We start from the raw sequence: 115,343 nt of genomic DNA, 5'->3' as shown, positions 1-115,343 counted from the left end.
CCCCTCGGCGCGGGCGTGCTGCCCCTCGCCGACTGTGTGGAACTCCTCGCCCGGGAGGGCTGGGACGGCTGGCTGTGCTGGGAGTACGAGAAACGGTGGTACGAGCAGGCCGCGCCGCTTCCCGAGCTGCTGGGGCCGGGCCGGGAGCATCTCGGACGCCTGCTGAACGACTCCGCCTAGGCCCGGTTCCGAGGACGTGGGGCCACGCCCGGGCCGGCCTCCCGCGGCTCGTCGCCCCTCGGCGACGGGCTATCGTGGACCCCATGTCGGCATCGGAACTGATCCGTATCGTCTCCCGCGACTCGCCCATGGCCCTGGCCCAAGTGGAGCGTGTCCGTGCCGAGTTGGGCGCGATCCATCCCCGCATCCGCACCGAGGTCGTACCCGTGAAGACGACCGGTGACAAGTGGATGGGCGACCTGGCCAAGGTCGAGGGGAAGGGCGCGTTCACCAAGGAGGTCGACGCGGCGCTGCTGGCCGGCGAGGCGGACCTCGCGGTGCACTGTGTGAAGGACATCCCCGCGGACCGTCCCCTCCCCGCGGGGACGATGTTCGCCGCGTTCCTGGCCCGCGACGACATCCGGGACGCCCTCGTGCACCCCGGCGGCCTCACGCTGGACGAACTGCCGCCGGGTACGCGGATCGGTACGTCGTCCGTACGGCGGGGCGCGCAACTCGCCGCCTCGCATCCGCACCTGGAGTGCGTGCCCTTCCGGGGGAACGCCAACCGCCGGCTGGAGAAGCTGGCGGCGGGTGAGGCGGACGCGCTGCTGCTGGCGGTGTCGGGGCTGCAGCGGATCGGCCGGGCGGACGTGATCACGGAGATCCTGTCGCCCGAGACGATGATGCCGCCGATCGGGGCGGGGATCCTCGCCCTCCAGTGCCGTGAGGGCGACACCGACGTGATCGAGACGATCAGCGACCTCGGCGACCCGAACACGCACCGCGAGGCCACGGCGGAGCGGATGTTCCTGCATGTCCTCCAGGGCCACTGCAACTCGCCGATCGCGGGTTACGCGAAGGCCGACCGCAGTGGCGAACTCTCGCTGCGGGCCTGCGTGTTCACTCCCGACGGGAAGACCGTACTGAACGCCCACGAGTGGGCGGGCCGCCTCGACGCCGCGACCCTGGGCACCTCGGTCGCCGTCGCCCTGCTGCGCCAGGGCGCCCGCGAACTGATCGACGACATCCCGCACTGATCACCCCCACTGATCACCCCCGCCGATCATCCCCACCGATCACCCCCACTGATCCCCAGCGGGCCCGCCCAGGCGGCGAAAGCCTCGTGGAAACCCGGGAACGTCTTCCGTACGCAGCCGGGGTCGTCGAACGAGACGCCCGGCGCGCGGAGTCCGGTCACCGCGAAGGACATGACGATGCGGTGGTCGCCGTACGACTTGATCTCCGCGCCCGTGAGGGGATCCGCACCGGGGTGGATCTCGATCCAGTCCGGCCCGGTCTCCACCCGTACGCCCAGCCGCCGGAGGTTCTCCGCGCAGGCGTCCAGGCGGTCGCACTCCTTGACGCGCGTGTTGGCGACGTCCTCGATACGGACCGGGCCCGTGGCGAAGGGCGCGATCGCGGCGAGCGTCGGCATGGTGTCGGAGATGTCCCGCATGTTGACCGTGAGGCCGCGCAGTTCGCCGGTGCCGGTGACCGTCGTACCGTCGGAGCCGACCTCCACGCGCGCCCCCATGCGCCGCAGTACGTCGACGAAGCCCAGGTCGCCCTGGAGCGCGCCGGTCCCCAGGCCCGGGACCGTCACCGCGCGGCCCGTCACGGCCGCCGCGGCGAAGAAGTAGCTCGCGGTGGAGGCGTCGGGCTCGATGGCGTAGGTGGTGGCGCGGTAGCCGCCGGGCGAGACCACGAACACCTCACCCTCCCGGCGCACGGACGCGCCGAACGTCCGCATCATCGCGAGCGTGATCTCGACGTACGGCGCCGAGACCAGGTCCGTGACGGTGATGCGCAGGCCCTTGCGGGTCAGCGGGCCGAGCAGCAGAAGGGCCGTCAGGTACTGGGAGGACTGGCCCGCGTCGAGCGTCACGTCACCGCCCTCCACTCCGGCCGCCGTGATCCGCAGCGGGTGATGGCCCTCCGCCTCGTCGTGCCGCAGGTCGACGCCGAGGGCGCGCAGGGCGCGGGTGAGCGGGAGCAGTGGGCGGCGGCGCATCTGCGCGGAGGCGTCGAAGCGGTAGGTGCCGTGTCCGGCGGCGGCGAGGGTCGGCAGGAAGCGGGCGGTGGTCGCGCCGTCCCGGCAGTACACGTCGGCGTCGGTGGCCGCCGGCCCCTGGGGGCGGCCGTCGACCTGCCAGGCGTGCGGGGTGCGGCCGACGCGGTAGCCGAGCCGGGTCAGGCCCTCCGCGAAGCCCTCCGTGTCGTCCGACCGGAGCGGCCGCAGGAGGGTCGTGACCCCGTCGGCGGCCGCGGCCAGGAAGAGCGCACGCGCGGTGATGGACTTGGAACCGGGGATGTCGACGACGGCCATGCCCTCATGCTGGCTCCCCGACCCGGTCATACGCCGGAGCGTCCGCCAAATGGACCCTCCCGCGCGAGCCGCCGTCTTTCCGGCGCGAGCCGCCGTCCCTCCCGCGCCAGCCGCCCTCGAACCGTCCCACCCATTCGCCCCACCCGCACCAATTCCCCGAACCGGCGGAAACCGGGGAACCCCGACCCGTGCCGGTTCGTCCAATCCGCATGCTGCCGGATGAGTCTCCGCAGAGCGGTGTCGGCCTCGCTGCTGGCTGCGAAAGCTGACCACCCTCTCCGCCGCCTGCGGTCGGCAGCACGCCGTCACCGGCGCGCCCCCCTCCAACTGCGCCGGTGACGGCCCCTCCTCGGGATACCGTGCACACCCTTGACTGGAAGAAACTTCCCGGATATTCGTGACCCCTCGGAAGTTTCCTTCACGAGGGAGGAGCGCACGTGCGGCCATCGAGGTCTTCCAGGCCAACCAGACGTACCGTTCTCGCCGCCACCGCCGGGACCACCGCGGCCCTGGCCCTGAGCACCACCCCCGTCCGTGCGGCCGAGGACGCCGCGGACCGCCCTGACGAATCGTCACTCCGAGCGCTCGTCTCCCGTATGACGCTGGAGGAGAAGGTCGGCCAGCTCTTCGTGATGCGGGTGTACGGGCACTCGGCCACCGCACCCGACCAGGCCGACATCGACACCAACCTCGAGGAGCTGGGCGTCCGGACGGCCGCCGAGCTGATCGCCAAATACCGTGTCGGCGGGATCATCTACTTCACCTGGGCGCACAACACCCGCGGCCCGCACCAGATCGCCGCCCTCTCGAACGGCATCCAGAAGGTGTCGCTGGACCAGCCGCGCGGGCTGCCCGTCCTCATCTCCACCGACCAGGAGTACGGAGCGGTGGCCCGGGTGGGCAAGCCCGCGACACTGTTCCCGGGCGCGATGGCGCTGGGCGCGGGCGGCTCGCGGGAGGACGCCCGTGCGGTGGGGCGGATCGGCGGCGCCGAACTGCGCGCCCTCGGCATCCGGCAGGACTACTCCCCGGTCGCCGACGTGAACGTCAACCCGGCCAACCCGGTCATCGGCGTACGTTCCTTCGGCGCCGATCCGGACGCGGTGGCCGGGCTGGTGGCGGCCGAGGTGAAGGGCTACCAGAGCGCCGGGGTCGCGGCCACGTCGAAGCACTTCCCGGGGCACGGGGACACCGCCGTCGACAGCCACTACGGCTTCCCCGTCATCACGCACAGCCGCGAGCTGTGGTCGACCCTCGACGCCGTGCCCTTCCGCGCCGCCATCCGCGCCGGCGTCGACTCGATCATGACCGCCCACATCATGGTCCCGGCCCTCGACCCGTCCGGGGACCCCGCGACGCTCTCCCACCCGATCCTCACCGGCATCCTGCGCGAGGAACTCGGCTACGACGGGCTCGTGGTGACCGACTCGCTCGGCATGGAGGGCGTCCGGACGAAGTACGGCGACGACCGCGTCCCCGTACTGGCGCTCAAGGCCGGTGTCGACCAGCTCCTCAACCCGCCGTCCATCGACGTGGCCTGGAACGCGGTCCTGAACGCCGTGCACGGCGGCGAGCTCACCGAGGCCCGGCTCGACGAGTCCGTCCTGCGCGTCCTGCGCCTCAAGGCCAAGCTGGGCCTGCTGGAGAATCCGTACGTCACCGACGCCGGCGTCGACCACACGGTCGGCACCGCGACACACCGCAGGACGGCCGACCGGATCGCCGAGCGCACGACGACACTGCTGGTCAACGAGGAGCGTCTGCTCCCGCTCTCGCGCCGGCGCACCCCGCGCGTCCTCGTCGTGGGCGCCGATCCCGCCTCGCCGTCCGGTACCGACGGACCGCCCACGACCGTCCTCGCCACCGCTCTCACCGAGCTGGGATTCACGACGACGGCGCTGTCCACCGGAACGGCGCCCTCCGCGGAGGGCATCGACCAGGCGGTGGCGGCGGCCGAAGGCGTGGACGCGGTCGTCGTCGGCACGTACAACGTGACGGCGACCGGGTCCCAGAAGACCCTCGTCGAGCGGCTCGTCGCCACCGGCGTCCCGTTGGTCGCGATCGCGATCCGCAACCCGTACGACGTGGCTCAACTCCCTGACGTGCGGGCTTACCTGGCGACCTACTCCTGGACGGATGTCGAACTGCGCGCCGCCGCCCGAGTGATCGGGGGCGCCGCGAGGCCCCGCGGGAAGCTGCCGGTGGCCGTGGACCGGGCGGACGATCCCGCCAAAGTGCTGTATCCGATCGGATACGGATTGACGTACCAGGTCCGGTAGGGACTGACGTACCGGCTCGCGTGGGGATTGGCGTACCGGCCCTACGCCGCACACCCCGCGCACCACCCCCAAAGGACGCAAAGCGCCCCGGATGTCTGGCGTGTGCCCGTTGCGACGGGTCACGCTGGGCGGGGGTATCGGGGGGGAAGCCATGCGAGCCAACTCGTCGGGTCGGCGTTCCGTTGGGGTGGTGTGCGCTCTGCTGCTGGCCGTCGCCGCGCTCGCGGGCTGCGACCGCTGGTCGGGCTCGGGGAGCGCCGAACCCAGCGCGGGGACGACATCGACGCGGCCCTCCGGCTACGGGGCGGTGTTCCTCGCGGTCGACGAGTGCAGCTCCTTCGGGACGACCAGCTTCACCGAGGTGCCCTGCGGCAGCGAACGGGCCGCCGCGCGGGTGATCGCCCGCTACGACGGCAAGGTGGCCGACGGGCCGCTGTGCCCCGCGACCACGGACTTCGTGCTGCACATCAGCGAGACCCGGCCCGCCTCGGACGAGAACGGCGACGGGGTCGTCCCCCAGGGCTACGCCTGCATGCGCAAGCTGGAGGCCCCGCACCCCGGCGATCCGGGCGGAGGCGGCGGGCCCCGCACCATCGTCGGCGACTGCGTCTACAGCTCGGGCGACGGTCAGGTGCGGGAGACCGCGTGCGACGGCAAGGGCGAGAAGCCCCCGGAGTACAAGGTGACATCGGCGGTCGTCGACCGCGCCAAGTGCCCGTCGTCCACGGACCTCTATGTCCAACTGGGCGGCGACAAACCCGTGGGCTGCGCCCGCCCGGTGTAGCCGAGGGGCGGACGCAGCCGTTGAATCGGGTCGCGGCCGGTGAACCGGGTTACGGTCGCAGCGTGGGCTCGCGCTCGATGTCGCGCTGGTCCAGCTTCGCGTCGAACTTCGCGAGCGGCTTGGCCGCCGACGGGTTCTCCTGGACCGTCGCCGAGGCGACACCGGCCCACTCCAGGATGCGGGCCGTCGCGAGGGCCTTCTCGTCGGGGACGAGACCGGCGACGTTGGCACCGTGGTTCAGGCCGGGAGCGGTGAAGACGTACGAGTCACGCGCGCCCTTGCCGAGCCGGAAGCGCTCCGCACCCCAGGGGTCGTTCTGGCCGTAGACGAAGAGCATGTGGTCGGCGTGGTGGCGGACCCAGGAGTCCACGTCCGCCATGGCCCACGGCTGGAACCTCATCGGGATCGAGCGCGGCACGAAGTTCCGCGGCGGCTGGTAGCCGTAGCGGATGTACTTCTTCTCGATGTACGGGAAGTGGATCGTGGGCGCGCCGAGCTGCGTGCCCGCCTGGTAGTAGTACGGCGTGTACGTCTCCAGGCCCTGGTCGGCGTAGGCCGAGAAGCCGGAGATGGTGTCGACGGAGTTCCAGATCGCGTCATCGGTGGCGTGGGCGGCGTCGGCCGGGATCGAGTCGCAGTCCGAGAGCAGGCTGTACTGCCAGAAGCCCCACACGTAGTCGAGCACGACCGCCTCGTACGCCTTGTCGAGGCTCCCGATGGTGGTGAAGGTGAGGCCGTTCTCGGCGGCGTACGCCTCGTACTTCTTCTCCAGCGGTGCGCGCCGCACCAGCGCCTCGCGCTGCACGGCGTCCAGCTTGTCGCGGCACTCCTTGGTGCCGACGTTCTCGAAGAAGCGGTCGTACGCCGAGTCCTCGTTGTTCACCACGTCGTTGGGGGCGACGTAGGCGACGACGCCGTCCATGTCGCGCGGGTAGAAGCGCTCGTAGTACGTGGCGGTCATGCCGCCCTTCGAGCCGCCCGTGGAGAGCCACTTCTGACGGTAGATCGGCTTGAGGGCCTCGAAGATGCGGTGCTGGTCGCTCGCCGCCTGCCAGATGTCGAGCTTCGACCAGTCGGCCGGGGCGGGCCGCGACGGGGTGAAGAAGCGGTACTCCATCGAGACCTGGTTGCCGTCCACGATCTGGGTGGGCTCACGGCGGCCGGGGTTCGTGGAGACGTTGTAGCCGCCGGTGTAGAAGACCGTCGGGCGGGAGACGTCCTTGTGCAGCACGGTGATCCGCTGCTGGAACGTGCCCTTGGACGGGTGCCGGTGGTCGATCGGCTGGGTGTAGTTGAGAACGAAGAAGCGGTAGCCGGTGTACGGCTTCTCCTCGACCAGGCTCATGCCCGGTATCGCGAGCAGCCGGTCCTTGATGTCGGTGTCCGTGCTCGTGGTGCCTGGTGCGGCCTCCGGCTGGGCGGCGGTGGCCGCCCCTGCCGTGCTCAACGTGCCTATGAGCACCGTGAGCGCCAGCAGCCATCTGAGCGCCTTGCGCATGCACACTCCCCTGTGAAACGGATGTGCGCTGGAAGCTATCGGAGCAACTCACAGGCGCACCAGGGGAGATGGGGAAAACCCTACGGGAGGCGATGCCTCGGCCGGCTCAGCAGAGGATCCAGCCGGAGCTCACCGAACCCGAGCCGACCGAACCCTTGATGCGGACGCAGCGGTGGCCCGCGTGGACGGTCACGGGGCCCGCGTGGTGCGAGAAGCTGCCCTGGTCGACCACGGGCCGGTTGCCGCGCGCCTGCACGCTGACAGACATCGGCCGTCTGTGTGACTGCTGCTTCTTGGGGACGGTCACCGCGCAGACATAGCCGTCACGCTTGTAGACCTGGACGGATCCGGTCGAAAACGTGAGCGTACGAACCTTGCGGCCCGAACAGTACGAGCCCGCCGCCTGCGCACTGCCCGGACTCATCAGCGCCATCAGCCCGGCCGCGGTCAACACCGCAAGGCCCAGCGCCAGGCGCCGGCGTATCGCACCACCACGGTCCACTGTCGTCCCTCCCCCGGCCATTCAGCGTACTGGTGTACGGACGCAGGGCGTACGTCGGATGGTTCCGTTCACCCAAGCGAGGTTTTCTTCCCTCTTTGGGGCAACCGCACCCCTTTGTTCGGTGTCCAACTGGTCGGAAAACGAACGAAAGGTGCTCACCCATGTCCCGCACGTCACGTTCACGTACGGCCGTCGGCGCGCTCGTCGCAGCGGCACTCCTCGCCTCGGCGGGTGCCTCCGTGCCCGCGTTCGCCGGCTCCAGCGCTCCCCCACCCGCCCGCAGCGGCGCCAACGGTCCCGCCTACGACCGGGTGGCCGACTTCTACGGCGCCTACATAGACGCGGTCACCGACGAGACAAGCGGCCGCCTCGACTCCCACCTGCGCACCTTCTACCTGACCAAGGATCTCCGCACCCGCCTGGCGAAGTGGGAGAGCCGCGAGCACGCCGACGGGGTGCTGCGCGCGCAGAACGTGCCGAGCGCCTGGAAGGTGACGGCGGGAGACAGCGGCGCGGGCCACACCTGGTCGACGGTGCGCCTCACCTGGGGCTCCGTCCAGCACCCCACGTACACCTATCTGACCGTGCGGTCGGACCTGGCCACGAAGAAGATCTCCGACATCAAGGCGAAGAGCTGAGAGGTCCGGGGCACGCTCCGGCTCAGGCCGACGAAGGCACCGGCTCTTCCTCCTCCGGAGCCCCGACGAACGTCTTCCACAACTCCGCGTAGTGGCCGCCTTGCTGGAGGAGCTCGTCGTGGGTGCCGTCCTCGGCGACGCGGCCGTGGTCCATGACCACGACACGGTCGGCGCGGGCTGCCGTCGTCAGACGGTGGGCGACGACGAGGGTCGTACGGCGGCCGGCGAGGCGGTCGGTGGCCTGGTTGACCAGGGCCTCCGTCGCCAGGTCCAGCGCCGCCGTCGCCTCGTCGAGGAGCAGCACGTCCGGGTCGACGAGTTCGGCGCGGGCCAGCGCGATCAGCTGGCGCTGGCCTGCGGAGAGGTTGCGGCCGCGCTCGGCGACCTCGTGGAGGTAGCCGCCGTCGAGCGTGGCGATCATGTCGTGGGCGCCGACCGCGCGGGCCGCGGACTCCACCTCGGCGTCGGTCGCGTCGGGACGCCCGTAGGCGATGGCGTCACGGACGGTCCCCTGGAAGAGATACGCCTCCTGGGGGACGACGCCGAGCCGGTGGCGGTACGAGGTCAGGTCGAGCGAGCGCAGATCCGTGCCGTCGACGGTCACCTGCCCGCCCGTCGGGTCGTAGAACCGGGCGACCAGCTTCACCAGCGTCGACTTGCCCGCGCCGGTCTCGCCGACGAAGGCGACGGTCTGTCCGGCGGGGATGTTCAGCGAGACACCGCTGAGCGCCTCCTCGTCGTCGCCGTAGGCGAAGTCGACGTTCTCGAAGGCGATGTCGCCCCGCAGGGAGAGGACCTCCAGCGGTTCGTCGGCGGCCTTCGTCGAGGTCGGCTCCTGGAGCAGTTCCTGGATGCGGCCCAGCGAGACCGTGGCCTGCTGGTAGCCGTCGAAGACCTGCGAGAGCTGCTGCACGGGGGCGAAGAACAGGTCGATGTAGAGGAGGTAGGCGACCAGCGCGCCCGTGGTGAGGGTGCCGGCGTCCACCCGGTGCGCGCCCACGATCAGCACCGCGGCCGACGCGACCGACGACAGCAGTTGCACGAACGGGAAGTAGACCGATATCAGCCACTGGCCGCGGATACGCGCCTTGCGGTAGCTGTCGCTGCCCTCCGCGAACCGCCGCCCGCTCGAGCGCTCGCGCCGGAACGCCTGCAGGATCAGCAGTCCGGAGACCGACTCCTGGAGGTCGGCGTTGACCGCCGACACCCGCTCGCGGGCGAGTTCGTACGCCTTCACGCTCGCCCGGCGGAAGAAGAACGTGCCGATGACCAGCGGCGGAAGGGTCACGAAGACGACCAGCGCGAGCTGTACGTCGATCACCAGCAGCGCGCCCATGATGCCGAAGAAGGTGACGACCGAGACGCAGGCGGTGACCAGGCCCGTCTGGAGGAACGTCGACAGCGCGTCGACGTCGGTCGTCATCCGGGTCATGATCCGGCCGGTCAGCTCCCGCTCGTAGTAGTCGAGCCCGAGGCGCTGGAGCTGCGCGAAGATCTTCAGACGCAGGGAGTAGAGGACCCGCTCGCCGGTCCGGCCCGTCATCCGGGTCTCGCCGATCTGCGCGGCCCACTGGACGAGCACGGTGACCAGGGCCAGCGCGGCGGCGGCCCACACCGCGCCGATCGCCATCCGGGTGACGCCCTGGTCGATGCCGTGCCGGATCAGCACCGGCAGCAGCAGGCTCATGCCCGCGTCCACGGCCACGAGACCCAGACTGACCAGCAGCGGAAGCCCGAAGCCGCGCAGCAGCCTGCGCAGCCCGTACGACTCCTCGGGCCTGACCGCACTCGCCTCGTCGATGCCGGGGATGTCGGTGGCCGGGGGCAGCGCCTCGACCAGGGTGAGGAGCTCGGGGGTGGCGGGCATGCCGGACAGCGCGTCGTCCTTGGGCTCCCGGTCGCCCGTCCACAGGCGGGGAGTGACCCCGCGCTCGGCGTCGAACTCGGCGTCCAGCTCGTCCCGTACCGAGGTGTCCTCCTGGGGCACTGCGGGCTGGGCGTGACCGGGCGAGACGCCGCCCAGCTCGTCCGGGTCGGTCAGCAGCCGGCGGTACAGCGGGGAGCGCTGCTGGAGTTCCTCGTGCGTGCCGATGTCGGCGAGGCGGCCGTCGGCGAGAACGGCGATGCGGTCGGCGAGGTTCAGGGTGGAGCGGCGGTGGGCGATGAGGAGGGTGGTGCGGCCCTCCATGACCCCCTTGAGGGCCTCGTGGATCTCGTGCTCGACCCGGGCGTCCACGGCGGAGGTGGCGTCGTCGAGGACCAGCAGGCGCGGGTCGGTGAGGATGGCGCGGGCGAGGGCGACGCGCTGGCGCTGGCCGCCGGAGAGCGTGAGGCCGTGCTCGCCGACCTTGGTGTCGTAGCCCCCGGGCAGCTCGGCGATGAAACGGTCCGCCTGCGCGGCGCGGGCCGCGGTCTCGATCTCCTCCTGGGTCGCCTCCGGACGGCCGTAGGCGATGTTGGCGCGCACGGTGTCGGAGAAGAGGAAGGAGTCCTCGGGGACCAGTCCGATCGCGGCACGCAGCGACTCCTGCGTCAGCTCGCGGACGTCGTGCCCGCCGATGAGGACGGCGCCGTGCGTCACGTCGTAGAAGCGGGGCATCAGCAGCGAGACCGTCGACTTGCCGGAGCCGGACGAGCCGACCACGGCGAGGGTCTCGCCCGGGCGGATCTCGAAGCTCAGCCCGTCGAGCACCGGCCGCGCGTCCTCGTACGAGAAGGACACGTCGTCGAACTCGACGGTCGCGGGCGCGTCGGCCGGGAGGACCTTGGTGCCGTCCTTGATCGACGGCTCGGTGTCGATGAGCTCGAGGACGCGCTCGGCGCCCGCACGGGCCTGCTGTCCGACGGTGAGGACCACGGCGAGCATCCGCACCGGTCCCACGAGCTGGGAGAGGTACGAGGAGAACGCGACGAACGTGCCGAGCGTGATCTGTCCCCGTACGGCGAGCCAGCCGCCCAGCGCGAGCATCGCGACCTGACCGAGGGCGGGCACGGCCTGGAGGGCCGGGGTGTACTTGGCGTTGAGCCGGATGGTCCGCAGCCGCCCGGCGAAGAGCCGCCGCCCGACGTCCCGGAGCTTCCCGGTCTCCTGCTCCTCCTGCCCGAAGCCCTTCACCACGCGTACGCCGCTGACGGCGCCGTCGACCACACCCGCCACGGCGGCGGCCTGCGCCTGCGCGTACCAGGTGGCGGGGTGCAGCTTGGAGCGGCTGCGCTTGGCGACGACCCAGAGGGCGGGGGCGACGGCGAGCGCGACCAGCGTGAGGGGCAAGGACAGCGAGGCCATGATCCCGAGAGAGATCAGGAAGAGCAGCACGTTCCCGATGGTCATCGGGAGCATGAAGAGCAGGCCCTGGATCAGCTGGAGGTCGCTGGTGGCACGGCCGACGACCTGGCCGGTCGACAGCTCGTCCTGGCGTCGTCCGTCGAGCCGGGTGATCGTCTCGTACATCTCGGTCCGCAGGTCGTGCTGGACGTCGAGGGCGAGGCGGCCGCCGTAGTAGCGGCGGATGTAGGCGAGGACGTAGACGAGGACGGCGGCGGCTATGAGAGCGCCCGCCCAGGGCGCCATGGCCTTGCTGTGGTTCCCGACGACGTCGTCGATGATCACCTTGGTGATCAGCGGGACGATCGCCATGACGGCCATGCCGGCGAGGGAGGAGCCGAGCGCGAGCAGGACGTCCTTCGGGTAGCGCCACGCGTACCCGGCCAGTCGCCGCGCCCAGCCGGGCTTTCCTTGCCCGGCCTCGCTCTGTTCCACTGCCACACCGGTGCCTTCCGTAGATCTCACTCCACCGCAAAGCACCAACGCCGAACGAAGCGGATTTCATCCCTCCGCAACAATCAGCACTTCACCGTGCGTGGCAGGCGGGCACTCAGGGAGTACAGGCGGGTGGTCTGGACGGCGTTCTGGTTGTCGTCGCTGACCAGCAGGAGCGTGAGACGGCCGTCCGGGGTGCGGCCGGTGATCGTCAGCCCCTCTATGTTGTCGAGGAGCGGGTTGGGCTGGGGCTGCTTGGCCTGGGCGCCCAGTGAAGGACGGTTCACGAGGTCGGCGAGGAGCGTCTTGCGGGCGAGCCGCACGCCGTCCTGGCCGGTCAGGGTGTCGATGCGGCGGGGGTCCGTGGCGTGGCGGAGGTCGGCGAGGTAGAGACGGACGGTGCTGCCCACGCCGACGGGGAAGCCGCGCTCCAGGACGAGGAGGCGGCCGTCGGAGGTTGGCAACTGCTCATCTAGGAGCGTGCGTGAGGCCGTTTTAGCTCGATCGTGTGATGGTCGGCTTCCGGGCTTGCGACGCCTTGGGCCATCCGGGTTAGCGTGGCTGTGCGATCTGGGAGGCCGGTGCGGTGCCGGCGTTCGGGGCCCCTGCTCCACCGGAGTGATGGTTCAGGGCCTCCCCGTCGCCCTCTGGCCGTATCCACATGACCAGCCCGCGCAGGGAACTGGCCTCCCGGGCCCGGACCACGCACAGGATGCGTGTCGCCGCCCCGGGGTCGAGTACGCCGGGGACCTGGAGGTACCTCCCACCCCCTTAAGGCAGTGGGTGAGCGCCCAAGACCGTTCGGGGCGTGCGGCTGTCGGGCTCACTCCCGCTCAGTCCAAAGGAACGGTGGCCTGGGCCTCGGAGACGCCGAGGCCGGTGTCGGTACGGTAGCCGTACTGCGCGGAGTGCCGACGAAGGTGCCGTCGTACGTGGTCTTGTCGAGGGCGTCGGAGTAGCTCGTGATCGAGACCGCGGGCGAGCAGACACGGGTGTCGGCGACGGCGGGCCCGGCGGCGGTCAGGGACGTGGCCGCCGCCAGGCCGGCGGTGACGGTGGCGAGTACGGATCTCAGGCGCATGCCGGTCACCGTAGGGCGACTCGGTGACGCGCGGGAGGCCGCCTCGTGAAGCGTCAGCCCACGGACGGAACCGCCGGGATCGCTTCCTGGGGGTTGCTCGTGGGCACGTACCGCTGCACGCTCGCGCCGGTCGTGGAGCTGGTCGCGGAGCTCGTCGTGGAGGGCGCCGGCACCAAGTCCTTGTGAATGGCCTTGGCGACGGCCTGGATGGTGTTGACGCCGTACTGCATGGTGCTGTTGTCCTGCGTGAGCACGGTGATCATGTAGTCGTGGCCCGCGCCGTTGAAGGTGCCGACGCTGTGCACCCGCCAGCCGTGCGTGGCGCGCGACAGCCAGCCGTTCTTGACGTGCACGGCGACCGAGGAGGGCGCTCCGGCCGGGGTGCCCCAGCGCTGCGAGGAGATGACCTTGCCCATCAGCTTCAGCTCGTAGGCGCGGGCGTTGTCGCTCAGCACGGAGTTCTTGGCGGTGAGGAGCGCGAGCAGCTTCTGCTCGTCCCGCACCGTGATCTGGGTGAGTCCCCAGTAGTTGTTGGCGCCCGGCTTGGTCTGCGTCATCCCCGCGGCGGCGAGGAAACCCTTCACCTTGGTCACACCGAGCTGCTTCCACAGCGTGCTGGTGGCGTTGTTGTCCGACTTGGTGATCATTGCCGTGGCGAGAGTCTGCTCGCGGCTGGTCAGATACCGGTTGTGCTTCTTGGCGTCCCACAGCAGCGTGGCCAGCACGGTGGCCTTGACGACGCTGGCGGAGTCGTACGCCGTGCTGCTCCGCAGGGTGCAGGTGGTCTTCGTCGTACGGTCGTAGAGACCGACGGCGACGGTACCGGCGCGGCCCTTGAGCGCCGTGGTGATGTCCTTCTGCAGCTTGGTGGCCAGGCCCGCCTTGTTCGACGTACAGCTGACCTGTGGCGCCGTGGCGGCGGTGGCCGGTGCGGCGGCCGCCGCGAACGGCACGATCACCCCGGCGCCGAGGCTCGCCGCGAGCACACGGGCCCGCCGGGATATCCGGTGAGTCATGGAGGTTCCCCATCCCCTTTGAACCAGTACGAGCGCGCCCGTGGCGCACTCGCCTCTCATGACTCGCGTGAGTGGCCGAAAGTTGTACGCGCGTTCTACGGATGAGGATTCGGCCGGGCACCCCGGCTGTCCGCGTCGGCCGGCAGGTCGGCCGCGTGGTCGAGGAGTTCGCCCGCCATGCCGAGTTGCACGCTCGCGATGGTGCCGGCGACGCGGGAGAGGTGGCCGGTCCATGGCGGGGCGGCTGCTCGGACAACAGGCGGTGATGATCCGCGAGTTCGCCCTGCCGTTCGTCCCGGGCATCCTCCAGACGAAAAGGCATTGCCCCCCGCGTCAGCACTACCTCCGCCCGCAACCGTGCACAATCCCGCCCCTATCGCTCACGCGTCGCTCATTTGAGTGGACCAGTGACAATCACCCCCCGGCTGCTCACACCTTTTTGCACAGTTGGTGTCATGAGCCCTGGATTCGCGTACGAGCGCAACCCTTACGGCACGGCCCAGGTGGTCGCCACAGTGCGCGAACTCATGCGCGCCGACGGCCTGGACGTGCCCCTCACCGCCATAGCGCGCAGTTGCGGCACGTCACGCAACTTCCTTTACGCCAACTGGAAGTCCGCCTCCGCGCTGCACCTGCTCGCGCTGAAGGCCGAACTCTCCGTCGCCTTCGACGCGGCGCACCGCACCCGCCCCAGCGATGGAACGGTTCCAGGGATCACCGACCATCTGGCACACGTCGTTCGCAACATCCGCCGCCATCCGACCACAGCCGCCGTCGCCCGCTCCTCACCCACGGCCTTCATCGCGGCCCACACAGCGGCCGAGGGCCCTTTGGTACGGCTCGCGCTGGAACGGGTCAGCGATCTGCTGCACCCGCTCGTCCCGAACGGCGGAATCTGGGGCGACCCCGCACTGAACTCCATGACCTGGAAGATCCTCTGGATCGCCCGCCCTGCCGCCCTCTGTCCCGAAGCCGTGGGCGACCAGCGCCGGGAAGACGTCCTGGACGGCGCCTTCGCCGCTCTGATGAGAGACCTGCTCGCCCCCTGGTTCTCCCAGCCGGACCGCGGTTAGGGCACGACGTTCTCTTACCGGGATCTCATCCATCCACAGCTCACCCCCAGACAGAGCACAGCCCGTACCCATCGGCGGTGTGCACGGTGCACTGGTGACATCTGCCACCGACCCACTGCCCCCGGCCCCCGGCCCCTCCGCGGCCCCCGGCGTACCGGCCGCCGAGCCGACCCAGGAGCCGTCGCCCACCCCCGCCGCCCCCCGCTGGTCACTCCCCGCCCTGATCGCGATCATGGTGCTGGCCGCGGTGCTGTACTCCTGGAACCTGTCCTCCTCCAGCCTGAACAGCTTCTACAGCGCCGCCGTGCTCAGTGGCACGCACAGCTGGAAGGCGTGGTTCTTCGGCTCGCTGGACGCGGGCAACTTCATCACGGTCGACAAACCGCCGTTCGCCCTCATGATCATGAGCCTGTTCTGCCGGATCTTCGGTTTCGGCACCTGGCAGATGATGGGGCCCATGATCGCGGCAGCGCTCGGCACGATCTGGATCATGCACTCCTCGGTGAAGCGGGTCTTCGGACACGCGGCAGCAACCGTGGCCGCCCTCGTCCTCGCCCTGACCCCGATCACCGTCGCCATCAACCGGGACAACAACCCCGACACCACCCTCGTCCTGCTGATGGTCGCGGCCGCCGCCCTGGGTCTGCGGGCGACCCGCGACGGCAGGCTGCTGCCGCTGCTCGGCTCGGCGGTGTGCTTCGGACTCGCCTTCAACACCAAGATGCTCCAGGGCTACATCGCCCTGCCCGCCGTCTTCGCGGTGTACCTGTACGCGTCGCGACTCGGCTGGCCGCAGAAGGTCCGCAACCTGCTGCTCGCCACCGTGGCCCTGGCCGTGTCCAGCTTCTGGTGGGCGGCGGCCGTCTCCCTCGTGCCCGCCGACGACCGCCCCTACATCGGCGGTTCGACGGACGGCAGCGCCTGGAACCTGATCATGGGCTACAACGGCCTGGGCCGCGTCCTCGGCGGCGAGGGCAACGGAGGAGGAGGCGGCGGCGGAGGAGGTGGCACCTTCGCCGGTACCGCGGGCCTGGGCCGGATGTTCAACGACATCCTCGGCGGCCAGATCTCCTGGCTGCTCCCCTTCGCGGGCATCGCGCTCGTCGGCGGACTGGTGCTGTGCGGCCGCGCACCGCGCACCGACCAGACGCGCGCCGCGCTGGTGCTGTGGGGCGGCTGGACCGTGCTGCACTTCCTGACCTTCAGCATGGCCGAGGGCACCATGCACCCCTACTACACGACCGCGCTCGCCCCCGGCATCGCGGTTCTCACCGGCGCGGGTGGCGTGCTGCTCCTGCGTGCCTTCCGCGGCGAAGACGCACGCTGGTCCTGGGTGCTGCCCGCCGCTCTCGCGGTCACCGGCATCTGGGCGGTCGTGCTGCTGCGCCGGGCCTCCGGCTGGAACAGCTGGCTGTGGCCGGCCATCGCGGTGGTCATGGTGCTGGCGATCGTGGGCCTGTTCGTGTTCCGCTCCGGCCATCGGGTACGGCTGCTGGCCGCGTCCGTGGCCGCGGCGTTCGTCGCGGCCCTGGCGGGTCCGGCGGCGTACGCGATCGCCGTACCCGCGGGTGCTGGTGGCGGCGCGGGCGGCGGCATGGGCGGCACCAACCCGACCGCCGGGCCCTCCACCGGCAACGGCGGCTTCGGCGGCGGCGGTCCGGGCGGTGGCCGGGGTGGCTTCGGCGGCGGCAACGCCCCCGGCGGCGAGGCGCCCGGCGGCACCCAGCAGGGCGGCCAGAACGCCGAGGCGGGCGGTCAGCAGGGCGGCTTCCCCGGCGGCAACGGCGAACTGCCTCAGGGCGGCGGCGCACCCGGGGATCAGGAAGGCGCCCCCACGGGCGGCCAGACCGGCACGCCTCCGAACGGCACCAGCGGCCGGTCCGGCGGCACGGGAGGCTTCCCCGGTGGCGGCGCGGGCGGCGGTGGCGGCATGGGCGGCACCACCAGCGGCGAGCTGGTCGCCTACCTGGAGAAGCACCAGGACGGCGCCAAGTGGCTGCTCGCGGTGTCCAACTCGCAGGGCGCCTCGCAGCTGATCGTGAGCACCGGCAAGCCCGTGATCTCCATGTTCGGCTTCACCGGCTCCGACAAGGCCATGACGCTCGCCAAGCTCAAGGAGCTGGTGAAGAAGGGCGAGCTGCACTACATCCAGCTCGGTGGCGGCATGGGGGGCGGTATGGGCGGCGACAACACGCTCAACTCCCAGATCACCGCCTGGGTGCAGAAGAACGCCACGGCGGTGAAGGAGAGCGCGTACAGCAAGAGCTCGTCATCGACGTCGTCGGGCTCCTCGGGCTCCTCGGGCTCCTCGTCGTCCACCACCCAGACGTCGACGCTCTACCGCCTGGACCCGTCCGACCTCAACTGATCCACTCCCCCGCACGCCCAGAAGGCCCCTGACCGAGTCACCCCCGGTCAAGGGCCTTCTGGCATGTCATATCGCGTACGCAGCAAGCGACTTGCCGACGTCCGATACACAACCGACATCTTCCGTTCATTCCCAGAAACGCATGTCCATGTCACGCTCCGATTGCCCGCCCATTCAACCCGCGTAGATCGGACGCCCCCACCATGCCCGCCACGCACATACGCCGCTGGAAGACGCTGGCGCTGACCACCTCAGCCGTCCTGGTAGGCCTCACCCTGCCGACGATGACCGCCACCCCCGCGAGCGCCACGACGACCGCGTACGACAGCACGTACTACAAGAACGCGGTCGGCAAGACCGGCAGCACCCTGAAGTCCTCGCTGCACACGATCATCAGCAGCCAGACCAAGATCTCGTACTCCGCGGTCTGGAACGCGCTCATGGTCACCGACCAGGACCCGAACAACAGCAACAACGTGATCCTGCTGTACAGCGGCACCTCGCGCGCCAAGTCCCTCAACGGCGGAGACGTCGGCGACTGGAACCGCGAGCACGTGTGGGCCAAGTCCCACGGCGACTTCGGCGAGGTGACCGGTCCCGGCACGGACCTGCACCACCTGCGTCCCGCGGACGTCCAGGTCAACAGCATCCGTGGCAACAAGGACTTCGACAACGGCGGCAGCACCGTCAGCGGCGGAGGCGGCAGCCTCACCGACTCCGACTCGTTCGAGCCCCGCGACGCGGACAAGGGCGACGTGGCCCGCATGATCCTCTACATGGCCGTGCGGTACGAGGGCGACGACGGCTTCGCCGACCTCGAGCCCAACGAGAAGGTGAACAACGGAAGCAACCCGTACATCGGGAAGCTCTCCGTGCTCAAGGAGTGGAGCGACGAGGACCCGCCGAGCGCCTTCGAGGAGAAGCGCAACCAGGTCATCTACGACACCTACCAGCACAACCGCAACCCGTTCATCGACCACCCGGAGTGGGTGGACGCGATCTGGTAGACGGCTGTGCCGGTCGACCGGGCCGTCAGCTCCCGAGGTGGGTGGGCGCGAACATCCGCAGTACCGCCGGGAGCAGCACCACGGACGGGCCGGGGGTCGCCAGGGCCTTCACCAGGTCCTCCTCCAGTGTCTCGGGGGTCGTACGGACCCCCGGGACGCCGAAGGACTCGGCCAGCGCCACGTAGTCGGGGCGGGCCAACTCCGTCGCCGTGGCCTGGCCGAAGGCGTCGGTCATGTACTCGCGCAGGATGCCGTAGCCGCCGTCGTCGACGATCAGCCAGGTGACGTTCAGGTCGTACTGCCTCGCCGTGGCGAGTTCGGCGATCGAATACAACGCGCCGCCGTCGCCGGAGACCGCGAGGACCGGGCGGGTGGGATCGGCCGCCGCCGCGCCGAGGGCCGCCGGGAAGCCGTAGCCGAGGCCGCCCGCGCCCTGGGCGGAGTGCATGGTGTTCTTCCCGCGCGGGTCGAAGGCGGACCACGCCCAGTACGCCAGGATGGTCATGTCCCAGAAGGACGGGGAGGTGGACGGGAGGGCCCGGCGCACGGACGCCAGCACCTCCTGTTCCAGGGTGAGTTCCTGCGCGGCGATGCGCTCGCCCACCCGGTCGAGCAGCACGCGTACGCGGTCCGCCGCCGTCGGGTCGGGGCGCTCCTCGACGGTCTCCAGGAGCGCGGAGAGCGCGAGCCGGGCATCCGCGTGGATGCCGATCGCCGGGTGGTTGGACTCCAGCTTGCCGAGGTCGGCCTCGATCTGGATGACCCGGCCGCGGGGCTTGAACGTGTGGTAGTTCGAGGACAGTTCGCCAAGGCCGGAGCCGACGACCAGCAGGACGTCCGCGTCCTCGAGGAAGTCGGTGGTGTGCCGGTCCTCCAGCCAGGACTGGAGCGAGAGCGGGTGGTTCCAGGGGAACGCGCCCTTGCCGCCGAAGGTGGTGACGACCGGCGCGTTCAACTTCTCCGCCAGCGACTTCAGCTTGCCGGACGCGTCCGACCGTACGACCCCGCCGCCCGCGATGATCGCGGGGCGGGCCGCCGAGGACAGCAAGTGGGCCGCCAGCGCCGTCAGTTCGGGGCGCGGGACGACGTCCTCCGGGGTCGCGTCCATCGCCGTGACCTGCGGCAGGTGGGTCTCGGCGAGGAGGACGTCCTGCGGGATCTCCACCCAGACGGGGCCGTGCGGGGCGGTCAGCGCCGACTCCCAGGCCGCCGCGATGGCGGAGGGGATCTGCGACTGCGTACGGACCGTGTGGACGGACTTGACGACACCCCTGAACGACGCCTGCTGGTCCGGGAGTTCGTGCAGATAGCCGTGGCGTCCGCCGCCCAGCCCGGCGGTGGGGATCTGGCTGCTGATGGCGAGGACGGGGGCGGAGGCCGCGGCGGCCTCCTGGAGCGCGGCCAGGGAGGTCAGCGCACCCGGGCCGGTGGAGAGCAGCAGCGGTGCGGCCTCACCCGTGATGCGGCCGTACGCGTCGGCCGCGAACCCCGCGTTGTTCTCCACGCGCAGGCCGATGTACTGCAACGAGGACCGGCGCAGGGCGTCGAACATGCCCAGTGCGTGCTGTCCGGGCAGGCCGAAGACGGTCGTGGCGCCGAGACCGGAGAGGGTCTCCACGACCAGGTCTCCGCCGTTGCGGCCGGGGGGCGGATTCAGCGCGGCCTCCGTCTGCGCCGCCGACGGACGGAGAACCAGGTCGTGGTCGTGGGTCACTTCGCTTCGCCGTCCTTACGGGCCTGCGCGATCTGACGGGACATGATCGTCGTCAGTTCGTACGCCGTGTGGGACGCGGCCACCGCCGTGATCTCGGCGTGGTCGTACGCGGGCGCGACCTCGACCACGTCCGCGGAGACCAGGTTGCAGGAGGACAGTCCGCGCAGGATCTCCAGCAGCTCGCGGGAGGTCATGCCACCGGCCTCCGGCGTGCCCGTGCCGGGGGCGTGCGCCGGGTCGAGGCAGTCGATGTCGATGGAGATGTACAGCGGGCGGTCGCCGATGCGCTGGCGCAGCTGGTCGGCGACCTCGTCGGCGCCCCGGCGGTAGATGTCCGCCGAGGTGACGATGCCGAAGCCCATCTTCTCGTCGTCGGTGAGGTCCTGCTTGCCGTACAGCGGGCCGCGGGTGCCGACGTGGGAGAGGGCCTCCGTGTCCAGGATCCCTTCCTCCACCGCCCGGCGGAACGGGGTTCCGTGCGTGTACTCGGCGCCGAAGTAGGTGTCCCAGGTGTCGAGGTGCGCGTCGAAGTGGAGCAGGGCCACCGGGCCGTGCTTCTTGGCGACGGAGCGCAGGAGCGGGAGGGCGATGGTGTGGTCGCCGCCCAGCGTCATCAGGCGGGCACCCGTGCCGAGCAGCTCGTCGGCCGCCGCCTCGACCGTCTCCACGGCCTCGTTGATGTTGAACGGGTTCGCCGCGATGTCACCGGCGTCGGCGACCTGGGCGAGGGCGAAGGGGGAGGCGTCCTGCGCCGGGTTGTACGGGCGCAGCAGACGGGAGGCCTCGCGGATGGCGTTGCCGCCGAAGCGGGCGCCCGGCCGGTAGGAGACCCCGGAGTCGAAGGGCACGCCGACCACGGCGACGTCGGCGCTGCCGACCTCGTCGAGGCGCGGCAGCCGGGCGAAGGTCGCGGGGCCCGCGTACCGCGGGACGCGGGACGAGTCGACGGGGCCGCGTGGCTGGCTGCCGCCTGCTGCCGGGTACTCGGTGCTGCTCATCGTCGGACTCCTCCAGGTGGTACGGGGTGATGCGTCGTACAGGTGGCGCTTTTCCAGTGTCGCGGACCCCGCTGACCGGGGGCCGCCCGGCCCGGTCGCCGTGCGGCGGCCGGGCCGAAGTTCTTCGGGGGCTGGGGTGCGGTGCGGCGGCTAGGCGACCACGGCCGTCGGCTCGGCCGTCGCCTCGGCGTCCGCGCCACGCCCGGCCAGCCGCTCACGCCAGGCGGCCAGCACCGCCGGGTCGGTCGCGGGCGTGGCCAGGGAGACGATCACGTACGCGACCAGCGAGGACAGCAGCCCGTAGTAGACGGGCTCGTTCGCGAGGATGCCGTACGTCGCCATCAGCCCGATGACCGCGAGTCCGCCGACGACGACGGAGGCGAGCGCGCCGTGCACGGTCCCGCGCTTCCACAGCAGTCCGCCGAGGATCGGGACGAGCAGACCGCCGACGAGCAGGTTGTACGCGACGGTCAGCGCCTCGACGACGTTGTTGAGGGCGATGGCGGTACAGATCACGGCGACGCCCATGACGAGGATGAAGACGCGGTTCCCCTTGACCTCGTCGTGCGGCTCGCCGTCACGGACCTCGCCGTCGCGCCGTACGGCCCCGCGCAGCTTGGTCCAGATGTCGTTGTTGGCGACGGTGGCGCAGGCGATGAGGGCGCCGGAGGACGTGGACATCACGGCGGCGAGGGCGGCGGCGAGCACCAGGCCCCGTACGCCGACCGGGAGTTCGTCCTTGACGATGGTCGCGAAGGCGGTGTCGGCGCTGGGCAGCGTCGGGTACATCGCCTTGGCGGCCGTGCCGATGACGGCGCCGGCGAGGGCGTACACCAGGCAGTAGGTACCGGCGACGGTGCCGCCCCACTTGGCGGTCTTGTCGCTGCGGGCGGTGAACACGCGCTGCCAGATGTCCTGGCCGATGAGCATGCCGAACGTGTAGATCAGCACGTAGGTGAAGATCGTCTCGCCGCCGATGCCCAGCGGGTCGAAGTACTCCGTGGGCAGCTTGGCCTTCATCTCGCTGAACCCGCCGGCCTTGACGACCGCGATGGGCAGCAGGAGCAGCAGCACGCCGACTGTCTTCACGACGAACTGCACCATGTCGGTGATGGTGATCGACCACATGCCGCCGAGCGTGGAGTACGCGACGACGATCGAGCCGCCGATGATGATCGCCAGCGTCCGGTTCATGTCGAAGAGGACGTCGAAGATGGTGGCGTACGCGATGGTCGAGGTGACCGCGAGCATCAGGGTGTAGGCCCACATCACGACGCCGGAGATGACGCCGGCCCGGCCGCCGTAGCGCAGGTCGAGCATCTCGGAGACGGTGTAGACCTTCAGGCGGGCGATACGGGCGGAGAAGAAGACGGAGAGGGCGAGGAGTCCGAGGCCGATGGTGAACACCATCCAGGCGCCGGAAAGCCCGTACTGGTATCCGAGCCCGACGCCGCCGATGGTGGACGCGCCGCCGAGGACGATCGCGGCCATGGTCCCGGAGTACATCGCGGGACCCAGGCGCCGCCCGGCCACCAGGAAGTCACTCTTCGACTTGGCGCGGCGCATGCCCCACCAGCCCATGGCCAGCATGCCGGCCAGATAGACGACGATCACTGTGTAGTCGACGGCCATAGGGGGCCCTCCTTCGCGCACTCATCGGTGGCGTGTCGTGCAGATGGACATGGGGACGCGGACGGGCGAGCGACGAGCGACGCCCGGCCGGGAGACCGGCAGCGGATCGCGGGGACATACGCCCGTACCCACGGCTGCCGACGGCACCGACATTAGGTGGCCGGAAGATGACTCTGAAGTGTACGTTTCATCCATTGCAGCCGATCCGGATGGAGGGAACGTCCACCATGCCGGACGCATCCGCCACATCTGTCCCACCCACCCCACCGATTCCTCTGTCGGCTCTCCTGGCCCGGGAGGACCTGGGCCTGCGCCGGATCGCGGGGCCCTCCGACCCGGACACGGTGATCCACTGGGCGCACACCTCGGAGATGGCGGACCCGTACCCGTATCTGCTGGGCGGTGAGCTGCTGCTGACCGCCGGGGTGCACATCCCGGAGGCGGCGGGTTCGGGTACCTACTTCGACGACTACGTTGCCCGGATCGTGGCGGCGGGCGGCGCGGCGCTCGGCTTCGGCCTGGCGCCGGTGCACGACACGGTCCCGCGCGCCCTGGTCGCGGCCTGCGACACCTACGGCCTGCCCCTGCTGGAGGTCCCGCCCCAGACCACCTTCTCGGGCGTGGCCCGCGCGGTGTGGCAGCTGATGGCGCAGGCCCGGCTGGCGGAGCTGCGGCGCGTCACGGAGGCCCAGCAGAGCCTGGCGGCCGCCGCGGCGCGCCCGGACCCGGCGGCGGCGGTGCTGCGGCAGCTGGCTCAGCGGGTGAGCGGCTGGGCGGTGCTGTACGGCCCGGAGGGCGCGGAACTGGCCCGGGCGGGGAGGCCACCGGAGGCAGGCCCCGTGACGGCCCTGGGCGCCCTGGCCGGCGTCGTGCACCCCGGGGGAACCCAGGCCACCGGCCCCCAGGGCCCCGCCCCCACCCCCACCCCCGTTCCCGCTCCCACCCCTTCCTCCGCCACCGACACCGTCGGCGGCACCCACCTCGCCGCGTACGCCCTCGGCGGCGGGCAGGGCTTCGTCCTCGGGGTCGCGGCACCGCGCCGGGACCCCGGGGACCACACCATCGCCTCCGTCGCGGCCGTGCTCCTCTCCCTCCTCACCGGGGAGCAGCAGAGCGGAAGCGGTGCGGCGCGCTCGGCGGCGCTCGTACGACTCCTGCTGGGCGCCGCGCCCGAGGACGTGGCCCCGCTGCTCGGCGGGGACCGGTGGACCGTCGTGCACGCCCGCCCCGCGGCGGACGGCCCCGCGCCGGACGCCGTCGCCGCGTCGGCGCTGGGGGCGGCGCTGGGCTCCGCGCTCATCGACACCGGCGAGGGTGTCGTACGCGTCCTGATCCCCGGCCACCGCGAGCCGACCGCGCAGGAGGGCTGGATCTGCGGGGTCAGCGCGGCGGTCGGCCCGCACGAGTGGGCGTCCGCCGACGGGCAGGCGGCCCGCGCCCTGGCCCGGGCCCGGGCGACCCGCACGCCCCTCGTCCGGCACGGCGAGCGCCCCGCCCTGGCGGACCTCGTGCCCTCGGCCGACGCCGAGGCCCACGCGCGTGCGCTGCTCGCCCCCATCGCCGCCACCCCCGCCCTCACCGAGACCCTCCGTACCTGGCTCTCCCTCCACGGCAGTTGGGACCGCACGGCCGTCGCCCTCTCCGTCCACCGCAACACCGTCCGCCAACGCATCGCGCGGTGTGGGACCTTGCTGGAGGCGGACCTCGACGACGCGGACGTACGGATGGAGTTGTGGTTCGCGTTGAGAGATGCCTGAGAGAAGCCTCCCCCGACCCTCACCTCTCAGCAGGCCGAGTCGGGCGGGTGGGCGGGAAACCGACAACGACCGCCTCACGCCGAGTGACCCGCATCCCACGGTTCAGGACAACCGCCCTACCAGCGGAGCGCCCCGGCACAATGGGTGGCATGCCGATATCCGGGACCCCCAGCCGCGCCGAGCTCGTCGACCACCTGGTCATGACCCGTATCGCGGGCGACGTCGCCACGCCTCGCGAGAACAACCTTTCCCACTACCGCAAGCTCGCCAACGGCGACCGCAACTTCTGGCTCGGCCTGGAACTCGGCGACCGCTGGACCGACGAGCAGGACGTGCTCGCCGTGATGGCGGAGCGGTGCGGTGTGAACGACGACCCGGAGTACCGCTACGGCCAGGACACCATCGACCCCGAGCTGACCGTCGACGCCCTGGAGCGGATGGCGGCGCGGCTGCGCAAGGCGGCGGACGGTGAGCAGCGGGTGCTGTTCGCGACCGGCCACCCCGGCGGCCTCCTCGACGTGCACCGCGCCACCGCCACCGCGCTGCGCGGCGCCGGCTGCGAGATCGTCGTCATTCCGGACGGGCTACAGACGGACGAGGGGTACGTCATGCAGTTCGCGGACGTGGCGGTGCTGGAGCACGGCGCCACGCTGTGGCACACGCACTCGGGCGAGCCGATGCGCGCGATCCTCAAGGGCCTCGAGGGCGCGGGCCGTCCCCTGCCCGATCTGGTCGTCGCCGACCACGGCTGGGCGGGCTGCGCGGGCCAGCTCGGCGTCGACTCCGTCGGTTACGCCGACTCCAACGACCCGGCCCTCTTCCTCGCCGAGTCCGAGGGCACGGTCCAGGTGACGGTCCCCCTCGACGACCACGTCACGAGCCCGCGGTTCTACGACCCGCTGACGGCGTATCTGCTCTCCGCTGCGGGACTCCTCTGACGCCCACCGCGGGAACGTGAGCGGCACCGCGCCGCACGGAGGGCTACGGAAAGTAGTCGCATTTGTATGGCGAGTGTTCGGCGCGCTACGCGCCGTTGGGGTCCCTGGTCCGGCTCGGCCCCCGCGCCTCGTCGCAGCGTTGACGATGCGGCGGGGCTCAACCAGGCGCCCGGAGGCACCGTCACCGGCCGGAGTTCTGGTGTTCATTGGTCGACTTTCCAAAGGGTGGGCGTCGCGAAGGACGGGCCGACGGATGACTTGCCACCCCTCTCCAACCCCTTTCCCGAACGCGCATAAATAAATGAAATGGGGAGTCGGATTCAAGGCGCTCGCAAGGCGATATAAATCCCCGGAGAGTTTCGCTCGACCACACGTCCAGCACCCCGAGGAAAGGTAAGTGGCGACATTAACGCACTTAATTGGGTGCTTGCTCGCCCTCCTTTCGAACTACCGATCGGACGGTCATGCCGGTGAGGGCACCCCGGCTCGACCGGTCGACACCGATCCAGATGTGATCGTTATTCACTCGTGCCGTTCGAGTATGAGCGATGAACGAAACGAACCGCGTGACGAAATTCTCCTAGCGTAGCAAAAGGGACGTAAGGTTCGGCATGCCGGTGCGCGACCCGCCGCGCCGAGGGCGTGGTCAGGTCCAGCCCGCGAATCCCTCCCCGGAGGGAAGCCTGCCCGACTTTTCCCTGCCCGAGTGACCTTTTCGCAGCTCATGGTGTTTACTGGAAGTCGGTCTGAGCCTTGGTGGGTCCAGACCCTTTCCTGGAGGCCTCGGGGGTGGTTCCCCGGGGCCTCCTTGTTTTCCATCGCGTTCACATCCGCACCCCCTTCCGCTCATCTGCGGGAAATTTTCAAGCGCGTCTTCGGATATCCTTGCGGAATATCGGCATTCACACTTGACGACCCTCCCTCCGCAAGACGGAGCGTAACCTGGACCACACCCAACGGAGTCGGCGCGACAAAACCCTCCTGCGAGGGTTTGTTTTCCCTTCCCTTCGCGACCTCCGCCGACGGGAAATTCCCGTCGCCACACATGCGCGACTGGCGAATTCCGCGCGAGTGGAGGTAACTTGTCGATGTAACGCCTTCGCCTCGCGTCCGGACCTAAACCAGCCGGATGACCATGCGACGGAGAGGGCTCTGGACCCACCAGCCCGGGTGCGCCCGCCAGTCGGCGGACGCACCCGGTCCCCTGTTTTTCCCGAGCGGGAAGGACCTCAGAACCGATGCAGACCGCCGTCGCCGATGGCGTCGCCCTGCCGAAGACCCTCGTCACCCGGGCCATCGGCAGCCCTCGACCGACACAACGTCACCATCACGGCCCGTTACGGCCGCACGCCTCCGCGACGCCGTACGGCGCGGCCGGGGCAGGGGAGTGACCGATGCCTCCCAAGGTCGACGCCTTCCGCACCAGTGACGTCCTCAAAGGCCGTCAAGCGATGCCCGAGGGCACCTTTCTCCACTACCTCCCCGGCAACACCTGGCCGCTGCTCGTCAGCACCTGGGGCCTGGACGCCCGTGTCTACGAACGCGACGAGGAACTGCCGCTGGGACCGGGCGACGGAAACGTGTACATCATCCTGGGCGGCTGCGTCCTCCAGGAGCGTTTCCCCTTCGGCGCCGGGTTCGCCTCCACCAGGATCACGAGGTTCCGCGGCGTCGGCGAACTCCTGGGCGAGGCCAAGCTGATCGACCCCGAGGCGACGGTCACGACCGTCTGCCTGACCACCACCTGGGTCATGCCCTGCTCCGTGAAGCGCATGAACCTCCTGCTGCGCCGCCAGCAGGAGGCCCAACTGGCCCTGCTGCGCAGCCTGGAGGACCGCAACCGCAGTGACGAGATGATCTACTGCACCCCGACCCGCTCGCCCGTGCAGCGGGTCGGCGGCCTGCTGCTGCACCTGGCCGGGGTCGCCGGCCGGACGAACTCCGCCGACCCCGGCCAGGTCACCATCCTGGGCCCGACCCAGAGGGACATCGCCGATGCGCTCCTGATGGGCGTCTCCACCGTCGAGAACGCGGTCCGCACCCTGCGCGAGACCCACGGTGTGATCACCAGCAGATACCGGCAGTTCGTGGTGACGGACCTCCTCGCCCTGCGCGACATCGCCATGCCTTCGTAGGGCCTGTCCGGCCGAGTCAACGACGACTTCCCGTAACGCCGCAGGGCCCCGTGCGGGGTCAGGCGCGCACCCACGAACGGATCGGACCACGATGATCCTCAGCTCGACCACCCTGGCGGCCGGCGCCGGTTCCCCGGTGGTGGCCGCCCTGTCCGGCGCGGTCACCGCCGCCCTCGCCCTCCTCGGGATCCGCCACGGCCGCCAGGTGTTCGCGTGGATGAAGAAGAACCGCGACACCGACGACAACGCCAAGGACCTCGACGACGCCGACAGCTACCTCAAGGAGACCTTCGAGAAGCTGTGCGAGCTCGCCCAGAAGCCCTGCCGGGCCGCCGACCTCGCCCCGCTGAGGCGGCTGCGCAACCTCATCAAGGCATCCGCCGATCAGCTGGAGGTGATCCGGACCGAACTGCACGATGTCACCGACCACTTCGAGGGCTACCTCGCCACCGGCCTCCCCCAGCTCACCAGCCCCGCGAGGGTGCCGCAGACGGAGCTCGACACGCACATGGAGCGCGCGATGAAGCAGGAGCACGCCCGCATGGAGCTGGAGCGTGCCGTGAGCAGGGCCCAGCAGAGGATCCGGTTCCTGCGCAAGGCCTGACCGCCCCTGGCGGGAGCCGGGCTACAGCCACGGGAGTCGCCCTACGGCAACGGGAGCCGCACTACGGCAACGGGTTCAAGCCCTCCTCGCGGCGCTGGGCGTAGCCCGGTGTCGGGTCGAGGTACACCCGGCTCACCCCGGGGAACGCCTCGCGCAGCCGTGCCTCGGCCTGTTCGCAGGCCCATTCGATCTGGGCGGCGGTCGAGACGTCCCTGAAGTCGACCTTGGCCGCGACCAGCGCCTCGCGGGGCCCCTGCACGAGGGTCGTGAGCTCCAGTACGGCCTCCACGTGCTCCACGGCGAGCAGTTCGGCCCGGATCCGCTCCCGCACCGACTTGGGCAGCGGGCGGCCGATCAGCAGCTCGGCGTTGGAGCGGCCGAGCACCCAGGCGACGTACAACAGAAGGAGACCGATGCAGAGGGACGCGATGCCGTCCCAGACGCCGGAGCCGGTGAGCTGCCCGCCGAGCAGACCGCCCGCCGCGAGAACAAGGCCGATCAGCGCGGCCGAGTCCTCCAGGACCACGGCCTTCACGGCGGTGTCCGGGGTGTACCGGAGGTAGCGCTTGAAGGGCGCTCCCACACGCTCCGCCTCCCCGCGCGCCTGGCGTACACCGGTGCGCAGGGAGAAGCTCTCCAGCAGGAAGGCGACCGCGAGCACGATGTACGCGACGAGGGGGTCGCCCGGCTCCTCGCCCGCGACAAGGGTGTGGATGCCGTCGTAGAGGGAGAACACCGCGCCGCCGACGAAGGTGGCGACGGCGGCGAGCATCGCCCATATGTAACGTTCGGGGCCGTAGCCCAGCGGATGTTCCTCGTCGGCCGGCTTCTCGCTGCGCTTCAGCGCGGTGAGCAGCAGTACCTCGGTGACCGTGTCGGCCACCGAGTGCGCGGCCTCGGACAGCATCGCGCTCGATCCGCTGATGACGCCCGCGACCGCCTTGGCCACCGCGATCCCGAGATTGGCGAGGGCGGCGACGATCACCGTGAAGGTGCTCTCGCCGCCCTCGTCGTCCTGCTGTCCGGCTCCCGCTTCAGTCATGGCCATGCCCCAGTCTTACCGGGTGGGCCCCCGGTCAGTCTTACCGGGCAGGCCCCGACCTACCGGGGGATGCGGACCACGCCCTCCTGGATCACCGAAATGGCCAGCCGTCCGTCCTGCGTGTAGATACGGGCCTGGCCGAGGCCGCGGCCCCCGGAGGCGGACGGCGACTCCTGGTCGTACAGCAGCCATTCGTCGGCGCGGAAGGGGCGGTGGAACCACATCGCGTGGTCCAGCGAGGCCCCGACGACGTCGCCTGTCACCCAGCCACCGCGCCCGTGCGCGAGCAGGATCGAGTCGAGGAGCGTCATGTCGGAGACATAGGTGGCGAGGACGACGTGCAGGAGGGGATCGTCGGACAGTTTGCCGTTGGTGCGGAACCACACCTGGGAGTGCGGTTCGCGGACCTCGCCGACCGTGCCGTACGGGGGCGCGTCGACGTAACGCAGGTCGACGGACTCGCGCGCTTCGAGGAGCCGTTCGACGACGACCGGGTCCTTGATGACATCGGCGTACAACGGCAGCAGTTCGGCGGCCGTGGGCAGCGTCTCCGGGTCGGGCGCGGCCGGCATCGCGGCCTGGTGCTCCATGCCCTCCTCGTACGTCTGGAAGGACGCGGAGAGATGGAAGATCGGCTGCCCGTGCTGGATGGCGACGACACGGCGGGTGGTGAAGGAGCGCCCGTCACGGATGCGGTCCACCGTGTACACGATGGGCGCGCCGGGGTCCCCCGGACGCAGGAAGTACGCGTGCAGGGAGTGCGCGTGCCGGTCCTCGGGGACCGTACGCCCGGCGGCCACCAGCGCCTGCGCCGCCACCTGCCCACCGAAGACACGCGGGACGACGGCGGAGCGGGACTGGCCGCGGAAGATGTCCCGCTCGATCCGCTCCAGGTCGAGCAGATCGAGCAGGGACTCAAGTGCCTGACTCATGCGTCAGTTGTATCGTGCGGTTGTTTCCGGTGATCTTTCACCGGCCTTACAGGCCCATGTCCTTCGCGATGATCGACTTCATGATCTCGCTGGTGCCGCCGTAGATACGGTTGACGCGGTTGTCCGCGTACAGGCGGGCGATCGGGTACTCGTTCATGAAGCCGTAGCCGCCGTGCAGCTGGAGGCAGCGGTCGATCACGCGGTGCGCGACCTCGGTGCAGAACAGCTTGGCGGACGCGGCCTCGGCCGGGGTCAGCTCACCCGCGTCCAGGGCCTCCAGGGCGCGGTCGACGACCGCCTCGGCGGCGTCCACCTCGGCCTGGCAGGCGGCCAGCTCGAACTTGGTGTTCTGGAAGTGCGCGACCGGCTTGCCGAAGACGGTGCGCTCCTGCACGTACTCCTTGGCGAACCGGACGGCGGCCTTGGCCTGCGCGTACGCGCCGAAGGCGATGCCCCAGCGCTCGGAGGCGAGGTTGTGGCCGAGGTAGTAGAAGCCCTTGTTCTCCTCGCCGAGGAGGTCCTCGGCCGGGACCTTCACGTCGACGAACGCCAGCTCGGCGGTGTCGGAGGTCTTCAGGCCGAGCTTGTCGAGCTTGCGGCCGACGGAGTAGCCCTCGGACTTGGTGTCGACGGCGAAGAGGGAGATGCCGAAGCGGCGGTCCTCGGCGGTCGGCGCGGAGGTACGGGCGCAGACGATGACGCGGTCGGCGTGCACGCCACCGGTGATGAAGGTCTTGGCGCCGTTGAGGACGTAGTGCGTACCGTCCTCGGAGAGCTTCGCGGTGGTCTTCATGCCCGCGAGGTCGGAGCCGGTGCCCGGCTCGGTCATCGCGAGGGCCCACATCTCCTCGGCGGAGACGAACTTCGGCAGGAACCGCTTCTTCTGCTCGTCGGTGGCGAGCATCTTGATGTACGGCAGGCCGAGCAGCACGTGCACACCGGAGCCGCCGAACTGGACGCCCGCGCGGGCCGTCTCCTCGTACATCACGGCTTCGAACTTGTACGAGTCGATGCCGGCGCCGCCGAACTCCTCGTCGACGCGGATGCCGAAGATGCCGAGCTCGGCGAGCTTGTAGTAGAAGTCGCGCGGCGCCTGGCCCGCGGCGAACCACTCGTCGTAGACGGGAACGACCTCGGCCTCTATGAAGGCCCGCAGGGTCTCCCGGAACGCCTCGTGGTCCTCGTTGAACACCGTACGGCGCACCGCCGCCACCCTTCCTTGCGCCTAAGCCGGCGCCGCTCTCGCGTACCTGGTTGCGCGCCGTCTGGGTTCCTCAATTGATGGTTGCGGTCCCAAATCTAAGCGCTTGCTCAGAAGCTAGGTTACCCGTCGGTCACGACGACCGTCCAGAGCCATCGGCCGTCCTCCCCCATGACGCTCGTCACGCCCGCTCGACGCTCGTCACGCCCGCTCCAACTCGGCCAGCCGGGCGAGGACGCGCTGCGGAAGCTCCGCGGCGGTCAGCCGGAACGGGGTCCAGCGGTCGTTGGAGTCCGGCTTCAACGACGCCGAGAACCGGAAGCGCCCCCTGCCGTTGGGCTCGGCGATCATCTCCCCGAACGCGCCGCTCGGTATCAGCCAGGCGGTCATGATCGTTCCCCGCTCGACGTCCACGGCGACGAACAGCATGTCCAGGTCGGCCCGCGGCTGGAAGGTCTGGGAACGCACGAAGGCCATCAGCCTGCCCTGCCGGATCTGCGTTCCGGTGGACATCCGGGCCTTCACCTGCACCGCCAGGGTCGCCGAGCTCCCGCGCCGGTGGAAGACGAGGTCCACCCCCTCGTCATCGACCAGCGAGGTGGAGACGTTCAGCTCACCGCCCGTGGCGAGGATGGCCGAGGCCGCGATCAGATACTCGGCCGCCTTTCCCATCCGTGCGGCCGCCGGACTCTTCTCCAGGTAGTCCTCGTCGTCACTCATGACGTGAACCTACCGACCGACCGGTGGCGCGACGGCAGAACCCACGATCGCGGATCGCGGATCGCGGATCGCGGATCGCGGATCAACGCGCCCATGGACCCCACCACTTGGGTGGCGGCGGGTCGGCCGGTGCCGACGTCGGCTGATCGGGATGGAGGCCGAGCCGGCGCAGGGCGTCCGCGCGCACGTGGACGGCGAACGTGCCGTGCCAGTGGCCGTCCGACCGGACCCCGCACATGAGGTCGACCCGGACGTCGTGCGCGGCGAAGGGCTCCCAGTCGATGCCCCGGTCACGCAGTCAGACCGCCATCAGCCGGCCCGGCCGCGGGCAGCCGGGGACGTTCTCGAAGCAGAAGAGGGTCACCCAGTCGGAGGTGTGTCCGTCCATGGTCATGTGTCCGTCCATGGCCGCCATCATCGTGCAGGGGGCGGAGCCGCCGCTCGCATTAAAACCGCGCTCGCATCAAACCCGCACAACACCCCCTACTGATCCCCCGCCCCGGCCGCCGCCGCGAAGGCACCCCGCGCCATCCGATGCAGCAGGGCCGCCGTCACCTCGCGCCCCGGCAACGCCGCCGGCCGCCCGAGGTGGGGTGTCGAGTTCAGGAGGCCGAAGACCGAGTGCACCGCCGAGCGGGCCGTGGGTTCGGTGAGGGCCGGATACACCTCGCGCACGACCTCCACCCACAGCTCGACGTACTGCCGCTGCAGCTGCCGTACGAGCTTGCGGTCGCTGTCGCGCAGGCGGTCCAGCTCGCGATCGTGCAGGGTGATCAGGGGACGGTCGTCGAGCGCGAAGTCGATGTGACCCTCGACGAGCGAGTCGAGGACCGCCTCCGCGCCCCCGTCGGCCTCCGCGACCCGGCGCTTGCCGCCGGTGAGCAGCTGCCCGCTGATCCCCACCAGCAGCTCGGCGAGCATCGCGTCCTTGCCCGCGAAGTGCCGGTACAGACCGGGGCCGCTGATGCCGACCGCCGCTCCTATCTCGTCCACCCCGACGCCGTGGAAGCCGCGCTCGGCGAAGAGCCGGGCAGCCTCCTTGAGGATCTGCTCGCGTCGGGTGGGGGCGTCGGTTCTCGTGGCCATGAAAGCAATTCTAGACAGGGAGGTTAGCGGTCGTTAACCTGGATGACATGCGTTAACGCTCATTAACTGGTGGACCACTGGTGAGGGGACCGCGGGACATGCACGAAGCACCGGAGCTGACGAGCGCGGCAGATCCCGCGTCGGAGGCCTGGCGGGCCAACGAGGCGGCCCATCGCGCCCTCGGCGAGGAGCTGCGCGCCAAGCTCGCCGAGGCACGCCTCGGGGGCGGTGAGCGGGCCCGGGAGCGCCACACCGCGCGCGGGAAGCTGCTCCCGCGCGAGCGCGTGGACACACTCCTCGACCCGGGCTCGCCCTTCCTGGAGCTGGCCCCACTGGCCGCCCACGGGATGTACGACGGGCAGGCCCCGGCCGCCGGGGTGATCGCCGGGATCGGCAGGGTCAGCGGCCGCGAGTGCGTGATCGTCGCCAACGACGCCACCGTCAAGGGCGGCACGTACTACCCGATGACCGTGAAGAAGCACCTGCGGGCACAGGAGGTGGCGCTCGAGAACCGCCTCCCCTGTGTCTATCTCGTCGACTCCGGAGGCGCCTTCCTGCCCATGCAGGACGAGGTCTTCCCGGACCGCGAGCACTTCGGGCGGATCTTCTACAACCAGGCGCGGATGTCGGGGGCGGGGATCCCACAGATCGCCGCGGTCCTCGGCTCGTGCACGGCCGGCGGCGCGTATGTCCCGGCGATGAGCGACGAGGCCGTGATCGTGCGCAATCAGGGCACGATCTTCCTCGGCGGGCCCCCCTTGGTGAAGGCCGCCACCGGTGAGGTCGTCACCGCCGAGGAGCTGGGCGGCGGCGAGGTCCACGCGCGTGTGTCGGGCGTCACCGACCACCTCGCGGAGGACGACGCGCACGCGCTGCGGATCGTACGGAACATCGCGGCCACCCTCCCCGCGCGCGGGCCCCTCCCCTGGGCGGTCGAGCAGTCCGTCGAGCCCAAGGTGGATCCGTACGGGCTCTACGGCGCGGTGCCCGTCGACTCCCGCACCCCCTACGACGTACGCGAGGTCATCGCGCGCGTGGTGGACGGTTCGCGCTTCGCCGAGTTCAAGGCGGAGTTCGGGCAGACCCTGGTCACCGGCTTCGCGCGCATCCACGGACACCCGGTCGGGATCGTCGCCAACAACGGCATCCTGTTCTCCGAGTCCGCCCAGAAGGGCGCCCACTTCATCGAGCTGTGCGACCAGCGCGGCATCCCCCTGGTCTTCCTGCAGAACATCTCGGGCTTCATGGTGGGGCGTCAGTACGAGGCCGGTGGCATCGCCAAGCACGGCGCCAAGATGGTCACGGCCGTCGCCTGCACGCGCGTGCCCAAGCTGACCGTGGTGATCGGCGGTTCGTACGGCGCGGGCAACTACTCGATGTGCGGCCGGGCGTACTCGCCGCGCTTCCTGTGGATGTGGCCCGGCGCCAAGATCTCCGTGATGGGCGGCGAGCAGGCCGCGTCCGTCCTCGCGACCGTCAAGCGCGACCAGCTGGAGGCGCGCGGGGACTCCTGGCCCGCCGAGGACGAGGACGACTTCAAGGCCCCGATCCGCGCCCAGTACGAGCGGCAGGGCAGCGCCTACTACGCGACGGCCCGCCTCTGGGACGACGGTGTGATCGACCCGCTGGAGACCCGGCAGGTACTGGGCCTCGCACTGACCGCCTGCGCCAACGCGCCACTGGGCGACCCCCAGTTCGGCGTCTTCCGGATGTGATGAGGGTGCCCGAGATGTTCGACACAGTCCTTGTGGCCAACCGGGGCGAGATCGCCGTACGCGTCATCCGCACCCTGCGCGCGCTCGGTGTGCGCTCGGTCGCCGTCTTCTCCGACGCGGACGCCGACGCCCGGCATGTGCGCGAGGCGGACACGGCGGTACGGATCGGTCCGGCGCCGGCCGCCGAGAGCTATCTGTCGGTGGAGCGGCTCCTCGAAGCCGCCGCTCGCTCCGGGGCCCAGGCGGTGCACCCCGGGTACGGCTTCCTCGCCGAGAACGCCTCGTTCGCGCGCGCGTGCGCCGAGGCAGGGCTCGTCTTCATCGGCCCGCCCGCGGACGCGATCGCGCTGATGGGCGACAAGATCCGCGCCAAGGAGACGGTGAAGACGGCCGGGGTCCCGGTCGTCCCCGGCTCGTCCGGCAGCGGCCTCACGGACGCGGAACTAGCCGAGGCCGCACGGGAGATCGGCATGCCCGTGCTGCTCAAGCCGTCGGCGGGCGGTGGCGGCAAGGGCATGCGGCTGGTGCGCGACGCAGCGGCACTGGGCGAGGAGATCGCCGCCGCCCGCCGCGAGGCCCGCGCGTCCTTCGGCGACGACACCCTCCTCGTCGAGCGCTGGGTCGACCGCCCCCGGCACATCGAGATCCAGGTCCTGGCCGACGGCCACGGCAACGTCGTCCACCTGGGCGAGCGCGAGTGCTCCCTCCAGCGCCGCCACCAGAAGATCATCGAGGAGGCGCCGAGCGTGTTCCTCGACGCCGAGACCCGTGCCGCGATGGGCGAGGCGGCGGTCCAGGCGGCCCGCTCCTGCGGGTACGAGGGCGCGGGCACGGTCGAGTTCATCGTCCCCGGCAACGACCCGTCGTCGTACTACTTCATGGAGATGAACACCCGTCTCCAGGTGGAGCACCCGGTCACCGAGCTGGTCACGGGGCTCGACCTGGTGGAGTGGCAGCTGCGGGTCGCCGCGGGCGAGCGACTGCCGTACGGGCAGGAGGACATCACCCTCACCGGGCACGCGGTGGAGGCGCGCATCTGCGCCGAGGACCCGGCGCGCGGCTTCCTGCCGTCCGGCGGCACGGTGCTCGCCCTGCACGAACCCCAGGGTGACGGCGTGCGCACCGACTCGGGGCTGAGCGAGGGCACGGAGGTCGGTTCGCTCTACGACCCGATGCTGTCCAAGGTGATCGCGTACGGCCCCGACCGCGCGACCGCGCTGCGGAAGCTGCGCGCCGCCCTCGCGGAGACGGTCACGCTCGGCGTGCAGACCAACGCCGGGTTCCTGCGGCGGCTGCTGGCCCATCCGGCGGTCGTGGCGGGGGATTTGGACACGGGGCTGGTGGAGCGGGAGGCGGAAGGGCTGCTCTCCGGCTGCGGTGACGTACCTGAGGAGGTGTACGACGCCGCTGCCGCGGTACGGCTGTCGTCGCTGGCCCCGGCGGGCGGCGGCTGGACCGACCCCTTCTCGGTGCCCAGCGGCTGGCGCCTCGGCGGCGAGCCCGCACCCGTGGTGTTCCACCTGCGCGTGCCGGGGCTCGAACCCGTCGCTCACCGTCCGCGAGGCACGAACACCGTCACCCCCGACCGGGTCTCCGTCACCCTCGACGGCGTACGCCACACCTTCCACCGCGCCGGCGACTGGCTCGGCCGCGAAGGCGACGCCTGGCACGTGCGCGACCACGACCCCGTGGCCGCCTCCCTCACCGGCGCGGCGCACGCCGGGTTGGACTCGCTCACCGCGCCCATGCCCGGCACGGTGACCGTCGTGAAGGTGGCCGTCGGCGACGAAGTGGTCGCGGGCCAGAGCCTGCTGGTGGTCGAGGCGATGAAGATGGAGCACGTCATCTCCGCCCCGCACGCCGGAACCGTCAGCGAGCTGGACGTCACGCCGGGCACGACGGTCGCCATGGACCAGGTGCTGGCCGTGATCACGCCGTACGAGGAGACGACACCGTACGAGGAGACGCCATGAGCACCCCCGAACTCGGCCTCCCCATGGTCGTACCGGCGCCGGACCTGCCGGCGCGGGTGCGGATCTACGAGGTCGGCGCGCGCGACGGGCTGCAGAACGAGAAGGCGACCGTGCCGACGGAGGTCAAGGCCGAGTTCATCCGGCGCCTCGCGGACTCCGGCCTGACCACCATCGAGGCCACCAGCTTCGTCCACCCCAAGTGGGTGCCCCAACTGGCGGACGCGGAGCAGCTGTTCCCTCTCGTGAGCGACCTGGGCAGGTCCTCGGGGGTGCACCTCCCGGTCCTCGTGCCCAACGAACGGGGTCTGGACCGGGCGCTGGCCCTCGGCGCCCGCCATGTCGCCCTGTTCGCCAGCGCGACGGAGTCCTTCGCGAAGGCGAACCTCAATCGGACCGTCGACGAGTCACTGGCCATGTTCGAGCCGGTGGTGTCCCGGGCCAAGGCGGACAAGGTGCACGTCCGCAGCTACATCTCGATGTGCTTCGGCGACCCCTGGGAGGGTCCCGTCCCCATCCATCAGGTCGTACGCGTCTGCAAGGCCCTGATGGACATGGGCTGCGACGAGCTGAGCCTCGGCGACACGATCGGCGTGGCGACACCGGGTCATGTGCAGACCCTCCTCGCCGAGCTGAACGAGGAGGGCGTGCCGACCAGCGCGCTCGGTGTGCACTTCCACGACACCTACGGCCAGGCGCTCGCCAACACCCTGGCCGCCCTCCAGCACGGCGTCACCACCGTCGACGCCTCCGCGGGCGGCCTCGGCGGCTGCCCCTACGCCAAGTCCGCCACCGGCAACCTCGCCACCGAAGACCTCGTATGGATGCTCCAGGGCCTCGGCATCGACACCGGTGTCGACCTCGCCCGCCTCACCGCCACCAGCGTGTGGATGGCCGAGCGACTGGGCCGACCCAGCCCGTCCCGCACGGTCAAAGCCCTCTCCCACAAGGAATGATCCCCATGTCCCTGGACCACCGCCTCTCCCCCGAACTCGAAGAACTCCGGCGCACGGTCGAGGAGTTCGCCCACGACGTCGTGGCCCCGAAGATCGGCGACTTCTACGAGCGACACGAGTTCCCGTACGAGATCGTGCGCGAGATGGGCCGCATGGGCCTGTTCGGACTCCCCTTCCCCGAGGAGTACGGCGGCATGGGCGGCGACTACCTCGCCCTGGGGGTCGCCCTGGAGGAGCTCGCTCGCGTCGACTCCTCCGTCGCCATCACCCTGGAGGCCGGCGTCTCGCTCGGCGCGATGCCGATCCACCTCTTCGGCACGGAGGCCCAGAAGCGGGAGTGGCTCCCCCGCCTGTGCTCCGGCGAGATCCTCGGCGCCTTCGGCCTGACGGAGCCGGACGGCGGCTCGGACGCGGGCGCGACCCGCACGACCGCCCGCCTCGACCCGGACACGAACGAATGGGTGATCAACGGCAGCAAGTGCTTCATCACCAACTCCGGTACGGACATCACGGGCCTGGTCACGGTCACCGCGGTCACCGGCCGGGGGCCCGGCGGCAAGCCACTCATCTCCGCGATCATCGTCCCGTCCGGCACCCCCGGCTTCACGGTCGCCGCCCCGTACTCGAAGGTCGGCTGGAACGCCTCCGACACCCGTGAGCTGTCCTTCGCCGACGTCCGCGTCCCGGCCGCGAACCTGCTCGGCGAGGAGGGCCGCGGCTACGCCCAGTTCCTGCGCATCCTGGACGAGGGCCGCATCGCCATCGCGGCCCTGGCGACCGGCCTCGCGCAGGGCTGCGTCGACGAGTCGGTGAAGTACGCCAAGGAGCGCCACGCGTTCGGACGCCCGATCGGCGCGAACCAGGCCATCCAGTTCAAGATCGCCGACATGGAGATGAAGGCCCACATGGCCCGCGTCGGCTGGCGGGACGCCGCGTCCCGCCTCGTCGCGGGCGAGCCCTTCAAGAAGGAGGCCGCGGTCGCCAAGCTCTACTCCTCCACCATCGCCGTCGACAACGCCCGCGACGCCACCCAGGTCCACGGCGGCTACGGCTTCATGAACGAGTACCCGGTGGCCCGCATGTGGCGCGACTCCAAGATCCTGGAGATCGGAGAGGGCACGAGCGAGGTGCAGCGGATGCTGATCGCGAGGGAGTTGGGGCTCACGGGCTGAGCCCCCACCTGCGCCGAGGCCCCGTGAACACCCCCTGACTCAGCCACACCCGCGCCGATCAGGGAAAGAGGGACTGGCGGATTTGGGCCAGGTCCGACGGTCGTGACCACGCCGTACGGAGGTCGCGGGGGCCCAGATCCGCCGATCCCGCTACGGCTCCATCGCTCAACTTTGAAGACGCGCCATGCGGGCGGGCCCACGAGGCGTTCATTCGGCGACACGGCGAGGCCGTTCATACGGCAGTAGACCGCCGAGCCGCCGCCCCGTCACCCCCCACCTCGAACCACAGCAGCTTCCCGGCCCCCCGTCCCAGGAGGTCGTCGCCGAGCGCCCAGCCGCCCCACGAGTCCGCGCATTCCTGTACGAGGAGCAACCCGCGCCCTCCGCCGGCGTCCGCCGGGACGGGAGCGACCCGACTGCCGGGCGACTGATCGAAGGGCGCGGGGATGTACGGACTACTGTCCCAGACTCCCACCCGTAACCGCCCGCCTCCCAACGCGGTCAACCGCAGGGAGGCGGGTCCTTTCGTGTGGCGGTACGCATTGGTCACCAACTCGGACGTCAACAACTCGACCACGTTGAGAACTTCGCGCAGGCCATGCCCGTCGAGTGCGGCCCGCACGGTCATACGTGCGACGCGTGCGGCGCGCGGGTCAGGGGGCAGTCGAAGGGCGTACACCCAGGTATCGGGCGGGGATACGGTGACCATGAACACCTCCGGGAGGGAAGGAGCTTGGGCTCGCTCAACTTCGGCGCGGTGCGGCGGCAATGCCGGATGGTGCGCTTCCGGCTTAGGGGCGCGGGCAGTTGAGCGGTACGTGACTACCGTAGAACAGGTGGTTAGATACCTCTAACCGTTCCTACGCAAAGAATCCAACCTTCACTCGTGTGAGGGAAAGGGACGCCGCGCCGCGGCCGGGAAGGAGAGGCTTTGCCGCCCACCAGCAGCCCCACCCTGCGGCAGCGGAGGTTCGGGGCGGAACTGCGCAAACTCCGCGAACGGGCCGGGCTCACCGCGACCGGGGCCGCCGAGCTGCTCGGCGTCAACCAGGCTCGCGTCAGCATGATCGAGACCGGCCGCACACCCGTCAGCGCCGACCGCGTCCGCTCCATGGCACGCGCGTACGACTGCTCGGACGATCGGCTCGTCGATGCCATGACCGCGATGACGGGGCGGCGGACGCGCGGCTGGTGGGAGACGTACCGGGAACACCTACCCGCCGCATTGGTCGACCTTGCTGAACTGGAACACCACGCAACAGGGTTGCGCGTGGCGCTCGTGATCCACATCCCGGCGCTCCTGCAGACCACTGATCACGCACGCGCCCTGTTCCGGTCCGTGGTCCCGCCCATGCGGCAGTACGAGATCGAGCACCGACTGACCCACCGCATCAAGCGGCAGGGAATCCTGCACCGCGAGAGCCCACCCCCGTACTCAGCGATCATCCACGAGTCGGCCCTCCGCATGGGCTTCGGTGGCCCCGCCGTCACCCGTGGGCAGCTCAAGCACCTGCTCGACATGGGCGAACTCACCCATGTCAGCGTCAGGGTGATCCCCTTCGGTACGGACTACTTCCCGAGCACAGGCCAGTCCTTCGACTACGTCGAGGGGCCCGTTCCGCAACTCGACACCGTCCAGTTGGACACGCACCACGGCGGCTGTGGATTCCTGGACGCGGAGGCACAGCTGGGTAAGTACCGTTCTGTACTGGATCACATGGAGTCCTGCGCGCTCGATCCCGCCAAGTCACGCGACTTCATTCACCGCCTCATCCGGGACGCCTGAAGGAGACCAGCCGTGCACAGCATCCACTGGCAGAAGTCCACTTACAGCGGGGACAGTTCAAACTGCGTCTACATCGCCGCGGCCCCCGAAGGAACAGTCCACCTCCGCGAAAGCGACGACCCGGAAACCATCCTCACGACCACGCCCGCCGCCCTCGGCTCCCTGATACGGACCCTCAAGACGTCGACCGGCCCTCGCTAGGCGGACAGCCCCCGGCCATACGGGGGGCGCCCCCACAACACCCGGAGATACGCGCGAACTTTTCCGCGCCGGCGCGCATCACACAGGGATGACGGGGCACATGGCGCCGTTCACACGCTCGTCTCGGGCTGTAAGTTTCAAGGAGCAAACAGACATGGCAACCTTCCTGACGGCACGACGTGTGGTGTCCGCGCTCGGTGCAGTAGCCGCCCTGAGCCTGCTCACAGCCTGCAACGACGGCCAAGGCACCGCCAGCGCTCCGAAGACGGCATCCGAGTCGGGCCAGCAGGCCTCCGGTGATGACTCGAGCACCGCCGACACCACGACGAACACGGGCGCTGCCTCCACCGGCACCGGCGCGTCGAAGGGCTCCGGCGGCACGTCGGTCTCCGGGGGCGGCGCCACGAGCACTCGCTGCACGGCCTCCCAACTGCGCGGGAACGTCGGCGAGAACAACCCGGGCGCCGGGCAGGAGAACTTCCCGCTTGTCGTGACCAACTTCTCCGGGCGCACGTGCACCATCGACGGCTACCCGGGCGTCGCCTTCGTGGACGGCTCCGGCAAGCAGCTGGGACCGGACCCCAAGCGCCGCTCCGGCAGCCCCACCAAGATCACGCTGGCGCCGGGCAAGAGCGCCTGGGCCGGACTGAGCTTCGGCAACCCCGAGGTCAGTGGGGCCCGCAAGGCCACGCCCACGGGGATCCTGATCACGCCGCCGGACGAAAAGGTCTCCCTGAAGGTGGACTGGACAGGCGGCGCGGTACCCGTCTCCTCCGCCGCGAGCCTGACGGCCTTCCAGGCGGGCACCGGCGCCTGACCCGTTCCCACCCCACACCCCACTGCCGCAGAGCGACTGCTGTCCGCTCTGCGGCAGTGGCGTTCGTCATGGAAGCGCTGCTGTTGTCACAGGACGCCAAACCAACCCGCAAGCAACAGGATGAAGCTGGCCATCAAATTCATGCCAGACATTTCCCCAGATTGCACCGGAGGCAGCTTTTTCTAGAGACTCGATTTCCACTAGTGTGCGAAACATTATCCAAGCCCAACCGAATAAACTGTCTCGACGATTCACATCCCGCCCGACCCTACAAAAGGCCCGTCAGCAAGCTGACGGGCCCTCGCAAGCGATTCACGCTAAAAGAATCCCGACCGACTCGGGACAAGTACAGCATGAGTGGCAGGTACGTAACTTCCATCTTCCGCTACCACTCGCCCCAATCCCTCAGGGATCTTGACAGTGCAAGCGTCTTTCGGGTTGGCGAGTCGGCGCCCTGAGCAGGGAAAACCTTACTCAGGGCGCTCGATCCCGCGTTGGAAAAAATGGAGGCTACGACGCAGGACTGCCAGCCTGACTGATCCTCAGACGACTTCGGTGCGAAGCAGATCCAATCGTTGCACCGTCGCCAACTTATCCTCGACGCCAGGAAGGCTATGATTGATATAGACGAAAGTTGCGTACTGGGGAAAATCAGGTTCCTCGAAGTTCCCCTCCTCATCCCTCACGTGGCCCTCGACGGATACCTCGACCCCATCTTCATCACGATGAAGGAAATAGTCTCCGCCCTTGTAAGAACTCTCCCTCCTGGAGAGTTTGATGTTCAACGCCGCAGCGACCATATCGGCTACGTCCGCAACGGTGAAATCCTTTGCCCCATACAGGGTGAAGCGAGAAGGCACGGCACACTCCCTACATCTCATTCACGGTCGAACGATGATACTCGGAGCACGGCTTGTGGCACCCTCGACCGAGCCATAGATCATAAAGTTCACCTCGCGATCAGCTGTCCGAGAGAGGCTGGTACGCAGGTCGCCGAGTCCCATCTTTTCCAGGTCTGCTCCCTTAAGGGGTCCTGTACGTGTTCCGCTTGATCGTAGATTGACGCCAGCATCCTTGGCTCGCGCGAGGAGGCCTTCGCCGACCAGAGCCACATCGAAATCACTGTGCGGACCGAAGGGGCGCCCACTCTTGAAACTCTTTCCAGTAACTGAGCTTCCTTGGAATACAGCAGTCACTCCTTCGACCCCTGCTTCCCGAAGTCCAGCTTGGATTTGACCACCAAACTTGTCGAATTCTGCCGCGTTTGAGAACCCCATCGGAAAACGTCTGGGGCCAGGTCTCGGCCCCATCCCTCCCTCGCGTGCGCCGAAGATTGCTGCGAGGGCACTCGGAACCTGATAGGAATCGCTAGAAGTGTCATAGCCATAGCCAGCTACCCAGTTGTCGAACTGGGCCCCGTAGTCGCAGCCTGGAGATCCCGGGCCTCCATTTCCGCGGCAGTCCGAGTCAAAGATCCAGCCCGCATATTCCACTGTGTGGGGGATGTTACTTACAAGGCCATAGAACGTCTCTCCGACGCCAGAGCAGAAGCTCGCAAGGAATCCCCACGATCCGCACCCCCCAGAATCTCCGGGGCCGGTTTTCGGACCGTCGCCACCGCCACTGCTGGTGTGACCGGAACCGCCCGTGTGGGATGTTCCGCCACCGCCCCCACCAGAAGTCCCGCACGCATCGCTGAGCACGTAGTAGCAACCGCTACCGCCCGCACCACCGCCACCGCCAGGCTTGGTGGTGACACCGCCGCACGGATCCTGGAGGACGAAGTAGCACCCGGTGCCGTTCGCGCCGCCGCTGCTGCCCTGGTCAGCGGGGTATTGCAGACCTGTGGGATCGGACTGGGTGACGGGGCTGTTTCCCGCGTAGCTGTAGCCGTTGAGTGACTGATGCTGGTCGATCGAGAGGACCGGGTCGACGCTGATGAACTGGCCGATCGACGGGTCGTACTCGCGGGCGCCGACATGCGTCAGGGCCGTCGATACGTCGGCCGGCTTGCCGAGAAAGGCCTTGTCGTCGGGCCAGGTGGTCGCCTTCGTACCGCGTGTTCCGCCGAACGGCGAGCTGTAGCGCTTCGCTATCGCGTACGTGCTCGCGTCCAGGGCGATGCTCGACGTGCCGTGATGGTCCCCGGCCAGGAAGCTGAGCTTCGTGCCCGTGGTGCCCGAGACCGCGGTACGGCAGGCGATGGTCTGGCCGTTGGCCGCGTAGTACCGGGTGCCTGACAGGGTCTTCGTCGTTCCCTTGACCGTCAGTCGCGCCTCGGTGCCGCCGCCGAGGTAGAGGACCGTGTCCCCGTCTCCCTTGGCCCGCCGGATCAGCAGTTCGCCGCCCGCGTCGTAGAGGTAGCTGGTCTCCTTCGTGTTCTCGGTGAGCCCCGCCAGCTTGCCCTCGGTGTTCCAGGCCAGCGTCTGCTGAGCCGCGGGGCCCGGACGGGTGGTGGTGTTGCCCGTGCTGTCGTAGACGTAACTGCCGGTCGTGGCGCCCGTGGTCTTGTCCAGCGTGTGGGGCTTGTTGTCCGTGGTGTCGTCGTACTTGTATGTGGTGGTCTTGTCACCCGATGTCGCATGCTGCGTCTCCGTCTGACGCTGACCACCGGCGTTGTACGTGTACGACGTCCAGTACGGAGCCGCACCGTCGATGTTGGACATCGCGCGGCCCGTCGCGGCACAGTCCGCGGTCTTCGGCGTCCAGGCCTCGGTCATACGTCGGTAGCCGTCGTAGGCGAAGCACTGGTAGTCGGCCTTTGCGGTGCCGCCCTGTGTGGTGGTGTCGAAAATGGACGTGACGTTGCCCGCGTCGTCCTGCTTGAAGTTCAGGTCCTGGGCCGGGTAGCTGTGAACGTCGTCCGTCACCTGGGCCCGGGTCAGACGGCGGGTTCCTTCTTCGTAGAGCCAGATGAGATAGGCCTTCTTCGCCGAATCACCCCCGTCCATGCCCAGGGCGAGCTTGGCCAGGTCGCCCTGCGGAGAGAACTCGGCGCCCTGGAGATAGCCCGTGGTCCCCTTCGAGGTGAGCTGCTGGCCGGTGGAGTTATAGCTGTACTTGACCGTCTCCGCCGCAAGGCCGGCCACCGCCGGTGCGGCGGACTGATCCACGGTGCCGTCCAGGTTGTAGCCGGTGGTGAACGACAGCGTCTTCGGCACCCCTGCGGTCACCAGCGGATCGGTCTCAGGCAGGAGCAGCTGGCTTCCCGTGACCTGGTAGAGGTTGTCGTACGACGTGACCTTCTGGGTGTACGCCTTGCCGGCGACCCCACCGTCATAGCGCGTGGCGGTGTCCTGCTGTCCCTTGGCCAGGGCGTCGAAGCCCCAGGCCGCGAGCTTGTTGGCATCCGTCTTGTCGGTTTGCCACATGCCGGTCCTGCGGCCGAGATCGTCGTACTCATACAGCAGTGTGTTGTTCGCCTTGTTGGCGTTGACGGTCTTCGTGACCTGGTCGAGGACGTTGTACTCGGTCACTGCCCTGCCCTTGTCCGGATCGACGGCCGCGGTCTGGCGTCCGAACAGGTCGTACTCGTAGGACCACTTGGACTGATCGGGGCCGGTGATCGCTTCCTGCTGGCCGCTCGGCCGGTAGCTGTAGCCGGTCGTGGTGTAAGCAGTACCGGTCGGCTTGGGACCCGCGTACTCGCGGCGTTCCGTGGTCTGACCCAGGGCGTTGGCGACCACCGCCGTAGCCTGACCGCCTGCCGGAGCTGTCGTGGACACCGTGTCACCGGTGTACGTGGTCTCGGTGGTCCATCGGGCCACACCGTGGACCTTGGTCACCGCCTTGATCGCACGCTCGGCGCCGTCATAGGTCGTGTCCGTCTGGATCGGGGCCTGGCCCTCGGAGGTTTCCACCGGCGCGGACGTCGGCGTCGAGGTGCTGTCCCAGATGTCGGACTGCTGGGTGATGGCCAGCCCTCGCGAGTCGTACAGGGCCAGGGAGACAAGCCGACCACCCTGCGGGGTCGGGGACTGGGTCTGCCGGGTACGCAGGAGCGAGTCGTAGAACGTGTAGCTCGTGTTGTAACCGGAGCCGTCACCCTTGAGAGCACTGGTGGACACCCAGGACATGGCCGAGCTTGTGATCTTGTAGTCGTAGACGTAGTTCGGTGTCTTCTTCCGGACCGTAAGACGGTTGGGCAGCCACACCTTGGTGACACGACCGAGGCTGTCGTACTCGGATTCCGTGACCTTGTTGTTGGGGTCGGTGCTCTTCACCGTCGCACCAGTGTCGAAGTCCACCGCACTGGTGGTCGTGTACCCCTTGAAGTTGCTGGCGCTGGTGGAGGTCAGCGGTCCCGCGTCGACCGGAACGTATGTGGTGTCGGCGACGAGCCGGTCGCCTGCGTCCTTGACCACACGCACACGGCCCAGAGTGTCGTAGGAGCTCGTCGCGGTCTTCTGCCACGCCGGAGTGTCATCGCTGCCGTAGCCCTTGGCCCGGCCCGTCCAGACCGCATCGCCCTTGGTCGGCTTCTGGCTCGCGGACCAGACGGTGGCCGCGGTGTCGTCGTAGATCGTCGCCGTGTCGGAGATGACGTTGCCCGGACGCGACGAGTCCGCGGGCAGGTCGAGCGCCGAGTCGGCGGTGGCACAGGTCTTGGCGACGGTACGGGTGCGCGAGACAAGGGAGTTGAGACCCTTGTCGTCGTTTCGGGCGTACCAGGTGCGGGTGCACTTCTCGTCGTCTTTGACCGCGTCGTCACCCTGGTCTTCGACGGTGTCGGCCATGCCGTAGTCGTCGTAGGTGGTCTTCACCGTGCGCACCCGGTCGTACGGGGTGAGCTTGCTGGTGATGTTCGTACGAGCGTGAGTGGCCACCGTGCGCACGTAGTACGCCTCGGTGTCCGCGTACGACTTGTGCTGGGTCGCCGTCCGCTTCGACCAGGGGTCGCTGATCGTGCCCGAGACCTCGGTGTCACCGTCGTAGGTGGCCGATTCGCGGGTGAATCCCGCGTACTCGTCCGAGTCGGTGATGTCCGCGGCTTTGACGCCGGAAACCTTCACCGGCTTACGGGCATCCGCGTCCGGGGTCTTCCCGTCCGGGCCCAGGACACGGTCACCGTTCATGCCGCGCATGTACACGGTGACGGTCTTGCTCTGCGTGCGCCCGGAATTGCCCGTGAGGTGGGTGACCTTGCCGAAGCCGCGCCAGATGGACCAGGTGCGCTCCTTGGCAGGAGTCATCGGGTCCTCGTTGTAGTGCCAGGCACCGCCACCGGAGTACTGGTAGGTGTGCTGCACGTCCTCCGAGCCGCCGTATGTATCGGTGGAGGAAACCGAGGTGACCGGATACTTCTGGAACCAGTCGAGGATCGGGTCCTTCTCCCCGTTGGGGGACCAGTAGACGGGGTAGCAGCGCTTGGTGTTCTCGTCGACCTTGGGCATGGTCTGGCCCGCGACGCAGTCGGCGTCCGCGTAGGTGACGATGGTCTTCGCGCCGGTCTCGGAGGTGACGGTCTTCAGGCGGGGCCTGTTGAGCGGCATGCAGGGTTGAGCCCACCCTCGCGACTCCCAGGCCGCTCACAAAGCAGAGCGACGGCACACGCGAGGCCCAACGGGCATCCATGCAAAGCGAGTTGAGGTTCGCGCCCATCACCCGAGCGGTCGCACAGCGGCCCGCAAGTTCAGGCATGACGCGTCCGCCCTCTGGACAAGCAGTGAGGTTAGGCTAACCTACCTTCGAACTCGTCCGGCGGGCGCTCCCGCCCCGTGCCGAAAGCAGCCACACACATGTCCAACGCCCGTGCCACCCACCTCACCCGACGCGGCATCCTCGCCGCCGGCGGTGCCCTCGGTCTCGGCGCCGTCCTCGCCGCCTGCGGCGACGACGACGCGAAAAGCGGTGGCTCGGAGTCGACGAAGGCCGCCGCCGCCAAGTCCGGCCCCTGGACCTTCAAGGACGACCGCGGCACGACGGTGAAGCTGGACAAGATCCCGGCGAACATCGTCGCCTTCACCGGTGTCGCCGCCGCCCTCCACGACTACGGCATCGAGGTCAAGGGCGTCTTCGGCCCGACCACGACCAAGGACGGCAAGGCCGACGTCCAGGCCGGCGACATGGACGTCAGCAAGCTGACCGTCCTCGGCAACGAGTGGGGCCAGTTCAACATCGAGAAGTACGCGGCCCTCGCGCCCGACGTGCTGATCTCCACCATGTTCGACTCCGCGGGCACCCTCTGGTACGTCCCCGAGGAGTCCAAGGCGAAGATCCTCAAGCTCGCCCCGAGCGTCGGCATCTCCGTCTACGACCGCCAGATGCCCGTGTCGCTGCAGCGCATGCTCGCGCTCGCGGTGTCGCTGGGCGCCGACGAGAAGTCCGCCGAGATCGCCGAGGCGAAGAAGAAGTTCGAGACGGCCGCCGAGCGGCTGCGCACCGCGGCCAAGGCCCGCCCCGAGATCAAGGTGCTGGCCGGTTCCGCGAGCCAGGACATCTTCTACGTCTCCGGCTCGAACCTCTCCATCGACCTGGAGTACTTCAAGGCACTCGGCGTGAACATCGTCGAGCCCTCCGCCAAGGCCCTGAAGGCCAGCGGCGGTTGGTTCGAGAACCTGAGCTGGGAGAACGTCGACAAGTACCCGGCGGACATCATCATCATGGACGACCGCAGCGCGACCATCCAGCCGGCCGACATCACCGAGGCCACCTGGAAGAAGCTGCCCGCCGTCAAGGCCGGCCAGGTCATCGCCCGCTCCCCCGAGCCCATCGTGTCGTACGCCAAGTGCACCCCGCTCCTCGACAACCTCGCCGAGGCGATCGAGAAGGCCAAGAAGGTCGCCTGACACCGTTCCTAAAGACTGAGCGGGAGTGAGTCCTGTTGCCAGAACGCATGCTCAGCCGCGTGCCCCGAACGGTGTTGGGCACACTGGTCCCCCGCTTTCGCTCCGCCGCCGGGCAGCACGCATCGTGTGCGTGGTCCGGGAAGGTGGGGGCGGGTTCCCTCGCGCCCTCGAATCTCCGCTCCAGCCTGGACGGTCCGATGCCCCTGCACATCGCTCCGGTGTGCAGGGGGCGGTGCCGTCCGTCGCCGGATCGGGTGTCCGAGGGCGCGTCGCCCGACGGCGATGCTCGCCGCATCGTGCTGGGTGGTCTCACGTCGTGGAGTGGTCAGCGATTTCTGCCAGTACTGGACGCCCCACCGGCTGGTGTAGGCCGGGTCGACCGCGACGATCGCCACATCCTGCTCGGCGGCCATCGAGAGGAGCCGGGCCTTGAGTCTCGCGGTGGGGAAGCGGGAAATCAGTCGGCGGAAGCGCTTGTTGCGGCCATGCTTCTCCCGGCTCCTGCCGTCGGTGAAGTCGAGATCCTCGACGGCGATCGCAGCGGCGCCACGGCGGCGGGCGAAGTGCAGCAGCTGGGTCAGCGCGTGCCGGATCTGCGCGTCCCGGTGCACGGCAGTATCGGTGAGGTCGTAGAAGAAGCGCTGCGGTTCGCCGACCGGGTTGCCGTGCACATCCAGACGCCAGGCCGCCAGGTGATCGTCGTTCATGTCTACCCCGACCACTCCCCGGGCCAGCGCCGCCTCAAGCGGCAGCACCGGCGCTGCGGCGCGCTGCCAGGAGGCGGTCACATACCAGCGGCCCCGCCCCGCGTCGTGGTGGATGCGGTAGGCCACCGCCCGGTTGACCGCGATCCGGTCGAGCCACTCCTGACCCCGGTGCTTGAACTGCACCGTCGCATCCAGCACGTACCGGCCGTGCGGCACGTTGGCCAACTGCGCCAGCGGGGCCGGGAGCTTGATCGAGATGTGTCCGGTGTCGGTGATGCGAATGGTCTCGTTGCCGAATCGCTTGCCGGACTCCCCGTCAGCGACCAGGAACATCCGCGCCGCCTGCCACCGCTCCCGCCAGGCCTGCCCGCTCAACCCGGCCTCGTCCAGGTGGTGACGGGTAGTAGCCAGGCGCCTGCCACCGCGCACCACGCGCACCCGGCCCGCCGCCCAGTCGACCTCAACCGCCGCCAGCCGCTCGTTCAAGGACTGCAGGCGGCGGGACTTGGCATGCCACTCGACCCGCGAGGCGTACCCGCGCACCAGCCCTTCGCGCTTGTCGGCCTTGGCACCCAGCGGCCGGGCCAGTCGTGCCTCGATCTGCCCGACCTGTCCCCGCAGCCAGCCGATGTGGGCGGCCTGGCCGCGCCGGGCCAGGGCCCACTGGTCCTGTGTGGCCCTGGTGATACTCCCCGCCCAGCGCGCCGACGAGCGCCCGGTCAGCCCCCGCTTGCGCGCTGCCCACGCGGCCGCATCATGCGCCAGCCCCTCCCGGGACCGGACCGCGAGATCACCGGCGGCCAGCGAGCCGAGAAGCATACCGACCTCACGCAACACGGCCGCATCCGCCTGCGACACCCGCAGCCGGTCCCGGATGGCCACCCCGGCCGGACCCGGCACCACGTAGGACGCTGCCAGCTCCCTCAGCCTGTCCACCTGCCACCCCCATCCCGCCCTGAAGATCCAGCCACTGCACCCAACGAGCGCCACCCGCGAAGGTCACCCGTTCGGCGCAAGAACCTCCGTTCCCCTCCGGCAAGGGTCCCGGGCGCGCATCACGGACAGGACGACCCGGAGCCTCACTCCCGCACACCAGAACTCACTACGCCTCAGTACACCGACAGCAGTTCCCAACCCCTGCCGTGATTCCCTGACGATGACTCAGGAGCATGACTCATGACGACGGCCATAGCCACCCCGTTCCGTTTCTTCTCCCTCCAGGTCGTACGGACGAGGCGGCTCGGCCCGTCTCTGGTCCGGATCACCTTCGCCGGAGCCGACCTGGTGGCCTTCGCCTCCCACGGCCGGGACCAGAGCCTCTCCCTCTTCCTGCCACACCCCGGCCAGACCGAGCCGGCCGTCCCTTACGAACTGGGCGACAGCTGGTGGCAGGGCTGGCGCGAACTCCCCGACGACGAACGGGCGGTGATGCGCTCGTACACGCTGCGGGCGCTGCGCCCGGACGCCCGGGGCCGTACGCGTGAGATCGACATCGACTTCGTCCTGCACGGCGTGGAGCCGGAAGCCGAGGTCCCCGCGGGCCCGGCGTCCCGGTGGGCCTCCGGTGCGGCGGCCGGTGACCGCGTCGTACTGCTCGGACCGGCGGTCGAGGACAACCGGGCGATCCGCTTCCGCCCGCCCGCCGACACCGACCTGGTCGTCCTGTGGGCGGACGAGACCGCGCTGCCCGCCGCCTCCGCGATCCTCGAGTCCCTGCCCCCAGGCACCCGTGTCCGGGCCTGGCTGGAGGTCCAGCACGCCGAGGACATCCAGGACCTGTTCGTCGCCGCCGAGGCGGAGATCACCTGGCTCGTACGTGACGACGAGTCCCCCATGGCCGTCGATGCCGTACGGGCCGCCGAACTGCCGCCCGCCGAGGCCCCGTACGCCTGGATCGCGGGCGAGTCCGGGTGTGTGAAGGAGATGCGCCGCCATCTCGTGCGCGAGCGCGGCATCGACCGCAGGCGGGTCACCTTCGTCGGCTACTGGCGGCGGGGGCTGACCGAGGAGCAACTGCGGGAGCAGGGAGAGTAGTTCGAAGGTGTGGCGGGTCTCTGGGCGGTTCAAACAGAGACGTATGTCACTGAAGCCGGGGCGGGACGAGGTCTCGGCGTTCAACTTAGGTTAGGCTAACCTAAGTTGAACGCCGAGACCTCGTCCCTCTTCATGCCCCGGCACAGCCCCCGCCTTACCCCCTCACCCGTCCCGCTCGGACTCTCCCGCACGGAGGACCCCCACATGCGCTCGCACCTGCTCAATGACACGACCGCGGAGCGGTACCGCCGCTCCGTGACCGAAGGAATCGAGCGGGTGGCGGCCAAACTCGCCACCACCGACCGACCGTTCACGGGTGTCACGGTCGACGCCCTCGCTCCCCGTATCGAGCGGATCGACCTGGACCGCCCGCTGCACGACACCAGCGCGGTCCTCGACGAGCTCGAAGAGGTCTACCTCCGGGACGCGATCTACTTCCACCACCCGCGCTACCTCGCGCACCTCAACTGCCCGGTGGTCATACCCGCCGTGCTCGGCGAGGCCGTCCTGTCCGCCCTCAACTCCTCCCTCGACACCTGGGACCAGTCGGCCGGCGGCACCCTCATCGAGCGCCGGCTCATCGACTGGACCAACGAGCGCATCGGCCTCGGCCCGGCCGCCGACGGCGTGTTCACCTGCGGCGGCAGCCAGTCCAACCTCCAGGCCCTGCTGCTGGCCCGCGAGGAGGCCAAGCCGGGGAGTGAACCGGGCGACACCGCCACCAGACTCCGCATCTTCGCCTCCGAGGTCAGCCACTTCAGCGTCAAGAAGTCGGCCAAACTCCTGGGCCTCGGCGCGGACGCGGTCGTCTCGATCCCCGTCGACCACGACAAGCGCATGCAGACGCTCGCCCTCGCCCACGAGCTGGAGCGCTGCGAGCGCGACGGTCTGATTCCGATGGCCGTCGTCGCCACCGCCGGCACCACCGACTTCGGCTCCATCGACCCGCTGCCCGAGATCGCCGAGCTGTGCTCCCGGTTCGGCGTCTGGATGCACGTGGACGCGGCCTACGGCTGCGGACTGCTCACCTCCCTGAAGAACCGGGACCGCCTCGAGGGCATCGAGCGCGCCGACTCCGTCACCGTCGACTACCACAAGTCCTTCTTCCAGCCCGTGAGTTCCTCCGCCGTGCTGGTCCGCGACGCCGCCACCCTGCGCCACGCCACCTACCACGCGGAGTATCTGAACCCGCGCCGCATGGTCCAGGAGCGCATCCCCAACCAGGTCGACAAGTCCCTGCAGACCACCCGCCGCTTCGACGCCCTCAAGCTGTGGATGACGCTGCGCGTGATGGGCGCCGACGGCATCGGCGAACTCTTCGACGAGGTCTGCGACCTGGCCCAGGAGGGCTGGAAACTGCTCGTCGCCGACCCCCGATTCGACGTGATGGTCGAGCCGTCCCTGTCCACCCTCGTCTTCCGCTTCATCCCGGCCGCCGTCACCGACCCGGCCGAGATCGACCGCGCCAACCTGTACGCCCGGGGGGCCCTGTTCGCCTCCGGCGACGCCGTCGTCGCGGGCACCAAGGTCGGCGGCCGCCACTACCTGAAGTTCACCCTGCTCAACCCCGAGACCACGGCCGAAGACATCGCCGCCGTGCTCGATCTGATCGCCGGCCACGCCGAGCAGTACCTGGGAGAGTCCCTTGACCGCGCTTCCTGAATCCATCGAAGCCACCGGAAAGACCTACGACTTCGTCGGCATCGGGCTCGGGCCCTTCAACCTCGGCCTCGCCTGCCTCACCGAGCCGATCGCCGAACTGGACGGCGTCTTCCTCGAATCCAAGCCGAACTTCGAGTGGCACTCCGGGATGTTCCTGGAGGGCGCACACCTCCAGACCCCCTTCATGTCGGACCTGGTGACCCTCGCCGACCCGACCTCCCCGTACTCCTTCCTCAACTACCTGAAGGAGTCCGGCCGGCTGTACTCCTTCTACATCCGCGAGAACTTCTACCCGCTGCGGGTCGAGTACGACGACTACTGCCGCTGGGCCGCCTCGAAACTGAGCAGCGTCCGCTTCGGCACGACGGTCGAGGAAGTGACGTACGAGGGCGATCTGTACCACGTACGGACGGCCGCCGGCGAGGTGCTGCGCGCCCGCCACCTGGTCCTGGGCACCGGAACACCCCCGTACATCCCCGAGGCCTGCGCGGACCTCGGCGGCGACTTCATCCACAACTCCCGCTATCTCCGGCACAAGCGGGAGCTCCAGGCGAAGGAGTCGATCACGCTCGTCGGCAGCGGCCAGTCCGCCGCCGAGATCTACTACGACCTGCTCAGCGAGATCGACGTCCACGGCTACCGGCTGAACTGGGTCACGCGCTCCCCGCGCTTCTTCCCGCTCGAGTACACCAAACTCACGCTGGAGATGACCTCCCCGGAGTACATCGACTACTTCCACGCGCTGCCCGAGCCGACCCGCTACCGCCTCCAGACGGAGCAGAAGGGCCTGTTCAAGGGCATCGACGGCGAGCTGATCGACGCGATCTTCGACCTGCTCTACCAGAAGAACCTCGGCGGCCCCGTCCCGACGCGCCTGCTCACCAACTCCTCCCTGAACACGGCCGCCCACGAGAACGGCACCTACACCCTGGGCCTGCGCCAGGAGGAACAGGGCAAGGACTACGAGCTGCGCTCCGAGGGCCTGATCCTGGCCACCGGCTACAAGTACGCCGAGCCCGAGTTCCTGCAGCCGGTCCAGGGCCGGCTGCGCTACGACACCCGCGGCAACTTCGACATGGCCCGCAACTACGCCATCGACACCACGGGCCGCGGCGTCTTCCTCCAGAACGCGGGCGTCCACACCCACAGCATCACCAGCCCCGACCTGGGCATGGGCGCCTACCGCAACGCCTCCATCATCCGTGAACTGCTCGGCACCGAGTACTACCCGGTCGAGAAGACGATCGCGTTCCAGGAGTTCGCCGTATGAGCACCACGAGCCGGACAGGCACGACCACCGACGTGGGCACCTTCACCATCCGCCCCCTCGACCCCCTCCAGGACGCCGAGCTGCTGCACGGCTGGGTGACGCATCCCAAGGCCGCCTTCTGGATGATGCAGGGGGCGAAACTGCACGACGTGGAGCGCGAGTACATGGCCATCGCGGCCAGCGAGTACCACGACGCGTTCCTGGGGTCGCTGGACGGCGAACCCGTGTTCCTGATGGAGCGGTACGACCCGGCGCACGTGGAGCTGGTCGGTCTGTACGAGCCCGCGCCAGGAGACGTCGGCATGCACTTCCTGGTCGCGCCGACGGAGACGCCGGTGCACGGGTTCACCCGGGCGGTGATCACCGCGGTGATGGAGCACCTGTTCGCCGATCCGACGACCGCGCGGGTCGTCGTGGAGCCCGATGTGCGCAACACGGCCGTGCACGCCCTCAACGAAGCCATCGGGTTCGTGCCCGAGCGCGAGATACAGAAGCCGGAGAAGAAGGCGTTGCTGAGCTTCTGCACCCGGGAGCGGTTCGAGCAGGCGACGGGGGTGGCCGCATGAGCCTCGCCGACGCCGTCGCCCACCTCTCCCCCGAGCGCTGGGAGCGCGCGGGCCGCCTCCTCGTCCGCAAGGCCCTCGCCGAGTTCGCGCACGAGCGCCTGATCACGCCGGAGGCCGACGGCGAGGGCGGGTACACCGTCCGCAGCGACGACGGTCTGACCCGCTACCGCTTCACCGCCACCCGCCGCGCCCTCGACCACTGGCAGGTCGACGCCGAGTCGATCACCCGCCACCGCGACGGGGCCGAACTCCCGCTCGCCGCGCTCGACTTCCTCATCGAGCTGAAGACGTCGCTGGGCCTGAGCGAGGAGGTGCTGCCGGTCTACCTGGAGGAGATCTCCTCCACCCTCTCGGGCACCTGCTTCAAACTCACCAAGCCGCAGATCCCGTCCGCCGAGCTCGTGAAGGCCTCCTTCCAGGAGATCGAGACCGGCATGACCGAGGGCCACCCCTGCTTCGTCGCCAACAACGGGCGGCTCGGCTTCGGTGTGCACGAGTACCTCTCGTACGCCCCCGAGACCGCGAGTCCGATCCGGCTGGTGTGGCTGGCCGCGCACCGCTCCCGGGCCGCCTTCACCGCGGGTGTGGGCATCGAGTACGAGTCCTTCGTGCGCGAGGAGCTGGGCGCAGGGACGGTCGAGCGGTTCGCCGCGACCCTCACGGACCAGGGTCTCGACCCCGAGGACTACCTCCTCATCCCCGTCCACCCCTGGCAGTGGTGGAACAAGCTCTCGGTGACCTTCGCGGCCGAGGTCGCCCAGCGCCGTCTGGTCTGCCTCGGTGAGGGCGACGACGAGTACCTGGCCCAGCAGTCCATCCGGACGTTCTTCAACACCACCAGCCCCGGGAAGCACTATGTGAAGACGGCGCTGAGCGTCCTCAACATGGGCTTCATGCGCGGTCTGTCCGCCGCCTACATGGAGGCGACCCCGGCGATCAACGACTGGCTGGCCCAGCTCGTCGAGAACGACCCGGTGCTCAAGTCCACCGGCCTGTCGGTCATCCGCGAACGCGCCGCCGTCGGCTACCGCCACCTGGAGTACCAGGCCGCCACCGACCGCTACTCCCCGTACCGCAAAATGCTCGCGGCCCTGTGGCGCGAGAGCCCCGTGCCCGCGCTCCAGGACGGCGAGAGCCTGGCCACCATGGCCTCCCTCGTCCATGTCGACCACACGGGCGCCTCCTTCGCGGGCGCGCTGATCGAGCGGTCCGGGCTGACCCCCGTGGAGTGGCTGCGCCGCTATCTGCGCGCCTACTTCACGCCCCTCCTGCACAGCTTCTACGCCTACGACCTGGTCTACATGCCGCACGGCGAGAACGTCATCCTCGTCCTTAAGGACGGCGTCGTGCGGCGCGCGATCTACAAGGACATCGCCGAGGAGATCGCCGTCATGGACCCGCAGGCGGTGCTGCCGCCCATGGTCGAGCGGATCCGCGTCGAGGTCCCCGAGGACAAGAAACTCCTGTCCATCTTCACGGACGTCTTCGACTGCTTCTTCCGCTTCCTGGCGGCCAACCTGGCCGGCGAGGGCATCCTCGACGAGGCCGACTTCTGGCGGACGGTCGCCGAGTCCGTACGCGAGTACCAGGAGTCGGCGCCCGAACTCGCCGACAAGTTCCGGCAGTACGACATGTTCGCGCCCGAGTTCGCGCTGTCCTGCCTGAACCGCCTCCAGCTGCGCGACAACAGGCAGATGGTGGACCTGGCGGATCCGTCCGGCGCGCTGCAGCTGGTCGGCAGCCTGAAGAACCCGATCGCGGGCTTCTGAAGCCGATGGGGCTCAGGAGTACGGTCCTCCTGAGCCCCGTCTTCCCGACTTCCCGACTTCCCGGCTTCCCGATTACGCCGTGGGCCAGGGCACCTGCGGCGAGCGGTAGTAGCCGATGCCCAGTGCCTCCCAGCGCGGCCCCTGCGCCGCGAGCCGCACCTTGTAGGTGTCCCAGTCGTGCGTCGACGCGGGCGACCAGCCGAGCTCGGCCGCTCCGGGCAGCCGCGGGAAGGTCATGTAGTCGATGTCGGCCCCCGTGACGATGGTCTCCGTCCACAGCGGCGCCTCGACACCCCGGATCGCCGAAGCCGGGGCTCCCGGAAGGTAGGCGCCCGGATTCCAGTCGTACGCCCGTTTCACCTCCACCAGGCCCGCCCAGTCCTGCCCGAGCGGAGTGTCCGCGGTGTACTTCATGTCGAGGTAGACCCGGTCGGCGGGCGACAGGACGAGCCCCGTCCCGTTCCGCGCGGCCGCGGCGACCTGCGCCTTCTCCGTGGCACTGGTGTCGTCGAGCCCCCAGTACTGCGCGATCGCGCCCTTCACCGGGTGCGCCCCGGTCAGCTGGTGCCAGCCGATCACGGTCTTCCCGTACTTGGCGACGACCGGCTGCACCTTGTCCATGAAGGCCACGTAGTCGGCGTGGCTGGTGGAGTGGGCCTCGTCCCCGCCGATGTGGAGGTACTTGCCCGGCGTGAGTGCCGCCAGCTCCCGCACGACGTCGTCCACGAAGTCGTACGTCACCGGCTTGGCCACGCACAGCGAGCTGAAGCCGACGTCGGTGCCGGTGTAGAGCGGGGGTGCGGTGCCATTGCAGTTCAGCTGGGCGTACGAGGCGAGCGCGGCGTTGGTGTGGCCCGGCATGTCGATCTCCGGGACGACCTCCAGGTAGCGGGAGGCCGCGTACCGCACGATCTCCTTGTAGTCGGCCTTGGTGTAATAGCCGCCGTGTCCGCCGCCGACCTGGGTGGAGCCCCCGTACGTGGCGAGCCGCGGCCAGGAGTCGATCGCGATGCGCCAGCCCTGGTCGTCACTCAGGTGCAGATGCAGCTTGTTGACCTTGTAGAGGGCCAACTCGTCGATGTAACGCTTGACTTGCGCGACGCCGAAGAAGTGCCGGGAGACGTCGAGCATCGCGCCGCGGTAGCCGTAGCGCGGACTGTCCTTGATGGTGCCGCCGGCGACGAGCCAGGGGCCGGGCTGCACGGAGTTCTTCTCGACGGCGGCGGGCAGCAGCTGGCGCAGGGTCTGGACGCCGTGGAAGAGACCGGCGGGCGCGGCGGCCGTGATGGTGACGCCGTTTCGCCCGCTGTCCAGGCGATAGCCCTCGGCACCCGAGGACCCCGCCGCGATCCGCAGCCGGATACCGCCCGTGCCGTGCGTGGTGACGGGCAGTCGGTACCCGGTGGAGGGACGCAGGACGTCGGCCAAATACGTGCCGACCCGGCGGCCCTCCGGCGAGTCCTCGACCCGGATACGGGTGCCGTCGGTGATGCGATACGGGGATCCGCCCGCGTCGACCGAGGCGGGAGCCGGCACCACCTGCCCGAGCGGGGTCGCGGTGCGGCCCGACTCGGAGTGTGCCGCACCGACGGCTGAGACACCGGCGGCCACCACGAGCAGCAGCGTACCGAGGAGACGGGGCGTTCTGTGCTGTCTCACATGCGCTCCCTTCGAAGGACCCTGCAAACGAATTGCGGATGGGTATAGACCACTCTTCCGCAGACCCGGTGAAACAATCCCCCTCATGGCGGAAATCATCCAGAAGGACGGGACGTGGACCTTCGACGGCGACGCGCTGCGGCTGACCCCGGGACGCGACAAGAACGTGAGCCTGCTCCGCAAGACCTTGGGTGAACTAACCGTCCCGCTGGGTGCGTTGGCGGGAATTTCCTTCGAACAGGGGAAGAAGAGCGGTCGGTTACGGCTCCGGCTGCGCGACGGCGCCGACCCGCTGCTCCAGGCGACCGGCGGCAAGCTCGCCGAACCGAACGACCCCTACCAGCTCACCGTGGAGTCCGACCGCCACGGCGTCGCCGAGTACGTCGTGGACGAGGTCCGGGACGCGCTGCTGCTGGACCAGGTGCCGGCCGACCCGGTCGACGGCTATCTGCTCCCGGGCCCCTCCGTGCCGCTGTCCGTCTCCGCCGGCGACGGCACCGCGAGCTTCGACGGCGAGCGCGTACGCCTGGAGTGGAACTGGAAGACCGAGGACTCCAAGTCCGCCGCCGGAACCCGCTCCCTCGCCCTCACCGACCTCACCACCGTCGAGTGGCACCCCGCGGTCGGCCTGGAGAACGGCTACCTCCGCTTCACCGTCCGCGGCGCGGAGACCAAGGCGCCACCGAAGTACGACCCCAACTCCGTAGAGCTGTGGGGCTTCAAGAAGGACCCGCTGATGGCCCTGGTCGCGGCGGCGGTACAGGCCCGGTTGCCCCATCCCACGGCATCTCCGCAAGCCGCGCAGGCGGCGGAGCGGCCCACCGCGATCGCCCCGGAGGACGACCACGACGCCCTGCTCCGCCGCCTGCGCGAACTGGGTGACCTCCACAAGTCCGGCGTCCTGACGGACGACGAGTTCGCCCTGGCCAAGCAAGCGGTCCTCAAGCGCATGTAGAAACGCTGCTTGAGGACCGCCCAGGTCGTCACGCCTCGCCTTCCAGGCATACGACCACGTGCCTTTAGGGGCGCGGGGCTGTCACATATGCGGCTCCGCCGCGTGGGCGCGACCAGCCCCCACTCACCCGCACCTAACGAACTCGCCGAGCCACCGTGAAGTGGTCAACTTCGGCACCCGTCTCGGCAATGCCCCGCACCGTCAGCGTGGCCAGCCGGCCCTTGTGCGCAGGGGTGACATCCACCCGGAGGAACGAGTAGTTGAGGTAGCGCACCCGGGACCAGGCGACCGTCTCGTTCTGCTTGCCGTCCTTGAGGTTGATGAAGGAGGCGACGGAGTCGACCTCGTTCTCGTGACCCTCGTACGACTCCGGGGCGGTGAACGCGTACAGGCTGCGCCCCGCCGCGCCCGCCGTCACGTACACGACACCGTCGGTCTCCGGGTACGCCGTGCCGCCGATCGGCAGCTTCTTGGTGACCGCGTTGCCCTTGATGACGTCCGTGCGCTCGTACTGGTGGTTGTGGCCGTTGATGACCAGGTCCACCGTGTACTTCTCGAACAGCGGCACCCACTCCTGTCGCACGCCCCCCTCCGAGGCGTGCGCCGTGGAGGTGCAGTACGCGCAGTGGTGGAAGAAGATCACGATGAAGTCGACGTCCTTGGACGCCCGGAACTTCTTGAGCTGGCCCTCCAGCCATTTCGTCTGCGTTCCTCCGGAGATGCCCAGGTTCGGCGGAATCTCGAAGGAGATGTCGTTGGCGTCCAGCGAGATGATCGCCGTGTTGCCGTAGACGAAGGAGTAGACGCCGGGCAGGTTCTTCTTGTCGGGCCCGTTGTCCGGAAGCGTCCAGCGCGCCTCCTCGCCGCCGTAGCCGTTGGGCGAGTACCAGGCCTCCATGTCGTGGTTGCCGTACGCGGGCATCCACGGGACCTGCTTGGCGACCGTCTCGGTCTGGGCGAGGAACTGGTCCCAGATGCGTGAGTCGAAGCCGGTGTCCTCCTTCTTGCCCGCGCCGGCCGGGTCCGCGTAGGCGATGTCACCGGCGTGCAGGTGGAAGGCCGGGTTCTGGCCGAGCAGCAGGGCGTCGTTGGCGAGGCCGTGGTAGCCGACGCCCTCGTCACCGAAGGCCGTGAAGGTGAACGGCTCGGCGTGCGAGGGGGCGGTGGTGAAGGTGCCGAGCGTGCCCAGCAGGTGGGGCGCGCAGGGGTCGAAGCCCGCGTGGCCGACGCCGTAGTAGTACGTCTTGCCGGGGCGCAGGTGGGTGAGCTTGGCGTGCAGGTAGTACTGCGTGTGGTCGCCGCTCGCGCCGACGCCGGCCGGGGTGTAGAGGGTGCGGACCTCGGCCTCGATCTTGCGGGAGAGGTCCCAGGGGTGGGCGCCGATGCGGATGAACGGCTTCTTCACCTCGGCCGGAACCTGCCAGGAGACCGTGATCTCCGTGCGGGGGTCGTTGCCGAAGGCGAGGTGACGGCCGAAGGGGGCGACGAGGGCGCCGTCGACCTTCTCCGTCGAGGTGGCCGTGGCCCGCGTCGGGACCGCGGCCTGTGCGACGGCGCCCGGCACGAAGGTGCCCCCCGCGACGGCGCCGAGGGTCACGGCCCCGCCTCTGATCATGTTGCGCCGGGAGAACTTGGCGCGGAGATACTCGTGCTGCTCTGCCATGGTCATGCGCTCGGCGAGCTTCTCCGGTACGCCCATGCGTGGAGTGTCCATGGCCACAGAAGTTGCTCCCGGCAATCGACGCGGCACAAGACACAGGATGGACAGCTTGCTAACAGACCCCCATAAGACCTTCAACAGCCACTTGCCCGATATCGGGCAGGATTCTTGCGAATCGGCCCCCCGTACTCCAGGATCATCGGGTGCACGACGAACTTGTTGATCATCTGACGCGCTCCACTCCCCTGAACCGGGGCGAGGCACTGCGGGTGGTCCAGGACGTGCTCGCCTACTTCGACGAGACGACCGAGGAGTACGTCCGTCGCCGCCACCGCGAGCTCCAGGCCCAGGGCCTGGTCAACGCGACGATCTTCGAACGGATCGAGGCGGACCTGAAGTACCGCGCGGTCGCGCCGCCGGAGCTCACGCTCAGGCAGCTGCGCCGCATTGTCTACGGCTGAGGAATACATATATATGTGCGGAATCGTCGGATACATCGGCAGGCGTGATGTGGCACCGCTGCTGCTCGAAGGCCTCCAGCGCCTGGAGTACCGCGGCTACGACTCGGCGGGCATCGTCGTCACGACGCCGAAGTCGACCGGTCTGAAGATGGTCAAGGCCAAGGGCCGGGTCCGTGACCTGGAGGCCAAGGTCCCCGCGCGCTTCAAGGGCACCACCGGCATCGCCCACACCCGCTGGGCCACCCACGGCGCCCCCTCCGACGTGAACGCCCACCCCCACATGTCCGCCGACAGCAAGGTCGCGGTCGTCCACAACGGCATCATCGACAACGCCTCCGACCTGCGCAAGAAGCTCGAGGCGGACGGTGTCGAGTTCCTCTCGGAGACCGACACCGAGGTCCTCACCCACCTGATCGCCCGCTCCCAGGCGGAGAAGCTCGAGGACAAGGTCCGCGACGCACTGCGGGTGATCGAGGGCACGTACGGCATCGCGGTCCTGCACGCCGACTTCCCCGACCGCATCGTGGTGGCCCGCAACGGCTCCCCGGTCGTCCTCGGCATCGGCGAGAAGGAGATGTTCGTCGCCTCGGACATCGCCGCCCTGGTCACCCACACCCGCCAGATAGTGACCCTGGACGACGGCGAGATGGCCACCCTCAAGGCCGACGACTTCCGTACGTACACCACCGAGGGCACCCGCACGACCTCCGAGCCGACCACCGTGGAGTGGGAGGCGGCCTCCTACGACATGGGCGGCCACGACACGTACATGCACAAGGAGATCCACGAGCAGGCCGAGGCCGTGGACCGGGTGCTGCGCGGCCGCATCGACGACCGGTTCTCCACCGTGCACCTCGGTGGCCTGAACCTGGACGCCCGCGAGGCACGCCAGATCCGCCGCGTGAAGATCCTCGGCTGCGGCACCTCGTACCACGCGGGCATGATCGGCGCCCAGATGATCGAGGAGCTCGCCCGTATCCCCGCGGACGCGGAGCCGGCCTCCGAGTTCCGCTACCGCAACGCGGTCGTCGACCCCGACACCCTGTACGTGGCCGTGTCCCAGTCCGGTGAGACGTACGACGTACTGGCCGCCGTGCAGGAACTGAAGCGCAAGGGCGCGCGGGTGCTCGGTGTGGTCAACGTCGTCGGCTCGGCGATCGCCCGCGAGGCGGACGGCGGCATGTACGTCCACGCGGGCCCCGAGGTCTGCGTCGTCTCGACGAAGTGCTTCACCAACACCACCGTCGCGTTCGCGCTGCTCGCGCTGCACCTCGGCCGTACCCGCGACCTGTCGGTCCGTGACGGCAAGCGGATCATCGAGGGCCTGCGCAGGCTGCCCGCGCAGATCTCGGAGATCCTGGAGCAGGAGGACGAGATCAAGAAGCTGGCCGAGGAGTACGCCGAGGCCCGCTCGATGCTCTTCATCGGCCGCGTCCGGGGCTACCCGGTGGCCCGTGAGGCCTCCCTGAAGCTCAAGGAGGTCTCGTACATCCACGCCGAGGCCTACCCCGCCTCCGAGCTCAAGCACGGCCCGCTGGCCCTGATCGAGCCGGCCCTCCCCACGGTGGCGATCGTCCCCGACGACGACCTCCTGGAGAAGAACCGCGCCGCCCTGGAGGAGATCAAGGCCCGCAGCGGCAGAATCCTCGCGGTGGCGCACCAGGAGCAGGAGAAGGCCGACCAGACGATCGTCGTCCCGAAGAACGAGGACGAGCTGGACCCGATCCTCATGGGCATCCCGCTGCAACTCCTCGCCTACCACACGGCGTTGGCCCTGGGCCGCGACATCGACAAGCCGCGCAACCTGGCCAAGTCGGTGACGGTGGAGTAATAACCACCAGACCACCGAAGCGACAATTGAGAAACTCCCGCGGCGAGCAACCACCTCCGCGAGAGCGGCGCCGGTTTAGGCGCACAGAACAGAGAACGGGTCCCCGTGCACGCCACCACCGCACAGGGACCCGTTCCTTCAGGGGGCCGGGGCCGCCCATGCCCCGGCCCGCGCCAGCCTCAGCCGGTGGCCGTCACCCCCCGGCCGGCGGCGCGCCCGGGCAGTGCGGTGGGCCAGTGAGCCATGGCCGCCGTGGCCCCGTACCAGGCCAATAGGCCACCCACGGCGGCGAACCACCCCGCGGCCTTCGTCAGCCCACTGGAGTCGCCGAACTGCCCGATGGCGAGCAGAAGGAGCGACACGAAGAGCAACGCGTACGTGCCCCGTACGAGTGTCGAGGCGCCGGAGGCCGCGGCGGTCAGGCTCAGCGCGACGAGCGCGAACAGGAGCAGGAAGAGACCGGTCGCGTTGGCGGACATCTGCGTGCCGGCCGTGACGCCCCAGGTGAACCAGAACGCGCCGAGTGCCGTGAAGGCCGTACCGGTGAAGGCGTCGCGGTCGCGGAGGGCGAACAGCCCGGCTATGAAGAGCGCGACGCCACCGACGTAGGTGGCGAGGGAGACGGAGTCGGCCGCTGTCACGCCGTCGATCACTTGGGTGTGACCGAGGCCGAAGAGCAGCAGGGTGAGGCCGAGCGCGAGGTGGCCGAGGGTCGAGGTGATGCTTCCCGCGGAGACGTCATTGTCCACGGCGGGCTCCCTTCATACATGTGCAGGTGTGCTGCGTGGTACCGGCCGTACGGTTGGTCCGGTGACCGGTATGTACCCTTCACAAGGGCACAAACCACCTCTACGCGCGAGTAGGTTCATGCCGTTCCAGGCACCCGCCAAAGGGAGTTGACGGCAGGTCAGGAGATAGGCCAGGCGATCAGGTCACGGGATGACGATCACCGGGCGCTGCGCGCGCTTCGCGAGCCGTCCGGCCACCGAGCCGAAGATACGTCCGACGATGCCGTGCGTGGAGCCGACGACGATCGCGTCCGCCTCGTACTCCCGCCCCACCTCTTCGAGTTCGTGGCAGATGTCACCGCCACGCTCGACGAGGATCCAGGGCACCTCGGCCAGATATTCGGCGCACGCGAGTTCGAGTCCGAGCACCTCGGTGCGATGGTCGGGCACGTCGACGAAGACCGGTGGTTCACAGCCCGCCCACACCGTGGTGGGCAGCCGGTTCGCGACATGCACGATGATCAGGCCCGAGCCGGAGCGGTGGGCCATGCCGATCGCGTAGGCGAGGGCGCGCTCGCTGGACGTCGAACCGTCGAAGCCGACGACGACGCCGTGTTTGAAGGCAGGATCGCAGGACTGGCGGGGTTCTTCCGCCGCCAGGGGCTCGGGCGCCGTGGGATCGGCGAGCGGGCGCTTGCGGTCCGCGGGATCGAAGAATTCGTGACCGGCCATGGGTATCTCGGCGTTTGGATCCTCGTGGTGGGGACGACAACGTGCGGCAGAGCTGTGTCCGGGAATCATCTTCCCAACCCCATACCCCCAAGGGTACGGCGGCACGCCTCCTCTGCCCAGATCCCGCGCGCACTGCGCGGCGTTCCCCGGAGCATGCATGAGAGGCGCCCGTAACGCAATGGTTGCTGCCCCGTACAGGCGGTTTGCACAGGGTTCACCCAGGCTCCAGGCCTTTCGTAGGTGACCGGCGGGTCGAACGGGCGTTGAACCGATGAGCCACTGCCATGGAGAGCACTGGAGTACCAGGGAACCAGGGAGCAGACCGTGCCAGGACCAGAGACCGCGTCCTCCTCCTCCCCGGCGCCCGCCACGCCGCCCCCCGGGCCGGACACGGCGAGCGAGGTGGTGCGGTGGGCGGCCTTCAGCTGCGTCCTGGTCCCCGTCGTCCTCGTCGGATTCGGCACCTCGCTCGCCGGCGCGGCGGGTACGGCGCTGGGCCTGGCGGCCGTGACCGGTGCCTGCCGGGTCCTGCTGCGCCAGTCCGAACGTGTCGCGGCCCGCCTCCACGCCGAGGAGCCGGCCCCCTCCCGGGCCCGGCACAGCAGGACCGGCCGCCACGACGGCGCCCCGCACCACCATCACGGCCGCCCCGGGCGTGGCCGCCGGGGTCGCCCCGAAGCGCCCCGCGGGGAAAAGGCCCCCGGCACCCCGGATCGCGGCGACGGGGGCCGCGGAGAAGCGGGCGGCGGCGAGAGGGGAAGCGGCACGTGGGACGGCGGCGACACGGCCCACGGCGAGACGTCCCACGCCGAGGGGACCGCCCCCGACCCCCGGAGCCCGACCGGACAAGACGGACACCCGGGAAACCTGATCACCTGGGACCGGATCCCGCAGAGCCTGATCACATGGGGCCAGGGCCCCCAGGGCCCCGGCCCCCGAGGCCGAGAACCGCAGCGTCCGAGCACCCAGGAGTGGACCCCCTACGCCCGAGACGCACAGGATCCGGACACGTACGCCTGAGACGCCCAGGGCCGGGACGCGCCCAGCCGGGACACCCGGCGCGGTGCCCCTCGCGGCGGCGGCTGGCTCGATCACCCCGCGCGGCACCGTGGCGCCCAGGATTTGGCCGACTCGCACATCATGAACGGCTTGCAGGGCAGGAGTGGCCCGAGGAGGCGCACAGGGGCGGCCGTCACGGCGAAGGAAAGAAGCCGGTTGACTGACCGGTTTACGCGCACGCCCCCGCTTCTTTTCAGCCAACTTCGGCCACCCGCGCATCCCTTACTCGAACGACCCCCCAACCCCCGTTCCACCTGCACCGAAAGGCCCCTGGAGGGCGCGCGCACCCTATGGGGATTGGCCACTGACACGAGGCGCACTTCCCTGCACGGCCCACGAGTGCAACGCTTCGTGATCGAATGCTTCACGCCAAGTTGCCATGTCGACATTCTGCCGAGTGCCGAACTGGTCACCTTGGCGCCACTGGACACAGTAGATTCGATCTTGACTGTCTTACGGCGGGGGACTCGTGCAGGACCGAGGGGAAACGTGCAGGAGCGACACAACCGAGGAGCCGCGACCACCGAGGGGGGCTTAGCAGTATGAGCCACGACTCCACTGCCGCGCCGGAAGCCGCGGCCCGGAAACTTTCCGGGCGACGCCGCAAGGAGATCGTCGCGGTGCTGCTGTTCAGCGGCGGCCCCATCTTCGAGAGTTCCATACCGCTGTCGGTGTTCGGGATTGACCGCCAGGACGCCGGCGTGCCGCGCTACCGACTTCTGGTGTGCGGCGGCGAAGAGGGCCCACTGCGGACCACAGGAGGCCTGGAACTCACCGCGCCGCATGGCCTGGAGGCGATCTCGCGGGCGGGCACCGTCGTGGTGCCGGCCTGGCGTTCGATCACCTCTCCGCCACCGGAGGAGGCGCTCGACGCGCTGCGCCGGGCGCACGAGGAGGGAGCCCGCATAGTCGGACTGTGCACCGGCGCCTTCGTGCTGGCCGCCGCCGGACTGCTGGACGGCCGACCGGCGACGACCCACTGGATGTACGCACCGACGCTGGCCAAGCGCTACCCGTCGGTCCATGTCGATCCACGAGAACTCTTCGTGGACGACGGAGACGTACTGACCTCCGCGGGTACGGCGGCCGGAATCGATCTCTGTCTCCACATCGTGCGGACGGACCACGGCAACGAGGCGGCCGGCGCGCTGGCCCGCCGTCTAGTCGTGCCGCCACGCCGGAGCGGCGGTCAGGAGCGCTATCTCGATCGATCTTTACCAGAGGAGATCGGCGCCGACCCCCTCGCGGAGGTCGTCGCCTGGGCGCTGGAGCACCTCCACGAGCAGTTCGACGTCGAGACGCTGGCGGCACGCGCGTACATGAGCCGCCGCACCTTCGACCGCCGGTTCCGCTCGCTCACGGGGAGCGCTCCCCTGCAGTGGCTGATCACTCAGCGCGTACTGCAGGCGCAGCGGCTGCTGGAGACCTCCGACTACTCGGTCGACGAGGTCGCCGGACGCTGCGGCTTCCGTTCACCGGTGGCGCTGCGGGGTCATTTCCGGCGTCAGCTCGGCTCGTCCCCGGCCGCGTACCGGGCGGCGTACCGTGCGCGCAGGCCGCAGTCGGAACGGCAGTCGGACGTGGACGGCTCCGCCGCGGGCCAGGCCGGGCCACCGCCCGTCCTGAGCCAGGAGAACCCGGTGCCGCCGCAGACCCGCCGCACGGCGGCCGCCACCTCCGTGGGCCCGTCGACGTCCCTGTCGACGGAGCCGGGCAGGACGGGCACCGAGCTGTACGCGGCCGGGCGCCTGCCGGGGCAGCGCAGCGCGCCCTGAGGCGATGACGCGAGACGGCGGCGGCCCGGGACCCGACGAGGGTCCCGGGCCGCCGCCGTACCGGGCCACCACGCAGGTCACCGCCGTCCCGGATCTGCCCGTGCGCCGGAGCGCGCCGTAGGGTTAGGGCCATGAACGATCGCATGGTGTGGATCGACTGCGAGATGACCGGGCTCTCGCTGTCGGACGACGCACTCATCGAGGTGGCCGCGCTGGTCACCGACTCGGAACTGAATGTGCTCGGTGAAGGGGTGGACATCGTGATCCGCCCTCCGGAGCGGACGCTGGAGACGATGCCGGACGTGGTGCGCCAGATGCACACGGCCTCCGGCCTCCTCGACGAACTGGCCGAGGGCACGACCCTGGCCGACGCCGAGGCACACGTCCTCGCCTACGTGCGTGAGCACGTCAAGGAGCCGGGCAAGGCCCCGCTGTGCGGAAACTCCGTCGGCACGGACCGGGGTTTCCTGTCGCGTGACATGCCGGCCCTCGAGGACTACCTCCACTACCGCATCGTGGACGTCTCCTCGGTGAAGGAGCTGGCCCGCCGCTGGTATCCCCGGGCCTACTTCAACAGCCCGGAGAAGAACGGCAACCACCGCGCCCTCGCCGACATCCGCGAATCCATCGCGGAGCTCCGCTACTACCGCGAGGCGATCTTCGTCCCGCAGCCCGGCCCCGACTCCGACACCGCCCGCACCATCGCGGCGAAGCACGTACTGCCCGCCGAATGACGCATGTCCGGGGCCCCGAGGGACCCCGGAGAAAGCCTGGCGCGAGCACCCCTTCGGACCCTGTACACTTTTTCTCGGCCGGTCAGGGAAACCAAGACCGGTCGTGGTGGGTGTAGCTCAGCTGGTAGAGCACCTGGTTGTGGTCCAGGATGTCGCGGGTTCAAGTCCCGTCACTCACCCTGTGAGAGGAAGCCCCTCACCTGCGCGAATGCAGGTGAGGGGCTTTTTCGTGGCCCGGCTTGGCCAAACGGCGGCCAAACGCGGCCGGATTTTCGATCTACGGTCCCGCCACATGGCAACCACCAGGAAGCGGATCCGCAAGGAAGGCACGGCGAGCTTCCAGGTTCGCTGGCTCCAGGGAGGGCGCGGCGGGTCCTGGGAGTCCGAGAGGTTCGGCGAGTTCTCCGAGGCCCTTCGGCTGGGTCCCAGGCCAGGGTTTCACCGAGGTTGAAGAGGACACGGACGACGTACCGCTCGTCGGCTGGGCCCGACGCCACGCGGAACGCCTCACCGGCGTCGATGAGGGCACTCGCGACGACTACCTGCGCGAGGTGGACCGCCACCTCTCGCTGCTCGTGCACACCACGCGAGCGGGCCGGCCGACGCCGGCCACCATCGGCAACATCACCACCGACGACGTACAGGACTGGATCCGTCTCCAGGAGACCGGCGAGAAGGACCCCGCCACGGGACGCTGGATCCGGCGGCCGGCCGCGCAAAAGTCGATAGCCAACCGGCACGGCCTCCTGTGGTGCATCGTCCAAGCCGCGATCGAGGCCGATCCCCCACCGCGCACCAAGAACTGCTGCGCCAGCAGCCGCCTGCCCTGAGTCAGAAAACCCAGCACGGTACACAGCAAAGGGTCGACTCCCGGAAGATCGGAGCCCAGATGGTCAATCTCCATTCCTTGCTCCATGACCTCCGTGGAGGGGCCAGGTCCCCTGCGAGCGACACGTCATCTTCCCTGAGGGCCGCGTTTTCGAAACCGCCGCCAAGGACGACAGGGAATGGTCGGCGCCGAGCTGAACCAACCCGCCGCCGACCACTTGCACTTCGGAACCTCATTTCCACAGGTCAGTCCCCCTGTTCCCTTCGGGTGCGCCTTGCCGGCGTGAAAACATGGCTGCGGCGCCTGCCCGCCGACGCCGGTAGCTCGTTGGGACGTTGAGCCCGTAGGTCCGTCTGGTGCCGGGGCCGCAGAGGGGCCACGCACTGTTGCCATCGAGCACGCCGGTCAGATTTTCGCTCCCCCCGCGGCCCCCTGGGCAGGCGTCGGCCCGTACGGATCGATACCAGGGAGTTGTGCATGGCGGACACCGACGACGGTGGCGTCGAGGAGATCGAGCAGGCCGAGGAGCTCGTGGCCCGTGTCGCGGCGATCGATATCGCCAAGGCGTCGGGCATGGTCTGTGTGCGGGTGCCGCACGAGGACAAGCCCGGCAAGCGCGTGCAGCGGGTCTTCAACACCGTCGCGACCAGCGGCGCGATCCTGGACCTGGCCGACCACCTGGTCTGCCAGGGCGTCACCCGGGTGGTGATGGAGGCGACGTCGACCTACTGGAAGCCGTACTTCTTTCTGCTGGAATCGCGTGGTCTGGAGTGCTGGCTGGTCAACGCCCGTGACGTCAAGAACGTCCCGGGCCGGCCCAAAACCGACCGCCTGGACGCGGTCTGGCTGGCCAAGCTCACCGAACGCGGCATGCTCCGGCCCTCGTTCGTACCCCCGAAGCCGGTCCGTGAACTGCGCGATCTGACCCGGGCCCGGGCCGTCATGACCCACGAGCGCACCCGCCACAAGCAGCGCACCGAGAAACTCCTCGAGGACGCCCAGATCAAGCTGTCCACCGTGATCGCCGACATCTTCGGCGTCTCCGGCCGGGCCATGCTGGAGGCACTGATCGCGGGCGAACGCAGCCCCAAGGCGTTGGCGGACCTGGCCCACGGCACCATCAAGGCCAGCCACAGCACCCTGGCCGAGGCCCTGACCGGCCGGTTCGAAGAACACCACGCCTTCATGTGCCGGATGCTGCTGGACACCGTCGACTACCTCACCGTGCAGATCGACAAGCTCACCGCCCGGATCACCCTGCGTCTGGCCGAGCTGTCCACCACCGAGGACGACGAAGGCCCCGGACAGGGCACCCTCATACCGATCACCGACACCGAACGCCTCGACGAGATCCCCGGCGTCGGCCCCAGCACCGCGCAGGTCATCCTCGCCGAGACCGGCCTGGACATGACGGTCTTCCCCACCGCCGGCCATCTCGTGTCCTGGGCGAAACTCTCCCCACGCACCCTCCAGTCCGGAAACAAGAACACCTCCGGCCCCACCGGCAAAGGCAACCCCTGGCTCCGCGGCGCCCTCGGCGAAGCAGCAATCTCCGCCGCCCGCACCGACACCTTCCTCGGCGCCCGCTACCGCCGCATCGTCAAACGCCGCGGCCACATGAAAGCCCTGGTCGCCGTCGCCCGCTCCATCCTGGTCGCCGTCTGGCACCTCATGAACGACCCGACCGCCCGCTACCGAGACCTCGGCCCCGACTTCCACACCCGCAACCTCGACCCGGCCCGCAAGAGCCGCGACCTCGTCCGCCAGCTCAAGGCCCTCGGCCACGACGTCACCCTCACCCCGGCAGCCGCCTGACATCCCACGACCCCACCGCCCCACACCAGCCCCCGACCGTCACCATCGAGGGGCTATCTCGCCATCCCCATCTGACCGTTGAGTTTTCCGGTCAGCGAGGTGGTGGAGTTCATACACTGAAGCGGAACTCGACCACACCTCATTCGACCTGCTGAAACAGCACTTTCGAACTGCCGATCCAGCGTGGATCCAGTGTCGGTGAACAGCCCGCTGGACTCCACATCCGAGTACCGACTTCACAAGCAAATCAGAGCTCACGGGGACCGGCCCGGTTCGCTACCACTCCGCTTCCCGTCCCCCGGCTCTACTCGGGCAGTGCCCTCTCCTGGCCACTGGTACAGAACGACGTCGTCAGGCTCAGGCCCTCCTCAAGCGATGTACGAGGCTGCCAGCCGGTGGCGGCCCGGAACGCCGAGGAATCGATCGTCACGCTCCGGAAGTCACGGACCTCCGCGTGCGCCGGCGGATCCACTGAGACGACCGGCACCCTGTCCTTGCCGGTCTGTTCGGCGACCAGTTCGGAGATCGTGGTGAACACGGCACCGAGTGGGGCACCGTGACCCGTGCCGAGCAGCCAGTGCTGTCCCGCGAGTGCGTCCATGCAGTCGATGGCGGCCGAGAACGCGCGAGCGACGTCGTCGACGTGGAGCAGGTCCCGGCGCACTGTTCCGTCGTGCCACATCGTCAGAGGCTCACCGGCCACCGCACGGCGCACCATCGTGGAGACAATGCCCTTGTCCCGAGTGGTGGACCCTGGGCTGTAGCCGAACACCGTGGGCAGACGCAGGCAGGCGCCGCGCACTGTGCCAGCTGCGTCAGCCGCGAGCAGCACCCGCTCCGCGGCGAGCTTCTGCCGGTCGTACTCCCCCTTCGGCCGGTCGGTTTCGGTGCCGTCGAGTACCTCCTTGTCGGACGGTCCGGCCGCCGAGGCGGAGCCCGTGAACAGCACGATCGGGGGCGCCCCGCCGGCCTTGCGGTCGCGCAGCGCCTCCAGCAGGTCGCGCATCAGGCCCACGTTGACGCGTTCGGCGGCCGTGTCGCCGTCGGCGATACGCCAGGTCGAGGACCCCGCGATGTAGGCGATCGAGTGGATCACCACATCGGCGTCCGCGACGGCGGCAGCCATCATGCCGGGCTCCGTCAGGTCTGCGGTACACACCTCGATCTCGGCACGAGCACCCTTGGGAACCGCGGTCCGCCTGCGGGAGACGGCCCGTACGCGGACCGGATGCCGCGCCAGTTCCCGCACCACGGCGGATCCCACGAAGCCCGCGGCGCCGAGCACCACGACGAGCGGGGTTTTCACTGCCACAGCGCTGCCTCCGCCTTCTGGGCGATCTTGAGTTCTGGGAGCAGTCCGGAGTCCCTCGCCTCGGCCAGCGTGGGCGCGTCGGCGTCTCGGTCGGACTGAACGATGTCGATGTCCGCAGTGATCGGCAGGCCGATCGCGGGATCCAGCGGGTTCAGCGCGAGTTCGTTCTCCGCGACGTATCCCTGCGACATCAGGTAGACGACCATGGAGTCGTCGGCCATCGACAGGAATGCGTGACCGACACCCACCGGGATGTACAGCGCGCGGCAACTGTCGGCGTCAAGCAGAGTGGTGGCCCACTTTCCGAACGTCGGCGAGCCCACCCTCAGATCGACCAGGAAGTCCTGCACCTGGCCGTACGGGCAGTACACGTACTTGGCCATTCCCGGAGGGGTGGCGGTGTAGTGGATGCCCCGCAGCGTTCCGCGGGCGGACAGGTTGTGACTCACCTGCTCGACCTGGAACAGGGGTTTGCCCAGGTGCTCGCTGAAGGCGGTTCCCTGGTAGGGCGCGGCGAACCGGCCGCGCCGGTCGTTGAACACCGGTGGGGTGAACTCGAAGGCACCTTCGATGCCCAGTTTGCGTACCTGCATGGGGGTGTCACTCTCTCCTGCCTCGCAGTTACTTTCGGTGCCTGTCTCCGACGGCTGTCTCAGGCGCTCGTCACAGGGCCGGGGACGGTTCCGCACCCCGGTACTTGGCCGCCTTCCACCACTCCGGGTTGTCCCGGTACCAGGCGACCGTCGCGGCAAGGCCGTCGTCGAACGCCACGCGCGGCTCGTAGCCCAGCTCCTCGCGGATCCTGCCGCCGTCGAGGGAATAGCGCAGGTCGTGGCCCTTGCGGTCGGTGACGTACTCGATCGCGGACTCGTCGGCGCCGCAGAGTTCCAGGATGCGTTGCGTCAACTTCAGGTTCGTCAGCTCCTGGCCGCCGGCGACGTTGTAGATCCGGCCCGCACGGCCGCCTCGCAGGACGAGGTGGACGGCCCGGCAGTGATCGTCTACATGCAGCCACTCGCGCTCGTTGCGGCCGTCGCCGTAGACCGGGACCCGGGTGCCCTCCAGCAGGTTGGTGACGAATCGCGGGATGAGCTTCTCGGGGTGCTGGTACGGGCCGTAGTTGTTGGAGCACCGGGTGACGGAGAGGTCGAGGCCGTGGGTGCGCCAGTACGACCGCCCCACGAGATCGGAACTCGCCTTGGAGGCGGCGTACGGGGAGTTCGGCATCAGCGGCCAATCCTCGGTCCACGCACCTCGCTCGATCGATCCGTACACCTCGTCGGTGGACACGTGCACGAAGCGCCCGATGCCGGTGCGCCGGGCGGCCTCCAGCAGCGTCTGGGTGCCCAGGACATTGGTGCGGACGAAGTCCGCGGCGGCGTCCAGCGAGCGGTCCACGTGCGACTCGGCCGCGAAGTGCACGATCGCGTCGTGGCCCGGCAACACGTCCAGTAGCAAGGGGAGATCGCAGATATCGCCCCGTACGAATGTGAGCCGGTCGTGCGCGGCGGGCAGGTTGTCGCGGTTGCCGGCGTAGGTCAGTTTGTCGACGACGGTGACGTCGACGGTGCCCTCGGGCTCCAGCTCTCCGGACAGCAGGGAACGCACGTAGTGGGAGCCTATGAATCCGGCTCCGCCGGTGACCAGGATCCTCAACGGATTTCCTCCAGGTGTGAGGTGAGCCGGCCGATCAACGTGCTCGGCGTGGGCATGTCTCGCATCTCGTCGGCCACTTCGAGGCTCACCTTGCGGTAGCCAGGGTTGTCGAGCAGCTCGCGCAGCGCGGTGCTGACCGCCTCAGGGGTGAGCGGTGCCCTGTGGGGCGACTCCAGCCGGAGGCCGGCGCCGCTGTCGACGGCCATCTGGGCGTTGGAGAGGCTCTCCAGCCCGGTCAGCGGGATCCCCAGCTGCGGCACTCCGGCAGCGAAGGCCGAGTAGGTGGAGCCCATGCCGCCGTGGTGGACGACGGCGTCGCAGGTAGGCAGTACGGCGTTCAGGGGCAGCCAGTCCACCGGCGTCACGCCGTCCGGCAAGTGCCGGAGCGCGGGCAGTTCGGTCCCGCCGGTGGTGACGATCACCTCGATGTCCAGGTCGGCCGCGCCATCGACGATACGGCGCAGCATGGCACCCTCGCCGTAAAGCGTGGCCAGCGAGCCAAGGGTCACCACCACCCGCGGCTTCTCCCCCCGCTTCACGAACCGCAGCGGCAGCTCCGCGCCTCCGTTGTACGGGAGGTACCGCATGGGAAGGCTGAGGGGCACCGACGCCCGAGGCAGAACGCGGGCCGTCGGCGAGCTGTGCCGCGCGGCTTCGAGGGACGCCGGGCTGAGATCCAGCTCGACATCCGCTTCGCGCGGCTCGCCGGCCCCCAGCCGCTTCGCCACCGGTGCCAGATACTCCAGCCCGGGGCCGAAGGTGGCACGCGGGGTACCGATGCCGTGCAGCACCGCGGGCAGGCCAGTGGCACGGGCCGCCACCAGCCCGGCGACGTGATTCGGCGGATACAGCACGGCATCCGCGCGCCACTCCCGGGCCGCGTCGACCAGACCGTCCACCATACGGGCGCCGACCTCGCCGAAGACGGAGCCCGCGTAGGCGGCCGTCTTCGGCCCCGGGGACGTCATTCCCACCGATGTCCGGGTGACGGTGCGCACCAACTCCTCGTAGGGCTCCACCGCGTCGCCGTCGTCCGTGGCGATGGCCTGCAGACCGGCCCGGGTGGCCGCGCGCAGCGCCGGGCCGCTGGTGGCCACGGCCACCTCGTGTCCGGCCGCCAGGGCAGCGTGGGCCAGGGGGACCAGCGGCAGCATATGAGAGGCGCCAGGAATAGTGGTGAACAGATATCGCATTGCTTTCCCTCCACGTGGGGCGACGACGAGCTTGAGGGATACCGAAGGAAGAATTCGGACGCGAACCCCGACGGTCAGTCTTTCGCGACGACTTCCAACACGTACTGCCCATAAGGGGATTTCGCCAGTTTATCGCCAAGCCGTCGGCAGGCCTCCCGGTCGATGAATCCCATACGCCATGCGATTTCTTCGATGCAGGCGATACGGACTCCTTGCCTGTGTTCCATGATCTGTACGTACTGACTGGCTTCGGTGAGCGAGTCATGCGTACCGGCGTCCAGCCAGACGAAACCGCGGCCCAGCGAGACAAGTTGCGCCTTGCCGCGCTCCAGGTATGTGCGATTGACGTCGGTTATCTCCAGCTCCCCGCGCTTCGACGGCCGCAGGTTCTTGGCGATGTCGACGACGTCGTTGTCGTAGAAATAGAGTCCGGTGATCGCCAGGTTTGAGCGCGGCTGCGCGGGCTTCTCTTCCAGGGAGACCAGGTTGCCCTGTCCGTCGATCTCGCCGACCCCGTAACGTTCAGGGTCCGGGACCGGGTAGCCGAACAGCACGCAGCCGTCCACGGACTGCACTCGTCGCTGCAGCATGGGGGCGAACCCTGGGCCGTGGAAGATGTTGTCGCCGAGGATCAGCGCCACGGAGTCGTCTCCGATGTGGTCCGCCGAGATGAGGAACGCCTCGGCGAGACCGCGAGGTTCCGCCTGCTGCGCGTAGGTCAGTGTCAGGCCCAGTTCCGACCCGTCCCCCAGCAGTCGGCGGAAATTCTCCAGATCCATCGGTGACGATATGATCTGGATCTCCCTGATGCCCGCGAGCATGAGTACCGACAACGGATAGTAGATCAATGGCTTGTCGTAAACGGGCAGCATCTGTTTGGAAGTTCCGAGGGTGATCGGATGCAACCGCGTCCCATGGCCACCGGCCAGGATTACGCCTTTCACGCTCATTCCTCCTGAAAGCTTGGCGTCACCATTCAAGGTGTGTCAGGTCAGGCGAATACCAAATGCCGTCAGCCCGTCGCGGCTCGGGGGCGCCGCGGCTTCGAGAACCTGCGGGTGATCGGGCGCTCGACCAGGGCATACAGCACCCAGGACAGAAAAACGGTGATCGCGAGTTGCGCCGTCACGAGGCCGGCGACCTGTGCCGGCGAGAAGTTGCCATCGAGCACTTTGCGTCCGCAGCCGAGGACGATGTAGTGCAAGAGATAGAAAGCGAACGAGATCTCCCCGAGGAAGACCATCGTGCGGTTGCGGAACAGGGTGAAGCGTTCGTTCGCGTCGGCGGTCGCCGCGGCCGCGATCAGGAAGATGACCGGGATGATCGTCACGGAGCGTTGCGCGTAGAGAAACGGCACATACGAACACAGCACATAGCCGCCGGCCAGGAGCACGCTCGACCAGATGATGCCGACGTTGCGCCAGCGACCGTTCTTCACCGCGAGGGCGACGAGCATGCCCAGCGCGAAGTCGAGCATGCGCGAAGGCGGCAGGATGTAGGTGATCCAGTACTGCTCCACGGTGCCCTTCGCACCGAGGACGGCGCCGCCCGGGAGGGTGGGCGTGTCGGGCATCAGCGCATACGTGAGGAACGGCGTGGCCATGACCGCGGCGATCGCTCCGGTGATCCAGACCTTCACGTGCTCGGGCCGGATCCGCAGGAACAGTTTGTGCAGCAGCGGGAACGCGGCGTAGAAGACCAGTTCGCAGGCGAGCGACCAACTGGGCGTGTTCACACTGGAGAGGAATTCGGCCTTCGGTACCCACACGTGGACCATGAACAGGTTGGCCAGGGCGATCCGGGTCGGCGTGTAGACGGAGGCGAACAGCACCATCGCCAACGCCCAGGTGATGGCGTAGTTCGGGTAGATCTTGACGAACCGCCGTCGCCAGAAGTCTCGCGCGAGGTCCTTCTCACGGGCCGACCAGGTCAGTACGAAACCGCTGAGGACGAAGAAGAACGTCACTCCGAGCGCACCAGCGCTCGCGGTGACCTTGAAGTAGTCCATGGCCGCCTTGTCGTCCTGGAGCAGGCGCAACGAGGGAGACGGCTGACCGGTGTGGAAGAGGAAGACCAGGAGGGCAGCGGGGAACCGCAGACCGGTCAGCGAGGGCAGCCGCGTGATGTCGGGGCGCGGTCGGCCGAAGTGTCTCGCCGCGGTGGCGGCAGCGGACGGCGAACCAACGGCGGTCGTGTCGGCCTGAGTCAAGGCATGCTCTCCTTGGTATGGGGAAATGGTCTCTGATCGAGGAGAGAGGATGTCGAGATCCCCCTCGGGCCGAGGGAGGGCCGACCTCGACCTCACGCAGACTCAGCGGGGAGCGGTCCGCCGAGCGCGTGTCGGCGTACCTCGTCCAGCACGCGCGCCTGTTCCAGCGACGCCTCGTCCAGCGGCGCGGCAGCGCGCACCGCCGCCGCGAAGGCGGCCACGGTCGCGGCCACCTGGTCCTCGGGCGCCAGCTTCAGCTCGGTGCTTCCGTCGCGGTTCTCGACCCGGATCACCGGATGGTGGTCCGGCGGTGGCGTGAAGGCCCGGTCGAGCACGATCCGTCCCTGTGAGCCGCCGAGTTCGTATGCGCTGCGGTAGCCGTGGTCGAGGCCGAAGGACAGCTGGGCGGTGACCCCTTGAGGCGAGCGCAGCAGCGCCGCACCGGCCGTGTCCACAGTGAAACCGACACCTCGGGTGAGGGACGAGCCGACCACCTGGAGGCCCGCGCCGAGGAGGTGCAGGGCGGCTCGCACCGGATACACACCGGTGTCCGTCAACGCTCCGCCGCCCAGCCCCGGGTCGAAGCGGATGTCGCCGTCGGGCAGCCGAGGCACGGTGAACATGGCCTGGAAGGTGCGCAGTTCGCCGATGACGCCGTCGGCGACCAGCTGCCGTACCCGCTCGTGCTGTGCATGGTGGACGAACATGACGTTCTCCATCAGCGCCAGTCCGCGCTCTCGCGCCAGCGCCCCGAGCTCCGCCGTCTTGCGGCGGTGGAGTGTCAGCGGCTTCTCGGCGAGTACGTGCTTGCCGGCGAGCAGCGCCTTCTCCACCCAGGTGGCGTGCAGCGCGGCCGGCAGCGGCACGTAGACCGCGTCGGCCTCGGCATCGGCGAGTGCCGCCTCATAGCCGTCCACCGCCGCGCACCCGTACTGACCGGCGAGTTCTGCGGCCCGTCGGCCGTTCCTGCTCGCCACGCACGTCACCTGGGTGTGCGGTGAGGCCTCGAACGCGGGCAGCATGCGGCGGCGCGCGATGGCGGCGCAGCCCAACACGGCGATGCGTACCGGCCGCTGGTGTCCGGGAGCCGTCACAGCCGTACACAGCCCGAGTTGAGGAGCGCCAGCAGGGTGCGTGCCTGGACATTGACGTAGTGGCCGTGCCGGGTCAGCGACGTCAACTGCCCGGCGGTGACCCAGCGATAGCCGGGGGGCGGCTCGGTAGGTGCCTGGGACTCGTCCGCGTCGATGAAGAGATAGCGGCTCTCGGCGTTGAGAAAGCGGCCGCCCTCCTCCGAATGCACCGCCTGGTAGCTGATGCACGACGGATCAGCGCTCAGCACCAGATCCAGGAAGGGCGGCCGGTCCGTGCCTGTCAGATGGGCATAGTTGTCCGGGGTGTACTGGACCGTGGGCCCGAACTCGACGGTATCGAGGAATCCGCCCTCCACTCTGGCGTGCGCCAGCAGGTGCCGTACTCCGCCGAAGGAGCGGGTCACGAACGCCGTCACGCCCAGGCTCCGGGGTTCGAAGAGGGGCTGGGTCCAGCCGGTGACCTCGCGGTTGCCCGCCGACACCGACACCGCGACGACGCGGAAGTAGGAGCCGCCCACGTGATCGACAGAGGTGTCGTCGCGCTTCCAGTCGGCTACGTCGTTCAGCGGTATGCGCTCGACGCGGACCTCGTGGCGAGCACGTTCGCCGGTGAACCAGGACAACAGTTGGGTGTCGGACCACAGGGCGCCGGACTCCTCGTATCGCACCGGCGCGCAGGCCAGCACCGTGCGTGCGTCCATGTTCACGACATTGTCGGCGCGCAGCAGCTCCCCGATCTGTCCCAGGGTGAGCCAGCAGAAGTCCTGATCGTGCGGGATGTCTTCGTCCGTCTCGACGATCATGTTCCGGTTGGACTTCCGGAAGAACCAGGAACCGTGCTCGGACTGCAGGGAGTCGGCGAGGACCCGGGATCCCGCGGAGGGGCGGATGAAGTAGTCGATGTACTTCACGTCCGCGCCCTTGTGCGCCTTGGTGTAGTTGCTGCGGGTCGCCTGGACCGTCGGCGACAGCTGGAGCAGATTGGAGTTGCCGGGCTCCATCTTGGCCTGCATCAGAAAGTGCAGGACCCCGTCGAACTCCTTGGCCAGGATGCCCAGGATGCCGACTTCGGGCTGCTTGATGATGGGCTGCTGCCATTCCCGAAAGGGCCCTTCGCCCCTGGTGACGTGCAGCCCTTCGACGGTGAAGAACCGTCCGCTGCGGTGCACCAGATTTCCGGTGTCCGGGGCGAAGGACCAGTCTTCCAGGTCGGCGAACGGGATGCGGTCCACCCGGAAGCGATGCGCACGGCCGCGTTCGGCGAGCCAGTCGGGAAAGGCGTCGGTCGTCATTGCGGCACCTGCGCCGACGGCGGCCGCGGAGCGGGCGAGCCGGTCGGCGACGGCGCGGTCCGCGCGCGTCCGCAGCGGCCGGCCGGCTTCGGCGGTCTTCATGAGAGTTTTCTCCTCGCAGCGATCGATTACAGGAACCCGCGGCCGACGCCTTCTTGCACGAAGGTCAGCGCGTCAGGTCGACCAGCTTCGGAATCAGCGCGCTGAAGGTGTCCTGCACCTGCATTTCGGCGGCGACCTCCCGGGCTGCCGCCCGCATGGGGCCGTCCTCGATCAGTTCCGCGAGGCGCTGTTCGTCGAGTCCGCTCGGCGTCAGCTCGTCGCCGAGACCACGTGCGCGGATCAGCTTGGCGTGTACGAAGTTGTCGCCGCCGTGCGGCACGACGTACTGCGGCACACCCGCGGCGGCCGCGGTCAGCGTGGAACCCCCGCCGCCGTGGTGGATCACCGCGTCCGACACCGCCAGCAGCTGCGCCAGCGGTACCCAGTCGACCGGGACCAAATTGTCCGGCAGCTCACCGAGACGCGAGAGGTCGGCGCCGGCGAGCGCCAGCACGAACTCGGCGTCCATGGTGCCCGCCGCCTCGACGAATCGCTGCAGCAGATCGATTCCGCCGACTCCGGGGACCGTCGAGCCGAGGGTGACCGTGACCCGGGGCCGCTTCCGCGGCTCGTTCAGCCACTGGGGCAGCACGCCGCCTCCGTTGTACGGCAGATACCGGATCGGCCACACGTTGTCCTGCTCGTCGTACTGGCGCCGCAGGCTCGGCGGCGCCACATCCAGGATCGCGGCGGGCTTCACATCGTCCGAGGCGAGCCCGTGACGCTCATAGTGCGCGGACATCGACTGTGCGATCGCGGAAGTCATCTCCGAGCCGAGCACCATGTTGAATCCCTGCATCACGGCAGGCACACCCACCGCGGCCGCGGCCAGCGGACCAGTGCCGTGCACCGGCGTGTAGAGGATGGCGTCCGGGCGCCACTGCCGCGCGAGTTCCACTGTCCGGTCCACGGTGGGCGCACTGACTTCAGCGAACAGCCGGGCTATGTTCTCGAATTGGAAATCATCTGCCCCGGATTCCCCGTCCTTATTTTCCCGGGGCTTCAGCATCATTTCCGGGTTACGTTGCACGAACTCCATCTGCAGCTTGTCGTAGTCCACGCCCGGCGATACATCGACCACTGGCAACCCGGCGCCCACGGCCCTGTCCGTACGACCGCTCATGGCCACGACGACTTCATGACCCGCGGCTCGCAGCGCCCAGGCCGTGGGAATCGTGGGAAATATGTGACCAACACCCGGGGATGACGCCACCATTACCCGCACTGTATTCCACCCTTCACACATGCGACGACAATTGCCGCGGCACATAAGCGGGGCGCGGCAGCACTCACAATTATGCGAGGGCCACCTGGCGCAGTAAATGGAATTCAGTTCAGATATTTGTCAACTCTGTACGGGAAATGTCAAATCGGATATCTATTGACGCCCCGTCAGTTCATCCGGCCGGATAGTTCCCGGACGCCGGACGGGGCGCGCTCGCTCAGGGGCGGCGGCCCCCGCCTGCGTCGTAGTCGTGTCGGGCCTGCTCGACCCGGTCCAGGTTGTGCCGGGACCAGTCGGCGAGTACCGCGAACAGGGGCGAGAGACTCCTCCCGAGATCGCTGATCTCGTACTCGACCCGCGGCGGCACCTCCGGGTGGTAGGTGCGCAGCACCAGGCCGTCCCGCTCCATCTGGCGCAGCCGCTGCGTCAGCACCTTGGACGTGATGGTGCCGATCTGGCGTTCGAGCTCCACGAAGCGCTGCCGTCCGAAGGAGTGCAGGGTCCACAGGATCGGGGTCGTCCACCGGCTGAAGACGATGTCGACGACCGGTCCGATGGTGCACGCCTGGCCCGGCGCGGCCGTCGTCACCTCCATGGCGGACGAATCGTCCGGTTCGGTAACGGCCGTCCGGGGCACGGGGGTGTAGGACATACCGCCTCCAGGGAAGTCGCTTTCCTTTGGTAAGCCACGATACTCAGGATGTCAGGAAGCCCCTGTACCAATCGGCATGCCGCGGGAAGTCCTTCGTGAAGCCGTCGCCGGGATCGCAGTCGAGCAGCTGCCAGACCCGGTCGTCGGCGAACCAGTGCTCCACGGTGAGCAGTTGGAGATAGTGCAGGGCACGAGGGAAGTCGGCGAGTCGTGCCCGAGCGGTGTCCAGACCCACATCAGCGATCGGCCGTGGCAGTCCGAGCTCGATGGCAGCCGTCTCGATGAGATCGGAAGAGGTGACCGGATCTGGGTGGTTGACGTGATGGACACCCGCCGTCTCCGCGGGCGAGAGCGCCGCGGAGAGCAAGGCCCGGCCCAGCACCCGCACATCGATCATGGAGTGCCGGGCGGGGCACCCGGTCGGACCGGCGGACAGTTTCCGCAGCAGCGTGACCAGGCCCGGTATCACCCAGCGGTCTCCCTCGCCGTAGACGAGGTGCGGCCGCAGCACTGTCCCACCGGCCGCCAGGACGTGATTCTCCGCTGCGGCACGGGTGACGCTGGTGGGCGACCCCGGGGCGAGCGGTGCCCGGCCCGGGACCAGTGCCGTGAACGGGCCACGGCCGTACACGGCTGCCGTACTCAGATAGACGGTGCGGCCGACGCCCGCGCGTACCGCCTCGTCGACCAGGGCACGGGTTCCGAGGTCGTTGACGGTCCGGGTCGTCTGCTCGTCCCCGTTGATCCGCGAGGCGCAGTGGATCACGGCGTCGACCCCGTCGCACATGCCGCGCAGCGACTCGCCGGACTCGAGGTCCCCCCGCACGATCTCCGCACCGGATCCGGCGCCGGCCCCGTCCAACGAAGCCCGGTGCTCCATCAGACGCAGCCGGACTCCGGGAACGGCGCGCGCCGCCGCCACCACCTGTCTGCCGACGAAACCGCTCGCCCCGGTGATGAGGATGTGCCTGGTCAAGAGCGGCCGCCCTGATGTACGTGGGTGAGTTCGCTGGTGAACACCGGCTTGCCGTCCTGCTGTCCCCGTACTCGGACGGTGGTCCCGCAGCCGTCGGCGGACGGGGCGAGCTCTGCCTCTATCCAGCAGGGGCAGTCGAGTTCGACGTATCGGTGGAAGGCGATCTCCGCCGACGTCGGGAGGAACCCCTGGCCTGGAGCCGCGGCGACGGCTGCCTGACGGGCCGCCTCCAGCAGCACGATGCCGGGAACATGGTCGTTCGGCCGCCTGAACAGGGTCGGGTTGGTGGTGTCCAACCGCAGCCGCCACAGCTGCGGTTGGGGCGTCGGCGCCAGCACCACGTCGGCGTCCGCGGTACGACCCACCATGCTCGGCGCCAGGCCGGGCAGCAACCGTATCGGGCGGCCCACCACGTCCAGGCGGTCCCGTCGGATCCGGCGGTACGCACGCGCCGAAGTGCAGCTGACACGGCCGGAGCTGGTAGCCAGGAGGGCCCCGTCGCGGTAGAAGCGCAACGCGACTCGCATACCGGCGATACCCCGGCCACGCCGCCGAACGTCCGAGTAGGTCACGTCGATCAGGACCTTCCCCGACGCGGTGTCCAGGCCGAATCCCGGAACCACGGCGCTGTACTCCAGGTCCCACATCACGAAGTGGTCGTCGACGGGGACTCCGAACTCCGCGTGGGCCAGCATCATCGTCGTCTGCCGCATGGTCTCGGCTATCAGCAGAGGATCCTGGTCAAGGCCGGAGGCGACGGCGAAGAAGCGATGGGGGCCGGGCCACTGGGCCGACACGCAGAAATTGTTGTCGCCGCATCTGGACCAGCCGGTGGGAAAGATGTCACTGGGGTCGGATCGGTGAACCAGTTCGGACGAGACGTCGGTTCTCCAGTATTTCTGCGCAGGTATCCTCGGTGGTTGGAGACCAGGCGGTTCGGTCTCACTCTGCGTCGCATGTGCGGACATACCGGCCTGTACCACGGACAATACCCCCTGTGGCTTCCATGCGGGAGCACCTCGCCCCCAGAGTAAGATACCGACCGACCTGATTTCTCTACAGTCCCATCGGTGTATCCGGGATCACATTCACCTCGAGAGGCAGGCGTAGAGCCGATGGCCAGACAAACCCGAGCGATTCAGACTCGAGAGTCGATCCTGCTGGCGGCCGCCGCCGTCTTCGATGAGCGCGGCTACGGCTCTGCCACCCTCAGCGAGATCCTCGCGCGGGCCGGCGTGACCAAGGGAGCCCTCTACTTCCACTTCGCCTCGAAGGAGGAGCTGGCCCACGGGGTGATGGAGGCGCAGCTGGACTTCGAACCTCTGCCCCCACAGGTGACGAAGCTTCAGGAGCTGGTGGACCAGGGCATGATGATGGCCCACCGGCTGCGCCACGAGCCGCTGGTACGTGCGAGCGTCGGACTGGCGATGGCCCAGTGGGGCGGTGGACTGGACCGGGTTCTGCCGTTCCGTTCATGGATAGACCGACTTGCAACCCTGCTGGTCGAGGCGCAGAAACAGGGCGAGCTCCTGCCGTACGTCGATCCCGAGGAGGCTGCCCAGATGCTGGCCGGCGCCTTCTCCGGCATCCAGGAGCTATCCCAAGTCCTTTGCGAGCGAAAGGATTTGGAGCACCGAATCTCAAGGCTGCTGCACTATGTACTACCGAGCATCGCCCTGCCACCCGTGCTCGCCATGCTCGACATCTCCGAAGACCGCGCCCAGCGGGTGCTGACCTCGATGCAGGCGGCGGCTGCGGCCGAGAGGCAAGAGAACAAGGGGGAAGAGGCGGACAAGGACCAGTGCTGAGGATCTTGGCCGGATCATGAGTCACCGTGGCGGCTCCTGACCGGGGCACATTCCATACCGCACATCCGGAAACCGAGCGGCAGAGCACTCGGTGGCCGGGCACCACGTACGGTTCTCAGCTCTCCGGGCCCCCGCCCAGGCGGTATCCGACCCCCCGGACGGTGATGATCCAGTCACTGTCGCCGAGCTTGCCGCGCAGGGCGCTCACATGCGTGTCAATGGTGCGACTGGAGCTGGCCCACTCGTCCGCCCACACCTTCGCCATGAGATCTTTTCGCGACATCGCGGTCTCCGGAAGCGAGGCGAGCAGATAGAGGAGGTCGAACTCCTTCCGGGTGACCTCGACGACCCGCTCGCCCACCCGTACTTGGCGGCTGCACGGGTCGATGTACAGCGAACCGCGGGAGATGGCGGACGTCGTCGACCACGACATCGCACGGCGCATGACCGCCTCCATCCGGGCCACGAGCTCCCGATAGCCGTACGGTTTGACCAGGCAGTCGTCCGCGCCGGCCTGCAGGCTCAGCACCCGGTCGAGCTCGGTGCCGCCCGAAGTGAAGGTGATGACGGGGGTGTTGCTCTTGGCGCGGATCTCTCGGCAGACCTCCAGCCCGTCCAGGTCGGGGAGGCCGAGATCGAGGAGCACCAGATCGGCCTCCTCCCAGCTTCTGAGAGCGGCTCTGCCCGAATGGACGCGACGGGCTCTGTGTCCTGTTCTGCCCAACCGGCCGACCAGGGAGTCGGCGGCTTGATCGTCGGATTCAACTACGAGAACACGCATCGTCAACTCCACGCCGAGGCACAACATGCCTGACGGGGATGTGGCCGGCGCCGAGGCGTCGGCCGCACCCCCGCCTGAGCGGATCGGACTGTCTACTAACCGGCAGACCGCGTGTGGACGACGCGGTAGGTGTTCCAGTCGCGGGAGGTCGCGAGAGCGTCCACTCGGGCGTCGGACTTCTGGCGGGCGGCGGACCGCTCGCTCTCCGCCTGAGCGCGGAAGGCGTCGTAGGACTCCTTGTCGTCCCACTGCTCGTACGACACGACGAAGGAGCCATCCAGTCCACGCGCCCGCAGACCGCGCAGGACGGTGTGGGTGCGGTAACCCGGTACGTCCAGCAGCCACTCCTGGGACGGGCCGAGGGCGTCGAGCAGGTCCTCCTGGTTCTCCTCCGCGACACCCAGGACCTCGATGACCGTGTAGTCGTCCCGGTCGGGGGAGACCTCGGTCACGCCACCCAGGGCGGGCTTCTGCTGGGTGAAGACCACCTCGTTCTGCAGCAGCCGGATCGATGTCGTGATCTCGCGGAAGAGCGGCAGCGTACGGTGCTTGAACTCCTCCCCGGCATATCGGGCTTCCAGGTCTTCGGTGCTGCGCCACTGGATGAAGTTGGCGGTGCCCGGCTTTTCCTCGCCGCTGTGGACGGTGCTGGAGATCCAGCCCGGATAGGCCGCAGCGTCCACGATCTCCCGCATGGCCCCGAGCAGGCTCTCCTGCTTCTCGGGGGCGTCCGTCGAGAAGCAGATTGAGAACGGTCAGGTGCTGACCGTCTGCCGCTATCTTCGGCATTCTTCCTTCTTCCTGAAGTGGAATTCTGCGAAGCCGATCTCCGCGAGAATTGGGGCGCCGCCCGGTCCGGCGCTCGCCCCTTCGGCCGGTGTGCCCAGAGCAGCATGGCAAAGGTGCCTTGCCAAGAGAAAGTGGGCGCGGTTCAAGACTTACAGCACGATCGTCAAGTCTTCCGGAGGGTCTTCAGATCTTCTGCAGCAGCGTCAAGTCTTTGACAAACGACCTTGGAGAGCCGCCGGAAACGACTCCATGATTGAGCAATGCAGTCAGTCAAGTCAGTCGCCATAGGCGCCCTGCTCGACCGTTATCTCATAAACCTCGATGACGACAAGCTCGACGATGAGTGGGCCGCGACCCTGTTCACCGAGGACGCACGCATCGAGTTCCCGATGAGCCGCCACCAAGGCATCAACGGCCTCGCCGCCTATCACCGCGACGCCCTGGCCATGTTCGAGCGGACGCAGCATCTCAACTCGCCCACGGTCGTCGATCTCGTCGACGACGACCGGGCCTGTCTGCGGGCCAACCTCGTCTCCACGCACGTTCACCGTCCCGGCACGGCGGCCGAGCCGCTCTTCGTGACCGGCACCCTGGTCACCGGCGAAGCCCTCCGCACAAGCGGCGGTTGGCGACTTGCCGCGCTCGATTTCCGCGTGGTCTGGATGACCGGCAGCCCGCCCCGCGCCGGGGAGGACCGGTGATCACCACGGCGGCGGCGCCCCAGGACATGCAGACAGCGATCATGCTGGCCGACATAGCCGTCGTACTCCTGACGGGGCTTGTGCTCGGCCGGTTCGCACGGCGGCTGCGCCAACCTGTCGTCATCGGGGAGATCGCCGCCGGCATCATGCTCGGCCCCAGCGTCCTCGGCCGACTGCCTGGCAACCTGCCGCAGGTCGTCTTCCCCGCCGACGTCCGGCCGCTGCTGTCGGCGGTGTCCCAAGTGGGCTTGGTCCTCTTCATGTTCGTCGTGGGCTGGGAGTTCGAAAAGCGGCTCGTCAAGCCGCACGCCGGCCTGGCCGCCGGGGTCTCCCTCTCCTCCATCGCGATCGCCTTCGGCCTCGGCGTGGCCGTCGCGACCATGCTCTATCCGCACCATTCGACGGTTGCCGGGCACCACATATCGTTCGCCGCCTTCGCCACCTTCATGGGTACGGCGATGTCAGTGACCGCGTTCCCGGTGCTGGCCCGGATCCTCACCGACAACAAGCTGATGGACACCCGGGTGGGAACCCTCGCCCTGGCCAGCGCCGCCATAGACGACGTGCTCGCGTGGTGCCTGCTGGCCTATGTCTCTGCCCTGGTCAGCGCGGACGGCGACTACGCGAGCCTGGCACGGATCGGCGCTCTCAGTGTCGGTTACGTGGCGCTGATGCTCCTCGCGGTCCGACCGCTCCTCACGCGGCTGATCTGGCGCTGGGCGAGCGTCGAACGCTGGTCGCCCTTGCTCATGCTGCTGTGCGCGGGCGTCTTCCTGTCCTCGTGGCTGACGTCCTGGATCGGCATCCACGCCATCTTCGGCGCCTTCCTGTTCGGCTTCGTGATGCCCCGCGAACCGGCAAGGGTGCTGGCCCAGCATCTGCGCAAGCCGATCGACAACGTGGGCCTGGTGCTCCTTCCGGTGTTCTTCATCGTCACCGGACTGGGCGTTGATATCAGCGCCCTGACCAAGGGCGACTGTCTCGCGCTCGCACTGCTCATCGCTGTCGCCTGTGCGGGCAAGCTGCTCGGCGCGATCGTTCCGGCCCGGCTCTCCGGGCTTTCCTGGCGCGAGTCCAAGGACCTCGGCCTCCTCATGAACACCCGAGGACTGACCGAACTCATCATCCTCAACGCGGCTGTGAGCCTGGGCGTCCTCGACGGGCGCATGTTCACCATGCTCGTGATCATGGCGCTTGTCACGACCGCGATGGCGGGTCCACTGCTGTCCAAACGTGAGGCCCTGGCCACGCCGCTGCCCGAACAACCCGTCGCGGACTTCAGCGGCCCGCGTACCTGAGCGAGAGGGCTTTCGTGATTCCCGCACAGCAGTCATCGCATCAGATGCAGCCGATCGAAGGTGCCGCGCTGCGCCGTGTGTGCGCGCACTTCGCCACCGGCGTCACGGTCATCACCACCGGCACGCCCGGCAGTTCGGCCGGGACGACGGTCAACTCCTTCACCTCGGTGTCGCTGGAACCGCCGCTGGTGCTGTTCTGCTTGCATCAGCACTCCCGGCTGCGTTCACCGATCCAGCAGTCGGGTGGCTTTGTCGTCAACTTCCTGACGCGCCAACAGGAGTCGCTCGCCTGGGCATTCGCCGGCCGGGAGTCCGCGAAGGTCGAGGACGTGCCACACCACCGGACCGCGGACGGCCTGCCGGTCCTGAGCGGGGCTCTGGCCTACCTCTCCTGCCGGCTGGTCGAGGAGTACGACGGCGGCGACCACACGATCGTGCTCGGTGAAGTCGTCGGACTGGGCGCGGCGGGCCAGGACGAGGATCCGCTGATCTTCTACCGGGGCTCCATACGCGCGCTGGACGGCGAACTCGCAAGCTGACCGTGGTTCGCAGGGGCCCTGCCGCGCCTCGATCCACCTCCAGGTAAGTCACTTTCCCCTAGGTACCTACTTGCCTGCGGATGCTAGCGTCGCTGGGACGACGCAATAACTCCCCCGGATTCGGCACTCGCCACATTTCTGCGCCCTTCGTGCCGAATTATCAAACCCACTAACCGCCAGGAATTGCCATGTCGATCCCAGAGTCCTTGTCCAGTCCGCCCGAGACATCAAACGCGGCACAGCCTCAGGTGGCCCGTCGCCCGGGCCTGATTCTGGCATTCCTCTGCGTTGCCGGACTCATGACGTTTCTCGACGTAACGGTCGTGAACGTCGCTCTGCCGACGATCGAGGATGACCTCAACATCTCCGAAGCCTATTTGCAGTACATCGTGACGGGTTACGGAACGGTCCTCGGCGGATTCCTGCTGCTGGGTGGCCGCCTCGCCGACGCATTCGGGCGTCGACGCATTCTGCAGACCGGCCTGATCACGTTCGCCGTGGCCTCCCTCTGCGCGGGCCTCGCCCAGGGCACCTTCTTGCTCATCACCGCCCGCGCGGTGCAGGGTCTCGGAGCGGCGTTCATCGCTCCGGCCGCACTCAGCCTGCTGACCAACACGTTCGCCGAGGGCCCCGAGCGCAACAAGGCCCTCGGTGTGTGGGGTGCGATGGGTGGTATCTCGTCCGTCGCCGGTGTCATTCTGGGCGGTCTCTTCACGGAGGGGCCCGGCTGGCGCTGGATCTTCTTCGTCAACGTACCGATCGGTGTGGCGGCCGCGATCGCGGCTCCTTTCGTCCTGCCCGAGAGCCGCTCCGAGGAGCGCCGCAAGTCCTTCGACACGGTCGGTGCCGTCCTCCTCACCGGAACCCTGGTGCTCACCATCTACACCCTTGGGCAGACCATCGACGTGGGCTGGGCATCCGCCCGCAGCCTCGGCAGCCTGGCCGTCGCAGCCGTCCTGCTGGTCGCCTTCATCCTGGTGGAACAGCGGGCGCAGTCGCCCCTGATCCCGCTCCGCATCTTCCGGCGCAAGGTGCTGACCATGGCCAACATCGTCGCCATCCTTCTGTTCGGCACCCTGGTGACGCTGTTCTTCTTCGCGAGCCTCTTCATGCAGGGGGTCCTGGAATACACGCCGATCAGGACCGGCCTGGCCTACGCCCCACTCGCCCTGATCACAGCGGTCGGCGCGGGCGTCTCCTCGCAACTGATCACCAAGGTCCCGGCCAAGCCGGTTCTCCTCAGCGGTCTCGCCTTCACCGCCGCAGGCATGCTGATGCTCTGGCGGCTGCCCTCGGACAGCACCTACCTGACCCATGTGCTGCCGGCCTTCCTCACCGTCGGGCTGGGCCTCGGCGTCTCCTTCGTGCCGTTGCAGATCGCCGCGTTCACCGGAGTCGAGAAGAACGAGGCCGGACTGGCCGCGGGGCTCATCAGCACGAGCCAGGAGGCGGGAGGCGCCTTCGGCGTCGCCATCGCCGCCACCATCGCCTTCAGCAACACCCGCAGCCTGGAGAAGTGGGCCCACGGTGATCCCGACCTCGTACGGGAGGCCCGTACGCGCGTCTTCCACCACGCCTTCATCGTCGGGTTCTGGTTCTCCGTGGGCGCGATCCTCATCGCGCTGCTGCTGCCCATGATGAGGACGTCGGAGCACGACGGCATCCCCGCGGCCTGAAGGACGACCAATGTCCCTACCCCTGTCGGCCCCGGCCGAGGCCTTCCTGGCCGAGAACCACCTGTGCACCCTGACCACTCTCCGCCCCGACGGCTCGCCCCATGTGGCACCGGTCCGCTTCACCTGGGACGCCGACGCCGGATTGGCGCGGGTCATGACCGCCGCCTCGCGCCAGAAGGCCAGGAATCTGTTGACCCGCCCCGGCAGTCGCGTCGCGGTCTGCCAAGCGGCGGGGCACCGCTGGATCACCCTTGAGGGCACCGCCACGGTGTCCACCGATCCACAACGGGTCGTCGAAGGCGCACGCCGCTATGCGAAGCGGTACTGGTGTCCGCCCCCGGATCCGCCGGGTCTGGTAGTGATCGAGATAGCGGTCGACCGAGCGATGGGCCTCTACTAGCAGCGACGGACAAGCGCATACGTGATGGCGCCGGGAATTCGTTCCCGGCGCCATCACGTATCTGCACCCCCTGCCGCGTTCTGCCCTTCGACTGAAGTAGCTGTAGCAGATTTGACGAACTTGTCAGAGCCCTGAAGCCGCGCCCATTTATCTCGTGCGACGCCCTCGGAATACTGGAGGAAACGCCAGTCGGAAGAGGGAAGATGGATAGCTTCGATGCGGATGTAATCGTCGTTGGCGCGGGCCCTTCCGGACTCATGCTCGCAGGCGAACTGCGACTGGCCGGCCTTTCGGTGATCACCGTCGACCGGCTGGCCGAGCCCATGCAGCAGTCGAGGGCCCTTGGATTCTCAGCACGCACCATCGAGGAGTTCGGCCAACGCGGGCTACTGCCTCAGTTCGGCGAACTCGGCACCATCCCGATCGGTCACTTCGGCGGCCTGCCCATTGATTACCGCATCATCGAAGGCGGCAACTTCGGTGTCCGCGGTGTCCCCCAGTCGTTCACGGAATCCATCCTGGCCGACTGGGCCGGCGGGCTCGGCGCCACGGTGCGCCGGGGCCACGAGGTCGTCGGACTCGACACCTACGACGAAAGCGTCGAGGTCGAACTCACCACGCCCGAGGGCCCGAAGCGCCTGCGCGCGGCCTACGTCGTGGGGTGCGACGGGGCGCGCAGCATCGTCCGCCGACTGGCCGGCATCGACTTCCCGGGCACCGACGCGACCATCGAGATGAAGATGGCCGATCTGACCGGCGTCGAGCTCCGCCTCCGCCCCACCGGCGAGGTCGGCGAGGCCGGCATGGTCGTGGTGCTTCCCCTGGGCCCGAAGGCCACCCGCGTCGTCGTCTTCGAGCGGAACGCCGGGGTACGCGAGACCCAGGAGCCGCCCGCCTTCGACGAGGTGGCCGACTCCTTCCAGCGCGTCACCGGTGAGGACATCCACGGCGCTACGCCGCTGTGGACGAGCTACTTCACCGACTCCAGCCGCCAGGCGGTCGCATACCGTCGCGGCCGGATCTTCTTGGCCGGCGACGCAGCGCACATCCACCTTCCCATCGGCGCCCAGGGCATCAGCGCCGGAGTGGGCGACGTCGTCAATCTGGCGTGGAAGCTCGCCGCCGAGGTCAAGGGCCACGCCCCTGCCGGACTTCTCGACACCTACCACAGCGAGCGGCACCCGGTGGGAGCCCGCATTGTCGCCAACACCCTGGTGCAGCGCTCTCTCTACCTCGGCGGGCCGGAGATGCAGCCGCTTCGTGACGTCTTCACCGAGTTGGTGCGGCTCGACGAAGTGCAGCGCCACCTCGTGGGAATGGTCACGGGCCTCGACATCACCTATGACGTCGGCCCTGGCCACCACCCGCTTCTCGGCCGACGGCTGCCCGACCAGGAGCTGCTGATCGGGGAGGAGAAATCGACCACCTACGAGCTGCTGCACAAGGGGCGCGGCCTGCTGCTCGACCTCCACGACAGCCCCGGACTGCGCGAGATCGCTGCCAGGTGGAGCGACCGTATCGATGTCGTCACCGCGGCCCGCCACGACCCCGCGGCGCCCGCGGCCAACCTGCTGGTGCGTCCTGACGGCTATATCGCCTGGGGCGAGGCCGGCAGCTCCGCCGACGGCCTCGCCGACGCCCTCACCCGCTGGTTCGGCCGTCCCCTCCAGGGCGTTTGAGTCCGTGTCCCGTACGCACACCTCGCGGTGTGCTCCCAGTGATTCCTCAACCTGATCGGCCATACCTCAGACCGCGGCGCGGAAGATCGCGCCGCGGGACATCGAGAAGAGGAGAGCAGCTTGACCCGCAAGGCTGAGGCAACGAACGAAGCCCCCGAGGCCCACAAGGCGCCCGAATACGATGTCGCGATCCTGGGTTCGGGCCTGGCGGGCTCGATCACCGGCGCCATCCTGGCGCGCCAGGGTGCGAAGGTGCTGCTCGTCGACGCGGGCCAGCACCCGCGGTTCGCGGTCGGGGAGTCGCAGAACCCGCAGCTGGTGGAGTGGCTGCACAACCTGGCCGTGCGCTACGACGTGCCCGAGATCAAGCACCTTCTCGACATCAAGGCCGTCACCGAGAACATCGGCCCGCACCACGGCAGGAAGCAGAGCTTCGGCTTCGTCACGCACAAGAAAGGGCGCGAGCCCGACCCGCGCGAAGCCACCATGTTCGTCATCCCCAAGATGCTGACGGAGGCCAGTCACCTCTACCGGCAGGACACCGACTCCTACTACCTGAGTGTGGCCGCGAAGTACGGCTGCACGCTGCGGCAGAACTGGCGCGCGACCTCCCTGGACTTCGACGACGACGCTGTCACGGTCACCGGGCAGAACGGCGAGGTGTTCCGCGTCAAGTTCCTCATCGACGCCAGCGGCTTTCGCTCGCCCCTGGCACAGAAGTTCGATCTGCGGGAGAACCCGCCGCGTCACAAGCACCACGCGCGCTCGCTGTTCACCCACTACGTCGGGATCAAACCGTACGACGAGGTCTGCAACTACCCCGAGAACCTCCTCCCGCCGGCCGAGGCCCCCTTCCATGGCGGGACCCTGCACCACCTGATCGAGCGGGGCTGGTTCTGGATCATTCCGTTCGACAACTACAAGGACTCGAAGAACCCGCTGTGCAGCGTCGGGCTCACCTTCGACGAGCGTCTGTACCCCAAGCCCCAGGACATGACTCCCGACGAGGAGTTCAACCACTACCTGGATCAGTATCCCGCCGTGAAACGCCAGTTCGAGGGCGCCAAGCGGGTCCGCGAGTGGGTGTCCACGGACCGGCTGCAGTACTCCTCCAAGAAGACCATCGGCCACCGCTGGTGCCTGATGTCCCACGCGGCCGGGTTCATCGACCCGCTGTACTCCCGCGGCCTCTCCAACACCTTCGAGGTGGTCGACGCACTCGCCGGCCGGCTCCTCGACGCCATCCGCGAGGACGACTTCTCCGTGGACCGCTTCGAGTACGTCGAGGAGCTGGAGCAGGGGCTGCTCCACTACAACGACGAGCTCGTGAACGCCTCGTACATCTCGTTCTCGCACTTCCGGCTCTGGAACGCGGTGTTCCGGGTCTGGGCGTCGTTCACCACACCGGCCACCATGCGCCTGCTCCGAGCACGGCAGGACTATCAACTGGACGGCAACGAGCAGCACTTCAAGGACCTGGAGAACGCCGCCTACCCCGGCCTGTGGTGGCCCGACAGCTCCAGCTTCAAGCACCTCCTCGACATCACCGCCGAAACCTGCGAGAAGTACGAGGCCGGCACACTGGACGGCGACACCGCGGCCGACATCGTCTTCCAGGCCATCCGGGACTGCGACGTGATCAATACGCCCTTCGGCTGGAAGGACGACGAGAACCACCGCTACTTCCGTGCCAGCACGCCCACCATGATGAAGTTCATGTGGTGGGCCAACACCCAGGCACCGCAGGAGATGCGGGCCCTCGGCCGCGCCATGCTGTCCGGCATGGTCAAGTCAGCGGTCAAGGGCAAGAAGGTGGTCTGAGGCCAGTCGCCTCTCGTCCCCGACGTGAGAGGCACGGTCCCGTCCCCGACCGAGAGACAGAACGCCAAGAGGCCGCCGGCATCCGCCGGCGGCCTCCGCTGGTACTGGGGTCAGGGCCGGCGGCCGTGCCAGCCCACGACCTTGTCGATGTCAGGGGCGTCCTCGGGGACCTCGACTACCGGACCGAACGGCACGGGGTTGCCGCGCGGCTGGGCCGGCACGGTCTGGCGCATGGTGGCGAGCGGACCCGCCAGCACCTCCGGGTCCCACTCCGGGCTCTGGCCGGTCGCGGTGGCCAGGTCCCAGGTGTGCAGGGTGAACTCCGTTGTGTAGGACAGGGCCATGGCCGAACCGGTGAACGAGCCCCACGGCAGGCTGACCTGGAGGTCCAGGACCGCCGGGTCGGACCACACGGCGTCGACGTCACCGGCGGCGGCGTCCCAGGCGACGGCCCAGTCGCCGTCGGCGACGTCCTCCGCGAAGTGGGGAACGCTGAAGAACTCGCCGCCCGCGCCGACCACCGCCACCCGGCGCAGGACGGAGACAAGGTGGTTGGACAGCGCGCGCACATCGTATTCAGGACAAGGGGTGGCGCTGTCGTACTGCTCGGGGCGGATCGCGGCGAGCGTCCGTCCGGCGAGGGCGACGGCCTTCATCAGAGACGTACGGGGGTCACTCGGCGCGGAGCTGGTGGAGGCCTGGGCGGTGTCGGTGCTTTCAGTCATGACACCAGTCTGGAGATAAAAGAGGCCACCCTCTGGCCTATTTGGGAGAAGAATGATCAGACATGAGGGCTGACCGTTTAGTGGCGACGCTGCTGTTCCTGCAGACACGCGGACGCGTGACCGTGAAGGAGGTGGCCACGGAGCTGGAGGTGTCCCAACGGACGGCGAGGCGGGACCTGGAAGCCCTCGCTCTGGCCGGTATTCCCGTCTACTCGCAGCGCGGGCGCGGCGGCGGATGGTCGCTCGTCGGCGGCGCACGTACCGACCTGACGGGGTTGACCGTTGGGGAGATCCGGGCGCTGTTCCTGGTCGCGGGACCGTCGGCGGCGACACCCGAGCTACGGAAAGCCTTGCGCAAACTGGTCAGAGCTCTGCCTTCGCCGCTGCGGCCGGGCGCCGAGGCCGCGTCGAGGGCTCTCGTCATCGATGGCACGGACTGGTCCCGCACCCCCCTCGATGCCGCGCCGACCCACCTTGACGCTCTCCAACACGCGGTGCTGGACGGCGTACAGGTCCGGCTCGGCTACGCCACCCCGGGCAAGCCCGTCAAGGAGCGGACGGTACATCCACTCGGCCTCGCCTCCAAGGGCGGCGTGTGGTATCTCGTCGCCGGCACCGAGCAGGGTCTGCGAACGTACAAGGTCGGCCGGGTCACCTCCATCACCGCGACCCTCGACCCTGTCGACCGGCCTAAGGACTTCGAACTGTCCACTGCATGGCGGTCCCTTGCGACGCGAGTCGAAGAGCGCATGCTCGCGGCCACGGTGCGGGCGCGAGCCGAGCGGAGCGCCCTGCCGATCCTGCAGGGACTGTTCGGCGCGCGGCTGCGGATCGGCGGGGAACTCGCGGACGGATGGGTGGAAGTGGAAGCTGACGGGCCGTCCTCGGACGTCCTTGCGGCGCAGCTGGCCGGCCTCGGATCGCGGGTCGAGGTCCTCGGCCCCCCGGAAGCCCGCAAGCGGCTGGCGTATCTGGCGGGTGAACTGGCCGCCCTCTACTGGCCGTCGGCGGTAACGGGCGAGGCACCGGTTGCCATGGAGGAGGCCATCGGCACCGAGCACCCCCGGCGATCCGACGCACCCCCGACCAACAGGGTGTAAGGGGTCAGGGCCTCCTTCGGAAGGCCGTCGGATACCGTCATGGCTTTGGCCACCACTGAGCCGGTGCCCGCGGGCTTCAGGCGGGTCAGTACGTCCGGTGCGGCCAGCCCGCTCAGCAGCGCATGCCAGAAGCCGGTGAGAGCCAGCCGGGCCCTCGGTTCTCCGCCGCCCGTGACCAGCAGCCCAAGTCCCGTAGTGATTCCCACGACGGTGCAGATCGCAGCCCGCAGCTCGACACCGGAGGCGAGCTCCTTCGCTTCGTCCGCGTCCCCCAGCAGGCGTTCGACACAGCCCCGCCACTCGATGCCCATGAGCCGGTCACCGCTGTGGGTACTGTCGTTGTTCAGATGAAACCCGGCCCTCACCACCACGTCCCAGCGCAGCAGGTGGGCGAACACGTGCGACATGTCGGTGAGGGCCTGGAGTGCGAACGCGCGCTCCCGGTAGACGATGTGAGCGGCACTCCTCAAGGTGCTGATCGCCTCGACCTCGACGGCCCTGGCCATCGCGGCCTTGCTCTCGAAGTGGAAGTGCAGAGCTCCGGGGCTGACGTCCGCTCCCGCGCTGATGTCGGCGAGCTTTGCCTGGTCGTACCCACGGCGATCGAAAATCTCGGCAGCCGAACGGATCAGCGCATGCCGTGTGCGAACGGCCCGTTCTTGTCGTGCCATCGACAGACTCCCCTATCCCTCATCAGACGCATGAAATGACCCATTGTTAAACAGACCGAAAAGTATGATACCGGCCCGAGCCGCGATCTCTCGACCACTTCGACCAGCGAGGAACCGGGTCTACGCGCCCCAACCGGGCTCAGTAGGGACGCCTTCGATCACATACCGTCCACCCGCGACCGACATCCAGTGAGATGACGATCACGTTAGAAGACCGTAAACCCTGTTTAGACGCCGTGGGGCCTCGATGCGTCCGCGAATAAGGGCGACGAGGAGACCTAGTGGTCGGTCTTGGATCAGCGGAAACCCCGCCCACACGCGGAACATAGCGGATATTGATGAATAAAATTCCCACATCGACTCCGTTGCTGGTCAGGCGGTGGGCGTCATCCCGGCGGTGTGGACCTTAGTTGATCTCTGTTGACAAACCGACGAGCTGGTTTCTAAAGTCGTCTTGTGAGTCGCTTGGGGTACGCACCCTCCCTGCTGGATCACCTTGGGGGAAATTTGAGTCAGAAATCGATCAATGAACTGGAACCCGAGATAACGTCCCTGCGCACGCGGAGTTCCTCCGCGAACTGGCGGGTGCTCGTGGTCGAGAACAACGTGAGTGACAGGGAAGCCCTGACGAAAGGCCTGCAGAGGCACGGGCACACCGTCGACAGCGTCAAGACGGGGAGCGAAGCACTACGCGCCTGCGAGAACGTCGACATCATCCTGCTCGACCTCGAACTCCCCGACCTCGACGGCCTGGAGGTCTGCCGCTCCATCCGATCGGCCTGCGACGTACCGGTGATCGCCGTGACCGCATGGGGAACCGAACTGGATCGCGTCCTCGGCCTCCAGGCCGGCGCGGACGACTACCTGGCGAAGCCTTACGGCTTCCGCGAACTCATGGCCCGGATGGCCGCCGTCATGCGCCGTGCGCGACCGCAGGCACTCAGCACTCAGGTCATCTCGCACGGTGCGCTGCAGATCGATGCCAGTTCACGCGAGGTCAGCCTCCGTGGACGGGCCATCGATATGACGCGCAAGGAGTTCGATCTGCTGTATCTGCTCGCCTGCCACCCTGACACGGTCATTCCACGGAAGCGGATCATGCAGCAGATCTGGGGTGATTCGTGGTCCCGCCGCACGGTTGATACGCATGTCAGCAGCCTTCGCAGCAAGCTCGGCGGACGCGACTGGATTATCACGATCCGAGGGGTTGGTTTTCGCTTCGGCCACAGTTGATGGTGCGCGTGACCATTCTCAGGCGTATGTGGTTTTAGCAGAACCTCACGGTTGAGACAAGACACACACGCACCACTAGGGGTGGGCTCCGATATCGGAGCCCACCCTTTTTTCGTTCCGTCAAAGTTCTCGCTCCGCTCCTTCCGAGCAGCGTCTCACCTGGGTTTCTGCACTGGCCTTGACGCTCACTTGGCCATCGGCCGACAAACACGCACTCTGTTTGCAGAACCTGACGGAAGACTGAATCCCGCCATCTTGAACGAGGAATCGACCTCGGACAATCATGAGTCAACGACCTGGTGCACCTGATTCCCAGGGAATTCCCCCCGCCATAGGTGCACGGTCAATCGCGATTCTGATTGAGTCAGGAGAACCCTCGTCGTGCGCAAGGTGCTCATCGCCAACCGTGGCGAAATCGCTGTCCGCGTGGCCCGGGCGTGCCGGGATGCCGGGATCGCGAGTGTTGCCGTATATGCGGAACCGGACCGGGACGCGTCGCATGTCCGGGTGGCGGACGAGGCGTTCGCTTTGGGCGGTGACACCCCCGCCACCAGCTACCTGGACATCGCCAAGGTCCTCCAGGCCGCCAAGGACTCCGGCGCGGACGCCATCCACCCGGGCTACGGCTTCCTGTCGGAGAACGCCGAGTTCGCCCAGGCGGTCCTGGACGCGGACCTGATCTGGATCGGCCCGCCCCCGCAGGCCATCCGCGACCTGGGCGACAAGGTGGCGGCCCGTCACATCGCCCAACGTGCCGGCGCCCCGCTCGTCGCGGGCACCCCGGGCCCGGTGTCCGGCGCCGACGAGGTCGTCGCGTTCGCCGAACAGCACGGCCTGCCCATCGCCATCAAGGCCGCCTTCGGCGGCGGCGGACGCGGCCTGAAGGTCGCCCGCACCCTCGAAGAGGTCCCAGAGCTGTACGACTCCGCCGTCCGCGAGGCGGTGGCCGCGTTCGGCCGCGGCGAGTGCTTCGTCGAGCGCTACCTCGACAAGCCCCGCCACGTCGAGACCCAGTGCCTGGCCGACACCCACGGCAACGTCGTCGTCGTCTCCACCCGCGATTGCTCCCTGCAGCGCCGCCACCAGAAGCTCGTCGAGGAGGCCCCGGCGCCCTTCCTCTCCGACGCCCAGGTGGAGGAGCTGTACTCCTCCTCCAAGGCGATCCTGAAGGAAGCCGGCTACATCGGCGCCGGCACCGTGGAGTTCCTGGTCGGCACGGACGGCACGATCTCCTTCCTGGAGGTCAACACCCGCCTCCAGGTCGAACACCCGGTCACCGAGGAAGTCGCCGGCATCGACCTCGTCCGCGAGATGTTCCGCATCGCCGACGGCGAGGAACTCGGCTACGGCGACCCCGCCCTGCGCGGGCACTCCCTCGAGTTCCGCATCAACGGAGAAGACCCGGGGCGCAACTTCCTGCCCGCCCCCGGCACGGTGACGCTGTTCGCCCCGCCGTCGGGCCCCGGCGTGCGCCTGGACGCGGGCGTCGAGTCCGGCAGTGTGATCGGCCCCGCCTGGGACTCCCTGCTCGCCAAGCTGATCGTCACCGGCGCCACCCGCGAGCAGGCGCTCCAGCGCGCCGCCCGCGCCCTGGAGGAGTTCCAGGTCGAGGGCATGGCGACGGCGATCCCCTTCCACCGCGCGGTCGTCACCGACCCCGCCTTCGCCCCCGAAATCACGGGCTCCAACAGCCCGTTCACGGTCCACACCCGCTGGATCGAGACCGAGTTCGTCAACGAGATCCCCGCCTTCACGGCCCCCGCGGACACGGAGACCGACGAGGAGCCGGGCCGCGAGACGGTCGTCGTCGAGGTCGGCGGCAAGCGCCTGGAGGTCTCGCTGCCGTCCTCGCTGGGCATGTCCCTGGCCCGCACCGGCCTCGCCGCCGGCGCCAAGCCGAAGCGCCGCGCCGCGAAGAAGTCGGGTCCGGTGGCCTCCGGCGACACCCTCGCCTCGCCGATGCAGGGCACGATCGTCAAGGTCGCGGTCGAGGAGGGCCAGGAGGTCAAGGAGGGCGACCTCGTCGTCGTCCTGGAGGCCATGAAGATGGAACAGCCCCTCAACGCCCACCGCTCCGGCACCATCAAGGGCCTCAGCGCGGAAGTCGGCGCCTCGGTCACATCCGGCGCCATCATCTGCGACATCAAGAGCTGATGCCACCTCACATCCTTGCCCAAAGCCCGTCACGCCATGCCCCTCTCGCTGGGCCGTCCGATTCTGAAGGAGACAGAACACATGCACAGCACCTTGATCGTGGCTCGGATGAATTCCGGATCGCGCACCGAAGTCGCCAAGCTGTTCAGCGAATTCGACAACACTGAAATGCCGCATCTGATGGGAACCCGCCGGCGTCAGCTCTTTACCTACCGAGGGCTCTATTTTCACCTGCAGGACTTCGATGCCGACAACGGCGGCGAACGGATCGAGCTGGCCAAGGCCGATCCGCGCTTCATAGGGATCAGTGACGACCTGAAGCCGTTCATCGAGGCGTACGACCCGGCGACATGGCGCTCGCCGGCCGACGCGATGGCCTCCCGCTTCTATGACTGGGAGACGCCGGCATGACCGGCCGTCGAGTGGTCATCACCGGCATCGAGGTACTGGCGCCGGGAGGGGTGGGTGCCAAGAACTTCTGGGCCCTGCTCAGCGAGGGCCGTACCGCGACACGCAGGATCAGTTTCTTCGACCCCACGCCCTACCGCTCCCAAGTGGCAGCGGAGATCGACTTCGTCCCCGAGCAGCATGGCCTGACACCGCAGGAGGTCAGGCGCATGGACCGGGCGGCCCAGTTCGCCGTGGTCGCAGCCCGTGGGGCGGTCGCCGACAGCGGCATCGAGCTGAGCGAGATCGACCCGCACCGCGTCGGAGTCACCGTCGGCAGCGCGGTCGGCGCGACCACGGGGCTCGACCAGGAGTACCGCATCGTCAGTGATGGAGGCCGGCTGCATCTCGTCGACCACGAATACGCCGTCCCGCATCTCTACAACTACCTGGTACCGAGTTCCTTCGCGGTCGAGGTCGCCTGGGCCGTCGGAGCGGAGGGTCCGAGCACCGTGGTCTCCACGGGCTGCACCTCCGGCATCGACTCGGTCGGCTACGCCGTGGAGTTGATCCGGGAGGGTTCCGCCGACGTCATGATCGCCGGTTCCTCCGACGCACCGATATCCCCGATCACGATGGCCTGCTTCGACGCCATCAAGGCGACCACCCCTCGCCACGACGCCCCGGAGCACGCCTCCCGGCCGTTCGACGGCACCCGCAACGGGTTCGTACTGGGCGAGGGCGCCGCCGTGTTCGTACTGGAGGAGCTGGAGGCCGCGCAACGACGCGGCGCCCACATCTACGCGGAGATCGCGGGTTATGCCACGCGCAGCAACGCGTACCACATGACCGGTCTGCGGCCCGACGGTGCGGAGATGGCCGAGGCAATCCGCGTCGCGCTGGACGAGGCGCGGATGAACGGCGACGAAATCGACTACATCAACGCCCACGGGTCCGGCACCAAGCAGAACGACCGGCACGAGACAGCGGCGTTCAAGAAAAGTCTGGGAGACCACGCGTACCGGACCCCGGTCAGCTCCATCAAGTCCATGGTCGGTCACTCGCTGGGTGCGATCGGTTCCATCGAGATCGCGGCCTCTGCCCTGGCCATGGAGAACAACGTGGTGCCGCCCACGGCAAACCTGCACACGCCCGACCCGGACTGCGATCTGGATTATGTGCCGCTCCACGCCCGGGACCAGCTCACCGACACGGTCCTCACGGTCGGCAGCGGATTCGGCGGATTCCAGAGCGCCATGATCCTGACCCGCCCCGAGAGGAGCACGGTATGACCGCCCCGGTGGTAGTGACAGGTCTGGGCGTGACCTCGCCCAACGGCCTCGGCACGGGCGACTTCTGGGCGGCCACACGCGCCGGCAAGAGCGGCATCGGACGCATCACCCGCTTCGATCCGGCGCGGTACCCGGCTCGGCTCGCCGGTGAGATCCCGGGCTTCGCGGCCGAGGACCACCTGCCCAGCCGACTGCTCCCGCAGACCGACCGCATGACCCGGCTCGCCCTGGTCGCCGCCGACTGGGCCCTGGCCGACGCCGGGATCCGGTCCGAGGAGCTGTCCGATTTCAGCATGGGCGTGGTCACCGCGAGTTCCTCCGGCGGCTTCGAGTTCGGCCAGGGAGAGCTGCAGAATCTCTGGAGTCAGGGCAGCCAGTACGTCAGCGCGTACCAGTCCTTCGCCTGGTTTTACGCGGTCAACAGCGGCCAGATCTCCATCCGCAACGGCATGAAGGGCCCCAGCAGCGTGGTCGTGAGCGACCAGGCGGGGGGGCTCGACGCGGTGGCGCAGGCCCGACGGCAGATCCGCAAGGGGACCAGCCTCCTTGTCTGCGGTGCCGTCGACGCCTCCATCTGCCCCTGGGGCTGGGTGGCTCAGCTGGCCAGCGGCAGGCTGAGCACGAGCGACGAGCCAACCCGCGCCTACCTGCCCTTCGACAGCGCGGCGGGAGGGCATGTACCAGGCGAGGGCGGGGCGCTGCTCACCCTGGAGTCACTCGAGGGCGCTCGCGCGCGCGGCGCACGGATCTACGGTGAGATCGCCGGGTACGGCGCGACCTTCGACCCGAAGCCTGGCACCGGGCGCGAGCCGGGGCTGCGCAAGGCGATCGAACTGGCCCTGGAGGACGCGGGAGTACGCGCCGATGAGGTGGACGTGGTGTTCGCCGACGCCGCGGCCGTCCCCGAACTCGACCGGATCGAAGCCAGGGCGATCACGGACGTCTTCGGCCCGCGCGGCGTCCCTGTCACCGCTCCCAAGACCATGACCGGTCGTCTCTACTCCGGCGCCGCGCCGCTGGACCTGGCCGCCGCCCTCCTGGCCATCGGCGAAGGCCTGATCCCTCCGACCGTGAACGTGGAGCCGGCACCCGAGTACGACCTCGACCTCGTCGTCTGCCGGCCCCGCGAGGCCCAGGTGCGCAAGGCCCTGATCCTGGCCCGCGGAGAGGGCGGTTTCAACACGGCCCTGCTGGTCCGGTCAGCGGACTGATCCGCGTTCCGCGCTGACGGCGCATCACTCGCCTCACCACCACACCACGTACCTCGCAGAGGAAAGGACCCACATGACCATGCAGCAGTTCACCTTTGAGGACCTCAAGCGCATCCTCCTCGCCGGCGCCGGTGCGGAGGAGGGCGTAGATCTGGACGGCGAGATCCTCGACACCAGCTTCGAGGATCTCGGCTACGAGTCACTCGCGTTGCTGGAGACGGGCAGCCGCATCGAGCGGCAGTACGGCATCACCCTGGACGACGACGCGCTGACCGACTCCCCCACACCTCGGAGCCTGATCGAGGCCGTCAACGCCCGCCTCGCCGTCTCCACCAGCACGGCCGCCTGATCCCAGACCGCCGCTGCCGGGCGGTCTCCCCACGCCGCCCGGCAGCGGTTCCCGTCCGTACCGGCCACTCACAGGAGAGAAGAGAACGAACATGCCGCAGCAGGAGCAGCGGGTCGCCCTCATCACCGGAGCCACCAGCGGGATCGGCCTCGCCGTAGCGCGGCTCCTTGCCGCTCACGACCACCGGGTGTTCATCGGTGCGCGCGGCGCTGAGAACGTTGTCTCGACCGTCAAGGAACTGCGGGCCGAAGGGCTGGAGGTGGACGGCGCCGCTGTCGACGTCCGGTCGAACGACGCCGTGCGCGAGTTCGTCCGGGCTGCCGTCGACACGTTCGGCACAGTCGATGTCCTGGTCAACAACGCGGGCCGCAGCGGGGGCGGAGTCACCGCCGACATCGCCGACGAGCTCTGGCACGACGTCATCGACACAAACCTCAACAGCGTCTTCCGGATGACACGCGAGGTCCTCACCACCGGCGGCATGCGTGACAAAAGCCGCGGCCGGATCATCAACATCGCCTCCACCGCGGGCAAGCAGGGCGTCGTCCTGGGCGCCCCGTACTCCGCTTCCAAACACGGCGTCGTCGGATTCACCAAGGCTCTCGGCAACGAGCTGGCCCCGACGGGCATCACCGTCAACGCCGTCTGCCCCGGCTATGTCGAGACCCCGATGGCTCAGCGGGTCCGCCAGGGCTACGCCTCCGCGTACGACACCACCGAGGACGCGATCCTCGCCAAGTTCCAGGCGAAGATCCCACTTGGCCGCTACTCCACTCCGGAGGAGGTCGCCGGCATGGTCGGCTATCTGGCGTCCGACACGGCCGCCTCCGTCACCGCGCAGGCGATCAACGTCTGCGGTGGCCTCGGCAACTTCTGACGCGACCGAACCCCAAACCGAGGAGTCTTTGCATGTCGCACTCCGGCCACCGCGAGGTCGAGCACGAGATCACCGTGGCTGCCCCCGCGAAAGCGGTCTACCAGCTGATCGCCGAAGTGGAGAACTGGCCGCGGATCTTCCCTCCCACCATCTACGTCCACCATGTCGAGAAGGGCGACCGCGCAGAGCGCATACGTATCTGGGCCACCGCCAACGGCGAGGCCAAGAACTGGACTTCGCATCGGACACTGAGCCCGGACGACTTGCGGATCGACTTCCGGCAAGAGGTCTCCACGCCTCCGGTGGCGGCGATGGGCGGCACCTGGATCATCGAGGCTCTGTCGGAGACCGAGTCCCGGGTACGTCTGCTGCACGACTACCGGGCCGTCGACGACGATCCGGAGGGCCTGGACTGGATCGCCGAGGCGGTCGACCGCAACTCCCGTTCCGAACTTGCCGCCCTGAAGACCAATGTCGAACGTGCACATGTCTCCGAGGAGTTGACGTTCTCCTTTGAGGACACGGTGCAGATCGACGGCTCGATCAAGGACGTCTACGACTTCATCAACGAGGCCGGCCTGTGGTCGGAGCGGTTGCCGCATGTGGCCACGGTCCGCCTCGATGAGGACACCCCCGGCCTGCAGACCCTTGAGATGGACACCCGGGCCAAGGACGGCTCCGTCCACACGACCAAGTCGTACCGGGTGACGTTCCCGCACCGCAGGATCGCCTACAAGCAGGTCACCTTGCCGGCCTTGATGACCCTGCACACCGGCTACTGGACGTTCGACGAGAACGACGGGGGCGTGGCGGCCTCCTCGCAGCACACTGTCGTACTGAACACCGCCAACATCACTCGGATCCTCGGTACCGACGCCACCGTTGCCGACGCCCGGCAGTACGTGCACAACGCACTCAGCACCAACAGCCGGGCCACCTTGGGCCACGCCAAGGACTTCGCGGAGAACCGCCGTTGACCAGGGCCGCGGAGGGACCCGGGAATCCAGCCGGGCCGGAGGGCCTGGACACGCAAGTCATCGTCGTAGGAGCCGGCCCGGTCGGGCTGATGTTGGCCGGGGAACTTCGCCTGGGCGGGGTCGATGTCATCGTGCTGGAACGGCGGCTCACTCCTACCACGGAGTCCCGGGCCTCCACGCTGCACGCCCGTACCATGGAACTCCTCGACAGCCGCGGGCTGTTGGGCGCCCTCGGCACACCGCCCGTCGACCCGCGCGGGCACTTCGGCGGGATCCCGCTCGATCTGACTCTGCCCAGTCGCCACCCTGGCCAGTGGAAGGTCCCACAGACCCGGACCGAGGGGCTGCTGGAGGAGTGGGCCCGCTCGTTGGGTGCCGATCTCAGGCGCGGCTGTGAGCTGCTGGAACTCGCCGACAACGGTAGCCATGCAGAGGTCACCGTCGCCACCCCGCAGGGTGTTCGGCAGCTTCGGGCGGCGTACCTCGTCGCCTGCGACGGCGAGGACAGTACGGTGCGCCGGCTGACAGGGGTGGAGTTCCCGGGACGGCCCGCCGTCCGTGAGCTGCTGCGCGCCGATGTGGCAGGGATCGACGTCCCCAACCGTCGTTTCGAGCGGATGGAACGAGGCCTTGCCATCGCGGCCCGTCGCGACGACGGGGTCACGCGCGTGATGGTGCACGAGTTCGGTCGGCCCACTCAAGTCCGGTCGAGGAAACCCGAGTTCGCGGAAGTGGTCGATGTCTGGAAGCGGGTCACCGGAGAGGACCTCAGCGGTGGATCACCGCTCTGGGTCAACTCCTTCGGCGACGCCAACCGCCGGCTCACCCACTACCGGACGGGCCGTGTGCTGTTCGCCGGGGACGCCGCCCACCAACAGATGCCCATCGGGGGGCAAGCCCTCAACCTCGGCCTGCAGGACGCCGTCAACCTCGGTTGGAAGCTGGCGCTGCACGTCGGCCCCCGGCCCCCGGAGGGGTTGCTGGACAGTTACCACACCGAACGGCACACGGTGGCTGGACACGTCCTGTCCAACATCAGGGCACAGGCACTGCTCCTGCTCGGCGACGCGGACGTGGAACCCGTCCGCACGCTCCTGGGCGAGTTCATCGCGTCGGAGCACAACCGGGCACACCTGGCCGGAATGATCAGCGGCCTGGACATCCGGTACGACGTCGGGGACGACGGGCATCCGCTGCTCGGCTCCCGGCTGCCGGAACTGGAGCTGACGACGCCTCAAGGGCGGGTCACCAGCACGGCTCTGCTGCGCTCCGGCCGGGGTGTACTGCTCGACTTCTCCACCGGCCCGGACGCTCCGCTCCGATGGATCGCGGGACTGTGGGCCGATCGCGTCACCGCGGTGCCGGCGGGGCCCTGCCCCACCGGCGTCCTGCCGCGAGGCGCCGACGCCGTCCTCGTCAGGCCGGACGGCTATGTCGCATGGGCCGGCTCCGAGGAAGCAGGGGCACGCAACGCGCTGCGGCGCTGGTTCGGGCCCGCCGAGCCGGGGCTGTGACGAATGAAGACCTGGAAGGGACTAAGGGGAGAGAGGAAAGTCTGTGGACACTGACGTGATCATCGCCGGGGCAGGCCCGACCGGTCTGATGCTCGCCGGCGAACTGCGCCTCGGCGGGGCACGCGTGACAGTGCTGGAGCGTCTGGCGGAGCCCACGGGGCAGTCCCGGGGCCTGGGCTTCACAGCCCGGGCGATGGAGGTATTCGACCAGCGCGGGCTGCTCCCGCTGTTCGGCGGTCTGGAGACCAGTCCACTGGGTCACTTCGGCGGCGTGCAGTTCGACTACACCGTGTTGGAGGGCGCCCACTTCGGAGCGCGCGGCATCCCGCAGTCGCAGACCGAAGCGGTGCTGGAGAAATGGGCCCTGTCGCTGGGGGTGGACCTCCGGCGCGGCTGGGAGCTGCACGAACTGGCCGACGACGGCGAGGGCGTGAACATCACCGCCGACACCGCACAGGGGGTCCGGAACCTGCGGGCCCGATACCTGGTGGGGTGCGACGGCGGGCAGAGCACGGTGCGCAGGCTGGCAGGCTTCGACTTCCCCGGAACCGCGGCGACTCGCGAAATGTACCTCGCCGATGTCGTCGGCTGCGAGATACGCCCCCGGTTCCTGGGTGAGCGCCTGCCCGGCGGCATGGTGATGGCCGCCCCCCTGGGCGAGGGCGTGGACCGCATCATTGTGTGCGAACACGGCACTCCGGCAGGGGAACGCACCGGGACTCCGCGCTTCGCCGAGGTCGCCGACGCCTGGCAACGGATCACCGGCGAGTCCCTTCACGGGGGCAGCGCGGAGTGGGTCAGCTCGTTCACCAATGCCACCCGCCAGGCCGGCGAATACCGGCGCGGGCGCGTCCTGCTCGCCGGTGACGCCGCCCACATCCATCTCCCCGCGGGTGGCCAGGGGTTGAGCACGGGCGTCCAGGACGCGGCGAACCTCGGCTGGAAGCTTGCCGCCGTGGTCCGGGGCTGGGCGCCGGACGGCCTGCTAAACACCTACCACGGCGAACGGCATCCGGTCGGGGCTCGGCTGCTGATGAACACCCGGGCTCAGGGGCTGGTGTTCCTCGGCGGCGACGAGGCGGATCCGTTGCGCGAGCTGTTCTCCGAGCTCATCGCGCTCGACGACGTCAAGCGCCATCTGGCGGGCATCGTCAGCGGTCTGGACGTCCGCTACGACTATGCCGTCGGCGACCACCCGCTGCTCGGCCGCCGGATTCCTCCCCTCGTACTGCGGGGCGCGGCGGGCGAGACCAGCACGACACGACTGCTGCACTCCGCCCAGGGAGTGCTGCTCGACCTGGCAGACGACCCGAAGACGCGGGCGACGGCAGTCGGCTGGAAGGACCGCGTGAACACCGTGACCGTCACTCCAGAAGCGGCAGACACCTTCTCCGGGGCAACCGCGCTGCTCGTGCGCCCCGACGGGCATGTCGCATGGGCGGCAGGCGAACCGGACGATCTGACGGACTCCCTGCGCCGCTGGTTCGGCGCACCAGCGGTGAGCTAGCCCGATGACGACAGCGACACAGACGCCGCCCTGCGGGATACGCCGGATCACCCTGCACGCCGCCGGTCTTCCTCTGTCCGCGCTGCTCTGCGAACCGGAGCGGACGCCTCCGCGCGCGACCGTGGTGGCGCTGCACGGCGCGGGCATGAGCGCAGGTTACTTCGACGGTCCGGCCCACCCCGACGTGTCGCTGCTCGCGCTGGGGGCGAGGCTCGGCTTCACGGTCCTCGCGGTAGATCGTCCCGGTTACGGTCGGTCAACCGGCCTGCTCCCGGAGGGCCAGACCCTCCGGGAGCAGGCCGTGACGCTGAGCGCAGCGCTGGAGGAGTTCGGCACCCGATACGCCACGGGCGCCGGGCTGTTCCTCCTGGCGCACTCGTTCGGCGGCAAGCTCGCACTGACCACCGCCGCCCACGAGGCACCGCACGGCCTGCTCGGGCTGGACATCTCGGGCTGCGGCCATCGGTACGCCCTGGCATCGAACGAACTGCCCGACGCTCTCGGCCACGGTCACTGGAAGCGAAACTGGGGCCGTCTCGGCCTGTACCCGCCGAACACGTTCCAGTCCAGCAGCACGCTGACCGCGCCCATGCCCGTACGGGAGCGGTGGGCGGCCGAGCAATGGCCGGAGGCCTTCGCCGATCTCGCGTCCGGCATAGGTGTCCCGGTCCGGTTCACCTTCGCCCAGTACGAGTTCTGGTGGCGCCACGATCACGTTACGCTCGACGACCTCGCATCCCGGCTGACGTCCGCACCCCGAGTGCTAGTCGACCGACAGCCCGATGCCGGGCACAACATCAGCCTGGGCTGGGCCGCCAGGCCCTACCACCTGCGGGCCCTCGGGTTCCTGGAGGAATGTCTGCCACCGCGGTACGGCACATGACGCTCACACGCACACGCACAGGCACGCGCACACCGCACGCGGCCATGCTCCGCTCGCTGTCTGTCCGTAACTTCCGGCTGTTCGCAGCCGGGCAGATCGCGTCCGCGACCGGAACGTGGATGATGATTGTGGTCCAGGACTGGCTGGTCCTGGACCTGACGAAGGATTCGAGCACGGCGCTGGCCACGGTGACGGCCCTGCAGTTCACTCCCGTGCTGCTGCTCACTCTCTATGAGGGGCGGCTCGCGGACCGTCATGACAAACGAGCACTGCTGACCATCGCCAACCTGGCCTCCGGGCTCCTCGCCCTGCTGCTGACGCTGCTGGTGCTCGCCGACTCGGCCCGGCTGTGGCAGCTGTACATATTCGGCCTGCTCACCACCGCGTTCGCCGCCGGGGCGCTGCTCGCGGCCTTCGCCGGCACCATGCGCAGCAGCCGTCCGTCCGCCCGGGTCGTGACCAGTGGCGCCTTCGCGCTCGGGCTGCTGGAGACCGCGGCCGGATGGGCGCCCGGTTGGGATTCGATGGTCGTACTGCTGACACTGACCGGCTTCGCCGCGACCTACTTCGCCCAGGCGGCCAACCACCGGATCCAGCTCGGCAGCGATCCGCGGTACCGGGGGCGTGTCCTGGCCGTGTACAGCCTGATCCTGCAGGCTCGGTACCGCTGGGCGCCCTCTTCGTCGGCCTGCTCGCCGACCACTTGGGGGCGCGGTCCGGACTGTACATCGGCGGGTTGATCTCGGCGGCCGCGGCGGCCGTCGCAGCAAGATCCGAGCGCCGGGCACATCGCAGGCAAACCCGCGACAGACGAAGTGACTGCTATGGGAACCGACAAGTAGTTGACCGACAAGTAGTTGGGGGCACCAAGTTGACCACGCAGCCATTGGCCGAGACCGTGAACCGGCTGAACGAGCTCAAGAGGATCAAGGGGGAGGCGTATGGCGGCCCGAATCCGAAGGCGACCGAGGCGCAGCACGCCAAGGGCAAGCTGACGGCACGCGAGCGCATCGAGCTGCTGCTGGACCCGGGCTCGTTCCAGGAGGTCGAGCAGTTGCGTCGGCACCGGGCGACCGGGTTCGGCCTGGAGGCGAAGAGGCCGTACACCGACGGTGTGATCACCGGCTGGGGCAAGGTCGAGGGCCGGACGGTCTTCGTGTACGCGCACGACTTCCGGATCTTCGGCGGTGCGCTGGGCGAGGCGCACGCCACGAAGATCCACAAGATCATGGACATGGCCATCACGGCCGGGGCCCCACTGGTCTCGCTGAACGACGGCGCCGGCGCCCGTATCCAGGAGGGCGTCAGCGCGCTGGCCGGCTACGGCGGCATCTTCCAGCGCAACACCCGCGCGTCGGGGGTGATCCCGCAGATCTCCGTGATGCTCGGCCCGTGCGCGGGCGGCGCCGCCTACAGCCCGGCGCTGACGGACTTCGTGTTCATGGTCCGCGAGACCTCGCAGATGTTCATCACAGGCCCTGACGTGGTCAAGGCGGTCACCGGCGAGGAGATCACTCAGAACGGGCTGGGCGGCGCGGATGTGCACGCCGAGACCTCGGGCGTGGCGCACTTCGCCTACGCCGACGAGGAGACCTGCCTCGCCGAGGTCCGCTACCTGCTGTCGATGCTCCCGCAGAACAACCGCGAACTGCCGCCCGTCGTGCAGAGTGTGGACCCTGCCGACCGGAGCGGACATGCTCTGCTCGATCTGGTTCCGGCGGACGGCAACCGCTCGTACGACATGCGCAAGGTGGTCGAAGAGATCGTCGATGAAGGCGACTTCATGGAAATCCACGCCGCCTGGGCCACCAACGTCATCTGCGCGCTGGCCCGCCTCAACGGTCAGGTGGTGGGCATCGTCGCCAATCAGCCGGCCTCCATGGCAGGGGTCCTGGACATCAACGCCAGTGAAAAGGCGGCACGGTTTGTACAGTTCTGCGACTCCTTCAACATCCCGTTGGTGACGCTGGTGGACGTGCCGGGCTTCCTGCCCGGGGTCGACCAGGAACACGAAGGCATCATCCGACGCGGCGCGAAGCTGCTGTACGCATACTGCAACGCCACGGTTCCGCGGGTCTCCTTGATCCTGCGCAAGGCGTACGGCGGCGCATACATCGTGATGGACTCCCGGTCGATCGGCGCGGACATCGCGTTGGCCTGGCCGACCAACGAAATTGCCGTGATGGGTGCCGAGGGAGCAGCCAACGTTGTGTTCCGCCGAGAGATCTCCACCGCCACAGATCCGGAGGCGATGCGCCAGCAGAAGATCAAGGAATACAAGAACGAACTGGTCCATCCGTACTACGCGGCTGAGCGCGGACTGATTGACGATGTCATCGACCCACGCAACACCCGCCAAGTACTCGGTCGAGCGGTGGCCATGCTTGCCGCCAAATCCACCGACCTGCCAAGCCGCAAGCACGGCAACCCGCCGCAGTAGCAGAGGAGCCCAAGATGAGCCGGAAGGCGGAAGCGGGCCCGCGAACCGTACGCGTGCACCGGGGATTTCCGAGCCCCGAAGAGCTCGCGGCACTGATGGCCGTGGTGCGGATCCGAAACAGCACATCAAGCGTGCAGCCGCCGGGACCGACCAGCAAACCGCGCCTGGCGGCAAGCTGGCGCAGGCCGGAGCGCCGCCAGGCCTACGCCGACCCGCGTGCTTGGCCAGGTCGCGGGAATGCCACGGGTTGAACCGCTATGGCGAGGCGTGGGCACGTGAGGCTACGGGCCGGCGCTGCATCCGCTGCAGCTCTGCCCGCAGCTTCCGAAGCGTCGGATCGGTCCATATTTCAACGGTGGACGAAGACGCGCCGATCACTGTCGCCTCTTCACCGACCGCGGTCAGCGCCTCTCCGTGACGCAGTGCCAACGATCACGGGACATTACGGCAAGTCGACGGCGATGTCGCACCCCAGCGGATAGCGCTTTACCAGCTTGCTCCGGCCCCTCCAAACCGTGAGTGGCAATGGAAGCTGCGGCGACACAACGCAAGGAGAGTTGCCTCGGCCCCAGACACACGCGTCCTGATCTCCCTCCACAGCTACTCGGAGGCCGCCACCGCGCTCGGCGTGGAAGAGTCCTGGCTGCGTGCGGCCGTACGGCCGAGTCCGTGCGTGTCCGATGCGCCCTCTAGGCTCACCCAATGCCCCCACCCCACCTGCCCGCCCACACCCTGCGCACCGCCCGCCTCGGTCTCCTCCCCCTCCGCGTCGAACACGCCGGGGAAATGGCCGAGGTGTTGTCCGACCCGGCGCTGCACGCGTTCATCGGCGGCGCACCCGCCACTCCCGAGGCCTTGCGTTCACGCTATGAACGTCTCGTCGCGGGCTCCCCCGACCCGGCCGTCGTCTGGTGCAACTGGGTGCTGCGGCTGCGCGAGGAGGGATGTCTCGTGGGTACGGTCCAGGCGACGGTCACCGGAGAGGTCGCGGAGATCGCCTGGGTGGTGGGCACGCCCTGGCAGGGGCGTGGGTTCGCCGGGGAGGCGGCACGGGGGCTGGTCGGCCGGTTGGGCGAGGAGGCCGGCATCCGTACCGTCGTCGCGCACATCCACCCCGGCCACCGGGCCTCCGCGGCCGTCGCCGCGGCGGCCGGGCTGAGCCCGACCGACCGGTACCAGGACGGCGAAGTCCGGTGGGAGCTGCCGCTACGGCGGTGACCTCAGCCGGTGTGCGAGCGGCCCGCGGCCCGCCACGCGTCGGCGAACCGATGGACGTCCTCGAAGCGTTCCTCGGGTTCGGACCGGGTCGCCCGGACGATCACCGCCTGCTGGGCCGGGGTGCCCCGCCAGGCGCGTTCCTCGTCCCCCGCGTCCAGGAGGAGCCGGGCGGTGCGGCCGAGCGTGAAGACGGTCGTACGGGTGTCGATCACGGCCCCGCACACGAACTCCTCGGGGGCCATGAACCGGCGCGAACCCGGCAGGCGCTCCTCCTCGACCACGAACGGGCCCGGCCGGTACTCGTCGAGGTCGACCAGATGGACGACGTCGCCCCTGAAGTCGTACAGCAGTGCGCCGTCGTAGAAGTCGACCGCGACATGCCCGGCGAGCTCCACCGCGAGATGGGCGTCGAGCACCCGTTCGAAGGCGGCCAGGACGAGGGAGGTCGGCAGGGCGCGGAAGCGGGCCATGGGGGTGCCCGGGCCCGTACGGTCGCGCGGTCCGCCCAGCATGGCCGGGTACAGCACCTCGCCCTCCCGCCAGGGCATCACCACCGCCGCGCCGCCGCGCCCCACGGCGATGCGGTGGACCTGCGGGACGATCGCCCGGTGCCGTACGGCCCGGTGGAAGGCCCAGGCCCGTTCGAGCGAGCGCCGGCCGCGGTCGGTCACCGCCTCCTTGACGAACCAGCGCGCCCCGTCGAGCAGCCGGACGCCGTACGACACGCATCCCGAGTCCTGCTCCCGGAACGCTTGGAACACCTCCCCCACCCTGCCCAGGTAGGGCTCCATGGCGGGCACTTCATCGACTCCGAGCAACGGATGGAGGACCATACCGATCAGATTGCCCTATCGAAGCCTTTCCGCGCGTCAGGACGAGGCCCGTACCACCAGTTCGGACGGCAGCACGACCTGTCGCTTCTCCAGACCGCGCGAGACCGCGGGGCGGCGGTCGGCGATCTCCCCGAGCAGCAGGTCGATCATGGCGCGGCCCATCTCCTCGATCGGCTGGCGCACGCTCGTCAGGGGCGGGTCCATGTGGCGGGCGATGGCGGAGTCGTCGTACCCGACGAGCGCCACGTCGTCGGGTATGCGGCGGCCCACCTCGCGCAGGACCTGGCGGGCGCCCGCCGCCATCACGTCCGAGCCCGCGAACACCGCGTCCAGGTCCGGGCAGCGGGCGAGCAGCTCGGTCATCGCGCGCCGGCCGCCCTCCTCGGTGAAGTCGCCCGGGGCGATCAGCCGGTCGCCCACCTCGCGTCCGGCCGCGCGCAGGCCCTCGCGGTAGCCGTCGACACGGCGCTGGGCACCGAAGACGTCGAGGCGGCCCGCCAGGTGGACGATCCTCTGACGTCCCCGGGCGATCAGGTGCTCGACGGCCATGCGGCCTCCGCCGTAGTTGTCGGAGTCCACGGACGGCAGAGTCTCGTCCGCCGAGCGGCGACCGCTGATCACGGCCGGGATCTCCAGCTGGGAGAGGAGGTCGGGCAGCGGGTCGTCGGCGTGGACGGAGACGAGGAGTACGCCGTCGACGCGGTGCGCGGCCAGATACTGGGCGAGGCGCTGCCGCTCCCGGTCGCTGCCCGCGAAGATCAGCAGCAGCTGCATCTCGGTGTCGGAGAGCTCCGCGCCGACACCGCGCAGCATGTCCGAGAAGTACGGTTCCGCGAAGAAGCGGGTCTCGGGCTCAGGGACGACGAGGGCGATCGCGTCCGTGCGGTTGGCGGCGAGGGCGCGTGCCGCCGTGTTCGGGACGTAGCCGAGTTCGGCGACCGCCGCCTCGACGGCCGCGCGGGTCGCGTCGCTGACCCTCGGGGAGCCGTTGATCACCCGGGACACCGTGCCGCGGCCCACGCCCGCGCGTGCCGCGACCTCTTCCAAGGTCGGCCGGCCGCCTCCCCGGCCCCGCGCTCCGTGGCTTGCCATGGTCCGCCTCCCGTCGACATCGCGCGCTCCGCGACTGGCCTGGAATCTAACAGTCCCGATCACCAGCGTGACCCCGGCAACCCGTACGTGGACGAGGTTGCGCGCCGATCCCGGCCAGGGGCCGCCGGCCGACCGTCCCGCCGGGGCCAATACCCCACTGACACGAGCCACTTCAACCGTTCGCGGCACCCCCTCGCGGCCGCCCCCCGGAGTTAGCTAACAGGCCGATAACTGAACGCATCTCTCCGCGTCGGCTCCCTTGACACCCCCGCGCGAACCGACGACTCTTCAACACATCACCTGTGGGAGCGCTCCCACGGTACCTGACACATACACATCCCGCACGTTCCCCGCCCGAGCCGCAGCGAGAAACAACGGGCCCAACAGTGCAGTTGGCCGGGGGGTCGGCACGTCAGGCAACAGGAGGACGCAATGCGCACGATCACCCGTCGGTCCCGCAGTCTGGGGGCCCTCGCGGCCGTCGCCGCGCTGACCACAGGGCTGCTGGCCGGCTGTGCCGACGACAGTGGTGGAAGCAGCGATGGGAGCAGCGGCGACACGGGCGGAGGCAAGGGCAAGACCACGATCACCCTGGGTCTCTTCGGCACCCAGGGATTCAAGGAGGCCGGCCTCTACGCCGAGTACGAGAAGCTCAACCCGAACATCAAGATCGCCGAGAATGTCGTCGAGCGCAACGAGAACTACTACCCGGCGCTGGTCAACCACCTCACCACCAACAGCGGTCTGCAGGACGTGCAGGCCGTCGAAGTCGG

General features: G+C 68.9%; 96 protein-coding genes, 1 tRNA gene and 4 pseudogenes (2 of these 101 cut by a window edge). 60 read left to right on the top strand and 41 right to left on the bottom strand.

The genetic code is table 11. From position 1 onward, the window contains the following. Together OG819_RS19730 and hemC are read left to right on the top strand one after the other, a co-directional pair. On the top strand, positions 1-180 hold the 3' portion of the coding sequence (locus OG819_RS19730; protein ID WP_266650702.1) for a sugar phosphate isomerase/epimerase family protein. Its footprint begins 621 nt before the window's first position; only the last 180 of its 801 coding nucleotides appear in the window; its start codon lies beyond the left edge, outside the window; it ends in the stop codon at positions 178-180. An 83-nt stretch (positions 181-263) separates the two neighbouring features. Next, the gene (gene hemC / locus OG819_RS19725; protein WP_266624849.1) at positions 264-1,199 is read left to right on the top strand and encodes a hydroxymethylbilane synthase; all 936 of its coding nucleotides are present in this window, start codon (positions 264-266) and stop codon (positions 1,197-1,199) included. Positions 1,200-1,225: 26 nt separating this feature from the next. On the opposite strand, the gene aroA is transcribed toward hemC, so the two are convergent. Next, positions 1,226-2,488: a 3-phosphoshikimate 1-carboxyvinyltransferase gene (gene aroA, locus OG819_RS19720; protein ID WP_266650701.1), complete on the bottom strand. Its 1,263-nt coding sequence runs from the start codon at positions 2,486-2,488 to the stop codon at positions 1,226-1,228. Between the two features lie 437 nt (positions 2,489-2,925). Between aroA and OG819_RS19715 the strand changes: the two genes are divergently transcribed. Both OG819_RS19715 and OG819_RS19710 read left to right on the top strand, forming a co-directional pair. Next, a complete protein-coding gene (locus OG819_RS19715) occupies positions 2,926-4,767 on the top strand; it encodes a glycoside hydrolase family 3 protein (RefSeq protein WP_266650700.1) in 1,842 nt (613 codons plus the stop codon). Positions 4,768-4,918: 151 nt separating this feature from the next. Continuing rightward, on the top strand, positions 4,919-5,551 hold the full coding sequence (locus OG819_RS19710; protein ID WP_266650698.1) for a hypothetical protein: 633 nt from the start codon (positions 4,919-4,921) through the stop codon (positions 5,549-5,551). A gap of 49 nt (positions 5,552-5,600) precedes the next feature. On the opposite strand, the gene OG819_RS19705 is transcribed toward OG819_RS19710, so the two are convergent. Then, positions 5,601-7,049, bottom strand: a complete 1,449-nt coding sequence (locus OG819_RS19705) for a S28 family serine protease (protein ID WP_266624853.1) — start codon at positions 7,047-7,049, stop codon at positions 5,601-5,603. A gap of 106 nt (positions 7,050-7,155) precedes the next feature. After that, the gene (locus OG819_RS19700; protein WP_266413776.1) at positions 7,156-7,551 is read right to left on the bottom strand and encodes a hypothetical protein; all 396 of its coding nucleotides are present in this window, start codon (positions 7,549-7,551) and stop codon (positions 7,156-7,158) included. Positions 7,552-7,712: 161 nt separating this feature from the next. On the opposite strand from OG819_RS19700, the gene OG819_RS19695 reads away from it, so the two are divergent. Then, a complete protein-coding gene (locus tag OG819_RS19695) occupies positions 7,713-8,189 on the top strand; it encodes a hypothetical protein (RefSeq protein ID WP_266650696.1) in 477 nt (158 codons plus the stop codon). A gap of 22 nt (positions 8,190-8,211) precedes the next feature. On the opposite strand, the gene OG819_RS19690 is transcribed toward OG819_RS19695, so the two are convergent. The 4 genes and pseudogenes from OG819_RS19690 to OG819_RS19675 form a co-directional block, all read right to left on the bottom strand. After that, positions 8,212-11,955, bottom strand: a complete 3,744-nt coding sequence (locus tag OG819_RS19690; protein WP_266650694.1) for an ABC transporter ATP-binding protein — start codon at positions 11,953-11,955, stop codon at positions 8,212-8,214. Between the two features lie 77 nt (positions 11,956-12,032). Then, positions 12,033-12,554 (bottom strand): annotated as a pseudogene (locus OG819_RS19685) (esterase-like activity of phytase family protein); the annotation flags it as partial. A gap of 305 nt (positions 12,555-12,859) precedes the next feature. Further along, positions 12,860-13,030 (bottom strand): annotated as a pseudogene (locus OG819_RS19680) (esterase-like activity of phytase family protein); the annotation flags it as partial. Positions 13,031-13,083: 53 nt separating this feature from the next. Further along, the gene (locus OG819_RS19675; protein WP_266624856.1) at positions 13,084-14,046 is read right to left on the bottom strand and encodes a serine hydrolase; all 963 of its coding nucleotides are present in this window, start codon (positions 14,044-14,046) and stop codon (positions 13,084-13,086) included. Positions 14,047-14,501: 455 nt separating this feature from the next. Here OG819_RS19675 and OG819_RS19670 point away from each other — a divergent pair, with 455 nt between their 5' ends. The 3 genes from OG819_RS19670 (at position 14,502) to OG819_RS19660 (ending at position 18,494) form a co-directional block, all read left to right on the top strand. Next, positions 14,502-15,119, top strand: a complete 618-nt coding sequence (locus OG819_RS19670; protein ID WP_266650693.1) for a hypothetical protein — start codon at positions 14,502-14,504, stop codon at positions 15,117-15,119. 94 nt (positions 15,120-15,213) lie between these two features. Further along, positions 15,214-17,487, top strand: coding sequence for a glycosyltransferase family 39 protein (locus OG819_RS19665; protein ID WP_266650692.1), 2,274 nt, complete (start codon positions 15,214-15,216; stop codon positions 17,485-17,487). A gap of 203 nt (positions 17,488-17,690) precedes the next feature. Continuing rightward, complete coding sequence (locus tag OG819_RS19660; RefSeq protein ID WP_266624859.1) at positions 17,691-18,494, top strand: endonuclease I family protein; 804 nt, start codon at positions 17,691-17,693, stop codon at positions 18,492-18,494. Positions 18,495-18,519: 25 nt separating this feature from the next. Here the strand turns inward: OG819_RS19660 and OG819_RS19655 are convergent, their stop codons facing one another. From OG819_RS19655 to OG819_RS19645, 3 genes are all read right to left on the bottom strand, one after another. Beyond that, a complete protein-coding gene (locus OG819_RS19655) occupies positions 18,520-20,208 on the bottom strand; it encodes a thiamine pyrophosphate-binding protein (RefSeq protein WP_266650691.1) in 1,689 nt (562 codons plus the stop codon). Then, complete coding sequence (gene speB / locus OG819_RS19650) at positions 20,205-21,206, bottom strand: agmatinase (protein WP_266413764.1); 1,002 nt, start codon at positions 21,204-21,206, stop codon at positions 20,205-20,207. The genes OG819_RS19655 and speB overlap by 4 nt, the downstream gene beginning before the upstream one ends. A 150-nt stretch (positions 21,207-21,356) precedes the next feature. Beyond that, positions 21,357-22,838, bottom strand: a complete 1,482-nt coding sequence (locus OG819_RS19645; RefSeq protein ID WP_266650689.1) for a sodium:solute symporter — start codon at positions 22,836-22,838, stop codon at positions 21,357-21,359. A 227-nt stretch (positions 22,839-23,065) separates the two neighbouring features. Between OG819_RS19645 and OG819_RS19640 the strand changes: the two genes are divergently transcribed. The 5 genes from OG819_RS19640 (at position 23,066) to OG819_RS19620 (ending at position 28,272) form a co-directional block, all read left to right on the top strand. Then, positions 23,066-24,595 carry a PucR family transcriptional regulator gene (locus OG819_RS19640; protein ID WP_266650687.1) on the top strand — a complete coding sequence of 510 codons (1,530 nt, stop codon included), beginning with the start codon at positions 23,066-23,068 and terminating at the stop codon, positions 24,593-24,595. A gap of 149 nt (positions 24,596-24,744) precedes the next feature. Continuing rightward, a complete protein-coding gene (locus OG819_RS19635; RefSeq protein WP_266650685.1) occupies positions 24,745-25,533 on the top strand; it encodes a phosphatase in 789 nt (262 codons plus the stop codon). 1,238 nt (positions 25,534-26,771) lie between these two features. After that, positions 26,772-26,924 (top strand): hypothetical protein, encoded by a 153-nt coding sequence (locus OG819_RS19630; protein ID WP_266624864.1) that lies wholly within the window; start codon positions 26,772-26,774, stop codon positions 26,922-26,924. Positions 26,925-26,927: 3 nt separating this feature from the next. Further along, positions 26,928-27,668: a Crp/Fnr family transcriptional regulator gene (locus OG819_RS19625; RefSeq protein ID WP_266413759.1), complete on the top strand. Its 741-nt coding sequence runs from the start codon at positions 26,928-26,930 to the stop codon at positions 27,666-27,668. Positions 27,669-27,759: 91 nt separating this feature from the next. Further along, positions 27,760-28,272, top strand: coding sequence for a hypothetical protein (locus OG819_RS19620; RefSeq protein WP_266624865.1), 513 nt, complete (start codon positions 27,760-27,762; stop codon positions 28,270-28,272). Between the two features lie 61 nt (positions 28,273-28,333). On the opposite strand, the gene OG819_RS19615 is transcribed toward OG819_RS19620, so the two are convergent. From OG819_RS19615 to OG819_RS19595, 5 genes are all read right to left on the bottom strand, one after another. Further along, positions 28,334-29,314, bottom strand: a complete 981-nt coding sequence (locus tag OG819_RS19615; protein ID WP_266652753.1) for a cation diffusion facilitator family transporter — start codon at positions 29,312-29,314, stop codon at positions 28,334-28,336. Positions 29,315-29,373: 59 nt separating this feature from the next. Continuing rightward, a complete protein-coding gene (gene tesB / locus OG819_RS19610) occupies positions 29,374-30,246 on the bottom strand; it encodes an acyl-CoA thioesterase II (RefSeq protein WP_266413756.1) in 873 nt (290 codons plus the stop codon). Positions 30,247-30,292: 46 nt separating this feature from the next. Then, positions 30,293-31,450 carry an acyl-CoA dehydrogenase family protein gene (locus OG819_RS19605; protein ID WP_266624866.1) on the bottom strand — a complete coding sequence of 386 codons (1,158 nt, stop codon included), beginning with the start codon at positions 31,448-31,450 and terminating at the stop codon, positions 30,293-30,295. Positions 31,451-31,648: 198 nt separating this feature from the next. Next, complete coding sequence (locus OG819_RS19600) at positions 31,649-32,167, bottom strand: hypothetical protein (protein WP_266650683.1); 519 nt, start codon at positions 32,165-32,167, stop codon at positions 31,649-31,651. A 483-nt stretch (positions 32,168-32,650) separates the two neighbouring features. Beyond that, positions 32,651-33,253, bottom strand: coding sequence for a TetR/AcrR family transcriptional regulator (locus tag OG819_RS19595; protein WP_266624868.1), 603 nt, complete (start codon positions 33,251-33,253; stop codon positions 32,651-32,653). Between the two features lie 98 nt (positions 33,254-33,351). Between OG819_RS19595 and OG819_RS19590 the strand changes: the two genes are divergently transcribed. The 4 genes from OG819_RS19590 to OG819_RS19575 are packed head-to-tail and all read left to right on the top strand — an operon-like array spanning position 33,352 to position 39,066. Beyond that, positions 33,352-34,968 (top strand): carboxyl transferase domain-containing protein, encoded by a 1,617-nt coding sequence (locus tag OG819_RS19590; RefSeq protein ID WP_266624869.1) that lies wholly within the window; start codon positions 33,352-33,354, stop codon positions 34,966-34,968. Positions 34,969-34,982: 14 nt separating this feature from the next. After that, the gene (locus OG819_RS19585; protein WP_266650681.1) at positions 34,983-36,941 is read left to right on the top strand and encodes an acetyl/propionyl/methylcrotonyl-CoA carboxylase subunit alpha; all 1,959 of its coding nucleotides are present in this window, start codon (positions 34,983-34,985) and stop codon (positions 36,939-36,941) included. Continuing rightward, a complete protein-coding gene (locus tag OG819_RS19580; protein WP_266650679.1) occupies positions 36,938-37,894 on the top strand; it encodes a hydroxymethylglutaryl-CoA lyase in 957 nt (318 codons plus the stop codon). Before OG819_RS19585 ends, OG819_RS19580 begins: the two co-directional genes overlap by 4 nt. 11 nt (positions 37,895-37,905) lie before the next feature. Further along, positions 37,906-39,066: an acyl-CoA dehydrogenase family protein gene (locus OG819_RS19575; protein WP_266652751.1), complete on the top strand. Its 1,161-nt coding sequence runs from the start codon at positions 37,906-37,908 to the stop codon at positions 39,064-39,066. Between the two features lie 232 nt (positions 39,067-39,298). Here OG819_RS19575 and OG819_RS19570 read toward each other — a convergent pair whose 3' ends face one another. Next, on the bottom strand, positions 39,299-39,775 hold the full coding sequence (locus tag OG819_RS19570; RefSeq protein WP_266650677.1) for an ATP-binding protein: 477 nt from the start codon (positions 39,773-39,775) through the stop codon (positions 39,299-39,301). A gap of 222 nt (positions 39,776-39,997) precedes the next feature. On the opposite strand from OG819_RS19570, the gene OG819_RS19565 reads away from it, so the two are divergent. The 3 genes from OG819_RS19565 (at position 39,998) to OG819_RS19555 (ending at position 41,870) form a co-directional block, all read left to right on the top strand. After that, positions 39,998-40,852 carry a helix-turn-helix transcriptional regulator gene (locus OG819_RS19565; protein WP_266650675.1) on the top strand — a complete coding sequence of 285 codons (855 nt, stop codon included), beginning with the start codon at positions 39,998-40,000 and terminating at the stop codon, positions 40,850-40,852. 12 nt (positions 40,853-40,864) lie between these two features. Next, the gene (locus OG819_RS19560; protein ID WP_266650673.1) at positions 40,865-41,053 is read left to right on the top strand and encodes a DUF397 domain-containing protein; all 189 of its coding nucleotides are present in this window, start codon (positions 40,865-40,867) and stop codon (positions 41,051-41,053) included. A gap of 154 nt (positions 41,054-41,207) precedes the next feature. Further along, complete coding sequence (locus OG819_RS19555) at positions 41,208-41,870, top strand: DUF4232 domain-containing protein (RefSeq protein ID WP_266650672.1); 663 nt, start codon at positions 41,208-41,210, stop codon at positions 41,868-41,870. 542 nt (positions 41,871-42,412) lie between these two features. Here the strand turns inward: OG819_RS19555 and OG819_RS19550 are convergent. Then, on the bottom strand, positions 42,413-42,730 hold the full coding sequence (locus OG819_RS19550; protein WP_266650670.1) for a hypothetical protein: 318 nt from the start codon (positions 42,728-42,730) through the stop codon (positions 42,413-42,415). Positions 42,731-43,489: 759 nt separating this feature from the next. After that, a pseudogene (locus OG819_RS19545) lies at positions 43,490-47,362 on the bottom strand (RHS repeat-associated core domain-containing protein); the annotation flags it as partial. Positions 47,363-47,608: 246 nt separating this feature from the next. Here OG819_RS19545 and OG819_RS19540 point away from each other — a divergent pair. Further along, positions 47,609-48,658, top strand: a complete 1,050-nt coding sequence (locus tag OG819_RS19540) for an ABC transporter substrate-binding protein (RefSeq protein WP_266624878.1) — start codon at positions 47,609-47,611, stop codon at positions 48,656-48,658. Between the two features lie 8 nt (positions 48,659-48,666). Here the strand turns inward: OG819_RS19540 and OG819_RS19535 are convergent, their stop codons facing one another. Further along, positions 48,667-50,301: a transposase gene (locus OG819_RS19535; RefSeq protein ID WP_266650668.1), complete on the bottom strand. Its 1,635-nt coding sequence runs from the start codon at positions 50,299-50,301 to the stop codon at positions 48,667-48,669. Between the two features lie 240 nt (positions 50,302-50,541). Here OG819_RS19535 and OG819_RS19530 point away from each other — a divergent pair, with 240 nt between their 5' ends. The 5 genes from OG819_RS19530 (at position 50,542) to OG819_RS19510 (ending at position 56,666) form a co-directional block, all read left to right on the top strand. Continuing rightward, a complete protein-coding gene (locus OG819_RS19530) occupies positions 50,542-51,399 on the top strand; it encodes a siderophore-interacting protein (RefSeq protein WP_266624880.1) in 858 nt (285 codons plus the stop codon). 204 nt (positions 51,400-51,603) lie between these two features. Further along, a complete protein-coding gene (desA, locus tag OG819_RS19525) occupies positions 51,604-53,061 on the top strand; it encodes a lysine decarboxylase DesA (protein ID WP_266652749.1) in 1,458 nt (485 codons plus the stop codon). Continuing rightward, a complete protein-coding gene (locus OG819_RS19520; protein ID WP_266650666.1) occupies positions 53,045-54,331 on the top strand; it encodes a SidA/IucD/PvdA family monooxygenase in 1,287 nt (428 codons plus the stop codon). The genes desA and OG819_RS19520 overlap by 17 nt, the downstream gene beginning before the upstream one ends. Beyond that, positions 54,328-54,897, top strand: a complete 570-nt coding sequence (locus OG819_RS19515; protein WP_266650664.1) for a GNAT family N-acetyltransferase — start codon at positions 54,328-54,330, stop codon at positions 54,895-54,897. Before OG819_RS19520 ends, OG819_RS19515 begins: the two co-directional genes overlap by 4 nt. After that, on the top strand, positions 54,894-56,666 hold the full coding sequence (locus OG819_RS19510; RefSeq protein WP_266624883.1) for an IucA/IucC family siderophore biosynthesis protein: 1,773 nt from the start codon (positions 54,894-54,896) through the stop codon (positions 56,664-56,666). The genes OG819_RS19515 and OG819_RS19510 overlap by 4 nt, the downstream gene beginning before the upstream one ends. 72 nt (positions 56,667-56,738) lie before the next feature. Here OG819_RS19510 and OG819_RS19505 read toward each other — a convergent pair whose 3' ends face one another. Beyond that, positions 56,739-58,325: a beta-N-acetylhexosaminidase gene (locus OG819_RS19505; RefSeq protein WP_266650662.1), complete on the bottom strand. Its 1,587-nt coding sequence runs from the start codon at positions 58,323-58,325 to the stop codon at positions 56,739-56,741. Positions 58,326-58,410: 85 nt separating this feature from the next. On the opposite strand from OG819_RS19505, the gene OG819_RS19500 reads away from it, so the two are divergent. Further along, a complete protein-coding gene (locus OG819_RS19500) occupies positions 58,411-59,280 on the top strand; it encodes a DUF4429 domain-containing protein (protein WP_266650660.1) in 870 nt (289 codons plus the stop codon). Positions 59,281-59,413: 133 nt separating this feature from the next. On the opposite strand, the gene OG819_RS19495 is transcribed toward OG819_RS19500, so the two are convergent. Further along, positions 59,414-60,979, bottom strand: a complete 1,566-nt coding sequence (locus tag OG819_RS19495; RefSeq protein WP_266634347.1) for a metallophosphoesterase family protein — start codon at positions 60,977-60,979, stop codon at positions 59,414-59,416. A 164-nt stretch (positions 60,980-61,143) separates the two neighbouring features. Between OG819_RS19495 and OG819_RS19490 the strand changes: the two genes are divergently transcribed. Together OG819_RS19490 and glmS are read left to right on the top strand one after the other, a co-directional pair. After that, on the top strand, positions 61,144-61,401 hold the full coding sequence (locus OG819_RS19490) for a hypothetical protein (protein WP_266413732.1): 258 nt from the start codon (positions 61,144-61,146) through the stop codon (positions 61,399-61,401). Positions 61,402-61,414: 13 nt separating this feature from the next. Next, positions 61,415-63,232 (top strand): glutamine--fructose-6-phosphate transaminase (isomerizing), encoded by a 1,818-nt coding sequence (glmS, locus tag OG819_RS19485; protein ID WP_266624886.1) that lies wholly within the window; start codon positions 61,415-61,417, stop codon positions 63,230-63,232. Between the two features lie 179 nt (positions 63,233-63,411). On the opposite strand, the gene OG819_RS19480 is transcribed toward glmS, so the two are convergent. Beyond that, positions 63,412-63,981 (bottom strand): GPR1/FUN34/YaaH family transporter, encoded by a 570-nt coding sequence (locus OG819_RS19480; RefSeq protein WP_266624887.1) that lies wholly within the window; start codon positions 63,979-63,981, stop codon positions 63,412-63,414. A gap of 183 nt (positions 63,982-64,164) precedes the next feature. Continuing rightward, complete coding sequence (locus OG819_RS19475; protein WP_266413729.1) at positions 64,165-64,692, bottom strand: universal stress protein; 528 nt, start codon at positions 64,690-64,692, stop codon at positions 64,165-64,167. Between the two features lie 324 nt (positions 64,693-65,016). On the opposite strand from OG819_RS19475, the pseudogene OG819_RS19470 reads away from it, so the two are divergent. From OG819_RS19470 to OG819_RS19445, 6 genes and pseudogenes are all read left to right on the top strand, one after another. Then, a pseudogene (locus tag OG819_RS19470) lies at positions 65,017-65,277 on the top strand (hypothetical protein); the annotation flags it as partial. Between the two features lie 1,016 nt (positions 65,278-66,293). After that, positions 66,294-67,526 carry a helix-turn-helix domain-containing protein gene (locus OG819_RS19465; protein ID WP_266650658.1) on the top strand — a complete coding sequence of 411 codons (1,233 nt, stop codon included), beginning with the start codon at positions 66,294-66,296 and terminating at the stop codon, positions 67,524-67,526. A 131-nt stretch (positions 67,527-67,657) separates the two neighbouring features. After that, positions 67,658-68,260: an oligoribonuclease gene (gene orn / locus OG819_RS19460; RefSeq protein WP_266624889.1), complete on the top strand. Its 603-nt coding sequence runs from the start codon at positions 67,658-67,660 to the stop codon at positions 68,258-68,260. Between the two features lie 106 nt (positions 68,261-68,366). Continuing rightward, positions 68,367-68,439: transfer RNA gene (locus OG819_RS19455), tRNA-His, on the top strand. Positions 68,440-68,811: 372 nt separating this feature from the next. Next, entirely contained in the window at positions 68,812-69,090 is a 279-nt protein-coding gene (locus OG819_RS19450) for a hypothetical protein (protein ID WP_266650656.1), read from the top strand. A 476-nt stretch (positions 69,091-69,566) separates the two neighbouring features. Then, positions 69,567-70,904: an IS110 family transposase gene (locus OG819_RS19445; protein ID WP_266647905.1), complete on the top strand. Its 1,338-nt coding sequence runs from the start codon at positions 69,567-69,569 to the stop codon at positions 70,902-70,904. 304 nt (positions 70,905-71,208) lie between these two features. Here OG819_RS19445 and OG819_RS19440 read toward each other — a convergent pair whose 3' ends face one another. The 12 genes from OG819_RS19440 to OG819_RS19385 all read right to left on the bottom strand — a co-directional run bounded on the left by OG819_RS19440 (position 71,209) and on the right by OG819_RS19385 (position 83,484). Continuing rightward, positions 71,209-72,216 carry an NAD-dependent epimerase/dehydratase gene (locus OG819_RS19440; RefSeq protein ID WP_266650654.1) on the bottom strand — a complete coding sequence of 336 codons (1,008 nt, stop codon included), beginning with the start codon at positions 72,214-72,216 and terminating at the stop codon, positions 71,209-71,211. Next, positions 72,207-72,809 carry a dTDP-4-dehydrorhamnose 3,5-epimerase family protein gene (locus OG819_RS19435; RefSeq protein ID WP_266650652.1) on the bottom strand — a complete coding sequence of 201 codons (603 nt, stop codon included), beginning with the start codon at positions 72,807-72,809 and terminating at the stop codon, positions 72,207-72,209. The genes OG819_RS19440 and OG819_RS19435 overlap by 10 nt, the downstream gene beginning before the upstream one ends. Positions 72,810-72,879: 70 nt before the next feature. Next, the gene (rfbB, locus tag OG819_RS19430) at positions 72,880-73,872 is read right to left on the bottom strand and encodes a dTDP-glucose 4,6-dehydratase (protein WP_266650650.1); all 993 of its coding nucleotides are present in this window, start codon (positions 73,870-73,872) and stop codon (positions 72,880-72,882) included. Next, positions 73,869-75,026 (bottom strand): nucleotide disphospho-sugar-binding domain-containing protein, encoded by a 1,158-nt coding sequence (locus OG819_RS19425; RefSeq protein ID WP_323139354.1) that lies wholly within the window; start codon positions 75,024-75,026, stop codon positions 73,869-73,871. The genes rfbB and OG819_RS19425 overlap by 4 nt, the downstream gene beginning before the upstream one ends. Positions 75,027-75,139: 113 nt before the next feature. Continuing rightward, positions 75,140-76,009 (bottom strand): glucose-1-phosphate thymidylyltransferase RfbA, encoded by an 870-nt coding sequence (rfbA, locus tag OG819_RS19420; RefSeq protein ID WP_266650646.1) that lies wholly within the window; start codon positions 76,007-76,009, stop codon positions 75,140-75,142. Between the two features lie 68 nt (positions 76,010-76,077). Next, positions 76,078-77,274, bottom strand: a complete 1,197-nt coding sequence (locus OG819_RS19415) for an acyltransferase (RefSeq protein WP_266650644.1) — start codon at positions 77,272-77,274, stop codon at positions 76,078-76,080. Between the two features lie 92 nt (positions 77,275-77,366). Continuing rightward, positions 77,367-78,368, bottom strand: coding sequence for a Gfo/Idh/MocA family protein (locus OG819_RS19410; RefSeq protein ID WP_266650642.1), 1,002 nt, complete (start codon positions 78,366-78,368; stop codon positions 77,367-77,369). After that, positions 78,365-79,762: an NDP-hexose 2,3-dehydratase family protein gene (locus OG819_RS19405; protein ID WP_266650640.1), complete on the bottom strand. Its 1,398-nt coding sequence runs from the start codon at positions 79,760-79,762 to the stop codon at positions 78,365-78,367. The genes OG819_RS19410 and OG819_RS19405 overlap by 4 nt, the downstream gene beginning before the upstream one ends. A gap of 64 nt (positions 79,763-79,826) precedes the next feature. Continuing rightward, positions 79,827-80,978 (bottom strand): nucleotide disphospho-sugar-binding domain-containing protein, encoded by a 1,152-nt coding sequence (locus OG819_RS19400; protein ID WP_323139353.1) that lies wholly within the window; start codon positions 80,976-80,978, stop codon positions 79,827-79,829. 226 nt (positions 80,979-81,204) lie between these two features. Beyond that, a complete protein-coding gene (locus tag OG819_RS19395) occupies positions 81,205-81,582 on the bottom strand; it encodes a helix-turn-helix domain-containing protein (RefSeq protein WP_266652747.1) in 378 nt (125 codons plus the stop codon). Between the two features lie 100 nt (positions 81,583-81,682). Further along, positions 81,683-82,615, bottom strand: a complete 933-nt coding sequence (locus OG819_RS19390) for an NAD-dependent epimerase/dehydratase family protein (protein WP_266650636.1) — start codon at positions 82,613-82,615, stop codon at positions 81,683-81,685. After that, positions 82,612-83,484, bottom strand: coding sequence for a ScbA/BarX family gamma-butyrolactone biosynthesis protein (locus OG819_RS19385; RefSeq protein WP_266652745.1), 873 nt, complete (start codon positions 83,482-83,484; stop codon positions 82,612-82,614). Before OG819_RS19385 ends, OG819_RS19390 begins: the two co-directional genes overlap by 4 nt. A gap of 246 nt (positions 83,485-83,730) precedes the next feature. Here OG819_RS19385 and OG819_RS19380 point away from each other — a divergent pair, with 246 nt between their 5' ends. Continuing rightward, positions 83,731-84,423 carry a ScbR family autoregulator-binding transcription factor gene (locus OG819_RS19380; RefSeq protein ID WP_266650634.1) on the top strand — a complete coding sequence of 231 codons (693 nt, stop codon included), beginning with the start codon at positions 83,731-83,733 and terminating at the stop codon, positions 84,421-84,423. Positions 84,424-84,538: 115 nt separating this feature from the next. On the opposite strand, the gene OG819_RS19375 is transcribed toward OG819_RS19380, so the two are convergent. Together OG819_RS19375 and OG819_RS19370 are read right to left on the bottom strand one after the other, a co-directional pair. Further along, complete coding sequence (locus tag OG819_RS19375; protein ID WP_323139352.1) at positions 84,539-85,204, bottom strand: response regulator transcription factor; 666 nt, start codon at positions 85,202-85,204, stop codon at positions 84,539-84,541. 95 nt (positions 85,205-85,299) lie between these two features. Beyond that, positions 85,300-85,899 (bottom strand): antibiotic biosynthesis monooxygenase, encoded by a 600-nt coding sequence (locus OG819_RS19370; RefSeq protein ID WP_266650630.1) that lies wholly within the window; start codon positions 85,897-85,899, stop codon positions 85,300-85,302. Positions 85,900-86,253: 354 nt separating this feature from the next. Here OG819_RS19370 and OG819_RS19365 point away from each other — a divergent pair, with 354 nt between their 5' ends. From OG819_RS19365 to OG819_RS19335, 7 genes are all read left to right on the top strand, one after another. Next, entirely contained in the window at positions 86,254-86,694 is a 441-nt protein-coding gene (locus tag OG819_RS19365) for a nuclear transport factor 2 family protein (protein ID WP_266650628.1), read from the top strand. After that, on the top strand, positions 86,691-87,992 hold the full coding sequence (locus OG819_RS19360; protein ID WP_266650626.1) for a cation:proton antiporter: 1,302 nt from the start codon (positions 86,691-86,693) through the stop codon (positions 87,990-87,992). The genes OG819_RS19365 and OG819_RS19360 overlap by 4 nt, the downstream gene beginning before the upstream one ends. A 44-nt stretch (positions 87,993-88,036) precedes the next feature. Then, positions 88,037-88,531 carry a flavin reductase family protein gene (locus OG819_RS19355; protein WP_266650624.1) on the top strand — a complete coding sequence of 165 codons (495 nt, stop codon included), beginning with the start codon at positions 88,037-88,039 and terminating at the stop codon, positions 88,529-88,531. 188 nt (positions 88,532-88,719) lie between these two features. Then, positions 88,720-90,207 carry an MFS transporter gene (locus tag OG819_RS19350; RefSeq protein ID WP_266650622.1) on the top strand — a complete coding sequence of 496 codons (1,488 nt, stop codon included), beginning with the start codon at positions 88,720-88,722 and terminating at the stop codon, positions 90,205-90,207. Between the two features lie 10 nt (positions 90,208-90,217). Beyond that, positions 90,218-90,607 (top strand): TIGR03618 family F420-dependent PPOX class oxidoreductase, encoded by a 390-nt coding sequence (locus OG819_RS19345; RefSeq protein WP_266650619.1) that lies wholly within the window; start codon positions 90,218-90,220, stop codon positions 90,605-90,607. A gap of 203 nt (positions 90,608-90,810) precedes the next feature. Continuing rightward, positions 90,811-92,286, top strand: a complete 1,476-nt coding sequence (locus OG819_RS19340) for an FAD-dependent monooxygenase (protein WP_266650616.1) — start codon at positions 90,811-90,813, stop codon at positions 92,284-92,286. A 120-nt stretch (positions 92,287-92,406) separates the two neighbouring features. Continuing rightward, a complete protein-coding gene (locus OG819_RS19335) occupies positions 92,407-94,107 on the top strand; it encodes a tryptophan 7-halogenase (RefSeq protein ID WP_266650614.1) in 1,701 nt (566 codons plus the stop codon). A 110-nt stretch (positions 94,108-94,217) separates the two neighbouring features. Here OG819_RS19335 and OG819_RS19330 read toward each other — a convergent pair whose 3' ends face one another. Then, positions 94,218-94,832, bottom strand: a complete 615-nt coding sequence (locus OG819_RS19330; protein WP_266650612.1) for a TIGR03086 family metal-binding protein — start codon at positions 94,830-94,832, stop codon at positions 94,218-94,220. Positions 94,833-94,894: 62 nt separating this feature from the next. On the opposite strand from OG819_RS19330, the gene OG819_RS19325 reads away from it, so the two are divergent. Further along, the gene (locus OG819_RS19325) at positions 94,895-95,932 is read left to right on the top strand and encodes a WYL domain-containing protein (protein ID WP_266650610.1); all 1,038 of its coding nucleotides are present in this window, start codon (positions 94,895-94,897) and stop codon (positions 95,930-95,932) included. Here OG819_RS19325 and OG819_RS19320 read toward each other — a convergent pair. Then, positions 95,827-96,603 (bottom strand): ScbR family autoregulator-binding transcription factor, encoded by a 777-nt coding sequence (locus OG819_RS19320; protein ID WP_266650608.1) that lies wholly within the window; start codon positions 96,601-96,603, stop codon positions 95,827-95,829. The two genes, OG819_RS19325 and OG819_RS19320, sit on opposite strands and share 106 nt — an antisense overlap. Before the next feature lie 585 nt (positions 96,604-97,188). On the opposite strand from OG819_RS19320, the gene OG819_RS19315 reads away from it, so the two are divergent. The 15 genes from OG819_RS19315 to OG819_RS19250 all read left to right on the top strand — a co-directional run bounded on the left by OG819_RS19315 (position 97,189) and on the right by OG819_RS19250 (position 112,645). Next, complete coding sequence (locus tag OG819_RS19315) at positions 97,189-97,836, top strand: response regulator transcription factor (RefSeq protein ID WP_266650606.1); 648 nt, start codon at positions 97,189-97,191, stop codon at positions 97,834-97,836. A 381-nt stretch (positions 97,837-98,217) separates the two neighbouring features. Beyond that, positions 98,218-99,990 carry a biotin carboxylase N-terminal domain-containing protein gene (locus OG819_RS19310; protein WP_266650604.1) on the top strand — a complete coding sequence of 591 codons (1,773 nt, stop codon included), beginning with the start codon at positions 98,218-98,220 and terminating at the stop codon, positions 99,988-99,990. 81 nt (positions 99,991-100,071) lie between these two features. Then, positions 100,072-100,401, top strand: coding sequence for a TcmI family type II polyketide cyclase (locus OG819_RS19305; RefSeq protein WP_266650602.1), 330 nt, complete (start codon positions 100,072-100,074; stop codon positions 100,399-100,401). Continuing rightward, a complete protein-coding gene (locus tag OG819_RS19300; protein WP_266650601.1) occupies positions 100,398-101,669 on the top strand; it encodes a beta-ketoacyl-[acyl-carrier-protein] synthase family protein in 1,272 nt (423 codons plus the stop codon). The genes OG819_RS19305 and OG819_RS19300 overlap by 4 nt, the downstream gene beginning before the upstream one ends. Beyond that, a complete protein-coding gene (locus OG819_RS19295; protein ID WP_266650599.1) occupies positions 101,666-102,880 on the top strand; it encodes a ketosynthase chain-length factor in 1,215 nt (404 codons plus the stop codon). Before OG819_RS19300 ends, OG819_RS19295 begins: the two co-directional genes overlap by 4 nt. A 73-nt stretch (positions 102,881-102,953) precedes the next feature. Next, positions 102,954-103,229 carry an acyl carrier protein gene (locus OG819_RS19290; protein ID WP_266650597.1) on the top strand — a complete coding sequence of 92 codons (276 nt, stop codon included), beginning with the start codon at positions 102,954-102,956 and terminating at the stop codon, positions 103,227-103,229. A gap of 91 nt (positions 103,230-103,320) precedes the next feature. Then, the gene (fabG, locus tag OG819_RS19285) at positions 103,321-104,106 is read left to right on the top strand and encodes a 3-oxoacyl-ACP reductase FabG (RefSeq protein ID WP_266650596.1); all 786 of its coding nucleotides are present in this window, start codon (positions 103,321-103,323) and stop codon (positions 104,104-104,106) included. Between the two features lie 32 nt (positions 104,107-104,138). After that, positions 104,139-105,083 (top strand): aromatase/cyclase, encoded by a 945-nt coding sequence (locus OG819_RS19280; RefSeq protein ID WP_266650595.1) that lies wholly within the window; start codon positions 104,139-104,141, stop codon positions 105,081-105,083. Continuing rightward, a complete protein-coding gene (locus tag OG819_RS19275; RefSeq protein ID WP_266650593.1) occupies positions 105,080-106,597 on the top strand; it encodes an FAD-dependent monooxygenase in 1,518 nt (505 codons plus the stop codon). Before OG819_RS19280 ends, OG819_RS19275 begins: the two co-directional genes overlap by 4 nt. A gap of 43 nt (positions 106,598-106,640) precedes the next feature. After that, on the top strand, positions 106,641-108,104 hold the full coding sequence (locus OG819_RS19270; protein WP_266650592.1) for an FAD-dependent monooxygenase: 1,464 nt from the start codon (positions 106,641-106,643) through the stop codon (positions 108,102-108,104). A 4-nt stretch (positions 108,105-108,108) separates the two neighbouring features. Beyond that, positions 108,109-108,987: an alpha/beta fold hydrolase gene (locus OG819_RS19265; RefSeq protein ID WP_266650590.1), complete on the top strand. Its 879-nt coding sequence runs from the start codon at positions 108,109-108,111 to the stop codon at positions 108,985-108,987. Next, positions 108,984-109,727, top strand: a complete 744-nt coding sequence (locus tag OG819_RS19260) for an MFS transporter (RefSeq protein WP_266650584.1) — start codon at positions 108,984-108,986, stop codon at positions 109,725-109,727. Before OG819_RS19265 ends, OG819_RS19260 begins: the two co-directional genes overlap by 4 nt. A gap of 146 nt (positions 109,728-109,873) precedes the next feature. After that, positions 109,874-111,427, top strand: coding sequence for an acyl-CoA carboxylase subunit beta (locus OG819_RS19255; RefSeq protein ID WP_266650582.1), 1,554 nt, complete (start codon positions 109,874-109,876; stop codon positions 111,425-111,427). 14 nt (positions 111,428-111,441) lie between these two features. Then, positions 111,442-111,678: an acyl-CoA carboxylase subunit epsilon gene (locus OG819_RS59095; RefSeq protein WP_353963249.1), complete on the top strand. Its 237-nt coding sequence runs from the start codon at positions 111,442-111,444 to the stop codon at positions 111,676-111,678. A gap of 451 nt (positions 111,679-112,129) precedes the next feature. Continuing rightward, the gene (locus tag OG819_RS19250) at positions 112,130-112,645 is read left to right on the top strand and encodes a GNAT family N-acetyltransferase (RefSeq protein ID WP_266650580.1); all 516 of its coding nucleotides are present in this window, start codon (positions 112,130-112,132) and stop codon (positions 112,643-112,645) included. A gap of 2 nt (positions 112,646-112,647) precedes the next feature. Here OG819_RS19250 and OG819_RS19245 read toward each other — a convergent pair whose 3' ends face one another. After that, entirely contained in the window at positions 112,648-113,478 is an 831-nt protein-coding gene (locus OG819_RS19245) for a serine/threonine protein kinase (protein ID WP_266413724.1), read from the bottom strand. A gap of 36 nt (positions 113,479-113,514) precedes the next feature. Next, complete coding sequence (locus tag OG819_RS19240) at positions 113,515-114,570, bottom strand: LacI family DNA-binding transcriptional regulator (protein ID WP_266650578.1); 1,056 nt, start codon at positions 114,568-114,570, stop codon at positions 113,515-113,517. 432 nt (positions 114,571-115,002) lie between these two features. Between OG819_RS19240 and OG819_RS19235 the strand changes: the two genes are divergently transcribed. Further along, positions 115,003-115,343, top strand: partial view of an extracellular solute-binding protein gene (locus OG819_RS19235; RefSeq protein ID WP_266650576.1) — the 5' portion only. The gene runs 991 nt beyond the window's last position; only the first 341 of its 1,332 coding nucleotides appear in the window; it begins with the start codon at positions 115,003-115,005; its stop codon lies beyond the right edge, outside the window.

It is taken from the genome of Streptomyces sp. NBC_01549, from assembly GCF_026339955.1.
In the GTDB taxonomy this organism is placed as follows: Bacteria; Actinomycetota; Actinomycetes; order Streptomycetales; family Streptomycetaceae; genus Streptomyces.
The sequence above is the reverse complement of the archived record's forward strand: the minus strand, read 5'-3'. Positions and strand labels throughout refer to the sequence as shown.

Bases quoted from the DNA above. Each gene is read 5' to 3' on its own strand.
- OG819_RS19710 (WP_266650698.1), top strand. From the start codon at position 4,919: ATGCGAGCCAACTCGTCGGGTCGGCGTTCCGTTGGGGTGGTGTGCGCT.
- OG819_RS19280 (WP_266650595.1), top strand. From the start codon at position 104,139: ATGTCGCACTCCGGCCACCGCGAGGTCGAGCACGAGATCACCGTGGCT.
- OG819_RS19555 (WP_266650672.1), top strand. From the start codon at position 41,208: ATGGCAACCTTCCTGACGGCACGACGTGTGGTGTCCGCGCTCGGTGCA.
- OG819_RS19590 (WP_266624869.1), top strand. From the start codon at position 33,352: ATGCACGAAGCACCGGAGCTGACGAGCGCGGCAGATCCCGCGTCGGAG.
- OG819_RS19670 (WP_266650693.1), top strand. From the start codon at position 14,502: ATGAGCCCTGGATTCGCGTACGAGCGCAACCCTTACGGCACGGCCCAG.
- OG819_RS19540 (WP_266624878.1), top strand. From the start codon at position 47,609: ATGTCCAACGCCCGTGCCACCCACCTCACCCGACGCGGCATCCTCGCC.
- OG819_RS19405 (WP_266650640.1), bottom strand. From the start codon at position 79,762: ATGAAGACCGCCGAAGCCGGCCGGCCGCTGCGGACGCGCGCGGACCGC.
- OG819_RS19240 (WP_266650578.1), bottom strand. From the start codon at position 114,570: ATGGCAAGCCACGGAGCGCGGGGCCGGGGAGGCGGCCGGCCGACCTTG.
- OG819_RS19570 (WP_266650677.1), bottom strand. From the start codon at position 39,775: ATGGTCACCGTATCCCCGCCCGATACCTGGGTGTACGCCCTTCGACTG.
- OG819_RS19500 (WP_266650660.1), top strand. From the start codon at position 58,411: ATGGCGGAAATCATCCAGAAGGACGGGACGTGGACCTTCGACGGCGAC.
- OG819_RS19330 (WP_266650612.1), bottom strand. From the start codon at position 94,832: ATGACTGAAAGCACCGACACCGCCCAGGCCTCCACCAGCTCCGCGCCG.
- OG819_RS19350 (WP_266650622.1), top strand. From the start codon at position 88,720: ATGTCGATCCCAGAGTCCTTGTCCAGTCCGCCCGAGACATCAAACGCG.
- OG819_RS19425 (WP_323139354.1), bottom strand. From the start codon at position 75,026: ATGCTGCCGCTGGTCCCCCTGGCCCACGCTGCCCTGGCGGCCGGACAC.
- OG819_RS19495 (WP_266634347.1), bottom strand. From the start codon at position 60,979: ATGGGCGTACCGGAGAAGCTCGCCGAGCGCATGACCATGGCAGAGCAG.
- OG819_RS19615 (WP_266652753.1), bottom strand. From the start codon at position 29,314: ATGACTGAAGCGGGAGCCGGACAGCAGGACGACGAGGGCGGCGAGAGC.
- speB (WP_266413764.1), bottom strand. From the start codon at position 21,206: ATGAGCAGCACCGAGTACCCGGCAGCAGGCGGCAGCCAGCCACGCGGC.
- OG819_RS19645 (WP_266650689.1), bottom strand. From the start codon at position 22,838: ATGGCCGTCGACTACACAGTGATCGTCGTCTATCTGGCCGGCATGCTG.
- OG819_RS19325 (WP_266650610.1), top strand. From the start codon at position 94,895: ATGAGGGCTGACCGTTTAGTGGCGACGCTGCTGTTCCTGCAGACACGC.
- OG819_RS19625 (WP_266413759.1), top strand. From the start codon at position 26,928: ATGCCTCCCAAGGTCGACGCCTTCCGCACCAGTGACGTCCTCAAAGGC.
- OG819_RS19630 (WP_266624864.1), top strand. From the start codon at position 26,772: ATGCAGACCGCCGTCGCCGATGGCGTCGCCCTGCCGAAGACCCTCGTC.
- desA (WP_266652749.1), top strand. From the start codon at position 51,604: ATGCGCTCGCACCTGCTCAATGACACGACCGCGGAGCGGTACCGCCGC.
- OG819_RS59095 (WP_353963249.1), top strand. From the start codon at position 111,442: ATGAGCCGGAAGGCGGAAGCGGGCCCGCGAACCGTACGCGTGCACCGG.
- aroA (WP_266650701.1), bottom strand. From the start codon at position 2,488: ATGGCCGTCGTCGACATCCCCGGTTCCAAGTCCATCACCGCGCGTGCG.
- OG819_RS19510 (WP_266624883.1), top strand. From the start codon at position 54,894: ATGAGCCTCGCCGACGCCGTCGCCCACCTCTCCCCCGAGCGCTGGGAG.
- OG819_RS19355 (WP_266650624.1), top strand. From the start codon at position 88,037: ATGCAGCCGATCGAAGGTGCCGCGCTGCGCCGTGTGTGCGCGCACTTC.
- OG819_RS19305 (WP_266650602.1), top strand. From the start codon at position 100,072: ATGCACAGCACCTTGATCGTGGCTCGGATGAATTCCGGATCGCGCACC.
- OG819_RS19250 (WP_266650580.1), top strand. From the start codon at position 112,130: ATGCCCCCACCCCACCTGCCCGCCCACACCCTGCGCACCGCCCGCCTC.
- OG819_RS19465 (WP_266650658.1), top strand. From the start codon at position 66,294: ATGAGCCACGACTCCACTGCCGCGCCGGAAGCCGCGGCCCGGAAACTT.
- orn (WP_266624889.1), top strand. From the start codon at position 67,658: ATGAACGATCGCATGGTGTGGATCGACTGCGAGATGACCGGGCTCTCG.
- OG819_RS19660 (WP_266624859.1), top strand. From the start codon at position 17,691: ATGCCCGCCACGCACATACGCCGCTGGAAGACGCTGGCGCTGACCACC.
- glmS (WP_266624886.1), top strand. From the start codon at position 61,415: ATGTGCGGAATCGTCGGATACATCGGCAGGCGTGATGTGGCACCGCTG.
- tesB (WP_266413756.1), bottom strand. From the start codon at position 30,246: ATGAGTCAGGCACTTGAGTCCCTGCTCGATCTGCTCGACCTGGAGCGG.
- OG819_RS19395 (WP_266652747.1), bottom strand. From the start codon at position 81,582: ATGGAGGTGACGACGGCCGCGCCGGGCCAGGCGTGCACCATCGGACCG.
- OG819_RS19640 (WP_266650687.1), top strand. From the start codon at position 23,066: ATGCCGGACGCATCCGCCACATCTGTCCCACCCACCCCACCGATTCCT.
- OG819_RS19365 (WP_266650628.1), top strand. From the start codon at position 86,254: ATGCAGTCAGTCAAGTCAGTCGCCATAGGCGCCCTGCTCGACCGTTAT.
- OG819_RS19400 (WP_323139353.1), bottom strand. From the start codon at position 80,978: ATGGTGGCGTCATCCCCGGGTGTTGGTCACATATTTCCCACGATTCCC.
- OG819_RS19620 (WP_266624865.1), top strand. From the start codon at position 27,760: ATGATCCTCAGCTCGACCACCCTGGCGGCCGGCGCCGGTTCCCCGGTG.
- OG819_RS19435 (WP_266650652.1), bottom strand. From the start codon at position 72,809: ATGCAGGTACGCAAACTGGGCATCGAAGGTGCCTTCGAGTTCACCCCA.
- OG819_RS19265 (WP_266650590.1), top strand. From the start codon at position 108,109: ATGACGACAGCGACACAGACGCCGCCCTGCGGGATACGCCGGATCACC.
- OG819_RS19580 (WP_266650679.1), top strand. From the start codon at position 36,938: ATGAGCACCCCCGAACTCGGCCTCCCCATGGTCGTACCGGCGCCGGAC.
- OG819_RS19340 (WP_266650616.1), top strand. From the start codon at position 90,811: ATGGATAGCTTCGATGCGGATGTAATCGTCGTTGGCGCGGGCCCTTCC.
- OG819_RS19475 (WP_266413729.1), bottom strand. From the start codon at position 64,692: ATGGCCGGTCACGAATTCTTCGATCCCGCGGACCGCAAGCGCCCGCTC.
- OG819_RS19380 (WP_266650634.1), top strand. From the start codon at position 83,731: ATGGCCAGACAAACCCGAGCGATTCAGACTCGAGAGTCGATCCTGCTG.
- OG819_RS19515 (WP_266650664.1), top strand. From the start codon at position 54,328: ATGAGCACCACGAGCCGGACAGGCACGACCACCGACGTGGGCACCTTC.
- OG819_RS19595 (WP_266624868.1), bottom strand. From the start codon at position 33,253: ATGGCCACGAGAACCGACGCCCCCACCCGACGCGAGCAGATCCTCAAG.
- OG819_RS19245 (WP_266413724.1), bottom strand. From the start codon at position 113,478: ATGGTCCTCCATCCGTTGCTCGGAGTCGATGAAGTGCCCGCCATGGAG.
- OG819_RS19260 (WP_266650584.1), top strand. From the start codon at position 108,984: ATGACGCTCACACGCACACGCACAGGCACGCGCACACCGCACGCGGCC.
- OG819_RS19675 (WP_266624856.1), bottom strand. From the start codon at position 14,046: ATGACTCACCGGATATCCCGGCGGGCCCGTGTGCTCGCGGCGAGCCTC.
- hemC (WP_266624849.1), top strand. From the start codon at position 264: ATGTCGGCATCGGAACTGATCCGTATCGTCTCCCGCGACTCGCCCATG.
- OG819_RS19600 (WP_266650683.1), bottom strand. From the start codon at position 32,167: ATGAGTGACGACGAGGACTACCTGGAGAAGAGTCCGGCGGCCGCACGG.
- OG819_RS19320 (WP_266650608.1), bottom strand. From the start codon at position 96,603: ATGGCACGACAAGAACGGGCCGTTCGCACACGGCATGCGCTGATCCGT.
- OG819_RS19290 (WP_266650597.1), top strand. From the start codon at position 102,954: ATGACCATGCAGCAGTTCACCTTTGAGGACCTCAAGCGCATCCTCCTC.
- OG819_RS19635 (WP_266650685.1), top strand. From the start codon at position 24,745: ATGCCGATATCCGGGACCCCCAGCCGCGCCGAGCTCGTCGACCACCTG.
- OG819_RS19445 (WP_266647905.1), top strand. From the start codon at position 69,567: ATGGCGGACACCGACGACGGTGGCGTCGAGGAGATCGAGCAGGCCGAG.
- OG819_RS19585 (WP_266650681.1), top strand. From the start codon at position 34,983: ATGTTCGACACAGTCCTTGTGGCCAACCGGGGCGAGATCGCCGTACGC.
- OG819_RS19705 (WP_266624853.1), bottom strand. From the start codon at position 7,049: ATGCGCAAGGCGCTCAGATGGCTGCTGGCGCTCACGGTGCTCATAGGC.
- OG819_RS19530 (WP_266624880.1), top strand. From the start codon at position 50,542: ATGACGACGGCCATAGCCACCCCGTTCCGTTTCTTCTCCCTCCAGGTC.
- OG819_RS19345 (WP_266650619.1), top strand. From the start codon at position 90,218: ATGTCCCTACCCCTGTCGGCCCCGGCCGAGGCCTTCCTGGCCGAGAAC.
- fabG (WP_266650596.1), top strand. From the start codon at position 103,321: ATGCCGCAGCAGGAGCAGCGGGTCGCCCTCATCACCGGAGCCACCAGC.
- OG819_RS19375 (WP_323139352.1), bottom strand. From the start codon at position 85,204: ATGCGTGTTCTCGTAGTTGAATCCGACGATCAAGCCGCCGACTCCCTG.
- OG819_RS19695 (WP_266650696.1), top strand. From the start codon at position 7,713: ATGTCCCGCACGTCACGTTCACGTACGGCCGTCGGCGCGCTCGTCGCA.
- OG819_RS19370 (WP_266650630.1), bottom strand. From the start codon at position 85,899: ATGCGGGAGATCGTGGACGCTGCGGCCTATCCGGGCTGGATCTCCAGC.
- OG819_RS19300 (WP_266650601.1), top strand. From the start codon at position 100,398: ATGACCGGCCGTCGAGTGGTCATCACCGGCATCGAGGTACTGGCGCCG.
- OG819_RS19295 (WP_266650599.1), top strand. From the start codon at position 101,666: ATGACCGCCCCGGTGGTAGTGACAGGTCTGGGCGTGACCTCGCCCAAC.